The organism is Rickettsiales endosymbiont of Stachyamoeba lipophora (assembly GCF_003932735.1).
Taxonomy (GTDB): Bacteria; Pseudomonadota; Alphaproteobacteria; order Rickettsiales; family 33-17; genus RICK01.
Genome location: NZ_CP033611.1, coordinates 807,401 through 922,743, shown reverse-complemented (window position 1 = coordinate 922,743; position 115,343 = coordinate 807,401). Strand labels below are relative to the sequence as shown.

Below are 115,343 nucleotides of genomic sequence, written 5' to 3'. Positions count from 1 at the left end.
ACAGAGTTAAAATTTAATAATTTATATCAATTATTAGTAGCAGTAGCACTATCTGCCCAAAGCACTGATATATCTGTTAACAAAGCCACAGATATACTATTCCAACAAATAACTACCCCAATGGATATGCTAAATTTAGGCGAAGATGGCTTAAAGCAATATATAAAATCAATCGGACTTTATCATACCAAAGCTAAAAATATTTTGAGCTTAAGCCGTATTTTAATTGAACAATATAATTCTCAAGTTCCCTCAACTTTCAGCGAGCTAATCGCCTTGCCTGGGGTAGGGCACAAAACTGCTAAAGTAGTGCTTAATTGCGGCTTTGGTGTACCAATTATCGCAGTTGATACCCATGTATTTAGGGTGTCACAAAGATTAGGCATTGCCTATGCCAAAACACCTTTAGAATTAGAAGGAAAATTACTCACTGCTATCCCTAAAAAATATCATCATGATGCACATCACTGGTTAATATTACATGGCAGGTATATTTGCAAAGCACAGCAACCTAAATGCTTAGAATGTAAGCTAAATACTTGGTGTAAGTACTTTAATAGCAGCAAATGACCCATTAGCCTGCTTATTGCATCAAAGCATAATTTTCTATGGCTCATTGCATTTTTTTCTGCTTGGTGTATCGCTTGGGCTCTTTCCGTAAGAATATGTTTAGCATCCTTTGTGTTGTTTGGCATCCATACGATGAGCTTTAATACTAATAAGATTTAGTTGTTACCGTAAGTAACCCCTCAACATATCTTGTTTAACTTACTTTCGTACTGCTTAATCAATTTTTTGATATTTAACTCTTTCAGCGAGTTATGTAAGTTTGGCTGCAGATTACAAACTTGGCAATCAAAGTTTTATTTAATAATTCTCGGTCAGTTTATAACACTTATAGCTATTTAACTTAAAAAGCACATAAGCCATGATATAAGCTAATTATTAGGAGCTATTCAATAGATTTGCTGGAACAATGATTTTAATTGCTTATCAAAAATCATCCCTACCAAAAATAAATACTTATGCCTTAGGACAATCCTCTACAAAACCATCCTTTTTTTCTATCATCTTTTCCAAAAATTTAGGCAACTTTTTTAAGGCTTCCATAACTTTCGCCTCAAAACTAATATTTTCAATATACCATTTTTCTATCCATGGCTCAGCCAAACTCCACATATTAATTTCTGGATCAATTAGAGTTCCTACGCCTTCCACCAGAATTAAAGCTTTCTGCAATAAAAGTAGCTGAATCTGCGTTTCCATCTTAAAATGCTCGGTAATATCAAACAAATGAGCTAGCAACCTGCCGATAGAAATATCTTTAGAGTTTTTACCTACAATTGATTCTCCAATTGATCGGCACGCCAACGCAAAACGATGAATAGATTGGTCTTTCGGAATGTATCCCGCTTCAAAATGAATCCGAGCTACATGATAGTAGTCTCGCTTAAGAAAGCCGCGCAATATTTCTGCTACAAACACTTTAGTTTTTTGATCAGCTATGCCAATTATCCCAAAATCCACCAAAATGATATTATGCTGCTCATCCACAAAAATATTACCCGGATGCATATCCCCATGAAAAAATCCATCGCGATATGTCTGGTTAAAAAAATTTACGGCTAAATTCTTAGCAATTTTTTTCAAATCCAAGTTCTTAGCTTTAATTTTTTCTATATTATTAATTGGAATACCCTCTACCTTCTCCATGGTCAGGACATTTTTGCTAGTTAATTCCCAAAATATTTTAGGAATCTTAATTCCCTCATCTTTTGCTAGGTTACTGCGTAGCTGGTCAGCTGATGCGGCCTCAATTCTTAAATCCAGTTCAAATTGTATAGTTTCTTCAAAAAAATTAATGACTTCTATCGGTTTAAGGCGGTTAATTTTTTTAGATAATTTACTAATTAATTTTGCTCCAAACTTTAGCAATATAATATCTTGTGCTACTCTTCTTTTAATATTAGGCCTAGTTACTTTAACTGCTACATGTTCGTTGTGTTTAGTAACTGCAAAATGCACTTGCGCAATAGACGCAGCAGCTACCGGCACTTCATCAAATTCTTGAAATAACTCAGCTAATTTAGTTTTAAAATCACGCTCAATTCTTTGCTTAGCCAATTTAAATTTAAAAGAAGGAATATTATCCTGTAACTGAGCTAGCTGCCTAGCAACATCATAACCAACAATATCGGGTCTAGTAGATAAAGTTTGACCAAACTTTATAAAGCTTGGACCCATTTTAATTAAGAACCTATTGAAATTGGCAGTATTTTTTGCATTCGGTCTTAAGAAAATATTCCAAATACGAAAATAAAGCGCTAAAGCAATCAAGACTATAAGACGATAAAAACTAACAAACATTTAAAACTTCCAACCATAATGGATTGCAGCAACCCCTTGAGATAAATTATGATAACCTACATTTTTTAAGCCTTGAGTTTCCATCATTTTTTTAAAGCTTTCCTGGTTAGGAAACTTAATAATACTTTCTGATAAATATCTATAAGCTTCATAATCATTTGCCACTAATTTCCCTACTTTAGGAATGATTTGCAGTAGATAAAATTCATAGAACTTTTTAAAAGAATGATTAACCGAAGAAAATTCTAAACAGATGAACTTTCCTCCAGGACGCAACACCCTATGTATTTCTCTAAGAGCTATATTAATATTAGTAATATTTCTGATACCAAAAGCAATGGTTACTATATCAAAGCTATTATCTTTAAAAGGTAATTTTTCTCCATCGGCAACTGCATAAGTAAAATTACTCACTCCTAAATTATCTATAACTTTACTTTGCCCAATATTAAGCATTTCAAAGTTCAGATCACACAAAGTAATATTAGCTGAAATGCCTTTTTCTTTTTGAGCATATCTGGCAATATTAATAGCTATGTCTCCTGTACCACTGGCAAGATCTAAAATTTGCCCAGTTAGAGTAGGTAAAAATTTAATAAAATCTCGTTTCCATAATTTATGGATGCCTAAGCTCATTAAATCATTCATTAGGTCGTAATTTTTAGCCACGCTCCCAAATAATTGACTAACCAAACCAGTTTTTTCTTTACGATTTACTTTTTTAAAGCCAAAATCAGCCTGGCTATTTTGTTCATTATCATTAATATTAAAAGTCATATATCATGCCTGAATTGCCTGAAATTGAAACAGTTACTCGCGGTCTACAAAAAAGCATATTAGGCTGTAAGTTCAAAGATATCAAGTTAAGTGAATATAAATTAAGAATATCTTTTCCTGATAATTTAAAGAATTTGCTAGTCGGCAGTAAAGTCATTGCTATAGCTCGCAGGGCTAAGTATGTTGTAATTGAATTAGATAATGGTTTATTACTTATAATCCATTTAGGTATGAGCGGTAAAATATTTATTACCGATCATACTCAAACCGCGTTTCCTAAACACACTCATTTTATTGGCACGATGGATCAAAATACAATTTTTTATCTAGTCGATGCCCGGAGATTTGGCTTGGTCACCACTGTAGCAAAAGAATCACTTAATACTCACCACCTGTTTTCTAATCTTGGACCTGAGCCATTAACCCATGAATTTAATACTGCATACTTATTAGATTCCTTAAAATCAAAATCTATTCCCATTAAAGTCGCTTTAATGGATAATAAAATAGTAGTAGGTGTAGGTAATATTTACGCTTCAGAAAGCCTATTTCTAGCTGGCATCTCGCCATTACGCCCGGCTAGCACTTTAACTGCTATTGAAGGTCAAAAACTGGTAAATGCAATTAGAGTAACCTTAAATAAGGCGATTGACTTAGGCGGATCTACTTTAAAAGATTACCAACAGGTTAATGGAGAAAAAGGCTATTTTCAAAGCGAATTTAATGTCTATGGCAGAAATAAATTAGCATGCTACAGTTGTAGCACTGAAATAATTAAAATCGTTCAATCTCAACGTGCTACTTTTTATTGTGCTATCTGCCAAAAATAATAAAAATACCTATTCAGCTCTTAGGCTAATTTGGTTTCTTATTTAGCAAGTTTTTCAAATAATAAAGTTCTTCTAAAGCCTGCTTAGGGGTAAGCTCATCAATTTCAAGTTTCTTCAGATAAGCTTCTAAAGACGAATGTGTTTTAGGCTGTAAAGTAGCTGGCACATCAATTCTAAGAGATAGCTGCTTTTCTTCCAATTGCTTTAAAGTTTCTTGTGCGCTATTTAAAACTTCTTTTGGAATACCGGCAATTTTTGCTACAAAAATTCCATAAGACTTATCTGCATTACCATCAATTATCTGATGGTGAAATACTACATTATGATTATATTCACTGACTTTAACCGTTTTAAACTTTACCCCTGCTAAATTACGGCACATTTCTGTAAGCTCGTGATAATGGGTAGCAAATAAACATTTAGATTTAAGTTGGTGATGAATATATTCTATGCAAGCATAAGCAATCGCCATACCATCAAATGTGGCAGTTCCTCTACCTACTTCATCCAGTATAATTAATGATTTTTTAGTTGCATTAATTAAAATTTGGGCAGTTTCAGACATCTCCACCATAAAGGTTGAAAGCCCTCTTGCCAGCTCATCGCCAGCGCCAACTCTTGCAAAGACTGCATCGGTGATACCAATATGAGCAGCAGACGCAGGCACAAAACAGCCTATTTGTGCAAGTATAGTAATTAACGCGGTCATTCTTAAATAAGTGCTTTTACCACCCATATTTGGTCCGGTGATAATATTAATTATATGTTTATCATTTAATTCACAAGTATTCGGTTGAAAATTTTCATGCGCCTGTTTTAACACCTGTTCAATGATTGGGTGCCTACCATTTTCAATGGTTAGTTGCTGCGAGTTATCTACTATCGGTCTAACATAGTTATTTTCTCGAGCAACATGGGCAAAATTACTAAATATATCAATCAGACCTACTATCTTCGCAACTTCTTGTATAGCTACCGCATGCTGCGCTACTAAAGCACAAAGCTCATAAAATAGAATTACCTCTTTGTTAACCAGCTGGTCTTTAGCAGTAACAATTTGTTGTTCAAGCTCCATTAGTTCGATGGTAGTAAAACGCAAGCAGGAAACCAAGGTTTGTTTTAAAATATATTGAGGATTATTCTTTAATTTTTGACCTTGCTGTGGAGATACAACAATACAAAACCCTAAGTTTTTACTATAATCGATTTTTAAAGAGCTAACTTCCGTTTCAGCCTTATATTTCTCTTTAAAATTATTTAGTATTGCATCTAAGTTATTTACTAGGTTCTGCAACTGATCACATTCCTCATTAAAACCCTGAGCAATAAATCCTCCTTCTTTATGCCATAAAGGAGGATTTTCTACTATGGCTTGAGTAATATAAGAAGCAACTTTTTTTGTTTCTTCAATAGCTGTATTGCTAAAACTTATTAATGAGTTAAATTGGTTTTGTGCTGTTTCAAATAAATGTTGCAATTCTACATTTAATTCGAGCCCTTCTTTAAGTAGCAATAAATCTTTTGGTCCTGCCTTATTAGTAACAATTCTATTTAATAACCTTTCAATATCAGGAAAGCTAGCTAAGCATCCTCGTACTTTATCACACAAAGTTTGATTGCTTATAAAAGCTTCGACATTCTCTAAGCGCTGATTAATTGAAATTTCATCAATTAACGGCAAATATAAAAATTGCCATAAAGCTCTTGTTCCACTGGCTGTTTTCGTTTTATTAATTACATGAAACAAGCTACTTTGCTTATTTCCTTGAGTATCGCTAAAAAGTTGCAAATGCTTGATAGTATTAAAATCAAGCTTCATATAATTTTGTGATTTTAACTTATGAGGAAATTGCAACCTAGGAAGCAAGCTCTGATGGGTAATACTAATATATTCAATTAAAGAACCAATACTAACTAATTCATGTTTAGAAAACTGACTAAATAAATCTAAATTTTTTAAGTGATAATAATCCTGAATCTTACGGGAATTTTTATTCAATTCAAAAAAGCTACTAGGTTTAATCGTAATAATCCTGGTCCATTTATTTAAAACATTTTTAATTAGCTCATTTTGATTATATGAGTTAGACACAATAATTTCTTGTGGATTAAGTTTCAGCAATATATTTTCGATATCATTAATACTTACAGAACATACTTCAAATAATCCGGTTGAAATATCAGCATATCCAATACTTATATCGTTAGTATTAATAATTAAGGAAATTAAAAAGTTGAATTCATGGCTTTTAAGAAAGTTTTCTTCTAGTAGAGTTCCAGGAGTAATAATTCTTACTACCCCCCGTTTAACAATAGCTTGCGAACCTCGTTTCTTAGCCTGCTCTGGAGTTTCAAGTTGCTCACAAATTGCAACTTTAAAGCCTGCTTCAATTAACCTTTCAATATATTGGTTAGCAGCATGATAAGGCACCCCGCACATTGGTATGTCTCCACTACCTTGTGCTTTACGAGTTAACACTACATTTAAAATGGGAGCAGCCGTAATAGCATCATCAAAAAATAATTCATAAAAATCACCTAACCTAAAAAACAACACTACATCCAGATGATTTTCTTTAATCAGTAAATATTGCTGAATTATGGGAGTATATTGGCTAATAGGTCTATCCGCTATTTTAATATGATTATTTGTTGCTTTGCTTAAACCATTTTGTTGGTTCACTACAGTATTTTCACTAATGATTCTTTCTATTTTTGCTGTCATAAAATATTACGATTTAATTCTCCAGCCTGCTTTTAAAATAGCTACATTAACTAACACAGCTACCACATTTAACGAAAGCAGCAACATTAAGCCAAAATTCAGATCAGCCTCCTGCAGACCAAGCAACATTGACCTCGTTGCATCTATCACATAATAAAGCGGGTTATATATAATTAAATGCTGCAACACTGCTGGTAATTTATCAATTGAATAAAAAGTACCGGAAAGGAATGTCAGAGGCGTCACAAGATAGTTAGTGATTGCAGCTAACTCATCAAAAGTCCTTGCTAGCAGCCCACAAATAATTCCTAATAAATTTATTAACGTACATCCACATAACACAATGCCAATATTGCAGAAAGTTATATTACAATTAAACTTAACAAAGAATGCTAATATTGAAATTAGTACGCCCCCTATTAGCAATGACCTTACCAAACCTGCTATTACCTGGGTTAAGATTATCTGCCAGGGACTTAAAGGAGGCATATAATAATCAATGATATAACCCATGGTTTTACCGGCAGTAATGACAGAGGAAGAATTAGCAAAAGAATTTTGCAGCATATTCATTGCAACTATTCCTGCGGCAATAAATTCTGCATAAGTAAAAGTTTCATTTAACTTAATTTCACCAAAAGCAATTTTAAAAATTGTAAATAATATTAGGCCTGACATAGCCGGAGAAATTATGGTTTGATGATAAACTTTTAAAAATCTTCGGATTTCTTTATATAACAAAGCATAATAGGAATTTAAACGATATTCGAAATTCATTAGTAATTTTCTCTGATGTAATTTTTAAGTTTGGCAACCGCGCGTTCTTCTAGTTGTCTAATTCTTTCGCGTGATACCATAAACATTTGGCTTAATTCTTCAAGAGTGGAGGGTGTATCTTTAAGATATCTTTCTTCTACAATTTTTAACTCTCTTGCATCCAATTCAGCTAACGCCTTTTTAAAGAGCTTCTCTTTATATAGCTGTTCATTTTTATTTATTATTACAATTTCCTGATTAGGTCTGTTCTCGGGGATAAAGTTAATAACTTCATCATCTTCTGTATTACCGATTTTATGATTAAGCGATAAATCATGGCTTAACATGCGCAGATTCATTTCTTTCACTTCATTTTCGGTTACTTCCAATTCTTTAGCAATCTGCTTAATATCATCTGGATTCATTTCGCGATGCTCTAAAGCATAGATTTTTGATTTCATTCTTCTTAAATTAAAGAACAACTTTTTTTGAGCAGCGGTAGTGCCGATTTTAACCAAAGACCAGCTTTTCAGAATATATTCCTGCATTGAAGCTTTAATCCACCAGGTTGCATAGGTGGCAAGCTTAAAACCCAACTCAGGATCAAACTTACGTACAGCTTGCATTAACCCAATATTACCCTCGGATATTACTTCAAGCATAGGCAAGCCATAACCACGATATTGATTAGCAATTTTTACGACCAATTTTAAATGACTAGTAACTAACTTTTGAGCGGCCTTAATATCTTTATGCTCAATCATCCTTTTGGCCAGCATATATTCTTCCTGAGCTTCAAGCATGGGCATAGCTTTAATTTTTGCTAAATAACTTGCAAGGCTCGCTTGATCTGTTAATACTGGTAACGAATTAGACTTCATAAAAATCCTAGGTTTTTAAAGTAAATTAACTATTAACGATTTTTAACTTAACAATTACTTTATAAATAAAAAGTATAATTATTGTTTTAATGATTGCAAGTATAACCAACTATCCATATGAATATTTCTGATTGGGAAGAATATACCAAAAAGGTAAAAAAGCTAGCTAGTAAAGATAAAAAGAAGCCGCATTTTAATAATGCAGCTTTAAATAATAACCTTTATTCTATTACAAAAGAAGATTTTAAGCTTCATGCTTTGGAAGTTAAAAATTTTAGCTTTATTGATAACACCCACAAAACCAAATTAAGAAAAATTAAAAACCAATCAATTGATGCATCGATTGATTTACATGGTTTCATCATCGAAAAAGCAAAAATAAAATTTATTAAATTTATATTGAATGCTAAGCAACAAGGTTTAAACACCATTTTAGTGGTTACTGGCAAGGGGCAATTTAATGAGCAAAATCAATATGAAGGAAAACTAAAAAATGAATTGCCTAAATGGGCGCAGGAGCTTAGTGAAATAATAAAATATTTTATCCAAGCTCCTCCTAAATTAGGCGGAGAAGGTGCTTACATTATTAAATTACGCAATTAGCTACCATGCTTAGTTTTATACCAGTAGAAAGGCTTACTAATTAGCCCTCTTACTGCTTTATAGGCTGCAATTGAATGTAAAATAAAATAAAACGGATAAATCACCATGATAGGTAGCAGCTTAAACCACTTATTTTTAATTATTACTATTGATGCAAATAAAATAGGTAAAGTAACCATTAAAGTTAAATTGATTAAACAGATTGACGGCAAGCAAGTTAAAGTAAAATGTTTATTCGTAATGCTATTATATCCACCGATAACCACAATTAATGGGTTGATTAAAAATAATAAAGGCTGAATGCCTACAAAAATCATAAAACTTACAAAGCTTTTGAACTTAATGGCTTTTAATAACTTTAAAGGCTCTAAGAAATGTACTAAAAATGTTTGATAATACCCTTTGGTCCAACGTGAACGCTGTCCTAGCCAATTGGGTACAACGCTTACTGCTTCTTCTAAAGTTTTACTATCTATTATTTTGGTTTTATAGCCACTTCTAGCCAATCTAATTCCTAAATCAGCATCTTCAGTAACATTATAGCTATCCCATCCTCCGATTTTTTTTAGCACTTCCGTTCGAAAATGATTACTTGTGCCACCAAGGGGCACAGGTAACTTCAAAGCAGAAAGGCCAGGTATTAACAAATCAAACCAAATACTATATTCAATTGCAAAAAACTTGGTTAGCAGATTATGATCGTAATTATAATAATTTAATCTAGCTTGTAAGCAAGCTACCCTCTTTGAAGATCTACTGAACTTACTTACTGCTTTTCTAAGTTGATCTGGATCAGGAATATCTTCTGCATCATAAATAGTAACAAATTCACCTTTAGCAAAAACAAGCCCAAAATTTAATGCCTTAGGTTTAGTTTTAGGTAAGCTTTCGGGAAGGATTAGTATATTAAAAAAGCTAGGTACATATTTTTTACATTCGTTGATAGTCAGTTCATCACCCTCTTCAAGCAAAAATATTACATCAAGTTTATGCTTTGGATAATTAAGCTGTAAAATACTATCTATTAGCTGCTTAATAATATTTGCTTCTTTAAAAAGAGGTACAAGCAAGGTATAAACCGGATAATCAAATATTTCATATTTGGGCTGAAACCTATTTAAAATATACCCACCCAAACCACTTAAGACGGTAATGAGTTTAAGACTATTTTCAGCTAAATATAGAATACCAAAAAATAACAATAAATATTCAAGCCAATTAGGCAAGAAGGTGACCCCTAAAGTATTTATTAAGGCAACTACCATACTCAGCTTTAGATAACTAAAGTTAGCTAATTTCTTTGCTGATAAATTTTGAGATATAGGTAAGATCTGTCTTATATTTTCATCATCTTTAACCAGATAGTTTACAATAAACTGGTTAATTAGCTGCCTATCCGTAAGATATATTTGATAGTTACTAAAGTTTTGATTACATTTCTCTTCTAGCTCGTCATTAAAGTCAGAAAGGTAAATTATAAAACTATCATGATAGTTAAAACATAAAAAACTATGGCTAATATAATCTTCTGTTGAAAAAAAATTACTTAACAAATTGTGATCGTGTTTTATATTTAAGCTGAAACTGTAATTAGCCTGTTTTCCAGCTAATTCAATGTAATCTTCCTTATTAAGAAGATCATTAGATACAAGATAATTTAAATTAACACTTTTTTCTAGTGTATGATTAGCAACTATATCGTTAAATTTTTCTAGAGAGAAAAAACTTTTAGAACTAAGCAAATTATATAATTTACTTAAATCTTTTAATTTTAATTCTAACACAAATATTAATTTATCCGGTTATCCAGATCATTAATAACAGAATCTAGAAGCTTTTCAGAATCCTCTATACTCATTCTTTCACGAATAATACTTTTTATCGCTAAAAAAGCTATTTCAACTGCCTGATTACGTACTTCTGTAAGAATAGTGGTTTCATATTGGTTTATTCTTTGTATAGCCTGTTCTGATTTTTGCTTCAGAGTTGCCAATAAATTATTTTCAGCAGTTTCATGAATTTTCTTTATTTCTTTTTCAGCATTTTCATAAAGCTTTTTAATCTCATTTTCGATATCTTGTTGTTTTTGAAGATACTTGGTTAACAGTTCTTCAGCATCGCGTTTAAGTTGCTCAGCTTCAGCAAGCTGATTCTGCACCTCGGTTATTCTATTATCAATGTATTTTTTTAATAACTTTTGGATTGGCTTAAAAACCAAACCAACAAATAATAAAACCGAAATACCTACCCAAAAAGTTTCATCAAATTTAATCATGTTATTTCCTATATGTTTTCTATTTATTGATTATATAGTAATTTCAAGTCTTCTTTACAAGTTTTTGAGCTAATTTAATTTGATTAGTTATATCATGCCGACTAACCGGCTTACTAAGCAATCTTTCTGTAATAGTTTGCGCAATAGCATGTACCAATTCATCAATATTATCTTTTGATTCTTCGATAAATTTGTTTATTTTATTTTCAGAAAGTAAGGCTTTTTCTACTATTTCATTTTCTTTCTCAATCATAGATTCTGCCAATTTTTCTTGGCATTCCTGAACTGCTTTTGTAATTCTCTGGTTTGCTGCCTTGTGAGCATTTCTGATTTCTACTTCAATATTATCATCTAATGATTTAGCATTTTTTTTAAGCTGTTCAGCCTGAAGTAAATCAGATTTGATTTTATCTCCACGATTTTTTATTATACCGCCAAGATGAGGAGTTATATAGTAACATAAGAACGCAAACAACAGGCCAAATGCTACAATTAGCCAAAAAACCTGAGATAGATAAGTAGACAAATCAAGCTGCGGCATGATAACTCCTCAATAAGGCTATAGTACTAACTATAGATTAAAATGAAAGCAACTACTAAAGCAAATATTCCCATTGCTTCTACCATTGCAGCACCGAGTAGCGCTCTGCCAGACATTTTAGCTTCTACGGCAGGATTGCGAGCAATAGCATTTAAAAGTGCAGTAAAAATATTACCCACCCCCATTGCAGCACCAAACATACCAATAGCCATAAGACCAATAGCAATATATTTCATTGATTGAGCATCCATAATAATAAACTCCTTTAAAAGTTTCCAAGTTTTATTTACACCAATTTACCAAAGCAGATTATTTCACTGAGTATTGGTAAATTAATGTAAATGTATTACGCTATTTAAATATACACAGGTTAATATTGTAAATATATAAGCTTGTAATATTGATACAAAAATTTCAAATCCTGCGATTATTACCATAAGAGGAAGTGGCACCCATCCCAAATATATTCCCAAACCAATTACAAATGACGCAAGAACTTTCATAAGCACATGTCCCGCCATCATATTACCAGCTAAACGAATTGCCAAAGTAAACGGTCTTGCCAAAAAAGTAAAAAATTCAATTAAAATCATTAGAGGCGCAAGCCAAAGGGGTGTACCAGAAGGTAAGAAAATTGATAAAAAACTAACCCCATTGCGTATAAATCCATAAATTGTAACAGTAAAAAATACAATGCTTGCAAGAGTAAAAGTAACAATTATATGACTAGTGGCCGTAAATCCATATGGTAGCATGCCAAGTAAGTTAGCCATTAATACAAAGATAAATACTGAAAAAACTAAAGGTATAAATTTTTTACCTTCTTCCCCAATATTATCCTCTATTAAATTTTCAATAAAACCATACAAAGATTCTCCTAAAATTTGCAATCTATGTGGCACTAAACGTGCATTTTTTACTGCAGATAATAAAAAAATGATGGAAATAACACTTGCTAATAACATGAAGAGTGAGGAATTAGTAAAGCTAATATCATAACCAAACAGGTTTATGTCTAATAGTTTTTTTATTTCAAATTGATGTAACGGATCGCTGCCAGACATTTATTTAATTTTTTGAATAATTTGCCATACTCCAGAGATAAACCCAAATAGTATTGAAATCAATAAAAAAATTGGCGCGGTGTCAAATGATTTATCAATAAAATATCCTAAAAAAGCCGCTATCAACAGCATTGCTATAAAATCTAGCGCTAAATTTTTTAATTCATCAGGTTTTTTGATATTTTTTCTTGTAAGTTTTTTTTCTAAATTTTTTATTCTTTGCTCAAGTTGTTCGATATCATCGGAGTTTTGCTTATTCAATATTAAGCTCCTCTTTAATTCTTTTATAGTCAAGCAAACCTACAAGAACTTTACCATTAATGATAAAAGCAGGGATAGCACTTATATTTAACTCATTCAGCGCAGCTTTTTGGCTATCTACCAGGCGTGTCTGCAATGCTTGATCATTGACACACTTATGAAACCGTTCAGAGTTAATACCACCTAAGTTAGCTAGCTTTTCCAATATTTGTAAATAATTTGGATTTACTACCCAATAGTCTGATTTGGAATATAGCACTTTAAGCATTGTATAATAATTTTCGTTACCATTGCACATAGCTAGCATCGTTCCTGCAAGACTTACACGATCCGAAATAAAACTACGATTAGCAAAAGCAATTTTATTAGTATCAATCAACTCACTTTTAAGTTTGGGAAATATTTTATTATAAAAATCCGAACAATGCGGGCAAGATAAGGATGAATACACTATTAAGTATTTCTTAGATGAAGGATTACCAAGTATTATATCTTGATCAATAAAACCTAAATACTTGCTTGCAGGCTGAATATTATCGGCAACTGATAAATTAGACAGCATTATAATTAAAGATAACAACTTAATTAACTTGTTCATATCAAACCGGCCTTTTATTATATTGCGATTAATTTAATTTGTTTAATGTTTACAATATTAACTAAATGTGCTAAAAGCAAGAGGTTTTAACAATTAAACTGCTTTAATATATTGCAATATATTAATTCATTTTAGTTATGCTCTAGAAGAATAAATTGTATAAATATGCATATTTTAGCTGGGAATAGTAATAAACTTTTAAGCCAACATATGGCAAGCTATTTAGGTATAAATTTACTTCAGGCAGGTATTAAATATTTTGCAGATGGCGAGATTTTTGTAGAAATCCATGAGCATGTTCGTGGGAAAGATGTATTTGTTGTTCAATCTACCTGCACTCCAACCAATGACCATATAATGGAATTACTTATCTGCATTGACGCTTTAAAACGATCTTCTGCAAAACGTATTTCGGCAGTTATTCCTTATTTCGGGTATGCAAGACAAGACCGAAGGGTACAACCAAGAACTCCCATTTCAGCTAAGTTAGTTGCCAACCTAATTGCTACTGCTGGAGCTGATAAAGTTATTATGGTAGATCTACACGCAGAGCAGGTACAGGGATTTTTTGATATTCCCGTTGATAATATTAAAGCCTTGCCAGTATTGATTAATGATATTATAAGTCATTTTGATACTAAAAACTTAACTATAGTTTCTCCTGATGTAGGAGGAGTGGTAAGAGCAAGAAATTTTGCATCAAAATTGAATGTTGATCTAGCAATTGTCGACAAAAGAAGAGAAAAGCCAGGACTTTCCGAAGTAATGAACATCATAGGAAACATCAAAGGAAAAGATTGCATCTTAGTTGATGATATTGTAGATTCAGCAGGAACATTGTGCAATGCAGCTCAAGCTTTATTGGACCAGGGGGCTAAATCTGTTAATGCTTACGCGACACATGGAGTTTTTTCACAAAATGCTCATGAAAGAATTTTAAATTCGCAATTGAAAAATTTAATCATTACAGATACTATACCTCACCAAAATTTAAATAATAAAAAAATAAGGGTGGTCTCAGTTGCCCCACTTCTAGCAGAAGTTATAAAAAGGGTATCTGAAGAAACATCAATAGCAAGCTTATTTGATTAAAACGTAAAATTTGTTTTAAGGAGTCACTTAATGAGTACTGAAATTGATACATTAGCAGCAGAACTGCGCGAAGAAATGGGCAAAGGCGCTGCTAGAGAATTAAGAAGAAACGGCATGGTCCCTGCAATAGTGTATGGCCATGGTAAAGAAAATATTAATCTTGCAATTAATGAGCATGAAATAACTCTTCGTTCACGCAAGGGCGGCTTCATGTCTAAATTGCTTAACATAGAAGTTAAAGGAAAAAAGCATCTCGCTATTCCTTATATAGTACAATATCACCCAGTAACTGATAAAATTGAACATATGGATTTTATGTTTGTTTCTACGGATGCTGAGATTAAAGTACACGTACCACTACATTTCATCAACCAAGATAAATCTCTTGGCGTTAAACGTGGCGGGGTAGTAAATATTGTTCGTCGTGAGATAGAATTATTATGCAACCCAATGACTATTCCAGCTCAGATTGATATTGATTTAGCCGATCTTAATATTAATAATAGCATTCATATGGAAGATCTTAAACTTCCAAAAGGTGCAAAATTTGCAGGCCATGAAAACATTACATTAGTTACCATTGTAGGTCGTGGCAGCGAAGATGAGGCACAGGAACAGGCCGCCGGCTCAGCAGAATAATTAGTTTACGGACTTTATAAATTATGAAAATGATAGTAGGCCTTGGAAATCCAGGGCCTTCTTATACTTTTACAAGGCATAATGTAGGTTTTTTATTTATTGATTACCTACAAATGTATATTAATAACCTTTCAAAACCCAGCTATCAAAATAAATTTGATGCCGAAGTAGAATCCATAACTCTACAAAATCAAAAAATTATTTTACTCAAACCCCAAACCTATATGAATCTCTCCGGTAAAGCTATCCAAAAAGCTATGACCTTCTATAAGATTAAGCCAGAAGATATAATTGTTTGCCACGATGAAATCGATCTACCTTTTGGCAAAATTAAAGCTAAATTTGGAGGAGGCAGTGGCGGCCATAATGGCATTAAGTCTATTGATAGCTTAATAGGCAATAATTATTATCGTATACGTTTCGGTGTAGGCAGATCAACTAATATATCAGATTACGTTTTAAGCAACTTCTCACAGCAAGAGTTAGAAGTCTTAATAAACGATAATTTTCCTAAAATAGGTGAGAATATTACTTTATTATTAGATAAAGAACTCAGTATATTTACTTCTAAGCTTCGTGAATTTAATTAAAATTTACTTTGTTGATTCTATGATATCATTGATAGACAACGCTTCTTTAAAAATTATAATTTTATTATGGCCTATAGTCTCAATTTCCTGCTCAATTGCACTATTTTTTAAATTAAGCCTTATTTGTTTAACCTCACTCCCGTTTTCCTGTGAATAAATTTTTAAGCGTTCAACTTTTGAACTTACTAGATTTATATAGTCCCCAGTAAATTCCAATTTTTTGAAAATAGAATTACTAGCATGTATATCACCAGCTACTTTAAGATGCTCTATTAAAATATTATCACCTTGAAAAGAACCTGCTATCTCTGCATAAGGTGCATTGAGCGTTTTCGATTTTAATATGGGCCCAATAATATTCAATTTATTTTGCACTTTTACATTTTCTATTTCTACTGCACCAATAATTTCAAGATTTCTAAAAGTTGAATTACTTATTTTGGCGGAACCTATAATTTTTATATCTTCTAAAGCTTGATCATTAAGTTGAGTATAGCCTACAAATTCTTGCGCCAACATATTTTCTACTCTTAATAGCAACATAATCATCGCTAAAATCATTAACTTCATAAAAATAATCCTGCTCCGCTTGATAAACAAAAAATATAGCTTCCAATAGAATTATTATCCAGTATAATTAAATGAAGTTAAACTTAATTTTTATTATTTATGAAGGATCACCCGAGTCTTATTAACTTTAATTTTCTAACCTCTTTTTTCAATAAAATTTTAAAAAAACCTCTCAAGCCTAAAACGGTTGATGAGTTAGTTATCGAGCTTATTAAAGCTTATGATAAAGGTAATAAAATTACCCATTTAGAAGGTAGGTTATTATTACACAATATTATTGAATTTGGGTCATTAACCGTTGAAGATATTATGATTCCTAGAAATGATATCATCGCTGTTAATGCTAGCGCAGAACTAAATGATATTCTGGATATAGCTATAGAACAAGAATATGCACGCCTTCCAATTTATGATCAGCAGCTTGATAATATTATTGGTTTTGTGCATATGAAAGATTTGCTACCTCAAATAACTGGTCGTAAGCCTTATAGCTTATCAGACATTATTCGACCATTACTTTTTGCTGTACCTAGCATGCGGATATTAGACCTGCTTGTTAAAATGCGTAGCAATCGTACTCATATGGCCATCGTGCTTGATGAATATGGTAGCGTATCAGGACTAGTTACCATTGAAGACTTGTTAGAGCAAATTGTAGGTACTATCGATGATGAACATGATAAGATGGAAGAGCCAGAAATCATCCGCTTACATGATAACATCTATGAAGCCAACGCAAGGATCTCTATCAAAAACCTTGAAGAGACACTAGGCATGAATATTTTTGATGGTGAAGAAGAAGATTGCGAAACTTTAGCAGGATTAATTTTCTTACTAAGTGGTGAAGTTCCTAAAAAAGGTACTATAATTCATAATCCATTAGGATGTGATTTTGAAATTATTGATGCCGATCCTAGAAATCTTAAAAGAGTTCGGATCAATATCACCCCTATGTACCAATCTACAGCAACTGCACATTCAGAATAATTATGTTTCAATATTTGATTATGATAGCAAAATAACCAGATATTGAAGCTGAAATATTATACAATACTTAAAATGACTGCCACTATATTACCTTTAAATTCTTTCTATTTTATTCGTCACGGTCAAACAAATTGGAATGTGGAAGGATGCCTAGTGAGAAAAACTGATATACCTTTTTAAATCAAAATGGTATAAATCAAGCCCATTGAGCGGCAAAAATCCTTAGTAACTAACTTTATTAGCTTCAGTCCTTTAAAAAGAGCATCTAAAACTGCAGAAATTATAGCAAAGCAATTCAATATTAATATTATTACCCACGATGGCTAAAAGAATGTAATTTCAGGGAATGAGAAGAGACATTAAAAAGCATTTAATTGCTTGAAAATAACTGGGCGAGCGGTCTTACTATCTCCAGTGGAGCTGAAAGTGCAGATGAATTTACCACAAGAATTATTAAGCACCTTTCAGAAATATTAGAGGGTTATTCCCATCGTTTAATAGTTTCCCACGGAGGTGTTTATTCGGCTTTAATAAAAGTGAGCGGCTTATTTAATAGAGAAGCTTAATAATTGCTAACCTTATTTGTTTGAACTTGCAATCTCTAAGTGTGGCTGGTACATCAATTAAGTTAAATATATTATAAAATAACGTTGCTTAAATTATAGTCTTTTAAGCACAATAGTAAATATTATCAAAGATACTAAACTAATAAAGATATGAAAAATAAGATCATCAGAGACAAGGCCTATCAGATGATGATTGATAAGGATATTCAAGTAACACTTAAAAAAACAGCAATCCCTTTACTCAATATTACTGAGAGCATTAAGATAAATACTCTTTACTGATACAACAACCAATGAAAGAACAAAGTGCCAAATAATCAAAATATTCATATCATTTCTAGAGGTGTTATTATCAAGGATGGTTACATTCTATTAGTATACAACCCAGAACTAGCTATTAATAATAGATTTTACTATTTTCCAGGTGGGCATGTAGAACATGGAGAATCAGCAATTCAGGCTCTAGAACGCGAATTAATAGAAGAAATAGGAAATTATGATTTTCAAATTAAACAGTTTTTAGGCTGTTTAGAAAATGACTTTTCTAGAAATATCGATCCTAAAATTAAGTGTTGTCATTCACATGAGTATAGTTTTACATTTTTAGTCGAAAGCAATTTAGAAGCACAAATAATCCCTAAGCAAAGAGAAGAGCATGTTGGACTTGAATGGATTAAGCTAGAAGACCTAGAGAAATTATACATACTACCTCACTCTATTGCTAAGCATATTATGAAATGGTTAAAAAAAGACCATAAAGACGCCTTTCAAATTGAATGTTCAATACCGGCTGCTACAAGAAAATAATGCCATGAATCATGATATTTATGAGTTCTTGGAAGTGGTAAATCAACATATGCATCAAACACTAAAATTACCTTGATATGCTATTTAGATCGATACTTTTTAAAGAATATCGGCAATAAAGCAAAAAGAGCAAACTCCTTTCAATTTAACAGCAACATGCTAATTAATAAAGCCGAATTACTTAATGATAACAATCTATCAAATCTCTTGAAATACACTATAAACAAGCTGGCATTTACTTATATTTTAATTTTCCAAAACCTATTTGTTATTTTTTTCAGGGCTATAAAAAATCGACCAAGGTATTTAAGATCACGCATTATATTGCAAAGGAAAAATAGGTTGTAACTTTTTTGCTATATATGGAACTTTGATTGATGGTTAATCCTAAAATCACTGAATTAAAATTAACTATTCTAATGTATATAAATTAATAGCAGCAAAGTATTAAGCCTGATTGATACAAAATTTTTTAACTAATCTTAATATTATTTTTTTCTTCTAAAAACTTTTTGAACAGTAATATACTTATTATATTAACAGAAATCCACCATTGTTGCCATATACCATAAGAAATAAGTGCTATTATATAGTAGCAAGTGAACATCGCAAACGCTAAAGCCCTGGCTTTATGATCTTTAAGCTTATAAAGTTTTTGTATCACTATATGAGTAAGTGCAATTAAAAATATTAACCCCATCCACCCAAACTCTACGGTAAATTGCAATATTAAATTATGCGGATGAAGGGGTAATAAAGGCCCCCAAAAATCATGTACTTCCATATGATCAAATGGTACAAATCGACTACCATTAAACCCTACCCCAAATGGATATTCTATAATTCTACTAGCACAATGATGCCATATGAAAAAACGATGAATTGCAGATAATGGTAGAAAATTTAACTTTTCATGCCATATAGTCGGCTCAAGTGTATAAAAAACCAAGAAAAATAGGGGGATTGAAGTTATAATAATTATCTTATAAATTTTAAAAAGCTTTGGGAAATAATATAGAACAACAAAGACAGTAGCACTGAGCATTAAAGCTACCGCTGCAGATAACGAATCAGAAATACCAACTAAATATAAAGTTATCATAAATAAGATAGTAGCAATTGTTGACTCGCGATTTAAATTTAATTTTAAGATGATTGGCCATATGATCATTGCTAAAAATGTCATTCCTCGATTTAAATCATGTAAGAACCAACTATGATTTGGCTTAAATGCAAATTGATGTGCAAATTTAATTATTGTTCCATCGGTAAATACTTCAAAGAAGGCAAGTATTAACGCAAAAATAAATCCGTAGATTAAATACTCTTTTTTAATAACAAAAGGATTCAAATTGACTATAAAATAGCTTAAAATTAGTGGCCAAATGAAAAACCAAGAAGCTAATGCCTTTAATGGATTAAATCCTATAAAAACGCTTATTACCGAATAAAAAGAAAAGCTTAGCAGTAATATAAACAGATCGTCTTTTAATAAAGCGGCTATGCCACTCTTGCTAGCAATGCGTTTAAATAAAGCTATACATGCTATGATTAAGTAAATTGGTGCTGCTGCCAATCCTCCCAGCGTCACTATTGGAAAGGCAATAATAGGGAGTATATTAGCAGCTAGCTTTATCACTGATCATGCCTTCTATAAATTGTATTAGATAGGGATTTCTATGTCTTTTAAGTCGTTCAGTATTAATAATTTGCTCAATCTGCTTAAATGTATCTTCTACTTTGCTATTAATTATAACATAATCATATTCATTAAAATGCTGTATTTCAGTTTTAGCATTCTGCAAGCGTTTTTGGATTACTTCCTTTGAATCTTCAGCCCGCTTTTGAAGCCTATTATACAGTTCATTTATTGATGGAGGTAAAATAAAAATACTTATTATATTGTACTTTGAACAATTTTGATAAATTTGCCTAGCTCCCTGCCAATCTATATCAAATAGTATATCAACACCTTGATTAAGTTGGTCAAAAATGATTTTACTAGGACTACCATAAGAGTTGCCATATATTTCGGCATATTCTAAAAGTTGATTGTTATTCTTCATCTCAAGAAAATCATCTTTAGAAATAAAAAAATAATCTTGCCCTTCAATTTCTGATTGGCGCCTTTCTCTAGTGGTTACTGAGACTGATATTTGAAGGGATGATTCATTTTTCAAAAGCATTTTACAAATTGTACTCTTACCTGCTCCTGATGGAGAAGAAATAATTATCATCATTCCATGACGGTTAGGCAGGTTCATAGTTCAGCAACAGTTGAAAAAACCAAGGTACCTGGACGCTCATCTGATAAGATTTCAAATACTAGCCCGTGCATAATATTACTATTAACAAAATGTACAGTCTCACTAAAATAATCAACAGTACTTATTGCCATTTGTAACTTACGCGCCAAATGTGTATCAAATTTTTCTATATATTTAACAGCTTCATTAGAGGCCATCTCCTCAATCACTTTACCTTCCTCATCAATAAAAAGGTTATGATTACTCATAACGATTAATTTAGAAGCTGCAATTGATGAAGCAATACAGCTGGCAATACTAATTGATTCAAGGTAAATAGCTTGCACTGCTTCATTATATCCTATAGGAGAAATAACCGGTATAATCTCTGATTCTTCAAAAGGAGCAAGTATAGACGGATTGATCATAATAGGATCACCCGCATAAGTATTATCTACAATTTGATCTACATTATTTTTATTACGTGAAATAATTTTGGATTTTTTAGCTTCTATAAGCTTGCCATCTTTACCAGAAATTCCTATCGCCATTCCTTCTGCATCATTAATGGCAGTTACAATCGCCTTATTTACACTGGCAGAGCAAACCATTTCAACCAGTTCAATGTTGCGCTTATTAACTATAATTTGCCCATTATGAGTTTCATAAGTGATTTTCATGCGCTCAAAAAAATTCTTTAAACCATGCTCAGCATTATGCACAATAATAGGATTTATCCCTGCTCTTTTTAATAATACTACGTCTTCAGCAAATAATTTCAATTGATCGTTATTTGCAATAATACTATCTTCAATGGCAATTACTACTACCTGGCCATTATATAGCTCTACGTAAGGAATAGCCTCACTAAGAACTTTAAATTTTTGATTATATTGACGCTGTTTAGAGGCAGATCCTTTGTCTAATTTAATACGAGCTTTAGGTTTTTTAGGAATTGGCTTTAATAATTTCATATCTTAGTTCCTCAATACCCTGCTTTGCTTCACTGCTAGTATACAGCTGCTTAGGATACATTGCAGGATGCAGTTTAAACAGATTTTGTGCATTTTCCTCATGCGCCTTTAGTATATTTTTACTGGTTTTATCAGCTTTTGTAAATACTAACATATAAGAAATCCCACAGCTATCTAAAATCTTCATAATTTCCAAATCATTAGGCTTAACACCATGCCGCGCATCAATCAGTAAAAATATCCTAGTAAGCTCCACACGTCCAACTAAGTATTTAGTGATAACTTGTGACCAATGTTGCCTTTCTGTAGCTGAGATTTTTGCATAGCCATAGCCTGGAAGGTCAACTAGTACTAAAATATCACTTAATTTGAAAAAATTTATTTGTTTAGTACAGCCTGGATTGGAAGATACTCGAGCCAAACTATTTCTATAAGTAAGCGCGTTAATAAGGCTTGATTTACCTACATTCGATCGCCCTACAAACGCAAACTCCTTTAAACTACCTAAACTGGGTATTTGATCTAAATTTTGCGCCCCTGCCTCAAATGAAACATTTTGTTTAAAACACCAATTAGCATGATCCAATTCATTCATACACTTAATCTATCTTGCCGATTTTTTTTAAGGTTGAACGTTGAATAAGCCATTGTTGTCCAATAGAAAGGATATTATTCCATACCCAATAAAGTACTAAACCACTTGGAAAGTTATGGAACATGAATATAAACACCAAAGGCATAAATTTCATAACTTGCTCTTGCACCGGATCAGTCGCTTTAGGATTAAGACGTTGCTGCATATACATGGTAATGCCCATAAGAACTGGCAACACACCAATACTTAAAAAATCAGGAGCAGCCCATGGTGCAAGCCCAAAGAAATTAAGCAACGAAGTAGGATCTGGCGCTGATAAGTCATGAATCCAACCGAAAAAAGGTGCATGACGCATTTCCACACTGACGAACAGAACTTTATATAAAGCAAAAAATACTGGGATTTGTAGCAAAAGCGGTAAGCACCCTGAAAGAGGATTGATCTTTTCACGCTTATATAATTGCATCAATTCATAATTAAAGCGCATTTTGTCTTCTTTATATTTCTTTTGCAATCTTGCTACTACCGGCTGTAACGATTTCATTTTAGTCATTGATATATATGACTTATTAGCAAGCGGTAACATAATTAACTTAATAACCACAGTCAGCATCAGAATCGCAATGCCGAAATTATTAACGTGCTTGTAGAAAAACTGTAACACTTTGATCATTGGCTTAGTAATAAAATATAACCACCCAAAATCTATCGCATGATCAAAATTACTAATATTATATTGCTGTTCGTACTTATCTAATAAATCTAGCTTCTTTGCTCCAGCATAAATGAAATTAGTGTAATTTAATGTTTGGCCTGATTTAATTAAAATTTGCTCACTTACATAGTCAACTTGATATTTATCCACTCTGCCAAGCCTTTTAAAAGTAAAGCTTGAATCAAACTTATACCGTGTATCTGGAGTAATACTTGTAAGCCAATACTTATCAGTGATAGCCAGCCAACCATTTTCATTGAGTTTTTGATCTAGCTTTTTATCGTCTTGTATTTTATCATATGATACTTCTTGCAACACGCCATTAAACATTCCGGTTAGTCCTTGGTGTAAAATTGCAAATTTTTCTGGTTTTTCACCTTCCGGTTTATATTGAGCAATTAACCCATAAGGACTAATAACCACATCTTTTGTTGAATTATTTTTTACATACTGCTTGATCTTCAACATATATTCTTCGTCTAGCTCAAGCACAATTTTAAAAATTAAACCTTCCCCATTATCCCAGGATAATTCTGTGGGAGTGCCGGAAATCAAATGAGAATAATTAGAATGCCATAATGAGTCAACATTAGGAAGCTTAAGAGATTTATCAGGACTTAACCACCCTATGGTTACCACCTCTCCATAGCTTGTGTTACTAGGGTTTAATAATTCTACCTTTTTCTGACTGTCTTGGCTTTCATTAAATTCCAAAAGTTTAAGATCATCAAATCTTAAACCTTTTAAATTTATACTGCCATATAGCTTGCTTGTATGGACTTTTAATCTATCACTGTTAGTAGCCGCAATCGCTTGCTCTCTTGGTAAAATTTCAACTTCTTGCTGAAGAACTGTTTGGTTAATATTCTGAGGTTTGGGCTTAAAGAAATATTGCCAACCCACAATAGCTATTGCGCAAATTACAAAAGTCATAATAATTTTGCGAATCTCATCCATGATAGTATTGCTCCCTCTATTCAATCATATTATTTTTTTGGTGGTACTGGGTCAAATCCACTTGCACCTAATGGGTTACATTTAATAACTCTTTTTACCGTAAGAATCAAGCCATAAAGCAATCCATAAGCTTTTAGAGCCTCGATACTATATTCACTACAAGTAGGACGAAATCTACACGCCTCTCCTAAAAAAGGAGAAACTAATAATTTATAGGCTTTTAGTATTATGATCAATATTTTGGTCATTAAGTTTTTGCTGCATCTTCAAAAATGATTGATTCAAATCTGCTCTAATAGAGTTGTATGTAGCATTGCTAACATTATTTTTTACTATAAGTAAAATATTTAAGCAAGGAGTAAAAGGTGGTTTTATATCTGCTATACCAGCTTTAATTCGACGTTTTATTGAATTTCTAACAACAGCTTTCTTGCTAAATTTCTTGCTAACTACAAAGCCAAACTGTGTCTGATTTTCTTCATTCTTATAAAATTTGATAATAAAAAATTCAGACATTTGCGTCAGTGCAACCTGTCTGAATTTAATAAAATCTATACGTTTTTTTACAGTAAATAACTTAAACAAGCTTTTAATGTTATGCTGTTAGCTTTCTTCTGCCCTTCTTGCGACGTGCAGCAATTACTTTTCTACCACCTAAAGTGGCCATTCTTGATCTAAATCCATGGCGGCGCTTACGCACGATGTTGCTTGGCTGATATGTACGTTTCATGACATTACCCTTTATTTTTGGAAAGGAATATACTAAAGATAGTCTAAAAGTCAAACTTTTTAATAAAATACTTATAGAGCCCACTTTACTTGATTTTTTTTTGCTATAATTTAAGAGGGCAATTTAATAAAAGATTTTAAGGGTAACCAATGGCTGGTCATTCACAATTTAAAAATATTATGCACCGTAAAGGCGCACAAGATGCCAAACGCGCAAAAAGATTTACCAAGCTTGTTAGAGAAATTATCACCGCAGCACGTATGGGCAAAGCAGATCTAGATGCCAACCCACGACTTAGGACGGCAGTTAATGCTGCTAAAGCAGTGAACATGCCTAAAGATAGAATTGAAAATGCTATACAAAAAGGTTCTCAACCTCAAATAGGAGAGAATTATGAAGAAATTAGATATGAAGGTTATGCTCCTGGCGGAATTGCTTTAATAGTAGAGGCCCTTACAGACAATCGTAATCGTACTGCTTCTGAAGTTAGATCAACCTTTAGCAAATACGGCGGCCAACTAGGAGAAACTGGCAGCGTAGCTTTTATGTTTGAACATGTTGGGGAAATTATTTATGAAGCTAAAAATATAAGCAGTGATGCAATTTTAGAAGTATCCATAGAAAGCGGCGCTACAGATGTTGAATCAACAGAAGAATATCATATTATTTATACCACACTTGAAAATTTCCACACTGTACGCGATGCATTAAATGAGAAATTCAGCGAAGCAATGCAAGCCGGCATTATTTGGAAACCTTCTACCACCTCTCAATTAAACGGAGAAAGTGCTGAAAAAGTATCTAAAATGGTTGATATTTTAGAAGATTTAGATGATGTGCAAAATGTTTACGGCAATTACGAGATAATATAATATGCCAATTATCCTGGGAGTAGATCCCGGAACAAACTATACCGGCTGGGGAATAGTACAAACAATAGGTAACAAAGTAACTTATATAGCTTCAGGCGTTATAACTCAATCTAAGCTTTTTGATCACCACCAAAAATTATTGAGAATTCATACAGAACTTAACAAGGTAGCCAACCAATTTACACCCGATCTTGCCATACTTGAAGATAGCTTTGTAAATTCTAACCCTAAAACCTCTTTAATTTTAGGAATTACCAGAGGAGCTATCATACTTACACTTATGCAGGCAGGCCTTAACCCCCAAATTATTGCTCCTACTCAAATTAAAAAATTTATTACCGGTAATGGCAGAGCTGATAAATTACAAATAGCTAAGATGCTCGGTATAATGCTAGGTGTAAACAACTTACAACAAGATGAGGCGGATGCTTTAGCTATTGCTTATTCCGGACTAAGTATCAATAAACTTCACGAACTATATAAAAAAGCTTGATAAATTAAATATTAAATTTTCATATTTATCATAAAAAAAGATTAGATAGCTTATATTATAAAGATTGTAATTTTTCTTCTTTATCCATTAGCTGATCTAATAGAATTTTTATTGGATAACTCGGCCGAACCTGTTGTCTACTAATTTTATCCAGAAGCCAACCTTGCACCTTCTAAATAGTCTAAATCTAAAGCCTTTTTAACCATTTCTTCTGAGGGCGTAAACTTAGCATGAGCCAAAAGTAATTTAGCACCCTCAGTAAATTTCTGCTCAATACATTCATTTATACTTTCCGCATCAACTTGCACCCCGTACTCTAAAAGAATTGCTATACATTCGGCAAATTTAATTCTAATAGCCTGCTTAAGAGGTAGCCATCCGCCATTTCGGTAAGGCCCACCATAGGCAATCTCCTTCTCTTGTTGAAGTATCATTCTTATTAATTCTATATCTCGAGTGTTAATAGCCAAAGCAAAACTTATATAATTATTTCTATAATAAAAATCATCACGATCTTTTTGAGAAACATTTAAAGCCCCATATTTAACCAGCAGCTTGCCTAGCTCCGCTGCACGTTTCATGGTCTTGCTACCGCCTCTCGGGATAAGCGCCAACTGCAATGGAGTAATATCATACATGTTCCTAATTGCTATATCTGCAACATAATAGGTAGTTAAAAATGGTGCTCCACCTCTTTGGGTAGAACTAACTCCACTCTTTAGCAACAGTTCCGTAAATTCTATCGGACAAGTTTGAATAGCTGTAAGCAAAGGCGTAATATTACCGTTACTATTATGATGCGAACAGAGGGGCATGCCGGCTTTAATACATATTTCCAACAAATCAAAATCCTGCACTTTTAACAAAGCAATAAAGAAACCTGGGTACCTGTCACATAGTTTATTAAAATCTATGCTTCTGGTTTCAATAATTTTTTTGGCAACTTTGATATCTTTATGATAAACCCTATCATACAATAAACTTTCCTCAGTCATATCTTGCTGAGCAATCATATATCCTCCTATCCTACCGGCATACACTGGTAGTATTACAGCAGTTGTTTCATCATCTAATTTTGCTTCAATATCTTTTGGCTCAATAGTTTCTGGTTCGCGGTATACTTTTATTGAGTTATTATTATGATGTTTCACTCCATTATTGATTAGCTGTGTCACCAAAGTTATAGTTTGATCTAATGCTTTGATTACGCTTTCGCCAATTCGCATTTGCTTTGCAAAATCGCTAGTATGATTGTTATTGGCAATATATTTATAAATCTGCAGTTGTAGCTGAGCTACCCTTAAGCCGATCAAATTGTTAACTTGATCATTATTTAAAATTGAAGAGATATTTTCTTCCACCACGGCATCTTTTAGTCCAAGCATTTCTACTTTCCGGTACACTTTTGCGAAGTTATTATTATGATGTTTCGCCTCATTATCGTCTATCTGTTCCTTCAAAGCCAATACCTGAAATAACACTTTTTGTATTTGCTTTGCGTAATTTTGATTACTGGCAACATATTCAGCAATCTTTACCTGTTGCCAAGCTGCCCTTAAATTAATTAATTCGCTATCCCGCTCATCATTTAAAATGGAAGAAGCATTTTCTTCAGCTGCTATATTTACTTGGCTTGCATGGTTTATTTTTAAAGGAGAAATAGAATTAGGCATGATGTAACATCTTGTGATTATTAGTTAACATTTTCACTCTAGTTTATGCATCTTTTGGTTGACTAGGTGAAAATTATTAAATTTTACACAAATATGAGTATAACCCGTTTATTTTATAGAGGGGATAATAGGGAAGCAGGTTTATTCTAAAAATTATTATAATAAAAAGCCTCCTGAATTCAGGAGGCTTAAATAGCTATTGTATACAAATAGTTTTTGCTACTATTGCTTTTGCTCGAGCGCTTTTTTAGCTAAATCAACAATTTTTTCAAAACCTGCTGGTTCATTCACTGCTAAATCTGCTAAAATTTTACGGTCCACTTCAATGCCGGCTAAGGCGATGCCATGAATAAATTGCGAATATGTAAGGTCGAACATTCTTACGGCCGCATTAACACGTTGAATCCAAAGTCTTCTGAAATCACGCTTTTTAGCACGGCGATCACGATAAGCATATTGTAATGCTTTTTCAACTTTTTCTACTGCAATTCTATAACAATTTTTAGCACGACCACGATAGCCTTTTGCTAATTTAAGAATTTTTTTATGACGGGCGCGAGTTGTTACGCCGGTTTTTACACGAGCCATTGCTTAACCCCTTAACTTTCTATTATATGGCATAAATTTGAATACGATTTTTGCATCGCAATCACTAAGTATAGTAGTTCCACGTTGGTTACGAATTTGCGCATTAGTACGCTTAATCATTCCATGACGTTTACCTGCTTGGGTAGCAATAACCTTACCGGTTGCTGAAACTTTAAAGCGCTTTTTAACTCCGCTTTTAGTTTTTAATTTAGGCATTTTATACTCCAAAAAATGGTTTATTTTTAGACTTTACATTAAGGCATGCCATAGTTACGGCCTTTTCTATAAAGTAGGGATATAATAATTAAATTGATCAAAATGTCAAATTTAAGCTTTTTTATGGGGTTATATTAGTTCATTAATTTAACTTTGATTTACCACCAACACAGTTTTGTAAACTTTTGGTTAAATTTTCTTGATAAAGAAATGTTTGTATAGTAAAGGTTGTGGTAAGATTAATTATTTGTTTATATATCAGACTGTTAATAACTAAATTATAACAACAATAAGTAATAAGGAGCTTAAAGTTATGGCTAATAATCAAGAAAAAGACAAATATGAAGTACCTCCTTCACCACAGCAACCAAGATGGAGTCAGTTAAATTATCAGCCAGGCTCTCCTACTTATCGTGATGTGAGTGCCTTAAATATAGCTAAGGATACCTCGGATATCAGTATCAAGTTAATTGATAAATTTAACCAGGACCAGGAAGATGATATAGAGAAATTAAGAACGGAAATCGCAGACAAAGATAGAATACGCGAGCTTCTCGAGCAAGAAATCTTAAAAAACGTACAAGCCATTCAAAAATTAGAAGCACAGCTTGCGGCAGATAATAAAGCTAAAACCAAAGTTTACCAAAACAATAAAGATCTAGGAGAAAAGCTTACCGCATCACAAGCCCAAGCAAAAAAAGCTTTAGATGCAAAAAATGAAGCCAGCAAAAAGAACAGCGCTCTAACAGAAAAGGTAGATACACTTCAAAAACAACTCACCGCATTCCAAGCACAAGCGAAAAAAGCTTTAGGTGCAAAAGAACAAGCAGAAAAAGATTTAGGCGAAAAAGAGCAGCAAGCTAATAATGATAAAAAAGCAGCTGATACAACAATCAAGGCTCTAGAAGCAAAGCTTGAAGAGGCTAAACAACAACTCGCCAAATCAAAAGAACAAGCAGAAATAGCTTCAGGCCTACAAACAAAGCTTACAGAAGTTAAGGCACAACTCACCGAATCACAAGAACAGGCTCAAAAAGATTTAGGCAACAAAGGTCAGGCCATTATAGAGATTCAAACTCAATTGACTGAAGCACAGCAAGAAATTAATCAAGCAAACATCAATCTAGAAGAGGCCAACAAAAATAGAAACGCTCTAGAATTAGAGCTTGCAGGTGTTAATAAACAACTCACCGAATCACAAGAACAAACGACACAAGCTTTAAATGAAAAAGAGCAACAAGCTAACAACGCCAAAGAAGCTGCAACCAAACCACTTTGGAATATCATTAAAGAGCGTGCCGGCAAAGCTTATAATGAAATCCCTACTTACGCTAAAATTGCAGGGATTGCTATTCTAGCTGTCTGCGGGATAAGTATCGCCTATTATTTAGGCAATAAAGCTGCACCGCAAGCTATGCAAAGTGCTCGCACTAAAATCGCTACAGTTTCAAAAGAATTATGGGCAACTTGTAGCAGCAAATTTAAGGGTGGTAATGCTACTGAAGCTTTAGCCCAACAGGCTCAGAATATTCAGAATGCAATGATTAACAAATAAATTGCTTAAATGTAATCAAAAGAGCCTATATTAATGGGCTCTTTTTTAACATTCTGCAGCCTTGACATTACAAAAGCAAAATTAAATTATTAATATTTTTATTAACTTTGTGATTAATTTACGCTAGTTTTAGATTTCTATTGAAATAAAATTGCAAATCACATTAAATAATTCTTTATAATTAATGGAGTTATAGTAATTTAACTATTAAGTATAGAGCTTAACATTGCTTCCTTTAAAAATTATTAATTTTCAAAGGAAGTCATACAAAGTTTGAAACTTTTTGTTAGCGATATTTAATAATAAGTAAATTTTTTATTATCTTTTGTTGACAATTTTAAATTTTGAAATATATTAAGTTTAAATTTTGTTTACTAAATTTTTAATTTTTAAACTTTAAAGAGGTATAAAATGGATCAAGCAGAAGTTCAAGCAGAAGCTCCAGTAGTAGATCAAACAGTAGCTCCAGCAGAAGATCAAACAGCAGAATCAGAGAAAGCAGAAGCAGCAAAGAAAGCAGAAGCAGCAAAGAAAGCAGAAGCAGAGAAAGCAGAATCAGAGAAAGCAGAATCAGAGAAAGCAGAAGCAGAGAAAGCAGAATCAGAGAAAGCAGAAGCAGAGAAAGCAGAAGCAGCAAAGAAAGCAGAAGCAGAGAAAGCAGAAGCAGCAAAGAAAGCAGAAGCAGAGAAAGCAACAGCAAAGAAAGCAGAAGCAGAGAAAGCAACAGCAAAGAAAGTAATAACCACAAAAGGCACAAAAGACACAGGGGAAGTAGACGATATGAAAAAAAATAAAGATCAAAAACAACTGCCAGCTAAAACTTGGGGGCAAGCAATTGCAGCTCCTTTTGTATGGGGTGCAAAAACTTATGATACAGCTTTCAACTACGCAGCAAGTAAAGTTGCAGCTCCTTTCGTCTGGTCAGGTAATTTAGTTGTTAAAGTATATAATTGGGTAGCTTCAATTCCTTATGCTGGTGTATTAGCTTCTAAGCCAGTTGAATGGGCTTCCAAAGCTGTTTCCACTGTTTCTAACTTTGTTGGTAAAGTGGTTGGTAAAGTGGCAAACAAAGTTCTTGGTGAAACCGGTGTGAATAAAGTGAAAAGCTTTGCAAGCACAACTTTAAATGTAGCTAAATATGCAGCTAAAGCTTTAGTTGGTCTTACTGTTGCTGCTGCTGTAATTTATGTTGCAGGACGTCATATTCCAGCTTTAAGTGGTGCTTCTAACTTTATTGGTAGAAACAGTGCTAAAGTTGCAACTGCTGCAAGCTATGTTGTACCAGGAGTTATTAGCAGAAACTTTACAAGCATGGGCACTATTGTTAGCGTTAAAGTTGGTAATTTTGCTTCAGCATTGGCAAATACAGCTAAACGTACCAACGTTCGTGGTAATTAATATAGAATTAATTCTATATTATAAAAAAAGGTCCTAATTTTTAGGACCTTTTTTTATTAAGTAGTATGATATTTTTAGCAAAAGATAACATTACAGCCTAGCAAACCTTCGAGTTAAAAACACTCCTCTTATTATTCATTTTTTGTAGCAGTACACCCCAGCTAAAATACCCAATGGAAGTTTTATTACCATTATAGTTATTTTAATAAACATTGATAATAAGTTTGAGGGGATTAATAGGTTTATCCAAACTGCTTAGAAATAGATTTATATAGAATTATTTTTATATATCATCAGTACAAGAGCATGTGGTGGAAAATATTTTGTACCAAGTTCTTGTAGCCAATTCAGTCAGCAATATCCTCTCTTCCTATACTCTTCTAACATTTTCAATTTAAATAATTATATAAAATATGTCTTTGCGTATGTATATTTAGTGGTACCTTGAACATTATTGAGCTGGTTTGCAAGGCAGCTTTGTTACTTCATTGACAAATAACAATTAGTATTTAAAAGCAAAATTATTTGAAAACCTAGTAAAAGCTGATTTTTATAATTACTTATTATTCAAGCGGTATACAATACATAACTAAAAAAGAGCAAACTTTATAAACTAACAAGAATCAGAGGTTTAGGAAATTTTTATCCAAAAGCTTGCTTAATTTTAAACATCAAACAAGACTCTCATCTTACAGGCAATAGATGATTTTACCAGTCTTCTAATGCTCTTAAGTAAAAACAGAAACAATTGCAATCTATCTCTAAATTGCGGAAATTTATTGGCGTTTAGATACTTTAAAGCCAGCTTAATATGCTCACTTTGGGTTCTCACCAAATTTTTTAAATTATTACCGATGGTTTTAGAACCAGGATGACTTAAATAGACATAATAGCAATTATCTACATTACTATATTGAGTTTTATGAGCAATTAACCTAAATAAGAACTCTCTATCTGCACTGATTATCTCCTGACCATTGTTATCTCTAATTTCTAAGCTACCGAGCTGCCTAAAAAGATTTATACTAAAAAAACGGGCATTAGTAAGGCAAGTTTTAACTAAGCGCTCTAAAGTTAAATCTAGTTTATTTCCTGTAGCTTCAGATAAAATAACACCATTACTATCTATAATCTTTACCGGACAGGAAATGACTTCTATACCTGGATTACTACAATATAATGCTCCCACTTTTTCTAAAACATTTCCTTCATAATAATCATCGGCGTTTAAAAACTGAATTAGGTCGCCGCTGGCAATTTCAATTCCACGAATATAGGCTTCAGTTGCTCTACCATCAGGTTTAGATTCAAAATAATGAATTAAATCCTGATTTTTTTTGATAATATCTATAGTGTTATCGGTAGAACCGTCCTCTAAAACGATATATTCAAGGTTAGGATAATTTTGAGCTCTTAAAGAATCAATAGCTTTCTGTAAAGTTTTTTCCCCATTACGGACAGCGGTTATTACCGAAATTTTTGGATATTTCATTAATTAAAATGGCCCCTTAAATGATTCAATTTCTTTAGCTGCTTCAAGCTTTAAATGACTTATATCTAATTCTTGGCTTGCCACCATTTTAAAAGCCTGCTGAGAAATGGTGATGGCATTTGGATAGAATAAATCTTCCAGCACCCTAGTAGTTGGGCATGGCGTATGTGCAAAACCCATCCGACTCATTTGCAATGGTTTATCATCAATACCATGTGGCAGCATCTCAACCATTTTTGCCATAAGCTCACTGGATAACCCACAATTTAACCAGGCATTGTCTACAATTAACAATTTCTTGGTTTTTTTTAAAGATGCAACTATGCTCTCATAATCCATCGGGTGTAAAGTTACCGGATCAATAATTTCAGCACTAATACCCACTTGCGCTAATAATTTCTGTGCACGTAAAGCTTCAATTACCATGTGAGAAACCGCAACAATAGTAATATCACTACCTTGATGGAAAATACGCGCCTTACCAATTGGCAATGAATAACAATCTGAATTCACATAATTTTTAGTATTATAAAGTAATCTATGCTCGATAAAAACTACTGGGTTATCATCACGAATCGCGGCAATTAACATTCCTTTAGCATCATGCGGATTAGAAGGAGCAATTACTTTAAGCCCAGGTATATGCATAAATAATGAATGTAGTGATTGTGAATGCTGGGCACCTTGCCCCCAAGATCTACCAACCATAGTTCTAATTACTAACGGAACCTTCACCTGTCCTTCATACATATAATGCGCTTTAGCAGCAATATTGATCAATTGATTCATAGCAAGCAGCATAAAATCCATACGAATATGCACATGAATTGGCCTCCTACCAGCCATGGCAGCACCAATTGCAATGCCGGTCATCGCATCTTCTGAAAGCGGAGTACCAAACACCCTTAATGGCCCAAATTGCTCTTTAAGACCCAAAGTGGAACCTTGGATTCCTTTATGATCATCAACATCTAGCCCAAATAGAAATACATCTTCATTACGCTCCATTTCTTGAGCTGTAGCTTCCCTTAGAGCTTCAGCATACGTAATTTCTCTAAGCGAGTTTTCTTCCGCTATATTTGGTTCTAAAACTAATTCACTATGCATAGACATTATTATATAAATCCTTTTCGGTTGGGTATGGACTTTGCTCTGCAAATTTAACTGCTTCTTCAATTTCTGCGTTTACTTGTTGCTCTATTTGGGTACGAATTGCTTCCGGAAGCATACCGGCAAGTCTATCAATTTGATCAATTTCACGCCATTTTTGATATTCAGCAATATCACGATATATTTCATCAATATCATCATTGGGACCTACATGTTCCTTATAACGATAGGTTTTAATCTCAATAAAAGCCGGTCCTTCCCCTGCTCTTACTCTTTCAAGCAGGCTTGCAGTTTTATCACGCATTTCAAATATATCACCATTATAAACATAATCGGTAATTAACCCATAAGTTGCAACTCGTTGTACGATATTTTGTTTAGGCCATCTATTTTCAATTGGATTATGAATTGCATAGCCATTATTTTCGCATACGAATAAAATTGGTAATTTATGTAAAGCTGCAAAATTAATTGATTCAGTAAAGCATCCTTCTTCAGTCGCACCATCACCAAACATAGCCACTACTACTTGCGGAGTGCTACGTTGTTTGAATGATAACGCAAAGCCTGTAGCCACCGGAATAGTAGTACCGACTACTGCAGAAGCACCAAGTACCCCATTGGCCATATCAATAAGATGCATAGAACCCGCTTTACCACCAGCACATCCTGTTTTCTTACCATATAATTCAGCCATCATCTCTTTTAAATTGCCACCCTTGGCAATATAAGTTGCATGGCACCTATAGGTGTTGGATATGAGATCTTTCTCTTGCATCACATCACATATTGCAGCTGCTACCGCCTCTTGACCGATGGATAAATGAACTGGGCTTTTGATATTATCGGTAAAATAGATTTTAGTGATAAATTCTTCAACTTCACGAATGAGTAAAGTTTTATAATATAATTTAGGAACCAAAGATAGATTTGTCTGCATGGATTGTATACTAAAAGTTTAAAAATTATGGTTATCACTTGCACCAAACTTTGTCAACTTAGTAGTATAGCAAATAAATGTAAAGAGCTGGTAGAGTAAGAATAGCGTATGCATGCGGCAGTTGCAGTTAGGCTGAAAGCCAAAGCTAATCCGAGCTTTGGCTTCTTATTTTCAATGAATTCTTAACCCGCCACAAATTCTTTAGAGCTAACCTCACACAGTGGTATATTAAGAACCTTTTAGCAATAAAAAGCTAGAGAGGAAGCTACTCCTCTCCTCCAAACATTTCTTTAATCTTACTAAAAAAACCGCTAGATTTAGGCGAACTATCTGCTTCTATAGCTTTATCTAATTCTTCTAAAAGCTCCTTTTGCTTAGCGTTAAGTTTAACGGGTATTTCTACATTGATGATAATAAACATATCCCCCCTGGCTTTGTTAGCACGCATTACATGCATTCCTTTACCTTTAAGCCTGAGCTTATCTCCTGGTTGAGTACCATGAGGGATAGTCACTTTAGCAATATTACCATCAATGGTTGGCACTTCTATGGTACCTCCTAGCGCTGCGGTAGTCATTTTGATAGGTATAGTACAATAAAGGTGATCGCCTTCACGCTCGAAGAATTTATGTTTAGCTATTTTAATAAAAATATATAAATCACCTGGAATACCACCTCTAATTCCTGCTTCACCTTCGCCTGATAATCTAATTCTAGTACCCTCATCTACACCGGCAGGAATTGTAACTTCAAGAGTTTTTTCTTTTTGTACGCGACCATGACCGGAACATTTCTGGCATGGATCTTTGATCATTTTTCCGGAGCCACCACAAGTCGCACAGGTTTTTTCAACAACAAAGAAACCTTGCTGCATTCGTGTTCTACCACTTCCATGGCAGCTATGGCAATTTTCCGCAGATTTTTTATTTTTACTGCCAGTTGCATGACACTCGTCACACGAAGCATAAGTTCTAAACTTAATCTTTTCAGTTTTACCCTGAAAGGCGGTTTCCAGGCTAATTTCTAAATTATATCTTAGATCTGAACCACGGTTATTTTGCGGCTGGGCTTGCCTGCCACCTGCTCCTCCTACAAATTCGCCAAAGATATCACTAAATATGTCAGAGAAGCCACCTCCACCGCCAAAGTCGAATCCACCAAAGCCACCTTCGCCACCCATACCTCCTTGCCCTTGGGCAAAAGCTGCATGGCCATATTGGTCATAGGCCGCACGTTTTTGATCATCCGAAAGAACTTCATAAGCTTCAGAAATTTTCTTGAATTTTGTTTCAGCTTCTTTATTTCCTGGGTTACGATCTGGATGATATTGCATGGCAAGCTTACGATAAGCCTTTTTTAAATCATCCTTTGATGCACCTTTGCTTACTTCCAATAATTGGTAATAATCTTCTTTGCTCATAGTTTTGCTTCTCTAAATAATAGGGGCTTGTTAAAGCCCCTCTAAATTGAATAATGGGTTTTTAGTTATTGTTACTGATTATCTTTATTAACCTCTTTATAATCAGCATCAACTACTTTTTCATCATTAGCAGAAGTAGCTTCGTCTGCACCTGATGCCCCTTCCTCTGCAGAAGCAGCTTGAGCTTGTTGAGCTTGATACATCATTTCCCCAATTTTCATGGATGATTGGGTAAGTTTTTCAGTAAGCTGGGTAATTTTTTCTAAATCTTTACCTTCTTCTAGCGCTTCTTTTAATGCTTTATGATCGGCTTCAATTTGCTCTTTGGTTGCATTATCAAGCTTATCACCATACTCTTTTAAGTTTTTATCAATACTATAAAGTAATGTATCTGCATGGTTTTTAGCATGAATTAGCTCCTGGCGCTCTTTATCTTCTTGCGCATGGGCCTCAGCATCTTTCACCATCTGATTGATATCTTCATCACTTAAACCCCCAGATGCTTGAATCCGAATTTGCTGCTCTTTACCAGTAGCTTTATCTTTAGCTGATACTTGCACTATACCATTTGCATCAATATCAAAAGTCACTTCAATCTGTGGCATGCCTCGTGGAGCTGGTGCGATACCTTCTAAATTAAATTGCCCTAGCATTTTATTATCTGCAGCCATCGCACGCTCACCTTGGAACACTCTAATCGTTACAGCTGATTGATTATCGTCTGCAGTAGAGAATACCTGGCTTTTAGTAGTAGGAATAGTAGTATTACGATCAATTAATTTAGTAAACACGCCCCCTAAAGTTTCAAGTCCTAATGAAAGCGGAGTTACATCAAGTAATAATAAATCTTTTACATCACCTTGCAATACCCCACCTTGAATTGCAGCACCCATTGCTACTACTTCATCCGGGTTAACACCTTTATGTGGTTCTTTACCAAAGAATTGTTTTACAGTCTCAATTACTTTTGGCATACGGGTCATACCACCCACCAATATTACTTCATCAATTTGTGAAGCTTGGATACCAGCATCTTTAAGAGCGTTCTCACATGGTTTAATGGTACGTTGAACTAAATCACCTACTAATTGCTCAAGTTTTGCTCTGGTAAGCTTAATATTTAAGTGCTTTGGACCTGATTGATCGGCAGTAATATAAGGTAAGTTAATATCTGTTTCCATAACACTTGAAAGCTCGATTTTAGCTTTTTCAGCTGCTTCTTTTAACCTTTGTAAAGCTAACGGATCCTTTTTTAAATCCATGCCCTGTTCTTTTTTAAACTCATCAGCTAAAAATTCAAGTACTCTCATATCAAAATCTTCACCACCAAGGAATGTATCCCCATTAGTAGATTTTACTTCAAATACCCCATCACCAATCTCAAGCACTGATACGTCAAAAGTACCACCACCTAAGTCATATACTACGATGGTTTTGTTACCTTTTTTATCTAAGCCATAAGCTAAAGCTGCAGCAGTAGGTTCGTTAATAATTCTTAATACTTCAAGCCCTGCAATGCGCCCTGCATCTTTAGTAGCTTGACGCTGAGCATCATTAAAATAAGCAGGAACGGTAATCACCGCTTTAGTTACAGTTTCACCTAAATAATGCTCTGCTGATTCTTTCATTTTTTGTAAAATAAAAGCACCGATTTGACTTGGCGAATATTTTTCACCTTTTACTTCAATCCAAGCATCACCATTATCGGCTTTAACAATTTTATATGGTACAATTTCTTGGTCTTTTTTAACGGTTGGATCATCAAACCTACGACCAATTAAGCGCTTTGAAGCAAAAATAGTATTTTCAGGATTAGTAACAGCTTGACGCTTGGCAGCAGCGCCTACTACTCTTTCACCTGTAGCAGCTAAAAAGGCTACAACTGAGGGAGTAGTTCTGGCACCCTCTTTATTTTCTATTACCTTTGCTGTCTTGCCATCCATAATAGCAACACAAGAGTTGGTTGTACCAAGATCGATACCTATAACTTTACTCATTTCATTATCCTTTTAAATGTTTTTTGTTATATAGTTTATGTTTTGATAAATTCAAGCCACTTACATTTAAATTGTTTATTTAAATTCGTTGTAACCTTGCTGGGGCATTCTCTATCTAACTAAATTAACCCTTTAATTTCAAAGATTTGCTGTAAAATTAAAAGGCAAATAAATTTTTAAGCTATTATCTTACATTATTAGCTTCTGATTAATCAAATGACTAAAAATTTCATTTATTAATCTATTGAGCTTTGATAGACTAAGCACACTCAAACCAAGAAACTTCATTCTTATTAACTTCAGTTAGCTTTATGATTTTAAAATCTTCTATTATTATTAGTTTTTGTACTTTAATTTCGCGTGTTTTTGGATATGCACGTGAAATTTTAATGGCTACTTTTATTGGGGCTGGTGACTATGCTAATGCCTTCCATATTGCTTTTAGGTTTAGCAATGTATTTCGCAGCTTCTTTGCCGAAGGGGCTTTTACTGCTTCTTTCGTACCAATGTTTTCTCGAAAATATACTTCTGATTCCCAAACCGCCTTAAAATATGCCTCCCATGTACAGATGGCTTTAATTATAGTTTTAACTTTACTAACTATTATTGTTGAAATTTTCATGCCCCAAATTATGAAAGTTTTAGCGCCAGGCTTTGTTAATGAACCTAAAACTTTTCGATTAGTAGTAATTTTATCAAGAATCACCTTCCCCTACCTAATCTTTATGTCTTTATCTGCTCTTTATGGAGGAATGCTTAGTTCGATCAACAAATTTACCGCTGTGGCAATTTCACCGTTAATTTTAAACGTATCTATGATTATTGCCCTTATATTTTTTAATGATCACCCTAAGCTCGTACATTATTTATGTTTAAGTATTGTACTTTCCGGCATTGCCCAGCTTGTATATATCATTATTAACAGCAAAAAATATAATATTAGATTACGTATTACTAAAATTGTTTTGGATCAAGACATTAGAAAGTTTATCAAAACTATGTTACCCGGCATTTTAAGTGCTTCAATTGTGCAAATTAATTTATGGGTTAGTACTATAATTGCTACTTTTTATCCCAAGGCTGTTTCTTTAATTTATTATGCTGATCGCATTGTACAATTACCTCTTGCGTTAATAGGCACTTCGATAAGCGTCGTACTATTGCCTAATTTTAGCAAATTGCATGAGAAAAATGATTATAATTCAATTAATAATCTGATTAATCGCACTTGTGAAATTTGTATGTTTCTATGCATCCCAACTAGCTTTATTGTGTTAGGAATGAGCGAACCTATTATTTCCGCCACTTTCCAACATGGCAAATTTATAGCAGAAGATACTATTGCTACTGCTCAGTTACTGGCAATATTAATTATGGCGTTACCGAGCTTTATCTTAAATAAAATTTTTACTCCGGTTTTTTATGCCAATTATGATACTAAAACTCCTTTTTTAATTGCAGTTTTTTCGCTGATTACCAACCTAGCTTTTAATTTATTATTCTTACAATTATGGCATTCCTTTTTAGGTATTGCCATAAGCACTCTGATATCTTCCTGTATTAATTCCTTGCTGCTAATGATTATAGCTTATCACAGAAAGCTATTTAGGTTTGATAGAAGGTTGCTTATTAGGCTTTCAGCAATATTATGTGGCTCTATCCTACTTTACTTTGCTGTTGGGCAAGTTGTAACCTTTATAGCTTTACCAAATTGTATAGAAATAATTAACGTACTGATCCAGCTGGGCATATTATTTTCAGCATATTTACTGTTTAGTATAGTGTTGAAAATTGTAGATATAAGAGAATTGAAACAAATACTGCGCCGAAAAAAATAAGCCTTCTCGGTATCTTGAAGGTATTGGGTATAAATTTATCAATGCTATGCTGCTCAGCATTTTCCTATTCACTTCTTAAAGTGCTTTGAATATACCCAAATTGGTAGTCATGATATTGTGGGTTATTGGAAATAATCACTTTCTGCTAAGTTAGCCTCTTCCAATATAGCAACATCAATATTTAAATCGTCGAGATTTTGATTCTCTATATTGTTATATTTGTAGCTAATATCTTGCAATTCTTCTGAATGCCGATCTAAGGTCTCGTAATTATATTTAATTCCTTGGTTAGCCCAGGTCCAATATATATTATTAAAATCTTGAGGGTTTAACCAATAAACAACCCCGCTAAATTTAGTATCACCAGAACTTATATTACATTTATTACTAATAAAAATATTATCAGCATTAATATGGCCATTTTTAAAGGCTATACTAGTTGGTTTTTCATCACCAAGCATTATTGTGTTTGCACGCACATTCATACTTAAAACCTTAACGCACCCAAACCAGACGCTAGTGGTCCATGTATTTAAAGCAAGCCCATAAAGAGTATTATAATTTTGCCTTATCACTTAGCTTATAAGCTTATGGCTTTCTGCTTATGTTGCCATATTGGATTGATAATTTGTTGCTATGCTATTTGCTGTAATCATTATTATACTCAAAAATATTAATCATGGCTTCCGACCAAATGGGTAAAGACAAAATTACAACACAACAAGTAGAATCTAATATTTCAAGAGATCTTTAACACAATGATTTATATAAAACAAATATATCACTCTAGCACTTCTAGTACTTTTACTGCTGATTTATTATATAGCTCCAAACATTGCATTTTAAAAGTAAGTAAACTTTATAATAAACTCTTTCTTATTATTACAGCCACATTCTAGTACTTCTAAAACTCTTCATTTCTTGTAGTATTGCGTTAATTAGCAGCTTTGATCGCCCCTTAACTAAAATTAACTGCCTGTCTACCTGGCAGAAAATATTGATCTGAATAAAGCGAGTATTTTTGACAGTAGGAGCTGTCAAAAGAATAGAATTTTTTACAAGAAACTTTCTTTATTATTAGGTTTATTCATGCTTCCGATTGCTAGTCACCGCCTAAATTGTTTTAAGCTCATGTTATTTATTACTATTAATGTGCAGCAAAAATATTTATTTTAAAATAATACTTTTAGCTAATTTTATAGAATACTGATAACTAAAATAAAACACTTGTATAGGACTTAATACTTATGCTTAATTTTTTTCTTGTGAATAACATTTGCGGCTTCAGAAAGTTTTTGATTTTCAGCTTCTGTTTTATCTAGCAAAGATAATATTTCGCCTCGACCCATTTCACGGGCATAGTCGATTGCTCTCATATTATTTTTATCTTTTAATTTATAATCTATTTTATTTTTTAACAGTTTAACTATGGCTGCTTTATCATTATTAATCACTGCAGCATGAAGCGCACTGGCACCATAAATATTCTGACGATTAATATTGATCTTAGTTGCAAGCAACCAAGTAATAATATTATGTTTTTTACTCATGACAGCATAAGTTAATAGATTATTAAGCTCGTAATCTAATACTTGATTAACATCAATGTTTTCCAGTAAAGATTTTAGATCCTCTAAATTATTATTGTCAATTGCTAGCATACAGGCTTCAGCATAAGTTTCCCTAGTCACCAGTTCTGGCAAATGCTGGTTATTGTTATCTTTTAAATTACGATAAAACTGTGATGATAAAGTTTGAGTTTTATAATTTAAATCAAAAGCTTCTTCTAGTTGTTTTTGTTTATTTGATTTTATATCTTTATTAAGTTGGTTTAGACTCTTAGACATATTATCTATGTCATCTTTTTTTCCTTTAAGTTTCACCTGATCTGGAGAAAAAGATGAGAATGCATCTTCAAACGAAGCTGCATCAGTAAATGGCAAGCTTCCCGAATCTTCTGGTAAAGACGGCATTGTTGATGACTTGAGTTCAACTGGCATTGGTTGTGGTAATTTAACTGCCTGAGGTGGGACTTGTAGCTTATTTTCGTTTCTTTTAGTTAGCTGGTCTATGAGCTTAGCTGATTCTTCAGCAGTTGGTGCAGGAGCCATTACAGGAGCTGGTGCCGTTTCTGGCTTCATTGTCTCAGGAACCTCTATATTAGTTTTGTTAATGTCTTTATTATCCATTGGAACATTAAAATCTACGCTACGTGGTAATTGCGGCTCGGTAATTTTAGGCATACCAGGATAAGCATTATTAGAAGTGCTATTTTGCGGCGTTGTATCATTGGGATTGGAAAGAGAGGTTTTTGAATGATTTTCTACTGACTGCGGCTTAGCTATATTAACCGGTTTATTTTCAGTAGGACTTAATCCCACATCCGGAATTTCAGGCATTTCAATTGGAGGCGGAGAAACATCCACTTCGGGCACTGTCTGGGTTGTATTACTCTTAGAACCATCAATAAGCTTAACAGAAGGTAACTCTGGCAAACTAGGCAAGCCTTCAGCGAATACACTTGAAGCTGCTAATAAGCTAAAACTCAATTTTAAAAACATGGTTAATTTCATGATGTGCCTATGGTATTATTTTTTTAATTTCCTTTTCTACAATAGATTTAACAATTGCAGGTAAGTTTTGATCTAGCCATTCTTTTAACATAGGCTTCATAGCCTCTTTTACCAAATCTTCTAGAGTACTGCCTGATTTTAAAGGAATATCATTAATTGATGATTTATGAACCTTATTCATTAGACTCTGTATTGCTTGAGTAGACTCAGCAAATGCCGCCTCTGAAATCAATCCCTCTTCTTGGTGACTATTTTCACCTACTTGATCTGCTAGTGGCTTATTTACTGGAGCTATTGCTGACTTTTGTATTGGTGCAGTTGGTTTAACAGATTCTGTATCATTATTCTTAGCTGCTACGCTTATCTGGGCTACAGCTGGTTGACTGCCATCACCTTGCTTTTGATCAATCTGTTTAGCTTGCTCAGCAAACACAGGCTCTTGCATTGCTTGTGTGCTTTCAACAGGCGGTGGAGATTGTATCATGACTGCCTGCTTGTGATCACCTTCAATCAGCTCTTTACTCCCTGTACCAAGCATTTTATCAATGTCTGCTAAAATATCTTTTTCTTCTTTTTCAGTAATTGGTGCTTCTTTTGACTTATAATCATTACTGTTTAAGTTTTCCTTAGCTGAATCTTCAGCAAGAATTGCAGGATGCTGCTTAGGTTCAACAGCAATTATAATATTATTATCAGTCTTATCATTTAAAGTATTATTCTCTGTTGTGCCAGCTAATGATACTTCACTCACCACCTCTTTATCTAAAACCAGAACATCTTCATCTGCTTGTATTGCCGGTTTACTTTCACCGTCAATCACATCCCTTATATTCTCAAGTATTTCATTCATTGAAGGTTCTTTATTATCCGACATAACTTCCTATAGGTATCTATTAACCAAATTTTATAACAATATTTTCAAATTTGCAAAAAGGTTATTTAATTAATTTTTATAAATTATTAGTTTTTATAAAATTAACGTCTAATTTTCCTATCACATTGACCATTTCTAAAGCTGCTAAGATCTTCTGATACTTATTATTGAGCAGTTTGATACGAGCTTCATATAATTCTTGCTCAGCATTTAGCACATCAATATTAGTCTTAAGTCCAATTTTTGCTTCTTCCATTGTTCCCTCAAAAGCAAGCCTAGCTGATTCTACAGCATCTTCAGCAGCAATAATTTGGCTGGATAGAGAGTTGAACTTAGTCCAAGCTCGTTTAACATTTTCTATATTATCTTCATATATTTTTTGATATCTGTATTTTTGGGCCGATTTTTGATACTGGGTATCAAAAATATCAGCATATTCTGCACCTTGATTAAAAATAGGTACTTGAATATCAACCACTACACTTTTATTTAATTTTCTCTGAGTAGAAAAGGAACCGGAAATTTTGTCTACTTTACCTACTACATCCATTATAGGAAGAAGCCTACCAACCGCAGCATTTGCATCCTGCTGAGCAAGCTTCACATCTGAATTTGCCATACGCATTTCATGGTTATGCTTATCTGCAATTCTTAAGGCTTCTTCAACAGAACTAGGTACATTGATTTCAAAGTTAATCGGCTTTAAATCTGCCGGAGTATCACCTATTAATTTAATATAATTATTAGCGGCATTATCTAGCCGCGCATTTGCAGCAATCATTTCAGCTTCAGCTAAAGAAAGGCGAGCTTTAGCTTGAGAAACATCAGTAGCAGTTACTTCTCCAAGCTTAAAACGCAAATTAATAGATTCATAAAATTTTTGTAGAGTTTCAAGTTTAATGCTGACTTGCTTTTTGACTTCTTGAGAAAGCAACACTTCTAAATAGGAAGAAGCAGCATTGTAAAGCACTGACCCTTCAGCTTGTTTTAAACGATCACCCCCTTGGGTTAAAGCTTCGCCAGACTTTTTTAAGTTAGCAAAAGTCCTGCCTCCATTAAATATATTTTGTCTTATCGTTATATTACGCGAAGTATATTCCTCACTTCTTTGAATATCATCCACATTTTTATTTTTATAATATGTTCTGCTTCCTTCCGCATTAATTGAGGGAGCGAATCCCAAGAATGCTTTTACATTTCTTGCTTTTAATGATTTATGCTGGTCTTTTTGAAACTTATAATCGTTAGCTTTTTCATATGCTTTAATTAAAGCATCCTTAAATTCTGCAGCATGGCTAAATGATGGGATAACAAAACTAAACAAACTAATTAATAAAATTTTTTTCATATATTAACTCTTTCAACTGGAAAAATATTTATTCTTTCTATAAATTGCGTAGAAAAATTCAAGTAAGATTTTACTACAATATTCATTTCGCATAATGGCAAATAATCTAACACTTGTTTTTGATTAGGCATAATATTGAAAACGACCATTTTGCCATTAGGCTCAAGAAACCTACTTAATTTTTCAATCACTTCACATTCGACATAACCATTAACTATAATAACATCATATTTATTATCTAAATCCACTGAAGTAATAAAATGGCAGTTAGTGATATTATTCTTGTGTAAAAACCTATTAGCTTTATGTATATAATGAGCATTACTACTTAAGCTATCAATATGAGCAACAATATGTGCTAAGATAATACTATTGATACCCGCTCCCGAACCAATTTCCAACACTTTTTCACTAGGTTTAAGGTCAAGTGCTAATAAAATTTTAGCAAACAGCAAAGGAGAAGCTTGATATACCTGCTCAGCTATCTGTAAATGATTATCTGAATAAGCTACCGACATAAAGAGTTCAGGAAGTAATTTTTCACGAGGCACTTTACTAATAGCATCGATATACTTTTGACTAATCAGTTTGTTGGTACAAAGCTGGTTTAGCACCATATTTCGCTGCACTATCTCACTTATCATAATCATTTTTGTTAAAAGTTTTTTATCTTTTATGTTGAATTTATTTTATTTTTTGATAATAAACTGTAGTTAGTTATTACTCAAGATATATTAATTTCAAAATAAATCTTGTAAAATCAAGTCTTTATTAAGTATAATTAAAGTTATTAAATAACATTTTAATTGGGCTGGGTAGCAAAGTGGTAATGCAGTAGACTGCAAATCTTCTATACGTCGGTTCGATTCCGACCCCGGCCTCCAAGATAAGGACTAAATATTAAATGATTGCCCGTTTAGTTATTATTCTATCTTTTTTATATGCTTCCTCGGTGTACGCAAGCAATGATCCTGCTATTATAACCGCAATTAAAACCAATAACAATTCACAGCTTGTAAACCTGATCCAACAAGGGCAATTAGTAGATACACAGGGCGAACTTGGCGAAACCCCTCTTATGCAAGCTATAACTTTTCGTAATAATGAAGCTGCCAAAACTTTAATTCGCTTCGGAGCTAATATTAACGCTCAAGATGCAGCCGGGGTTACCCCCCTCCATTTAGCAGCCAGAACCGGCAATATTGAAATTGCTAATTTTTTAATTAAAGCTGGAGCTAATATTAATGCCAAAGATAAATTTGGCATGACTCCTATAATGAAAGCCGTAGCTAGTAATAAAAATAAGTTAGTAGAGTTGTTGATTAGTCATAATGCAGATTTATCTAATAAAGATATGTATGGCTATGATGCTTTAAAGCTTGCTCAAAAGACTCACAACAACAAAGCTACCAAGCATATAAACTACAGAATTAATAATAACCTTGCTGGGCAAGCTATTGAATTGAATAACATCCAACAGGTGGTAAAAGTCAAAGAGGTTAAAAGCACTGCAGATCAAGGCTCCTCCACAGAGCAATCCTTAATAACCCCTTCTCCGATTACTATTAAAAAAGATTTAAAAATCACAGTTACAGAGCCTATAAAACCTCAAAAAACGTTAGTAATTGCCAATAGGAAATTTGACCCATCGAAAAATGTAGCAACCCAAGATCTTGCATGGCTTGCAACCCCTCCTAAGCTTACTAATAGCGCTATCAAGGTTAATCAACTGAAACACACTCACCCTGTTAAACTTGTCAAAGACACCAAGAATACTAAAATCAAATCCTCTTCACAAATTACTAAAACTAAAGCTACAACCTCAGCTTCTAACCATTATAAAAAAACTGCCAAAGTCATTAAAACCAAACATAGCAAAATTAAAATAGTTAAAGCTCAATTAGTGGATGGAAAAAAAGCTACTGAGATTAGCAAAGCTTATACTGCGGCTACCAAAGCTAAGTATTCTTACTGGCTATTAGCAAAGCCTGCAACACAATCTCAACCTGCTAGCAATTATCCACAAGAACTTACTAACAGTGCTATCGATGTGCTAAGAAATTACAAAGTAAAATATCAGGTTATCAAAAATCTTAAAAACGACCAAAAATACGTTAAAATTGGTGCTTTCGCTGATGTATTTGAAGCAGAGTACAATTGCCAGCATTTAACAATGAGCAATAAGTTTGACAAATGCATTGTTAAAAAAGCCAAATGATCCTTTTGCTTAATTAAATAGATTAAGCCCAATGAATGATGACATTAGCAGGAATATTTCACCAAACATTGATTACGCTAGAGAACTATTATAATCATGCCCAAAACATAATTTAAGAGCTTCTTGGGTAGCTCGCTAACAACTATATTTTCTTTATTTAAAGCAAAAAGACCCTAAATAGGGCCTTTTTGAATTAACCTAATCAATTTAGAAAACTATAATATTTCTTTGAGCATTTCATCAATTTGCTGAGGTTCACCCACTTGAACGGTTAGCATGTCAGGTTCAATTCTTTTGATTAACCCTGATAAAATTTTATTGGCACCAATTTCATAAACTTTGGTAATCCCTAATTCTTTTAGCTTTATAACTGATTCTCTAAATCTTACTCTTCCTGCTACTTGATCCACTAGCAATTTTTGAATCACTTTAGGACTGCTTACCAAATCAGCAGTAATATTAGCAATAAGTGGTACTAGTGGATTATTTATTTCAACTTCACTTAATGCCTCTTCCATCACTTTAGAGGCAGGAAGCATAAGCTCAGAATGAAAAGCTGCACTAACCGGCAGCTTGACCGCCTTTTTACCTTTTTCTTTAGCAATGTGTATAGCTCTTTCCATTGCACTTAAATGTCCGCTTATGACAATTTGCCCTATAGCATTGTCATTGGCAATCTGACAAACCTCATTTTGCTTGGCACTTACTACAATTTCTTCAACTTCTTCAATGCTCGCCCCCAGCACCGCCACCATTCCACTTTCTCCAGCGGGAGCTGCTTGCTGCATTGCATTCCCTCTTATTTTAAGCAAATTTGCGGCATTTGAAATCGAAAAGCTTCTTGCTGCTGTTAAAGCAGAATACTCACCTAACGAATGTCCTAAAACACAATTTACTTGATCAGCTAAAATTAACCCTTGAGATTCCAACACTTTCATTACCGCTAACGACACCGCCATTAATGCTGGTTGAGCGTTAGAAGTAAGCGTAAGCTCATTAATATCTCCTGCAAACATTAACTGTGATAATTTTTGTTTTAAAACTTCATCAACTTCTTCGAAAACTTCCCTTGCCACTTTAAAAGTATCTGCTAAATTCTTACCCATGCCTATAAATTGTGAACCTTGACCTGGAAATGCCAATGCAATTTTTAACATTTTATTCATGATTTTAAATCCCTAATTGTATATTTTATTTAAAAAATATATTGTAAGTTGTACAAAATTAATATTTAATATTGATTTTAAACTTTTAGTTAACTTATACTAGTAGTAGCTTCAATACAATATTCAAAGAAATGTTAATGTAAAGTGTTTAACCAAAGAAAATCAAAAAGGATTTGGGGACTAAATGTTTATAAAAGTTATTAAACTGCTTTTTAAGCTCACTTTAATATTATTAATAAATTCTGAGTTTTCTTATGCAGAAGATATGGTGCATAAAGAAGATACTGTACATAAAAAAGATGATGCTCATTATTTACAAGTAGTTTTAAACGCCTATAAAGCAAATGACTTTCTTACATTAAAAGCAACCAAAAAGAAATTCTATAATTCTTCATTAGTGGATTTCGCTCAATGGCTTTATTTAACTCATGAGCAGACACCTGCCTCCTTATCATCTATATATGAATTTTTGCTTCTTCATCCTGATTGGCCTAAAGCCAGCCAGCTTATTACTAATGGTGAAAACAAACTTTCTTTAGCGCAAGATCCTAAATTCATTAATAAATGGTGTAAAAAATTTCCTCCTCAAAATGGCAATGCTATTAAGATTTGTTTGCTCAACCAAATTAGTAGTATGCATGATCTAAGTTCTGCTTGTAATTTAATTAAGCAAGCTTGGGTGAAAGGCAGCTTTACTCAAGATGAAAGTGATTTATTTATAAAAAAATATACATCTTGTATTTCAAAAAAAGATTATGTACAAAAAATAGATTATTTAATCTGGCAGAACAAACTAACTTCTGCAAAATCATTAATGCATGCTATTAATAATGTGCATGTTAAAAATAGATTTAAAAAACGCCTTCAAATTCTTGAGGGTAAAAAAGTAGCCATTAATGATGATGAAATCCAAAATCATGGCATTGCTTATGCTATGATTCAATCTTATATCAAGAATAAAAAAGACAAAGCTATCGATGAAGTGCTACTTAAAATTAATTATAAAGCTTTACCATATCCTGAAAAATGGTGGCCTATAATTAATGCTCGCGCCAGAGACGCTATAATAAATAAAAAATACAAAATTGCATACAAGCTGATTAAGAACCACAATCTTAAACCAGGTGAAAAATATTCCGAAGCTGAATGGCTTGCAGGATGGTTAAGCCTTAGATTTCTTAATCAACCTAAGGAGGCTGAAGCGCACTTTTTAAATTTTTACAACAATGTTAATTATTCTATTAGCAAAGCAAGAGCAAAATATTGGCTTGCCAGAACTTATGAAGCTCAAAAGCTTCAACCTAAAGCTACTGAATGGTATTTAAAAGCTTCTTCACATCAGCATACTTTTTATGGCCAGCTTGCCTTAGCAAAACTTAATAAGGCTAATTTTAATCTTACTTATAAAACCAAAATTAGTGATGAAAAGATTCAGCAAATTAGAAAAAATCCATTATATAAAATTTCAAAGGAGCTTTTGAAAGCTAATGCAGATCAGCTAGCTATAATTTTTTTAAAAAAGCTAGCATTATCTCAAAACAAACAGCTTTCTTATGTTAGTACTGCCTTGGGTATTAGTGAATTTAAGCGTAAACATGTCAGTGTCGAAGTAGCAAAGCATGCTGCTCAAAATAGTTTTGTATTTCCTGATTTATCTTACCCTAAAGTTTTTTTTGCAGAAGGTTGGGTGGTAGACAAATCATTAATTCATTCAATTATTAGGCAAGAAAGCATGTTTAATCAGTATGCTAAAAGCCCTGCAGGAGCTTTAGGCCTGATGCAATTAATGCCGCGCACAGCACAACAAATTGCTAACAAACATAGCATTACTTATCATCATTCACGGTTAACTTCTGATCCTTTACTTAATCTACAAATTGGCCAGTATTATCTAAAATACTTACTTAAGATTTTTAACAATAACATGGTGCTCACCGTAGCTTCATACAACGCAGGAATTGGCAATGTAAGGAAATGGCTTGATCAAATTGGTGATCCACGTGAGTTAAAAACTATAGAAGAGTTAGTTGATTGGATGGAACATGTTCCATTTGCAGAAACTAGAAATTACATTCAACGTGTTATTGAGAATTATCATATTTATCATCATTTATTCAAAAAGAATAACACTGTGACGGTTGAATATAGTATGCTAAATCATAAAAATTTAAGCGAAGGCATAAATATTAAAGTGATTAATAAAAAGCCAAAAAAAGTTATTATTGATCAAAACTAAAGGTAAGTAGCGTCATCCAAACCACTCTACTTACCTTGAGTAAGGTTTACTCAACTTTATAGTTAAGCATGATCTTGTGTGATTTCAGTATGATGTTCATCAGTATGATCTATTTTATCAAGTATGCTAACTGCTGTTTCTCCTCCCTTTTTGATACCAGTCATTACAGCACTATCAATAACTTTTTCTGCCTGGTCTATTATAAATTTCATTTCAGGCATAGTTTTACTAAGGTGAACATTTAATATATCTGTTAATTTATCAAATCCTTCAGCACCTTTATCTGCTACCTTAGTAATGAGTTTTTTAAGATGTTTTAAAAATGGTAATTTAAGATCAGCTGGAATATTACCAAGATGTTGAACCACTTTATCTACTCTAACGTCTAAATCTGAATCGGACATATTGATTTCTCCTTAAGTAATTGTTCATTTAATTAATAGACCGGCCTACCCGGCAATTAATATTTAAACATTTTAATACAGTTAAATCAATAACCTATGACTCAAAAGGTTTAAAGAATTAATAAATAAATTTATTGACTTTTTGGGTGTACAGAAAATTTGCCAATTTTTGATAAAAGTTCATTGGTGATGGTAGGAAAAATATCAAACCAGATCTCAAAAGAGTGTTGAGCTTGAGCAAGTAACAACTCAATTCCTTCAATATAATTTAATGAATATTCCTGAGCTTTCTGAATTAATTCAGTTGTATATGGCTTATAAACCACATCATAAATTAACGAATCTTTGCTTAATTCTGAAAAATTAATATGGATAGGATAGTCTGCCAACGTTACTAATGAGGTGGCATTAATAACTAGTGCAATTTGTTCTAGATTAAGTCCTTGGTGATATAGATTTACTTGGGGGAAGGTTTGTTGCAATTCTGATACCCTGGTTAAACTACGGTTTGCAATATAAATTTCACTGATTTCTAAATCTAGCAATGCTTGGATTATTGCTCTAGCAACTCCACCTGCTCCTATAATCAGGGCTGCTTTACCTTTAACATTAAACTTTTTAAGTTTTAAGTTTTGCATAAACCCTAGATAATCAGTATTATATCCTAGTAAGTTACTATACTGATTAATTTTTACGGTATTAATTGCCCCTATTTTATTTAAGCTAGATGTAGCAAGCTGAACATCATTGATAAAACTTTGCTTAAAGGGAACAGTAATATTAAAACCCCCAAGCAAGTGAGAATTAATAGTTCTTTTTAACTCAGCAATTGGTTGATTAGAGATAAGGGGTAATTTAAGATAATTATAAGGAAGGTTATATAATTCAAACCAATAATTATGAATTAGAGGGGAAAGAGTATAATCTAACGGATAACCTATAATTGCAAAGTTTTTATTCATGTTACCAAAATTTTTAAATAATAGGCCTGTATCTGTTATCAGATTTATTTTCTTTTGTCTTGCCAAAAGAAAGCTTACTTCTTGTCTACTGTTTTTAACTTCACTTGCATGGGCATTACATGAGTCGCTGCTGCCCTATTTTACTAAGTTACTCACCGAAATCATCATTAATACTCATGATAAAGAAAGTCTATTTACTGACAATAAAAATTTCTTTTTAAGCACGCTTGTTATCTATTTATTTATCGAATCTTCATATAGAACATATGAGTTTATCTCCAGTAGAACCTATCCTAAAATGTGCGCTGAAATTAGGCAATTTATGTTTGAATACACTATATATCATTCCCATCAGTATTATTTAGATAATTATTCTGGTAATGTTGCCAATAAGATTAATCAGTTAGCAGAAAAAACTAAATTGATTATAGAGAATATTCTTAGCATGATTATTCCTATTTTCTTAATGGTAATAATCAGCATGATTATGCTGTTTTTTAGCAGTCCATGGTTTAGTTTATTTTTAGCTGTTTGGCTTGTTATTCATCTTATCATTACCTATCTTTTTTCAGCCAAAACTCAAGAATTATCTCAAAATCATGCTATTGAATTAAACAAGCTTAATGGCAAGCTTATAGATATTTTAAGTAATATTAATATGATGCGTATTTTTGCAAGGGAAAGACATGAAGCCCTTTATTATAAAAACAATCAACATCAAGAAGTTCAAGCTCACCTTAAAGCTACCATTTATGGTGCCATCTTAAGTTTAATTTTAGGAATTAACACTACTATCTATATTATATTGACCGTGCTAGGAAGCATTGTGGCCTGGCAAAAAGGCTATATTGAAATTGGTGATGTAATTTTAATTAATGGTTCTTTGTATATAGTAGGGCTTATCTGGCATTGCAGTCGTTATTTAGTAATAATTCAAGGCTGGATAGGCAATTGTAAAGAATCACTTGCCATCTTAAATCAGCCACATCAGATTACTGATGATTTAGCAGCGAAAACATTAACAGTTAACCTAGGTAGGATAGAATTTAAAAATGTCACGTTTTCCTACAAACATAATAAAAATCTATTTGAAAAGAGGAATATCCTGATTGAAGGAGGAAGTAAAGTTGGTTTAGTAGGATTTTCTGGATCAGGCAAAACTACATTTATTAATTTAATTTTAAGGTTATTTGAAATCTCTAGTGGTCAAATTTTAATCGACGGCCAGGACATCAAAAAAGTTAGCCAAGAATCATTACGAGAAAATATCTCTTATATACCTCAAGATCCCAACCTGTATCATAGAAGTATTAAAGAAAATATTGCCTATGGTAAGCTAGAAGCTAGCCTCGAAGAAATAATACAAGCTGCAGACAATGCCAAAGCCCAACAATTTATTGAAGGGCTTCCTGCTAAATATCATACTTTAGCTGGAGAACGGGGCTCTAAATTATCAGGCGGCCAAAGACAAAGAATTGCAATCGCACGAGCAATTATCAAAAATACAAAAATTATGATATTTGATGAAGCTACTAGTGCTTTAGATTCTGTTACTGAGCAAGCGATTCAGCAAAATTTAATTGATTTAGCCAATCATAAAACTTTGCTGGTAATAGCACATAGACTATCTACTTTACTCAGCATGGATAGAATTTTAGTTTTTCATAATGGCGATATAATTGAAGATGGTACTCATGAAGAATTAATTAAGATCAAAGGACATTATTACAAATTATGGCAAATGCAATCAGGAGGATTTTTACCGGGTTAAATTTGTTTAAATGACTAATTTTTAATAAAAAAATTTTAGTGGTTTAATTTTGCAACATTCAAAAATTTTGATTGAGCAAGCAACAACGACAAAGCTTGTAAAATACCACTCCTGGCATATAATTTATTTTTAGAGATTTAAACATAAGAGATCGCCATGCAAATTGAATTTGAAGCACAAGTATCTAGTAGCGAATTTGCTAACCTAGTTGCTTTAGACGATAAATTACACCATAGCTTTTTTATCAAGCATCTTGAAAAAGAGCACAAAACTAGCTTTCTACCTTTGCTTAAGCAACTAAATTTTAGTGGTAAAAAAGGGGAAGGACAAATTATCACTGTTGGCAATGAAATATTTGCCTTTTTTGGAGTAGGTAAAAAAGAGGATTTAAATCCAGAGAGTCTGGTATCGATAGGCGGTAAATGTTACTCATGGCTTAAAGCAAATCGTATCGCCAAAGTAGCCATTCATATCGCCAGCCTAGATGTTAAAAATGTTAATGACACTGAAATTGCCTGCCAGTTAGGATTAGGTTTCAAACTTAAAGATTATCAATTTAATAAATATAAATCTAGCTTTACCAAAAAAGATGATGATATAAGCAAAAAAGTATTAACGGAAGTTAGCTTCATTTTAGACAATGCCAAAGATACTACTAAAGAATGGAAGCTTAAACAAACTCTAGCCGAATCAGTACATCTGGCGCGTGATTTAATTTCTGAACCACCTAATATACTTTATCCTGAAACCATGGCTCTACATTGCAAAGAGCTTCGTAAACTTGGAGTAGAGGTAGAAGTTTTGGATGAAGAAAAAATGCAAATTTTAGGTATGAATGCTTTATTAGGCGTCGCTCAAGGTAGTGCCAAAACTCCACGAATGATTATAATGTATTATAAAGGCGGTAATAAAGGAGATAGACCTATAGCTTTTGTAGGCAAAGGGGTAACTTTTGATACAGGAGGTATATCCTTAAAACCTGCAGCCGGTATGGAAGACATGAAGTACGATATGGCAGGTTCTGCAGCAGTAGTAGGCACCATTCATCAGCTTGCCTCGCGTAAAGCTAAGGTAAATGCTGTTGGTGTTATTGGTATGGTTGAGAACATGCCTGATGGAAATGCTCAACGCCCAAGTGATGTGGTGGTATCTATGTCTGGCCAAACTATCGAAGTATTAAACACAGATGCTGAAGGGAGATTAGTGCTTGCTGATGTGTTATGGTACACTCAAGACAGATTTAAACCAAAAGCCATGGTAGATCTTGCCACCCTAACAGGTGCTATCAGCGTAACTTTCAGTAATATTTATGCCGGACTATTTAGCAATAACGATGAACTATCTAATAATTTACTTAAAAGTGGAGAAAAAACTGGCGAAAAGTTATGGCGCTTACCTTTAGGTGAAGAATATGATCGTATGATCGACTCATCTGTTGCTGATATGCAAAATATTAGTAATAGCAAAGGAGGAGGCAGCATTACTGCAGCTCAGTTTTTAGCAAGGTTTGTAAATAAAACGCCATGGGCCCATCTTGATATAGCAGGAGTAGCGTGGGCTAGTAAGGAACAAGATTTAACTTTTAAAGGAGCTGTGGGCTTTGGAGTTAGATTACTTAACCAATTAGTAAGTGATTTTTACGAAAATTAATAATATATTCTTTAGCCTTCAAGAATTGGGGCTAATCAAATTTATTAAAGCTGGGCAACTCAGATATTTTTTATATATTGTGGGTTGCTCGCCCAGCATTTTTCTAATTAACTCTTGAGGTTCATTGGATATATATCCAGCTTTTAAAATCATTTAATTATTTAATTACATATGTCTAACATTGAAGTTAACTTTTATCATTTAACTGCTACCACTTTAGATCGAGCTCTGATGAAGCTTTTAGATAAGATTATAAGCTTAGGTCATAAGGTAAAAATTTTATGTTTAAACGAAAACCAAATGTCAATGCTTGATCAATCCTTATGGAGCTTAGGAAGAATTAGCTTTTTACCACACGCACTAGATAGCGATCCTTTTCCCTTAGAGCAGCCTATAATTCTAAGTTTAGATCAACATAACAATTTAAATCATGCAGATATTCTATTAAATTTAAGCGAGCATGAAGTTGTGATTCCTGAATTTAAAAAAATCTTATTAATGTTTGATAGCAACAATGAAGAAGAATTAATCAAAGCTCGTAACCGCTGGAAATATTATTCAGGGCAAAATTGTTTTAAGCCAACTTATTTTAAACAAGATTCCCAAGGAAATTGGATAAAAAATGAGCAATAAAATTAACCAAGCCTTCATCCTAGCCGCAGGGCTTGGGAGCAGGATGCGCCCATTAACCATTACCACTCCTAAACCTCTAATTAAAGTAAATGATAAAGCTATTCTTGCTTATACTATTGAGCGTCTCGCAAGCTTTGGGGTTAGCAAGATTGTTATCAACTCTCATTATTTAGCTGAACAAATCCAAGAATTTATTACACAAATAAAATCTCAATATCCTTATATTAATTTTATTGTTATTTATGAACCCATACTTATGGATAGCGGCGGTGGATGCAAAAATGCATTAAAATATTTGGATAACGCACCATTTTTTGCTATTAATGGTGATATCATTTGGCTTGATGATCAAAATAATACTCTAGAAGCTTTAAATGACTTTTGGAATAAAAACACGCTTATAGATTGCTTAATGCTAGCCAATCCTCTGAATAAAACGATTGGCTATAATGGTATGGGCGATTTAGACATTACCGATCAAAACCAAGTGACTAAGCAAAGTAAGCGCTATGTTTTTACTGGTATTCAAATACTCTCTCCAGCCGCTTTGCTTCACTTTAATCAAGATTTTTTTTCTTTATTAGAAATTTACTTTAGTAACGACTTTACTACCAAAGCATTAATAAATATTAATTATTGGCTACATATCGGAACACCTGAAAATTTAGCTCAAGCAAGCGAGTTTTTATCCAACCTATAATATACTTTAATACTCTTTATTCAATTTTTTATTGACAAAAATAATAAAATTAACTTTACATTAATCTTTAACGTTATTATTATTAAATAATAGTAAATAACAACAATGGGTATTAATATGACAGAAGCATCAGCTAGCTCATCAGCACATGATTTAGCTTCAGGCAGAAAAGGCAATATAGCCTCTTCACCCCTCTCTCCTCCATCTCGTAATAACACAGGTAGTGCAAGTGGCGAAGCAACACAAGCAGCTACAAATGCCTCTAATGAGACTGTTATAAAGGAAATTCCATATTCTTTAAAAGGGAAAATCGTTGCAAGTAAAACTTTTACTACCGAAGATATTATAAACGCTACTTCAGGTAAGCTTTTTAGCAACCTAGCGCTTAGCCATATAGCCCATGCAGACGTAAAATTTCGTTATTTGCAAACTAAAGAGCTGGTAAAAACATTTAAAACTAATCAAGCATCACTTCAACGGCATATTATATCTACCCTAGATCAACTGATAACTACTCAACATCTTATCAAATCCAATAACGTTCTGGAGTCACCACAAGATAGCTTACTAGGACATTATTTAAAGAACTATCATCTATTTAACGCCACAGATAGCTGTTCTCAAATTAGCCTTTACTCCCTGCTTTACGTTGTTTTAAATTGTAAGCAATTTGACAATCAACCTGAGATCTTTCAAGACATCTTCAATAATTTAGGTTACCAGAATTTAGTTTATCAGCAGGCCGACCAAGTAACATTGCAAGCAATATTGATTGATTATATAGCTCAAAATAACATTAAGACCCTAAGTGCCTTAAGAGATTGGCTAGCTATTGCCCAACAGAAACCCAACATTTTAAAATTTCTTCTAGAAAATAAGTTTACCTCCTTAGAACAGCTTAAAGAGCATTTGACTCGCCAACCTTTATTATTTCCAGACTTACTAACATTAATTACCAATAATGATAATGCTATTAACAATTTAGAAAACTTAAAAAACAAACTTAGCGGACAGCAGGATCATATTAGTACTGCCGCTCAAGACATTTTAGCTTTTATTTCAAATCACCATATTCAAGATCTTGCAAGATTTAATGATCACATTAAAAAAGAGCCGTTTCAAAAACTTTTGAGCGATCAACGTTGCAATCATTTTCAACAATATATTATCAACAATACAAAAGAGGTTATAGATAAAGTTATCTCTGTCCACGAGGACAGAACACTTAAGCAATTTAAGCGAGATATGTATACTCTCTCTATATTATCTATTTCTCCAACGGAAGATGGCCAGCCTACAAAACTTTATGAATATCAAGTTGCTAAGCCAGACCTAGATTATTCTAGAGATCAGATTATTACATGTCTTCAAAAAGCGCTAAACATTAAAGAGATTAAAAATGAAGAAGTTATTTTTTATTGCAGCCTTTTCAATCAAGAAAACTTTGCCGCCTTTCTGCCAGGAACAATTACCAAAGGCGGAGTAGCGGCTGATCCTCGCTCAGTGGTCGCTCATAGTGAAGGAAGCAAATACGGCATGATTGATAATAAATATATTTTATTTACTCCTATTTGGTCTCCGGAAGAACAAGGTAACGGCGATATTTACAAAAAAGATTGCGGCAATATTTACTATGAATATGACATTGAAGCTTCTAAAACCTCAACAGAATTCCTGCCAGGGCGAGTCATTATTAATTATGATCAAGACATTAAAGAATATCTACCAAATTTTATAACTGAAGCCAGAAGCCCTTATAATTATGAAAAGGAAACTATTGACCTTGCTTATTATCCTACGACTACAAAGGAAACACTGATATTAGGTGAAAACCCTGGAACAATACAAATTCAATTAAGTAAAGAAAATCAACCTAATGCTTTATCAGTCATCCAGGAAGATTTTCTTACTGAAATAGTAAACCCAAATCTTGATAAAGATGAGCGCACTAAGAAACTTACAGAAAATGCAGAACAACGAAGCTTTACTGAAACTGTTGTTCATACCTGCGCTCAGATGGCTGAAACTATTAGATGTCTTGACCTTCATGAAGACCTACCAGGCAAGCTTTTAGAAGAAGCCAAAAGCATTAAGCCAGATATAAACCCAGGTGAATTACAAGCAAAATATAACTCCTATAGAAAAGATTTAGCAGAAATCTTAAAAAAACAGCTTACGTTAGCATTAGCTGGCGGCTTAAAAGTTAGCAACCAACCTAATGATGCAAACCCCACAAACTATGCATTTAATAATTTATTACCGGCCGCTTTTTATATTGGTAATGCTGGATTTGGCGGAAGAACTTTCTTTGATTTTACTCAAGCGAAAGAATTAGGAAATGCACCTCTAAATTGGCTATTCGGTGAGCATAATGCTCAAATCATTACCAAGCAAGATAATGGAGCAGGCGACCAATATAGCGCCATAGAAGCATTAATAAGCGGCTATACTTTACACAAGCGCCATGCTGCAACTCATAAAATTGCAGAAGGAACCAGGCATGATGGTAGCAAATATTTAATTGATGATTCTTCAATATTACAAAAATTTACAGCTTTTTATGATGCATGCAAAGCAGTTTTTTTTCAATTATCTAAAATGGCAGGTGCCCATAACTATTTAAACGATCCACATAATCAATATTATGGATTAGGAATTCCGTTTCAAAGCAATCCTCATCAAAATGGATTTGATATCCACGGCAACAAAATACTACCAAATGGCTCTTACGGCCATATGGCAGTTATCGCCAAGCCAGCAAACGCAGAACAAACCGAAGGATGTGCTGTAGCGTTTGGTACAGAACTTATTGCCCCTCATATTAATCGTATCGGGGATCAAGAAATCCCATATTACGAACATAGCAACTTCGGAAGCCCTGACCTTATCTCAGCTATTGGCGGCGGAGTTAGTAGGGACAATTTAGCAAACAAACTACAAGAAGAAGGTATTGCACCTGCAAAAAACCCAATTTTCTATCATAAAAGCCGTGGTGCTGCAGCTGATATCGATACCGAAACTTTTGAGAATTTACAAAACTTACATAATATTCTGCATAATAAAACAATTGATGGTAAGAATGGCTATCCTATTGAATTTTTAATGTGCTTACCACCTTTTAAAAGCCCTAAGCACTTAAGCGAAAACCTTAATAATTTATATCAAGCATGGAAAACTATACCTGTTGAATTTAGCCTTAGGGCTAAATGTGAAATTGTAGCAAAACTTGCTGTCACTTTTGTACAAACCACTAAATTTCAAGAAGATCTTGGACCTATTACACATTTTAATGCTGAAGCGATTACAACCCTAATCACAACAGGAAAGTATGCAGTTGAGCCTAATGCCGTTCAAAATATAGAGCCTGCGAAGAAATTAGATGGTAGCGCATACGGAAAGAGTTTTGTACCTCTCTCGGGAGTTACTCAACAAGATGATTATTTTGATGATAAATTACCTCAATTGAAAGAGTTAGCAAAGCACTTTGCGATATTATTAAATGATACTAGGGAGCAAATTAAGAAAATTAATATTACTTCATACACTCAATTAACCCAGAGAAAATTACAGATTATCATTGAACAAGCTAAGGATTTTATTAAAGAATCAACCGATATGCTTGTTGAGCGAGAAGCTAAATTAGCGGACTTGCACTCTGAAGATCATGAAGGGATGAGGCAATATAACGAACTGCAAGATTTAAAACGCATTTTAGAACAACACTTTGGTGTAATTAATAAAGCTATCTTTGAATTACAACAAACAGTAAATGACAACCTTACAAAGCTGCTTACAGCACGAGATGAGGCTGCAACACAAGCTCAACAAACTTTAGATGAGAAACAAGCTACCATTGACAGACTACAGGGTGACCTTGCCACTTTACAGCAAACTGCTGATAATATAAAACAAGAGCATCTAGAGCAACTGCATATAGCACAAAAAGCAAGAGATGAGGCTGTTAAGGTTACAAAAATATCGACAGAGCGCATCACAGATTTAGAACGACAGCTTAATGCAAGACCTACACAGCAAGCTTTAAATACGGCTGCTGAGGCTGCAAGAGAATCAACAGATCGCATCACAGATTTAGAACGTCAGCTTAATGCAAGACCTACACAGCAAGCTTTAGATACGGCTGCTGAGGCTGCAAGAGAATCAGCAGATCGCATCGGAGCTTTAACAACCGAGAGAGACACTTTAAGAAACGATCTACATCGAGCAACACAAACTCAACAGCAAAATGCTCAATCTTTAGATGATGCTGCTGAAGCTGCAAGGCAAGCTCAGCAGAATATCGCAGATTTACAGCAGCAGCTTAATGCAAGACCTACACAGCAGGCTGTTAATGATGCTCGTGCTCAAGGTGCTAGGCAAGCACAACAACAAAATGCTCAAGCTTTACAGCAGGCTTTGATTACTGAAAGAGCTACTCACGCAGCAGCTTTACGTGCAGCAAGAGATGAAGTTGCAAGAGAATCGGCAGATCGTATTGCAGATTTACAGCAGCAGCTTAATGCAAGACCTACACAGCAGGCTGTTAATGATGCTCGTGCTCAAGGTGCTAGGCAAGCACAACAACAAAATGCTCAAGCTTTACAGCAGGCTCTGATTACTGAAAGAGCTACCCACGCAGCAGCTTTACGTGCAGCAAGAGATGAAGTTGCAAGAGAATCGGCAGATCGTATTGCAGATTTACAGCAGCAGCTTAATGCAAGACCTACACAGCAGGCTCTGATTACTGAAAGAGCTACTCACGCAGCAGCTTTACGTGCAGCAAGAGATGAAGTTGCAAGAGAATCGGCAGATCGTATTGCAGATTTACAGCAGCAGCTTAATGCAAGACCTACACAGCAGGCTGTTGATGATGCTCGTGCTCAAGATGCTAGGCAAGCACAACAACAAAATGCTCAAGCTTTACAGCAGGCTCTGATTACTGAAAGAGCTACTCACGCAGCAGCTTTACGTGCAGCAAGAGATGAAGTTGCAAGAGAATCGGCAGATCGCATCGGAGCTCTAACAACCGAGAGAAACACCTTAAGAGCTGATTTAGATCGAGCAACACAAGCTCAGCAGAATATCGCAGATTTACAGCAGCAGCTTAATGCAAGACCTACACAGCAAGCTCTGATCACTGAAAGAGCTACCCACACAGCAGCTTTACGTGCAGCAAGAGATGAAGTTGCAAGAGAATCGGCAGATCGTATTGCAGATTTACAACAGCAACTTAATGCAAGACCTACCCAACAGGCTGTTGATGCTGCAAGAGATGAAGGCATAAGGCAGGCTGCAAACCAGCTGAACAAAGCTCAAACCGATAAAGCTTGGTGGCAAAAAGTTGGATTATTAACTTTAGGAATAGTGGCTCTTATTTTCATAGGTCCTAGAGCTTACGATTTAATTTCAAAAAGTGGAATTTTCCAAAGTTTTGCTAAAGATATAATAACTCCTTGTGCTAATACTGCATATAAGCTGGTAGCAGGTATTGCTCCTAAATCAGCCAGCTCTTGGGTATCTAATTTAGGTAATACTATTACTAAAGCTAGCGCTTCAACTCTATTTAAACGGTAAGTGAAGATGTTTTCCCAATAACATATCTATACTCCAACATATGTTATTGGGAATCTTCCTGTAATGCACAAATCAAAATTAATGATTATAAATTATTTAAAATTCACTGATAACGTTAAATTATTTTAATTTTTCTTGTAGAAGTTTTTACCTTACAGCCTACAGTATTATTAATAAGGTAAATGTAAACTCATACCTTCAGGAGGAAATATGTTTTCAGTATTATCATATTACGTAAATAGAGTAAAAGGACACGAATTACAAACTAATAACGATGCAGAAGATATAGAATTTATCCAACCTTATATGGTCCCTAGCACTCCTGAAATAAAAGTTCAAGGATTTCAAGAGACATTAAGAGCGCTGACTAAGGAAGATTATTTTAGCGACCCATCCTTTGCTAAAACACCAGTTTCTACCGAAAAAGTTATCACAAGTGACACTGAAGAAAAAGTTATCATAAGTGAAACTGAAATAGCTGTACATTTTAATGCACCAATTATTCAAGGACAAACTCCTATAGCAACTGAGGTATCCTCTCAACCCTTGAGTGCAGCTGACAAGCCAGATACTGTAGGAACAGAAACCACTACTAAACCAGAATTAGCTTCCCAACCACTAGAAGCGCAACCATCCTCTGCAACTGCTGTATCCTCTCAACCCTTGAGCGCAGCTGACAAGCCAGAGACTGTAACAATAGAAACCACTACTAAATCAGAATTAGCTTCCCAACCACTAGAAGCGCAACCATCCTCTGCAACTGCGGTATCTCCTCAGCCCATTCACCCATCACAAGAACAAAAACAACCATTTGAAGATATTAACAAGGCAAGCGCCCCCTCTAATACTACAGATACAAAAGCGATAACACCAACAGCAGCTGCTACTACTTCTGCCCCTCCTTCATTACCGCAGCCAAATAATATAGATTCACCATCCAACACTTTTGCAGCACGAGTTGCTCAGACTCAATCGCACACGGATACGCATCGGTTCAACCTTCACGAAATATTAATGAAGTCTGCCGCAATTCAGGCAATTGTAAAACAAGGGCGAGAAGCTGCAGCTCGCGGCGAGGGGGTTCTCCCATCAATATAAAAAGCATCTTTATTGCGTGGCTTTTTTTGTAGCACAAGCTATACATGCGCTATTGATCATACAATTGATATAAGGAATGAGAACACAACAATGAGAGCAATATTACACATTGCTGGTTTGGCAATAAGATAATAAAATACCAGCATCCTATGTTTTTAATTATCTTATTGCATACAATGTAGCTTTTTTAATAGACACAAGTAACCTGCCAGCTTAGTATCCATGTGAATATTCATTTATGAAGCACATGAATGCTAGGCTAGCTTGTAAGTTCGTAAGTATTATTACCTTTTGGTTTTGTTTATTGCTTTTTATCCCAGCAGCAATAGATTTAAAGACTAATTTTCATAACTCAATTGTTTTTGTTGCAGTAAGCTTAGTCGGCATTATTTTTTCTACTTTTTTTATTTGTTTATTTCTCAAAGAAGATTTTTCTACTATATCTATTAAGGAAGGGTTTTTAATTACTAATCTAATTTGGTTTGTTTCTATCGCCATAGGGGTAGCCATTTATAGTCAAATACAACATCCTTTAACTTTAATAGATGCTATTTTTGAAAGTGTATCAGGTTTTACCACTTGTGGGGCATCAATCATTGATGATCCGCAGATTTATTCAGATGGGGTATTATTATTTAGATCTTTAACTCAATATTTAGGGGGGGTAGGATTCGTAGTAATTGCTATGATAATTTTACCAAGTTTACGTATTGGCGGCATGCAACTTTTTCAAACCGAAAGTTCAGAACATAGTGATAAATTATTTCCTAGTCTTAGGGAGCTTGCATGGTCAATCATGAAAGTCTATTTTGGGCTCACTATATTATTATTTATCTTACTTAAATATTATGGCTTAAATACTATTGATGCGCTAAGCCATACTATGACTACAGTATCTACAGGGGGTTTTAGCAACTATCCAGAGTCTATTGCACATTTTAAATCATGGAAAATAGAATTCATTATATCTATTTTCATGTTATTATGCAGCTTGCCTTTTGTTAACTACATTGGATTTATAAAAAATAAGAAATTAAGTCATAATTTTGCAGATGAACAAATAGTATGTTTTCTCTTATTACTGTTTGGTGCCTTTATACTAACTACGTGGTTTAACTATCAAATAAACAATATCGAACCATTACATGCTACGCGTATCAGCTGGTTTAATATCGTTTCTATTATTACTACCACTGGCCATGCAAGTGATCGTTACTATTTATGGGGAAATTTTAGCACCGTGTTATTCCTTACTCTTGCAATTATAGGCGGATGTACAGGTTCCACCTCAGGAGGAATCAAAATATTCAGAATAAATATTATCTGGCAAGGAATTATCAGCAGCATCAAACAACTAATTTACCCACGTCAAGTTATTAGAATCACTTATAACAAACAACCAGTCAGCGAGCTTATTATACGGGATTGTTTAGTTTTTGCCTGTCTTCACTTTATTACTTTAATAATAGCCATAATATTCATGAGCCTGGATAATATTGATTTATTAACTAACGTATATGCTGCTATTGCAGCTTTATCTAATGCTGGGTTTTCAATAGAAAATGTTATGACTCAGCAAAGTTATCAAGCTCTTCCAACATTATCTAAAACAATCTGTATTATTCTTATGTATCTAGGTAGGCTGGAATTTTTTACATTTTTAGTAATGCTTAATCGGCATTTTTGGAAATAATATATTTTCTTACACCCTGCCAAACACCTAAAATGTTATAGACTATCAAGCAAAGTTTGAGTATGTATAATTATTAAACTAATAATTTAATTACCCCACTAATTATAATAGGATAAGTTGTATGAATAAAGAGCTATGTTGGAGCTTACAGGACTTATTAGATGCCGGTTTAAAGGAAACCTCCTTATATGAATATTTATCAACACAAGGTTTAAACTTTATTGATGTAGGAGCCAAGGACGGTGTAGTTGATGCGGTTAAAGGCCTCTCTTCATTTTTAAATGCACTCTTATTTGAACCTAATAAAGATGAGTATCAAAAAATAGCTAATGATCACCCGTTCAAATCTCAAGAATTATTTAATGTAGGATTGGGTGCTAAAAATCAAGAGCAAAACTTATATATTACTGAAAGCTCTATGTGCTGTTCTATATTCAAACCGAATGAATTTAATACTAAACGATATGGATTATATGGATACAAAGTTAAAGCAGTAGAGAGTATTCAACTCACTACTTTAGATGCTTTAAATATTGCATCAGACTCATCATATATTTTAAAACTTGATGCACAAGGTGCCGAACTGGATATAATTCGCGGTGGGCAAAATTTTATAGAACATAATGTAACTGCCATCATCTCCGAGGTTAACTTTATAGAGTCTTATGATAACATACCCTTATTCTCTGAAATTGAGTTGGCACTAAGAAAATTAGGATTTACCTTCGTAACCTATACGGACTTTATGTATAGATCTAACAATAAAAATAAATCTCATGGTTTATCCCGAGAAAGGCTATTTCATGCTGATGCATTGTTTATAAAAGATCCTATTATTAATGAACAAAAAGATATCTCTCAGTGTTATCAATTAATAACTCTATATGTTTTATACAACCTATATGATTTAGCTTTAGAATTAGTTGATCATCTTGAGTTAGATAATATTGATAAACATCAATTAATAATTTTCATTAATAACTGTAGAAAAAAATATTTACAGAAGAATATTGAACTCACAGAAAAAAATCTAGCGTTATTAAAAGACGAAGTACAAAATAATAAGCAGGTTGAATACTACCTCAATTTAAGATCTATTCTATAGGATGTAGAATTTATGGAACAATGCTTAATTTCTGTAATAGTACCCTCCCGTAGGCCTAATGAGTTATTACAGCTTATAACTACAATTGATCATAATACTTTTGATAAAAGTCAGATTGAGTTGATTATTAAAATAGATGAAGATCAACCTGAATTTACAGCTTCAATTCAAGAGATAATTACTAATTATGATTTTACAATTAAGCTATTAACAAGCCCAAGACTATATGGTTATTTTACCATGTGGGCTAATAACCACTTATGCTTTACTCACTTAGATAATGATGCATATTTTGTATTATTACTAACTGACGAAGCTCGATTTGAAAAAGATTGGGATAAAAGCTTACGTAAATATCATGGTTTTTATAATGATCATATTTTTAGGTTAAAGTTATCTCATGCTAAATATTTAAATTACTATAATATTGGCCAGGTAAATTATCTTCCTGATAGTTTTTCTGTTTTAACCCGCAAGTGGTTAGAACTCACTAACGGTTATGGTGATTGTTGGGGTTCTGATGTATTTACCCAATCAATAAGCTATCATTTAGGCAGAGGAATAGGAAGCTTTGCTTCTCCGTTTATTAAAGAGCCTATATCCAGAGATATTCCTGTTAACGAAAGGGTGCTGTCTAACTTAGAAATATTTGGAGATAGTTCTAATGAACTTACCTTATTATGTAAAAATCTAATCATGTATGATGAATGGATACGTACTCTATCTTACAAAACTCAGCGGATGCATTGTTATTATGCTAGACTGATATACTTAAATATTATTGCTCATCAATTGCAATTAGAACATTTTGAAATAAGACAAAATATTTTCACCAAACAATTATTATTAACCGATACTCAGTTAAACCAAGAGATCATAAAAGTGAGCTATAACGTGCCTCGTTTATATGGTTCAATACCCCAACTAGGATTTAAATATTTTAAATATAGAGTACAAATTAAGTTGTTTTATCCTTTATTACTAAGAATATTAAAATTATTTAGCCTTAATACTTTATTGAAGCCTTTTGCATCTTTAGCTAAAGGATGCAAGAAGATTGTTTTAAATAAAATAAATCAATTTATTGAAATATTATACCATCCTTTAGTTCAAAAAGCTCTTTTTCCTATATGCTTCTTTTTTAAACCACGAATTTCATCTAACCTTTTACAGCCCAGAGAAATTGTAATTTATAACAGCTCTCAACCTGGAAAGATTCAATCAAAAGAACCTATTTTAGCTCTTGATAGCGGCAGTTTATTTAAAGTAAAAAACAAAAGCCTAATCCCCTCAAAGTTTTTTAAGAAAATCATTGCTAAATGTAATTATACTTCTTGTTCCGATGAGGAATTTGAACAACATATTAATAAAATTTTTAGTAATGGTTATAAAACTGATATCTAGCTTTTTCTTAATCTTTACCTACAAACCACCATTTGCAAAGCAAAGAGTGTTAACCTTTATTTAAACTAAAAAATACAATAAAAAAGCATTTAAAATAGAATATAGTATTATATAAGTCGCATTAATCCCATTTATGCTGACTTCAATATCATTCCTACTACATTTGTAAATATGCTTTTTCTATATCAACAGTAAATTTATTAAATAAGAATTATGCATAATCTCTCTAAACGTAAGTTTAGGATAAGATAATAAGTTTGAAGAGAGCTTTAAAGGATAAAGATAAATAATAAGGATAAAACCTGGCAACTTATACAAAAAGCATATTTTATGATGCTACAAGGTACAAGTGACTAAAATTACCGGGTTATTACTGCAAATAGCGTAGATGTATAAGGGAGGATTTATCTTCACTTACTTTACTAATGATTATGATAGTGAGTATATAATAATCAATTCAATAATTGTTCACGCTAATCCATGTTATGCCGGATATAAAACAGAACAACATAATGACACTACTTAAGCCTCCCAGTTAATTAATGGCTTGGGAGATTCTGAGGTAATTGCTACTAAAGAACATTACAGAATACCTTGACTGAGCAAGATGGATTACAACAATCCCTCCCGGTAATTTCATCTCAGAAAAACCGTAAAATCCCTAGATCTGATGACCAGCATATTGGCAAAGAGCACCATCTTATTTAATGCTTCTTCAATAAAATTAAGCATTTTAGCCGTGTTTTCTATCTCTTTGATAAAAATCTTCTTCCTTTGCCGGTTTCTTGGCTTTTGCCTCTGTTATTATTTGGCTAAAATAGGTGTACACAACCTAAATAATAATATGATTTGCCAATAGGCTTCTATTAATAAATGCAGTGTAAAAAGTGATTTGAGTATCAAAGCTTACTTATGTTACTCATTTTTAATAACTTCCACCCCTCGTCTGCATTTTTTTAAAAGATTTTATTTTCCTACGCTTACCAAAGAGGTCTATGATAGCTTGGTTTGATCAATGTTACTATGAGCTTTTGGCAAGTAAAGCAACTGACCTGCATACTAACCATCACTTTTACAAACTATATTAGCCATTAAAATACAAAAAAGGCTGTAAGAAATTTCTTACAGCCTTTTTTTATTTATTAAGTAGTTCTAAATTAGAAGTTTAATTTAGCACCAACTAATACTACGCTACCGCTGTTCTTAGATGCAGCAACTGAAGTACCTGTAGCTGCAGTAGTATAAACCTTACTTTTTTCAGGTTTGTATGAGAAGAAGTTACCTTCAACATATGCTAAAGCACCTTTAGCAACTTCATAATCAGCACCAACAGAGAGCATATCAAATTTGTTTTTCATACGCTTTGATGAGAAATTGGTTACACTTAAACCAATTGGACCTTGTACGATTGAAGCACCTGCGGTGTAGTATTTAGCTTTACTGGTGTTAAAGATATCGGTTTCTTTAGTATTACCTGATTTACCGTTATCACCATAAGAACCAGCAAGACTAATGTTAGCATAAGATACAACAGCACCAACGTTATATGCACGTAGGTTGTGGTAAATATCTCTATCACTATTTGCAGTTGCAGTTAAGTTTTTCTTAGCTTTACCGTATTGACCAGAAGCACCTAATTTAATTGCCACGTTGTCAATCGCATAATCATACGCTAAAGAACCGGAGAATATATTTGTAAATCCAATTCTGCTTGTTCTTGCTAAAACAGCAGTAGCAGCAGTAAAGTCTTTACCTTTCATACCAGAAAGACCACCCCTGCTTTCGTTATCTCCTGCGTAAGAGATACCAAATTTCAGGCCATTCATGTCTGGAGTATAGTAAGTTACTTTATTGTATTTACGTACTGAAGAAGATTCATCTGCATGAAGCTCAGCATCAGTTAAATATTGAGCCGGAGTTCTATCAGTACCTGCAGCACTGTTAGCAATATCCATGTAACCAACTCTATCGTTTACAAAGCTCAATGCATCACCATCTATACCACCTGAAGCACGTGCAATATTGGTAGCATCAACTTTCATGCTTTTTGAAGCAGCATCTTGGTTACCAAGTTCTATACGACCCATAGCTGAATCAAAATATACGAAGCTTCTTCTAATTCTTGCAACATCATCTGCTGCATCATTATCAAGCTTTGCATTTTTAAGATCATCAAGATCAATTTGTACGCCATATACTAAGCCAGCATCATTTCTGCCTTCAGCTTTAACGCTTACTTTAGCAGATGTAGACATGTTAGTACGAGCATTTTTACTGTCAGCTGTAGTAGCACCTGAAGTTTTATAATCTGATTTTTGACTTGTAACGCCAAGCCTTGAATCTACCTTACCACCTACAGTTACAATTGGAGCATCAGCGAATGATACGCTGCTTACACCAGCAACTAAAGCAGAGGTAAGTAGTAATTTGGTTATGTTTTTCATAGTTAAACCTTACCCTATAATGGTTGAACATGATATAGTTAGAACTATATTCTCTATTATAGTTACCTTATTTACCCTATACTTATCAATATATGTAAGATAATCATAACAGATTTTAGTAGATATTTAACAATGTAATGTGCTATAAATATCACAATTAATTCAAGCATTTAGTAGCAATCATGGCCGTTTTCAACCCCTTTCAAAGTTTTGCAACAATATTTTATGTTAACCTTCTTACTAAATTTAAATATTTAGATGATATTTGTTTAAAATTAGAAGATTTAGCCATTTCAATATCTTGTTATGAATTTGCGCAAACTAAACATATAGAATCAAAACCAAATGATGATTGGATAATTGAGATTTTAGTTGATGATCTAGCCAAAGAACAGCTTATTAAGAACACGATTTCTTTATTAGAACTAGAAGAAGAAGTTGAGCTGTTAGCGTCTGGTTGCGTGCCTGAAACAAATTGGCTTGATGAGGTGGCAAAAAATATATCCAAAATCAAGGCAGGACGCTTTACTATTGATGGCATCGTAAAACATCATCCTAGCAAATACCATTTAACAATTAAGGCTGCTCGAGCTTTTGGTAGTGGAGAACATGAGACCACCAAGCTTTGTTTATTAGGAATTAGCTATCTGTGTAATAAATCAAGATTTACTCATATATTAGATTTGGGTTCTGGAAGTGGCATTTTAGCGATGGCAGCTTCTAAGCTTTCTAATGCAGAAATATGGGCAACTGATATTGATGATGTGGCGGTTAAAACATGTATAGAAAATATCAATAGTAATAAGATACAATCTAAAATTAATTGCTTTGTTTCTAATGGATATAAATCTAGCAAATTTAGAGGTAAAAAGTTTGATTTAATTATTGCAAACATTTTAGCTAGGCCCTTAGTTTCCATGTCTCAAAACACCTATCAACATTTACAAAAGGGAGGATTTGCAATATTTTCAGGCATCATCCGCTCTCAAGAACGCATGATTATTAATGCTCACAAAAAATTTGGTATGAAACTAATTAAAACTTTTAGGTTAGGACATTGGTCGATGCTTATTATGCAACGTTAACTTCTGTAAATAAAAAATTTTGTTGATCTTTTTCTGAAATAATTAAATTAGTTGTATCTCCCCAGTCAATTTGTAATTCAGGATCATTCCATTTTATACCAACTTCATTAAGAGGTGCATAATAATTATTAGTTTTATACAGTACTATAGTTTCATCATTTAAGGTTTTAAACCCATGAAGAAATCCACACGGTATATATATAAAAGAGTAATCGTCTTGAGAAAGGGTAATAGATACATATTTCCCATAAGTTTTGCTACTTCTACGAGCATCAACTATTACATCTACAATACTACCTCTTAAGCAAGATACTAACTTAGCTTGGGGATAGGGCTCAAGCTGTGCATGCAAGCCACGTAAAGTATGTTTGTAAGAATTAAATGATAAATTATCTTGTAGTGGAGTGAAATCAATACCTTGGGCTTTTAAATTTTGATAATTAAACAATTCCACAAAAAAGCCTCTATTATCGCTGAATTGTTGAGGTTTGATTAGTTTTACCTCAGGTATTTCAAGGCTCGTTATTTCAATCATAATTTTAGCATATTGAATAATTGCCCTCCATAAGAGGAAGAGCTGTTTTTTTCTGCCAGCTTATGAAATTGTTGCTTATCAATAAAACCTGCTTTATAAGCTTCATATTCTATAGCACCAATGAGTAGGTTTTGCCTTTGCTCTAATGTTTGGACAAATTGGCTTGCGGTTATCATTGAATCATGAGTTCCCGTATCAAGCCAAGCGCATGAAGCACCAAAAATTTGCAAATCTAATCTATCTTCGTTGAGATACAACATATTTAAATCGGTAATTTCTAACTCCCCACGTTTAGAAGGAGTAAGGCTTTTTGCTTTTTCAACTACATCTGAAGGATAAAAATATAAACCAGTAACAGCATAATTAGACTTAGGTATAAATGGCTTTTCTTCAATTGAAACTACTTTCATATTTTCATTAAACTCAGCAACACCATATTTTTCTGGATCTTTCACATGATAACCAAAAATTACTCCTTTATTCTGGGTTTTAACTTGGATTTGTGCATCTAAACATAATTTATGCATTTGCTCACCATAAAAGATGTTATCTCCAAGCACTAAACAAGTAGGAGTATTTTGGATTAACGGTTCGGCTATAATAAAGCTCTCGGCTATACCATTTGGCTTGGATTGTGCTAAATATTTTATTTTTAGTCCCAACTCTTCCCCGTTACCTAATAAATCTTCAAACAACGGTTGGGTTTGCGGTGTAGAAATAATGATAATATCTCTTATGTGTGAAGAAATCAGGAGTGATAAAGGATAATATATAGTAGGCTTATTATAAATAGGTAACAATTGTTTAGAAATGACTTTAGTAGTAGGATACAGCCTGGTTCCACTTCCACCCGCAAGAATTATGCCTTTCATTAACCTTATTTTTACCTTTATGTTATTGAATAAAATAAAAATATCATGTAATAACTTTCCAGGCTAGCAGTTCTTTTATAAATATATGAATATTCTTTATTATCATCCTTTATGCGCTAAATCACGTTTTGCTCGAGTTATGCTTGGTGAAACCAACATTCCTTTTCATGGTAAAATTGAAGAATTCTGGAACTTGCGAGATAACTTAATTAAACTTAATCCTGCTCAAGAGCTACCAATATTGGTCTATGAGCAAAACTCTATAATAGGTATTCTACCTATTATAGAATTTTTAAGCGATTTACAGGATAAGAGTTATTTCTATGGTGCATCTCTTATAGAAAAAGCAGAAACTCGGAGGTTGGTTGATTGGTGTATAGGGAAGTTTTATCATGAGGTTTTAGCTCATATTGTATCTCAAAAGTTATTAATATTTTATGATAATTCTAAATATACTGATTCAAACTTGCTAAGGCATGCTAAAAATAATGCTAAATTTCATTTAAAATACTTTAATTATCTAATTAAAACTCGTGGATTTCTATCAGGAGATAAAATTACTGTTGCTGATTTTGGGGTGGCCAGCCTGATCTCCATCCTAGATTATCTTAATGATATTAACTGGATAGAATATCGTGAACTTAAAATTTGGTATTCTATTCTGAAATCTAGACCATCATTTAAACCATTGCTTGATGATGTTATTGCTGGCTTTATACCGTCTTCTCAATATAAAGAGTTAGATTTTTAAAAGGTTAATCTTTTAATTTTTCAAGAATAGTGTATAATATATTAAATACCTTGCTAGAGATATAAAATGCACTCATTCACACTAACATTATCAAATAATGATTTAAATCAGATTAAAGATGATAATCATTTTGCTCGTATATTTAATTGTATAAATTACGACATGGATTATAGCCTAGCAATAAGTCTTTTGAATTCAATAAAAAGAGCTCCTGATGCACCTCTTGTTCCCATAAAAGATAAGCAGGTTATCATTAATCAATTACGACAAGAAATTGCTTTTGGCTTCCGAAATAACCCTATGTATCCTCGTTTTTATGATTCTCAAGCTGAAATAAGCACCGATCAATATAGCAATAAAGAAAAGTTTTATTTTACGCTTATTACTGAACTCAACAAAGTTCAACCGGATTTAACTCGAGTCGTGAGTAAAATTGAAAGCTATTTAGAGACGATTGATACACAAGTTGCAAAAGATTTCTCAAGGCAAGAATATGAATTGAATGGAGAAGTACTTACTTTAGAAAATTCAGCAGATGATCAAACAAAACAAAAGGCTTTACCCACCTTCGTAACACAACTTCAGACAGAGCATGGTTTAAATGAATTGCAAGCTAAAGCTTTTCTTACTTTAGCACATCAAGCATTTGTAAAGTCATATCTTACTGCCTTTTTTGCAATAAGTGGTTCTAAATGCGTGCCTGATCTAGAGAGAGCAATTAGCAAGATAGTAGCAAATGATAGTGGTACATTTTTAGCAATGCAGCTTAAATATAATCAATTTATAACAAACAGTGATGGAGAAGTTATAACAAACAGTGATGGAGAAGTTAATAAAGAGCCACTTGGAGAGATTGATATTAATATACCATGTGATAAAATTTTCGCCAAGCAGCAATCAGCCTTTTTAATTGCCGGCGGAATCAAAATTCCTCAGTTTCAGGTGAATATTAAACCTTTATCTCCATTAATGTCTACTTTATGTAGCGAAGCTTCACAAAAGATAATTCAAGAATCTGCAAAAGATCCACAATTATTTTATACCACTCTTACTAGGCAGCTTTTAAGCCAGCGACCAGAAAACGTTATTAAGTATTTAAATCATGTAGAAAAAAGCTTGCCTCCAATAGCTAAAGAAAACTTATTATTTGGCCAATATAAAATGATTTTGTTACAAGATTTAAAACGCAATGATCCTAAGATCAAAATTAGCTCTCTTACACAACTGAAAGCCTATTTAGCAAGAGCTAAAGATTTTATTCTTAAATTTATAAAGTACAAACATATTGTTAACGAAGATAAAAAGCTGCAATCTATAAAAATAAAAGAAATTATTACTAATGAAATAAAATCAGCAAATAAGAATCAAAGATTACGGTAATAAAAAATAAAGGGAGGCATTTACCCCCCTTACAAACTTGTGCAAATTAAGCAAATAAATCAGCTGCAATTTCTGATATTTCCGCTGCTACATCATCTACAACTACGCCTTCTGGCATTTCCACTGCTACATTTGCAAAATGATCTTCAACTAAGTTTACATCTTGTACAAGAACTTCATCTAATTCTAAACTATCCATTTTTAAAACCTTTTAATCAATTTATTCATGGCTTGCTTGCCATCTTGCTTTTTTTAGCATTCCTAATACCAAGCGTCAATAGAAAATAAATTTATTAATTTTTTATTTTTATCTCCTAAGAATTTTAATAATTTGTTACCAAATGGGGTTTTTAATTTTTTTCATAAATTCTTGATGGAGTTGTTTTTCCTCACTCTTAATATTAAAGTTTCGTTGGGTAAAGTTTACTCTTTTTATTTCCATAGCCGTGTATTGTATTTGATTAGTTGTATTGGCAATTTCTAAAGCAGCCTGAGTATTGCCTTCCATCTTGATATATACATCTGCTAAAAGCTCAGCATCAAGTAATGCTCCGTGCTTATCACGATGAGAGTTATCAATCTTAAATTTTTTACATAACGCATCTAAATTGACTTTAGCACCAGGGAATTTCTTTCGTGCAAGTTCTAAGGTATCTATTACAACATTGAGAATTTGAACTTTATGAGGATCGAAGTGATGTCTGATAAATTTCATATCAAAACCGGCATTATGAATTACTAAAACGCTGTCGCCTATAAAGTTATAAAATTGCTCATAAACCTCTTCAAATTTAGGCTTATCTGTTAAAAATTCAGTGCTAATCCCATGTATCTCATAAGCTACAAGCGGAACATCCCGTTCGGGATTAATATAAACATGAAAGACATTGCCTGTTTTAACTTTATTAATTAATTCAATACAACCTATCTCAATAATTCGATGTCCTTGTAAAGGATCAAGTCCGGTGGTTTCCGTATCAAGTACTATTTCACGCATTGTTTAATTGTTTTAAAATTTGAATTAACGTTTGTAATGAGTGGCTCTTGCCATTACCTGTTTGTATAATGAAATCACTCATTTGCATTTTCTTAACATTAGATATTTGGTTTGCCAGAATTTGCTTAATTTGTAAATCATCATATTTTTTACGTTTATAAATTCTTTGTATTTGTAAAAATTGAGGTGCATTTACACAAATAACATAATCACACAAGTTATGTAGGCGCGCCTCAAATAATTTTGGTGCATCAATAATTATAAGCTTAATATAATTTCTTCTATATTGCTTAATTTTATTAATGATCAGATCGGTTAAAGCAGGATAAGTTATTTTCTCAAGCAAGTTAAGTTTACTTGTGTTACTAAAAACAACCTGAGCTAATTTACTTGAAGATAACTGGCCATTTTCTAAGCATTCAGGAAAACAATCTTTTACCTGTGTAGAGTTGGCAATAAGGGTTTTAGCTAACTTATCTAAATCTAATACTGGTATATGCTGATATTTAGCAAAATTAGCAATAGTACTTTTGCCCATCGCAATAGAGCCAGTAAGTCCCAATACTATCATTATTTATTTATACTTCAAAGACTTGTTGCAATGATTATAACACTATGCTAGCTTTTGTTTCAAATTATTTATTCTGCAATTCATTGTTATGAAAGATTACAATAAGTTATTTCAGATTAGTTCCAGCTATGCAACGGCTTTATTCCAGCAATCATTAGAGCTTAAAATATTAGATGCTGTTTATAATGAGTTTAGTACTTTAATTCAAGTGCTTACAGACCCTACGTTAAATAAGTTTTTTTTAAGCAACAAGTTTAATAAAAAAGTTATCAATCCTTTCTTTACAACTATTTTTCAGCATTTAGAAGCAAGTAAATTGCTTATACAATTTACGACTTTGTTAATTACAAACAACAAAATAGAGCTGTTATCCGAAATTTTTAATAAGTTTAAGAGATTTTATCTTGAGCATCAAGGTGTAGTTGAAGCCGTCGTGACAGTTGCACATAACAAAGATATAGAACACATGCAGGCAATCCTCAGTAAACTCGAAAAAGAACTGGGCAAGCATATTAACCCGCTTTATCAAATTGATCCCGAATTACTTGCTGGTTTTAAATTGCAAATCAACTCAAGAGTTATTGATGCTTCACTTGACAATACCTTAAAAAAACATCAAAAAAATATTATAAGATTAATGGAAGCCTTGTAGGCTTGGAGATTATAGATGGAAATAAAAGCAGCAGAAATTATAGATATAATTAAATCCCAAATTAGCTCTGCAGAATTGGGAGTGGACAATCAAGAAGTAGGCTCAGTTATAAGAATAGGCGATGGCATTGCAGAAATTTATGGGCTAGACAAAGTTCAAGTAGGGGAATTAGTATTATTTTCTTCTGGTGTTAAAGGAATGGTATTGAATTTAGTTTTAGATACCGTAGGTGTAGTAATTTTTGGTGAAGATAAGGAAGTAAAAGAAGGAGATACGGTTACACGTACTGGAGAAGTGGTTAGTGTTCCGGTCGGCAGAAATTTACTAGGTAGAGTAGTGGATGCTCTTGGTCATCCTATTGATGGCAAAGGTTCTATTGAAGGTACTGAGCAAAAAAGAATTGAGGTTAAAGCTCCCGATATTATCTCTAGAAAATCCGTACATGAACCTGTCCAAACCGGTATTAAAGCTATTGATGCACTTATCCCTATTGGAAGAGGCCAACGTGAATTAATCATTGGTGATAGACAAACAGGCAAAACCACAATAGCGCTAGATACCATATTAAATCAGCGCAACAATAATAAATCTTCCGACGAATCAAAAAAGCTTTACTGTATTTACGTAGCAATTGGGCAAAAAAGATCAACAGTTGCCCAAGTAGTAAAAAAACTTGAAGAAGCTGGCGCTCTTGATTATACCATTATAGTTTCTGCCACCGCTTCTGATGCAGCACCTATGCAATTTTTAGCTCCATATGCAGCTTGTGCAATGGGAGAATTTTTCCGTGATAATGGAATGCATTGTTTAATTGTTTATGATGATTTAAGCAAGCATGCGGTCGCTTACAGACAAATGTCTTTATTATTGCGCCGCCCGCCAGGACGGGAAGCATATCCAGGGGATGTATTCTATTTACACTCTAGATTGCTTGAGCGTGCCGCCAAAATGTCAGATGTAAAAGGTGGGGGTTCTTTAACTGCACTACCTATTGTTGAAACTCAGGCAAGTGACGTTTCGGCTTATATACCAACCAACGTAATTTCCATTACGGATGGGCAAATATTCCTGGAAAATGACTTGTTTTACAAAGGCGTAAGACCGGCTGTGAATGTAGGAATTTCAGTAAGCCGTGTAGGTTCTGCTGCTCAAATTAAGGCGATGAAACAAGTTGCCGGTAGTATTAAACTTGATTTGGCGCAATTTAGAGAAATGGAAGCTTTTGCTCAATTCGGCTCTGATTTAGATCAAACAACTCAAAAGTTATTGGAACGTGGCAAAAGGTTGACAGAGCTTTTGAAGCAACCACCTTATCAACCTTTACAGGTTGAAGAGCAGGTTATCATACTATATGCAGGAGTAAGAGGATATCTAGATAATATTCCTACCAATAAAGTTCAGCAATTTGAAAAGGACTTACTAAATATACTTAAGCTTCAACATAAAGATTTATTGAATGTAATAGCTGAAGAACAAAAAATTAGTGAAGCTACAGAAGGTAAAATTAAGGAATTACTAGGAAATTTAGTATCTAATTATACAAGTTAGGAAAGTAACATTAATGACAAGTTTAAAAGCTTTAAAAGTTAGAATTAAGTCAGTTAAATCTACTCAGAAAATTACTCAAGCCATGAAAATGGTTGCAGCTTCTAAATTGAGAAAGGCTAGAACTAAGCTTGAATGTTCCTTACCATATTTTAATAATTTAAAATCAATCACTAATAATATCCTCCCTTCTGTAGACTTTGAAGAAATGAATGATTTTCTTAAGCTAGCCCTTAAAGGTAACTCAGATAAGAAATATTTAATAATAATTACTTCTTCAGATCGCGGCTTATGTGGAAGCTTTAATGTTAATATTTTTAAAGCAGCAAAAAAATATATTCAAGATATTGAACAACTTGGAAAAAATTATGATATTGTTACTATAGGTAATAAGGCTTTTGATCATTTTAAAGTCAGCCATAAACATAAAATTTTTACAAGTTTTAGCGATATCACCAAACAATCATTAAGCTTTGATACTGCTAAGAAAATTGCTGATGAATTATTAAATACAGTACTCCAAGGTGCTTATGATCATATTATGATAGTATATAGCAATTTTAAATCTATTCTATCTCAAGAAACACACATAAAACAATTATTCCCTATTGATATTGCACCTAATACTGCATTGCCAGACACGGCGGTATCTTATGAGTTTGAACCATCACCTAGTGTTATCTTAGAAAAGATACTGTATAAAAATTTAATTTCTCAAATATATCACTGTTTGCTTGAGAATGCTGCAAGTGAACAAGGTTCTCGTATGAATGCTATGGATAATGCCACTCGCAATGCTAGTGAAATGATCAATCAATTATCATTGGTTTATAATAGAACTAGACAAAGTATCATTACTAAAGAATTAATTGAAATAATATCAGGCGCTGAAGCAATTTAATTATAAGGTTTTTTAAATGTCTCAATTTAAAGGAAAAATTTCTCAGGTTATCTCTGCAGTAGTGGATGTACAATTTTCTGATAATAATGTGCCCCCAATTCTTAATGCATTAGAGTGCGAAAATAATGGTCAAAAGCTAATTCTTGAAGTGGCTCAGCATATTGGTGAAAATACAGTACGGACTATTGCAATGGATAGCACTGAAGGATTAGTGCGAGGACTAGAAGTAGTTGATACAGGTAGACCCATAACTGTTCCTGTAGGGCATGAAACATTAGGAAGAATCATTAATGTTATTGGGGAACCAATTGATGAAAGAGGTGATCTTCATGCTAAACATTATGCCTCAATTCATGCACCGGCACCTTCTTTTGTTAACCAATCTACAAAGAAGGAAATCCTGATTACAGGCATTAAGGTTATTGACCTATTAGCACCTTATGCTAAAGGTGGTAAAATAGGCTTGTTTGGAGGTGCAGGAGTTGGTAAAACAGTTATTATTATGGAGTTGATAAATAATATCGCTAAAGCTCATGGTGGTTACTCGGTTTTTGCAGGAGTAGGAGAGCGTACTCGTGAAGGAAATGATTTATATCATGAAATGATCGAATCAAAAGTAATCAATTTAGAAGAGCCTAGCAAATCTAAAGTATCTCTTGTTTACGGCCAAATGAATGAACCTCCAGGTGCTCGTTCACGCGTGGCGCTTACCGGGCTAACTATTGCTGAATATTTTCGTGATCAAGAATCACAAGACGTATTATTTTTTGTTGATAATATATTTCGTTTTACTCAGGCTGGATCAGAAGTATCAGCGTTATTAGGTAGAATTCCTTCTGCTGTAGGCTATCAACCAACCTTAGCAACTGATATGGGTGCTTTACAAGAAAGAATCACCTCTACAAATAAAGGTTCTATTACCTCGGTACAAGCAATTTATGTTCCTGCAGATGATCTTACAGATCCGGCACCTGCAGCCTCTTTTATACATTTAGATGCTACCACAGTATTAAACAGGCAAATTGCAGAGCTTGGCATTTATCCTGCAGTTGATCCTCTTGACAGTACTTCTCAAATGTTAGATCCTCATGTAATTGGTGAAGAGCATTATAATATTGCGCGTGAAGTACAACGTATTTTACAAACCTACAAATCTTTACAAGATATAATTGCTATTTTAGGAATGGACGAATTATCAGAAGAAGACAAATTAGTAGTTGCTAGGGCAAGAAAAATACAGCGTTTCCTATCTCAACCTTTTCATGTAGCTGAGGTATTTACTGGTTCTCCTGGAAAATTTGTATCGCTTGAAGAAACAATACAAGGGTTTAAAGGGTTAATTGAAGGTGAGTATGATGCTCTTCCTGAAGCTGCTTTTTATATGGTAGGTAACATTGAAGAAGCTAAACAAAAAGCGATTAAGTTAGCATTAGAGGCTTAATATTAATGGACGATAAAAATTTACACCCATCTCATCCATCTACATCCTTGCAAGTTGTAATGGTTTCACCAGACTCTCAAGAAGAATTTAATGGTGTAAAATTATTAAATTTAACTACGGAAGATGGTGAGATGGGTGTAATGCCCGGACATATTCCAATGATTGTGATGTTGATTAAGTCCCAGATTGTGATGTCTTTAAATAATCTTGTTGAAATTTTTGAAATTGAAGAAGGATTTGCAGAGATATCTACTGATCAGGTAACCATTATTGTTGAAAAAGTTTTGAGAGTAAGTTAGCTTGTATTAAGTTCAGTGTATAATTTAATATTAAAATTTATTTTTTAGATGTGGCTTTTACTTTTAATTCTATTTATTCTTATTATTTTAACTTTTGCTAAAGCTTCTTTTTTAAGCAAGTTATTATTTTTCTGTATAACAATCGCTATTTTTTATATTATTCTCCATCGCGAGCAGAGTTTAATTAAAAATAATTTTTCTAAAATATATCATTTTATTGATAAAGCCACTAATTATAACCTTTCAAAGGTTACCCACGTACTCAGCAGCCTAACAGGCAGAACTTTAACTTATTTAGAACATTTAGCTGAGAGATATGCTCAATTATTAGGTAAAACATTCTCAATATTGCTGAGTTCTCTTAAAAATATTAGTGATGCAATTATAGAAAAACTTTTTAACAACCCATTATTAGAGGAAAGTAGAAAAAGTAATCAAAATAAACTTGCTATGCGAATTATGAGCTTGGTAAAAAGGCTTTTTAGAACTATGCTGTTTTCAACTTTATTTATAAAAAATAGTAACAGCTCACAGGAAGGTTTGGCTAAGCAAAGTGAAAGTATTAAAGATTCATCACCATTGGGTAATGGCTATAAAAATGCTGCTGAGCATGGTAACCATACCGACAAAACAGAATTTAATCGCGCTATTAAGTCTCAATTAAATGAGAGTGTTGCTCAAAATTTTTTCAAATATTTTCAAACTATTGAAACAGGTAAATTTCATTCTTCAAATCCACACTTACATTCTAAGCAATCACTAAAAGAACCTGCCCATGACTCTTCTAACAAATCAGATTTATTATTAAAAAATGGCAACCAGTTCATTAGCCTTGCAAATTTTTTATCGCGCAATCAAAGTTTAATTTCCAAAAACTACTCGCCGAAGCAAACTAATCTTATGTTTGGTACATTAATTAGTGCTTTAAATACTTTATTAAAATTAAATCCATCTTTCAATAAGGCTCAAAAGGCTGTTGAAATTTTAGAAAAAATTATGCAATCGCATCATATATCTCCTGAATATCCTGAGAATGCGGACAGATTATATCAACTTATAACTGATATTGTAAACCAACAAAGTTATTCTCATTTTGTATAGCAGCTAGGTATCTGTCTCGGTTGCCTGTAAATCAGCATTTGATATATCAGCAAAAGAAAAGAAAAAAGAAAAGATATTCTCTAAGAAACTATCCGGTGGAGTCTAGAACATTCAAGGTTTATTTTATTTTGCAGGCAATGGAATAAAGTTTTAAGCAAAGCACAACACTCATATAGTATTTTTGGTATAGGAATTCTAGCCAGGACTGCAGCATAACCAAGAGATCTTCATCACAATTGAGCAATTAAATACTCATAAATTGTAAGAGAAGATAACCTTCAAATAGCAGAGTAACAAGCAACCTTATGAAAATATTGAGCTTGATGAAAGTTATTTGGAGAGATTCATAAAGGTAAGCGTAGTTGTGGTGAATAGACCGGAAAGGCCAGGTATTAAAATACTGAAATATGGCAACCAAGCTTATATTCAAATAATTATACCAAATCTCTACAACCCTATTGGCTATTCTTCAATACAAAATAAAGCCTGGTAGTATATAATCTTTAGGCTGATTGCTATAAATCCTAGCTCTTGATATATCCAAATTCAACCATTATACGATTAATCATATCAATGATGTAAAAAACTTCTTCCTCAAGATAAGCACCACCTTAGGAAATATACTGCTATACTCCATTCATTCTTCAAAAATGCGCATAACGTTTTAAAACAGTGGGCTATCAAAAACTCTGCTTAAGGACCCTTAACAGTATACAGAAAAAACAAGTATCACCATCCCCCAAATTTTTTGATTAAAATTTATATAGGATGCTGTTTAATGACTCTGCTCTGCAGATCGGTCTAAATTGTTTTAGGTAAAGGTGAAATATTTAAAATATCATCATAATCATTAAATTTACGTCTACGATCAACAAAGTTACCTACAATAACGTTAGCCCTCTCAGGATTTTGCCTGACAGCTGAAGCTAAACTTTCTACTGCTCTGATATTATCATCATTAGGCATAAAAGATAATATTTCTACTAATTTGTGAATACGCTTCTTCTCATTGTCATCTGCACTTACAAGCCATGTTTGCTGAGCAAGCTCTAAAGCAAAATCATAATATCCAATTAATAAGGCACAGGTAAAAAGTACTGCTATTTCCCTAAAAGAAAGTTCTCTAGTTAGATATCCCCCACCTAAAGGATCTTTAAAAAAGATCGCATCACAATATAAGGCTCGCTCCATGGAAATATGATGATTTTTATCAAGCAATTTTTTAGAACGCCCATGAATTGGCATAAATCCATAAAACACAAAACCTGCTTTTCTTAACTCAATCTCAATTTCAGAAAATAATTTTTGATCTTTATATAATTCACAAAATGCCACTTCACAGATAATTGCCATTGTTCGTTCATTCAGACAGCGTGTCGCTCCTTGGAAAATTTCATATTCTGTACCTTGGGTATCTATTTTAATAAACTCCCCATAATGTTGATTGAGGTGAACAGTATTATATAATACATTATCTAATGTATCTGTTTTAAGTGGCCATGTTCCCACCTCTTCCCATTTCACCATATTATAGCGCTTTGTAAAAGCAGTATTTGGCCTTAATAATGAATGGTTAGTTGGTGCAGATAATAAACGCAAAATTGACTCACCTTGCTCACCAGCAAGAGCAGTAGGTTCTAATCTGAAATCTGCCCAAGTTTGAGTTATTTCCGGTATGCTATTTAACCGTTCACATTCTTCTTGATCGGGCTCAAAGCCAAGCACTGAAGTAATTTTGGCGATAGGCTCCATAATATCATGTGCTCCACCTCTAGCTCCAATATCAATAAAGCCTAAAGGGGTTTTAAGTAGCTCTTGTCCAACTTGTGATTGAATAAATAATTGGTTATCCGCAAGATAATTTAGCTGATTTGATAAAAACATAAATAAAAACTAACAAATTTATAATATATTCACAGTTATAATAGCTTTATATATTGGTCAAGTAATAATTGAATATCTTATTCAGCAGTTCAACCTATATATGCTCCGGTCTTTAAATGATCTTTCATCTCTAAGCAATTTGACTTTATTTATTGAAATAATCTTGGCCGTATTTATTAAAGTAATCTTCGTAGGTTCCCTTAAAATCCATTATACCTTTTGGCGAGAGTGCTATTACTCTATTGGCTATATTACTGGCAAAATCTCTATCATGACTAACCATAATCAAAGTACCGTCATAATTAATTAGCGCTTGTTTTAGTGCTTCCTTAGCTTCAATATCTAGATGGTTTGTTGGCTCATCAAGCACTAAAACATTGCTCTCTTCTAACATAATTTTTCCCAAAAGCAGCCTGGCTCCTTCGCCACCACTAAGATTTAAAATATTTTTATACACCTCATCTTGCCTAAATAATACATTACCTAGCGTGTTTCGTATTTTACCACTATTTTCATGATCAACGAATTTGCCAAGCCAATCTAATACAGTAATGCTTTCATTTAACAATTCATGGTGATCCTGAGCAAAATATGAAATATGGGTTTCATATCCCCATTCATATGCACCGTTATCAGCACTCAATCTACCTAAAATAATTTTAAGTAAGGTTGATTTGCCAGTGCCGTTAGGGCCAATTATAATTATTTTTTCACCTTTAGTTACTGTAAAATTCACTTTATTAAGTACATTTTTTTCAGCAAATTTTTTTGCTATGTCATTTGCTTTTACTACTACTTTTCCGGAAGGACGCTTAGGTTTAAAATTAAAATTAGGCGCAATACGTGAGCTTTTTTCAATATTAGGTAGTTCCATTTTATCAATTAATTTTTGCCTTGAAGCACTTTGCTTGGAGCGAGTTGCAGAAGCTCTAAAACGTTCTACAAATACTTTCATATGAGCAATCTTGTTTTCTAAATAATTACGCTCCTGTAATTTACTTTCCATTAATTGCTGCTTTTCTTGCACGAATCTATCGTAATTACCTACATATAATCTAATCTCGCCGTAATCTATATCAAGTATATGAGTAGCTAAGTTATTTAAAAAAGTGAGATCATGTGAAATATATACCAGCACCCCTTTAAATTTTTGTCTAAGATATTGTTCAAGCCAATATATGGTAACAATATCAAGATGGTTTGTTGGCTCATCGAGTAACAATATATCAGGATTTTCAAATAAACTTTGAGCCAGCAGTACGCGCAGCTTATAACCACCAGATAATACTGATAATGGTTGATAATGATATTCTTCCTTGATCCCTAAGCCCACAAGCAGCTCAGCTGCAACTGCTTCAGCAGTGTAGCCATCATTATCAAAAATAACCTGTTCAAGCTCGCCAAGCCTATAACCTGCTTCTTCATCAAAAATATCTTTAGCAATAATCTCTTCTTTTTCTTTCATTGCTTGCCAAAGTTCATTTTTACCGGCAATCACAGTATTAATAATAGCAGTATTTTCATAATAAAATTGATCTTGCTTCAACCAACCTATTTGGGAATGTTTAGTTACACTTACTTCTCCAAAGCTAGATTCTTCGGCACCTGCAATTACTTTAAGGAAAGTTGATTTACCACAGCCATTGGCACCAACTATGCCGTATCTGTTATTGGTAGTTAAATTAAGATTTACATCGGTAAAAAGTATTTTGGGACCGAAATTAACGGCTAAATTAGTAATTGTAATCATTCTTAATCCTGAATAATGCTATTCTATTGTGTTAAGCTTAACTTAAGCAAATTATCTTGTTATTTATATTTAGAAGGTTTAAATGGCGGGACGCCCAGCAACCTTAATGAAACCTTACTATAATCATTTTAGCATTTTATGCCATTATTTATTTGGCAGAAAAGTAATAAATGAAAATCGTAGACTTACTTCAGCAAGCTCACCTATTTTGTACATGTGTTTCTCAGTATGGAGCCAGGTTGCTAGCTAGGCTTTTCGGATGATTGTTTCTTAGGCATTTTTTACTTCATGATTACTGGTAGTAATAGAGCAAGGCGCCTCTGAATTCTTTGCAGGTTTTCAGGATGGCACGTTGCTTTATTCTTGAATCTGCTCTACTCTTTCATTAACGGCTTGATGAAGGTCCGCATAATACAAAATTTATATTATAACTTTTTCCATTTTTTAACCTTAAGCTCTTTAACGGCTTAAGATTATACATTTTATCTGGACAGATAACCCGTTTATTACTACAGAAGTATTTTCTTAACGCATATTATACTCAAGCAAATAATTATATTAAATGGCGCCCATTGGCTTACTAAGTCTTAACGCCTCTACTTTGTCCTTTTTTAGGAAGAATGGGTGAATTATTTGTCATGGTATTTTTAAATTTTTCACCAGCACTCTTAATTTTAGAGCCAATTTTTTTAATAGCACTAAGATCAATACCTTTTTTGGTAAGTTGCTGTACTTGAACACTTTCTTTTGCGGCTTGTTGGCTATATTGTATTTTATTAACCATTTTCTGACTTATATCGCCCAATACTTGAGTCATTGCCGTTTTTACATTGCCTTTATCTTGAATGATCTTATCAAAATTGGTAGCTAGCTTCCTTACATCCATAGCATCAAATGCTTTTCCATGCTTTGCGGTATGATGGTTTAATTGGTTGAATGTATCATTTGAAATTTCTGTTAAATTATCTTTTTCGCCTTTACTAAGATTACTTGCATTAATAGATTTATTCATATGCAATTGTAAATCCATCAAGGTGCTTGCTTCATGTCGGGCTGGTACTTTAGCAGCATTCATCTTAGTCATGCGTTCCATTGAATGTTGGTGATATTGCTGAAATTCTGGAACACTGAGTTGAGGTAGCTCTAGCTTAATTTTAGCGCCATTGTCTTCTTTCAGATATTCTTCCAAGCTGATCTCATCAGCCCTTTCCTGTGGTGATCTATCATCTACCACTCGCTCACTTCGTGGAGTTTTAATGCTTTTTTGGCCAACTTCACCTTTTTCCTGCTTTGATAGCTGTCCTGCTTGATTGATATTATCTTTATCTGCCATATTTCCCCCTTGGATAATAAAGAGGTTACAATGTAACCTCTTTAGGTATAAATTTACTTTATTTAAAAAGGTTTACATTTTTTCTGCCACTTCGGCCTTGATTTTGCTCTTTATTACGGATTTGAGTTAACTTTTCTGTAACATCACTGATAGCAATTGACAGCACACCTTTGAGTCCTTTGGAGATATCACCAATTGCTTTTAAAGTAGTTGCAGATTTGTTAATTGAAGCTACTGGCGCTTCTTTCTTTTTATGCTCATCTTTTGCAGTATTGCCAGGAATTCTAATGCTATTAACCATTTCTTGAGGTTGAGGAGCCTGAGGTTTAGCCCATATAATTTTATTAATCCCTGCTTCTAAACTTTTATAAGCAGCTTCTAACTTGCCTTCCCTAATAGCTTGCTTTTCTTGCTTTTGCATTTGAGCTTGAACTTGTTGAGGATTTATAAATTTGGCTAAATCACTTTTGATGGTAATGGCTTGCTTATCAATTTCAGAAGCTTTAGGTACTTGAGCAGTTTGTTGCTTTTGCTGTAATTGTTCTTTTTTCTCTTGCTTTGGTGCTTGCTGGGTTTTGCCTTCTCTAATAGCATCTATTCTAGCACCGGCCTCTTTTTTAAATGCCTCTTGTTGCTCAAAATTTAAGGTTAATTTAACATTACCTATTTTTAAGGTAAGATCTTTGTAAATAGGCTTTTGTGTACCTTCTGCGGCTGCTGTTTTGATTGACTGCTGGTGTGAAAAAGTAATTTCGTTTCTTATTGCCTGAATCTTTTTAACATCATTCATTGATGTTAAAAGTTCTGAAAAATTTACTTGCTGTGAATCTGTTTTTTTAGACATAGCTTTCTCCAAATATACAACTATTTAATATATTGTATTAAATTATTAATATAATAGCAATATGAATAGTTAAAGAATTAATCTTTATTTGTGAAATTTTTGTTGATCAAATAATTCGCGTGCTTTAGCAAGCCTAAGGAATCTAATAAAGCTGTAGATAACAGAATCTATAAAGCCGTGTAGACCAAAAATAAAATGTCGTCTTAATATAAAGGATTTAAAGAAAAATAGAAAAGGTTCAAAAATTAAGCGGATAAGTGATGGGTTGCGGCCTTGGCTAAGTAAATCTTCAGCTTGTTCAGTGGTAACGAAATTACCTTTATAAACCATTTGCCAAATTGATAACATAGAGCGATGAAAAACAGGTTTTGTAAGGGTTACCACCTCATTCTCATTCATTCTCTCTTTGTTAATTATTACTGAATCGTGGGTTTTATGAATTTGGGTTTTATTAGCAAAACTTGCGAAATCTCTGTGATAAAATCTGATCGGTGCATTAAAAGGAGCAAATCTTCTAATTCGATTCTCAAATCTATGAACCACTGTGATTTTAAGCCGATAAGCTTTTTTAGATGGTTCATTACCATTTTTAAATAAAGCCTGAATTTCAGCTGCTAGCTCAGGACTGACCTCTTCATCTGCATCAATATTTAAGATCCATTTATGGGCACAAAGCGACTCCCCATAAATTTTCTGTACTTCATAACCTTGCCAAGCATGATAAACAACTTTGCATCCTAAATTTTCAGCTATCTCAACCGTTTTATCTGTACTACCGCTGTCGATAACAATAACTTCATCAACCCAATCTATAACGCTTTCAATGACTTGCGCAATACGCAAAGCTTCATTTTTAGCAATAATAAATACAGAAATTGGAAGTCTATTATGTGACATTTAATCCAAGCAGGTTATTATATACGTTAATAGTTTGCTCTTGCATATTCTTAAGGTTAAAATTTTCTATCACATGTTGTCTAGCATTTTTTGCAATTAGCTCTTTTTCATGTTTACTTAAGTTCAAAGCGTGATTGATTTTTTCTGCAAAATCTATAGGGTTTTTATTTTCAAATAACAATCCTGTCTTGCCATCAATTATAGTTTCTACACATCCACCTACATTACTGGCAATAACTATTTTACCCATAGATTGAGCTTCAATAGCCACCCTACCAAAGGCCTCACCTTTAATGGAAGGAACCACTACTAAATCCGCAATGCTATAAAGAGATGGCATATCCTTTAAAGGATCTGCAAAAATAATTTTATTTTCGAGCTTATAATCAGCCACTAGCTTCTTAAGCTTTTCTTGATACCTAGGATGATGATTTTCGCCAATTATAATCCCAAGAAAATCTTGCTCTTTTAAATAACTTAGAGCTTCTATAAATATTTCTTGCCCCTTCCAATTGCTAATCCTGCCTGGTAGCATTATCAAACTCTTATTACTTACATCATAATGTATACCTAATTTGGCTAATACAATTTCTTGCATTTGCTTAGTGATTCTATTTGCATTAAAGTAAGCCGGATCAATTCCTCGATGGATAACAGTTATCTTGGATTCTACTTCAGGATAAAGTTCAACAATATGTGCTTTAATATAATTTGATACCGCAATAATTGCATCACTTTTAACCATTATTTGGTTATAATGTTTTTTGAACAAATTATTCCCATAAAGACCATGAAAAGTAGTTACAAATGGTATACCTGCTTTTTTAGCCGCATAATATCCACTCCATGCAGGAGCTCGTGATCGGGCATGTAATAAATTTATTCCATGTTCTTTAATAATACCTGTTAAAAGCTTGATATTACGATACATAACTAAAGGATTTTTAGAGTGTAAGGGTAAATGCAGATGCTTTATATTAAGCTCTATTAACTTACTTACCAATCTTCCACCATTAGAAGATACTATAGATTGCATATTATTTTCGCTGATTGCTTGAGCAATCTCGATAGTACCACGTTCTACTCCTCCAGAATTTAAAGCAGGTAAAATCTGTAAGATAGTTGGCTTATGTTCTTTTTTATGATATTGCATAGGGAGTTTCAAATCATTGATAGGGTTGATTAATTATGAATGATACAAAATTTATAAATATTTGTGCTAATCACACACTTGCTTACCTTAAAAATATAGTAAAGTCAAACGACACACCTGAAATAGTTTTTATTCATGGATTTAGGTCTGATAAACGTGGCACTAAAACTACGGAACTATGGAACTATTGTGTTAATAACAATTTAGATTTTCTGTCTTTTGATTTAAGCAACCATGGCGAATCCAGTGGTGATAAGTTTGATGGATCTTTAGATTCTTGGTTAAAAGATGTGATTTTGGTGTTAGAAAAACTGACTTCACGTGACATTATCTTAATAGGTTCCAGCATGGGCGGTTGGCTTGCTATGTTAGCAGCACTTCATATGCCCAAACGCATTAAAGGATTTATTGGAATTGCTGCAGCCCCCGATTTTACAGAAGATTTCTTTTGGGAAAAATTAAATACAGTTGAAAGAGATACTTTATTAGCTCAAGGAGAAATCAATATTAATTATCCAGAGAGCAATACTTACTACTTTGTGAGAAAAGAATTAGTTGTAGATAGTAGAAAACATCTTTTATTAAATAAATCACAAATCGAAATAAATTGTCCTGTAAGGCTGCTTCAAGGCATGGAAGATTTGTCTGTACCCTATGTAAAGGCGATTAATATCGCTCATAAGATAACCTCTACAAATGTAAGAGTTGAATTAATAAAAGATGGAGATCATCGTTTATCACGACCAGAGGATATCAGCATATTACTAAGCAATTTAGAAGAGCTGCTAAGTGCTAAATAATTACTAAAACTTTGTAATTATTATTTAAAAATTAATTTTTAAATTGACAGGACAATCAACTTATTAAATAATTAACTAATAGCCTGGCTAAATTTTAATTATTTAAAGGTAAAAAAATGTTAAGCGATACCATTACCAAAGCTGCAATAGCTACACAATTAAACAAAAGAACCGGCTTTTCTGAAACTGAATGCCTAGAAATGGTAAACAATATTCTTAATGTCATTGTTAGAAAGCTTTCCACTGGTGAATCGGTTAGCATTACTAATTTTGGTAAATTTGAAGTTAGAAGTAAGGAAAAAAGAGTAGGTAGAAATCCAAAAACTATGGTTGAATTTCCCATAAATGCGCGTAATGTAGTAAGATTTACAATTTCCAAAAAACTTAAAGATCAAATCAATAAGCGCAAAAATAACCAATGACCGAACCAAAAGTAATTGATAGTTATAAAACAATCGGTGAGGCAGCCCAACTTCTTGGCTTGCCCACCCATGTATTACGATTCTGGGAAACAAAATTTAAAGCTATAAATCCCAAAAAAATTAAAGCCCGTAGATATTATAATAATAAGCAAATAGAAACTTTAATTACCATAAAAGATTTACTGTATAATAAAGGTTTTACTATCCAGGGGGCTATACAATTTTTAAAAGAAAATAAAGAATCTGAATCAATCAACAATGCTACTTTTCTCTGGGAAGATACTACCCAACTAATTGATTTAAATGTTCAACAATTGGTTAAGATAAAAACGTCCTTGCAAACTATTCGTAACAAGTTATTATCTGTCTAAAATTAGTTAAAATTTTAGATAAAATGATAATAACTAAAACTCCTTATCGCATTTCTTTTTTTGGTGGCGGGTCTGATTATTACACTTGGTATGAAAATTTTGGTGGAAAAGTATTATCCACCAGTATTAAATATTATTGCTATATTAGCTGCCGAGAATATCCTCCTTTTCATGGTCATCATTCAAAAGTTTCCTGGTCTAAAGTTGAGTTAATTGATAAACACAATTCTGAAATTCAGCATCCTGCAGTCAAAGGAGTTTTAAGCTACTTAGATATCACTAGCGGCGTAGAAATTTCTCACCAGGGAGATTTACCTGCCCGCTCCGGGCTTGGCTCTAGCTCCTCTTTTACTGTAGGTATGTTAAATGCAGCTTATGCTCTTAAAGGGCAAAACAGAAGTCGCTTTGAACTCGCCCAAGAAGCAATTTATGTGGAACAAAATATCTTACAAGAAAAAGTAGGTATTCAGGATCAAATTGCTACAGCTCTTGGTGGGTTTAATAAAATTAATATTAACCGACAAGGGGAGTTTTTAGTTGAACCAGTAATACTTCCTTTATATAAGCTAGAAGAACTAAAAAGCCATTTAATGTTATTTTATACCGGCATTACTCGTACAGCTTCTAATATTGCAGAAGACAAAATGCAAAGGCTTTGCAGCAAAGAACAAGAAATCAAAACTATGATGGGCATGGTAGATGAGAGCCTATCCATCTTACATGGAAATAGTGATATCAATGAGTTTGGCAAATTACTACATGAGTCATGGCAATTAAAACGCAGTCTAAGTGATAAAATTACCAACGATACTATCGATCAAATTTATCAAACAGCACTCCAAAATGGTGCCACAGGTGGGAAGCTATTAGGCGCGGGTGGAGGTGGTTTTCTTTTGGTATTTGCCAAACCAGAATGCCATCAAAAAATCTTAAGCGCATTAAAGCACTTAATTTATATACCATTCGATTATGATAATTATGGCAGTACTATCATTTATTATAATCAAGATGGCTATAGCAGCAGATTCTGGGCAAATAACTCACATAAGCTAGCAAGTTAATTTGATATAGGATTAAACACAAATGAGCTTAACTACCCACTTTAATGAAATTATCAAAAACGAAATTCACAATTCAATCGAAACATTTACAAAAGTTTTAGATGATCATAATCTACTCACTCTAATTGAAGAAATCGCTGCATTTTGTACCAATCAAATTAATTTAGGCCATAAACTTATATTTGCTGGGAATGGCGGCAGTGCAGCTGATTCACAACATCTTGCTGCAGAACTAGTCAGCAAATTAAATTATGATCGCCCAGGACTTGCAGCAATTGCGATAACAACCGACACTTCAGCGTTAACTGCAATAGGCAACGATTATGGCTATCAATATTCTTTTTCAAGGCAAATTGAGGCTCTTGGCAATCGAGGGGATGTATTTTTTGCCATTTCAACTTCTGGAAATTCAGCTAATATTTTAAATGCTATTGAATCTGCTAAAAACCGCGGTATAACTGTTATTGGATTAACTGGAGAACCTGGTGGTAAAATGGCAACTTTATGTGATTATGTAATACAAATTCCAAGCAAACTAACCCCTAAAATACAAGAAGGGCATATTATGTTAGGACATATTATTTGCGCGCTTATTGAAGAAGCTATTTTTGGCATGGAATATAACCCTAAAACCGCTATGGCATGCGCGCTATAATTCTTGCTGGCGGCAAAGGAACCAGGCTGGCTTCCATAGTGAAAGATTCTCCTAAACCAATGGCCCTTATAGCTGGAAAGCCTTATCTAGATTTATTAGTAAATCATTTACTGGCTACACAAATAATTACTCAAATTATTTTAGCTGTAAGCTACAAAGCTGAAATTATTGAAGACCATTTTAAGAACCATCCACAGGTAATTACTATTAATGAAGGGCACCCTAAGGGTACCGGCGGAAGTATCAATTACGTTCTTAAAACGTTGAATATTACAGAAGATATTCTAGTTTTAAATGGCGATACTTTCAATGAGTTCCAGCTCTCTGAATTTTTATCTTTTCATAAATCTTACCAAGCTGATATTAGCTTGCTGGCAAGAGAAGTAGCAAATGTAGGAAGATTTGGCCAATTAATTACTGATGATAAAATGCAAGTCACTCAATTTGCAGAGAAAAACAATGACGGAGCTCAAGGGTTAATTAACTGCGGGATTTATCTAATCAACCCCAAAATATTTAATTTGAACAGTATCTATCCTGAATATTTTTCTTTTGAATATGATTTGCTTAGCAATAATACCAACAAGCTTAAAGTATTTGCTTATCAAGGTTCGCGTTATTTTATTGATTTTGGTATTCCAGAGGATTATTATAAAGCTCAAGAGGAATTATCCATAAAAATGAAGGTTTGTTAAATGAAAAAAGCCTTATTTCTTGATCGTGATGGGGTAATAAATGTTGATTTTGGATATGTTTATCAAATTGATAATTTTGAATGGCAGGAAGGTATATTTGACTTATGTAGCAAAGCAATTGAGAAGGGATACCTTATAATAATAATTACTAATCAATCGGGGATTGCAAGAGGATACTATACAGAAAAAGATTTATCTAAACTACATAATTGGATGACTCAAGAATTTCAAGCTAATAATATTCATATTACTGAGATTTATTATTGCCCACATCATCCTGAAATTGACCAAGAAATGTGTAATTGTCGCAAACCTGCTAGCGGGATGTTTGAAAAAGCAATTCAAGATTATAATATTGACGTTTCACAATCAATTATGATAGGAGATAAAGAAACTGACCTGATACCAGCAAAAAAACTAAACATTACTAAACGCTTTCAATTAAACAATGATCAGAAATTATATGATCCTTCTATATTAAAAATTAAATTTCTTCACGAAGTCATTGATTTTTTATAAAAAAATGTATTAAAATGTTAACTTAAGAATTTATTTATTCAAATAATACCATGGAATTTATTGATCGTATTCGTAACTTTATCACTTTAGCTTGCTTATATTTACTTAGCACTTTGCTAGTAATTTATCTCTGCGGTGCTCTTTTTACCGTCTCGGTATGGGGATTTAATTACTTAAAATTTGGCTTTCAAGATGTATTGAATCTTTATGTATATCTCAAATGGTATGCTCAAAATTATGCCTTACTTCCTTGGGATGCTAATAATTATTTAGTCATAAAGATCTTAGCATGTGCTGGCGGTATACCATTAATTATTGCATTATTCCTATATAAGTTCCGCAGTCATATTTTTGCCTGGCGGCCATTTAAGAAAAAAGAATCTATTCATGGTGATGCAAAATGGGCAAACGAAGAAGATATTAAAAAAGCAGGACTTAGGCAAAAAGAAGGAATGCTTCTAGGACAAGATAGCACGGGTTATTATATCTCTGGTGGTTATCAGCACGCCTTACTTTTTGCTCCAACCGGTTCTGGTAAGGGTGTGGGTTTTGTAATACCCAACCTACTTTATTGGCATGAATCGGTCATTGTACATGATATTAAACTTGAAAACTATGAACTAACTAGTGGGTGGCGCGCTAAACTAGGCCAGCAGGTTTTTGTATGGGAGCCAGCAAACCCTGATGGTTTTACTCATTGTTATAACCCAATTGATTGGGTTAGCCCAAAACCAGGCCAGATGGTAGATGACGTTCAAAAAATTGCTAATCTAATTCTACCTAAAAAAGATTTCTGGGAAAATGAAGCCCGTACTTTATTTGTAGGTATAGTACTTTATCTACTTGCAGTACCTGATAAAACTAAATCTTTTGGAGAAGTAGTTAGAACATTAAGAAGTGATGACTGCGTTTATAACTTAGCGGTAGTGTTAGATACTATAGGTAAATATATCCATCCGGTAGCCTATATGAATATTGCTGCTTTTTTACAAAAAGCAGACAAAGAAAGATCAGGGGTAATTTCCACCTTAAACTCCGGTCTTGAATTGTGGGCCAACCCTCTTATTGATGCAGCTACTGCTAGAAGTGACTTTAATATTATGATGTTTAAAAAAATCAAAACTACTATTTATGTAGGATTGACACCAGATAATATTAAGCGCCTTGAGCCTTTAATGAAAGTATTTTATCAACAAGCTTCTGAATTTTTAAGCCGTAAAATCCCTAAAAAAGAAGATGAGCCTTACGGTGTGCTATTTATGATGGATGAATTTCCTACACTTGGTAAAATGGAACAATTTAAAACCGGTATTGCTTACTTTAGGGGGTATAATGTTAGATTATTCCTAATTATCCAAGATACTGAGCAGCTAAGGGATATTTATGAAGAAGCTGGTATGAACTCTTTCTTATCAAACTCTACGTATCGTATTACATTCTCAGCAAATAACTATCAAACAGCAGAACTGATATCCAAACTTTGCGGTAATAAAACTGTTGAACAAACTTCTATGAATAAACCTAAATTCTTAGATTTCAATCCTGCTTCACGTTCTATGCATGTATCTCAAACCCAAAGAGCCCTTTTGTTACCACAAGAAGTGATTAATTTGCCGCGGGATGATCAAATTGTATTAATTGAATCATTCCCTCCTATTAAATCTAAAAAAATTAGGTATTATGATGATAAATTTTTTACCAAAAGATTATTACCACCAATAGTGATTCCTCAACAAGAGCCTTATGACCCTAATAAGTTCCGTTCTACGGCGACCAAAAAAGAAGATGGCAAATCAGAAGAAAATAATATTTCTAATAATTTGCTGGAGGATGCTGAAAGCCCTGCAGATACCGTACAAACTACTCAACCTGATTTACCACAAAATGATGATGATTTTAAGTTTGATTTTGAACTTGATGATGAACTTACACCTGAAGATAATAAGGATCTAATTAAGCAATTACGAAGCAACCCTACAGCAAAGCTTGCTGAAGAAGAAAACGATGATGATGATTTCGATTTTAACTTTGATTTGGATGATGAAGAAGAAGACCAACAATTCCTAGCACAAAACCCAGCATATCAAAGCCAAACTCATGATAATACTTCGGGTGAGGAAGAAGAGCTTGAGCACGAAAATACTAACAACTTAGCCAAGCAATTACAAAGCAACCCTGCAGCAAAGCATGCCGAAGAAGAAAACGATGATGATGATTTCGATTTTAACTTTGATTTGGATGACGAAGAGGAAGAGCAGCAACACGCAGCACAAAATCCAGCATATCAAAGCCAAACTCATGATAATACTTCGGGTGAGGAAGCAGAGCTTGAACACGAAAATGCTAATAACTTAGCCAAGCAGCTACAAAGCAACCCTGCAGCAAAGCATGCTGAAGAAGAAAGCGACGACAATGATTCCGATTTTAACTTTGATTTGGATGATGAAGACGAAGAGCAGCAACACGCAGCACAAAATCCGGCATATCAAAGCCAAACTCATGATAATACTTCGGGTGAGGAAGCAGAGCTTGAACACGAAAATGCTAATAACTTAGCCAAGCAGCTACAAAGCAACCCTGCAGCAAAGCATGCTGAAGAAGAAAGCGACGACAATGATTCCGATTTTAACTTTGATTTGGATGATGAAGAGGAAGAACAACAACTCGTAACACAAAACCCAGCATATCACAGCCAAACTCATGATAATACCTCGGATGAGGAAGAGGGCAATAATACTGAAGAAGCATCTTCTGATGAAAATAGCAGTACTGGTGAAACTACTACAACACAGCTAGAAACAGAAGCAGCGACCTCAAAGCCAAGCGTGGTCAGTAGCCACCAAGAAGAATTGCCATCTTATCATGAACAATCCAACGCAGCATTATTAGCTCCTAAAAGCGAACATAATTTGATACATAATATATTAAGTAGCCAAACTCCTATAATACAACCCAACATCCCTACATCTAAAACAAAAAAAGTTGACGAAAGTGATAGTACTAGCAGCACACCTTCTAGCCCAAACTCCGTTAATACTGGATCACTTAATACCGCATTACCAGAAGAAGTAAGTAGTAAGCGTAAATATGTTGAGCCTATAGCTGCTGCCTCACAAGTTGCTGATACCCAGCCTACCTTAGAGGACAGACAGCACCCCACTACCCAGCAAGAGGAAATAGAGCTTATTCCTTTACCTACTAAAAATGAAACTCTTGCATCAGAAAATAATACTAAAACTGACTTAGCAGCCGGTAAAGAAACCTCTAAAAATGCTCATATATATCCTGAATTTAAAGATATAGTTATTGGCGCAGAAGAGCCTACTGAAGAAGATGATTTTAATTCCAATCAGGCTGACTCAGATGATAACGATTCAAGTGATATTCCCAAGCCAAAATAAGCACTATTATTGCGACTGGCAATTAATCTTATTAACCAGCATTGGTTAAATAAGATTAATTGCCAGATATTTATAATATGCTCTAAGCTGCTAATCTCATAACCAAAGAGCCTTACTTTAAAATAGGTGTAATATTTTTAGAAGAAATACAGCTCTAACTAAAGCAGAGATTCAAAAACATAAATGAGCATGACAGGCACATTTCAAATCAAATGAACCTTTTTTCTGAGCTGCTAAAAAACCCACTGAACTTACGGTTTAAACACGAACGCTATTAAATATATTACTATGCTACCCATGATAGCAGCTGCAACATCATCAAGCATAATGCCTAACCCACCTTTTACCTTACGATCAATTACATTTATTGGCCAAGGCTTTAAAATATCGAAAAAGCGGAAAACAATAAAAAATAACAACAAGGCAACATACTGATTAAATCTTTCTACTAGCATCATGGTAACCGGTGTTGCTAAAAAGATTAGTAATGCTTGCCCAACCACCTCATCTATCACTACTTCTTTAGGATCTAATCTTCCTGTAGCCTTAGAGTATTTTTCGGCGTAAATAGTGCCAGTTATAAATAAAATGATAATAAAAGCTAAATGACCTATTAAGATTGCCAGCACCTCATTAACCGAAATAATAACCCCGCTATTACCTATTACTAACCAAAGCAAAACCTGATTAACTACATAAAGAATTGGAAATGCTGCAAGTGAGCCAAAAGTACCTGGAGCAAACTTACATTTGCCAATGCCACATACAGTAGCAATTAAGAATGTTAACTTATTTAATTTCTGTTCTTGCTTGTATCCTTGGATGCTGTCCATATTACTCCAATATTAATTGTTTAATCATAACTGTTACTAAAGCTGCTATTCCTTCCTTGCGCCCTAAAAATCCTAATTTTTCTGTAGTAGTGGCCTTAAGGCTGATTCTAGTAGACTTTAATCTGAGAATGTTACTTAGGCTTACAAGAATTTCTTCACGATAAGTTGATATTTTAGGCTGTTCTGCCATCATAGTAATATCAATATTAACAAGTTGGGCATTATTTTTTGTAAGTAGGTCTAGTGCATACTTGATGAAGCGATCAGAACTGGCATTTTTCCATTGAGGATCATGAGGAGAAAAGTGAACACCTATATCTCCACAACCAATAGACCCTAGTATAGCATCAGTTATTGCATGTAAAATTACATCTCCATCTGAATGAGCTATTATACCTTGGCTAAATGGGATTTCGACTCCTCCTAATGTTATATAACTACCCTCTCCAAATTGATGCACATCAAAGCCATTTCCTACTCTGTATTCGTAATTAAATTGGCCTAAATCTTCTGTGGTAGTTATCTTGATATTCTCCATATTTCCTATAATGGTTTTAACTTTTATATTGTTATTGATCCCGATTGCCACATCATCATCTAAAAAATACTGGGTGTTTTGATAAGCATCATAAATTCCTGCAAATTTAAAACATTGAGGAGTTTGCATTATCACATAGTTTTCCCGCAATTTATTCTCAATAATATGCTCTGTATCCCATTTTTTAAGGGATTGATTGATTATCTGTACAGGAACCACTCCCTCTGAAACTGCAAGCTCCTTTATAAGCTGTAAGATTACATTGGTTGAAACGAATGGACGAGCAGCATCATGGATTAAGATATTTATGGGATTAAAATTTTTAGCAAATTCAAGGCCATTTTTAACTGATTCACCTCTTTCTTTGCCTCCCACCTTCGCAATAGTTACTTTATTACTATCTATATTTAATTGCTCGATATAACGATCTTCTGGAGCCACTACAATAATAATATGCTCTATTTCTTTAATATTATTAAATTTAGCAATAGTATGTTCTAAAATAGTCTTTTCATTAACTTTAATATATTGCTTAGGCAGATTGCTATTCATGCGGGTGCCACAACCTGCAGCCATAATTAAAACAATATTTTTAGACATATTATTTATTGGCCAGCTTTCTTTTGAATTTGAGAAATTTTATGTAATAGCTCCTCAATTGCCATACGTCTGGTATCATTTATATTATTTTGAGGCTGATCACTATTAGCAGGAGTGAGTTTAGATGTCATATCTGTATTAATATGTGGCTTAGCAGTAGTAACAATAGAAGGAAGGGAATTATTGTTGGATTCTTGCCTTATATTTTGCTGGCGGTGTAATTCTTCTACGTGAGGTTTAGCAAGCTTAAGCAATTCTTGTCTTAATCGCTCTAATTTTTCCTCTGTATTTGTAGCCTTATCAATTAAAAAAGCTATTTCATCTATTTGCTTTTTAGCAAGCTGGCTTTTCTCTTCAAGGCTATAACCAGCGATTTGGGCTGACTCTTGCATGCCGCTTATAGAAGATTCAATTCTTTGAATAGTATTATCAAAATTTTTGAATAATACTGCAAAATCTTTTTTACCTTTTTGTACCAGCTCAATTTTTTTATTAAGCTTAATACAAAAAGTTATAGTAATTACCAACATGATGATGATAAAGAGATCTACAAAAATCATTCCATTATCTCAATAAGTTTTCTATGTATTGCTTTTTCAACAGATACCGCAATTTTTTCTTCTACGCCACCTAATTTACATGACATTAAATCAATTTTTTCACATGCTAAGGTCACTTCGTCTTCAGGATGCTTATCAAATATAATAGTTTGACCAGGTTTCATCTTAGCTATCTCAAGCAAAGTAGCATCTTTGGTTGCTAAGATTGCTTCCAACTCAACATGTGCATTATACATTTCATTCTGGATATGGTTTTCCCAATTATTATCCTTACCAAATTTTTCCCCAAGTATTACTTGCAATAACAGCTCTCTAATAGGTTCAAGCGTAGCATAAGGTATAAGAATTTCTACTTTGCCATCTCGTTCTTCCATTTTAATATATAATTCAATTAAAATGACAGGATCTCCTGGACGCGCAATTGAAGCAAAACGTGGATTAGTTTCAATACGCTCAAATACAAATGTAGAGGGATTAAGAGGCTCAAAAGAAGTAGTTAGATCATTAAGAATAATATCACAAATATATTTGAATACATTAAGCTCAATATTAGTAAATGGCTTTCCATCAAATCTTATTGGGTTTCCCTGTTTTCTTCCGCCAAAAAGGATATCGACCATTGAATAAATAAATTGCCCATTTGGCGTAATAAGCCCTAGATTATCCCACTCCACCACTTTAAAAATTGAAACCAGCGCTGGTAAAGGAATAGAGTTAATATAATCCCCAAAACGAAGAGAGGTGATTCCTCTAAGCTCTATATCTACGTTTTCGGAAGTAACATTTCTTAAAGTAGTTGAAAGAATTCGGGTAAAACGATCGCATACCACTTCCAACATTGGCAGACGTTGATATGACTTCATGGAGCGATCTACATAAAATCTAAACCCCTCGTTGCCATCAACTCCTGGCTTAGAATCTGCATTACCTTCTGGTAAATTATCAATGTTTGATTGATCTGATCCCTGAGGGATAGTTTGAGTATCTTGAGTCACAGTCTCCACTCCATCAAGATTTGATTGCGCGGTAAATGTATCATTTTGTTACCAGTACTCATATAAACTTTGTTACTGAACTATTATTTCATTAAATAATATATCTCTAACGGTAGTAGGATAGAGAGTTTTGTTTATTCTAAGCAACAACTCCTCTCTAAGTAAAAATAATCCTTCAGACCCTTTAAGATCTTCTGGTCTTAACTGTCTCAAATAAGTTTGAAATATATCCCTTACTTTAGGCAAACTTGTGTTAATTAATTGCTGGGTCTTGGGATCGTCGGTCTCTAAACTTACTGATAGTTTTAAAAAGCTCGGTTGATTATTGATAGAGTTAAGATTGATTATAAATTCATCTAAGTCTATATAAATTACTTGCTTAGGTATGCTTTTGCTCTCTTTAGCTTGCGCCTTCTCTTTATTATCAGATTGCTCTTTTTTGTTTAAAAATAAATAAGCTCCTCCTCCTAATGCTCCTAGTAATATTATAATAATAATTATTAATAATATTCTCTTTTTCCGCATAGACGGCTTAGGCTGTGATTCTATATTTTCTATAGCTTCTAGTGAGGTATCTGATTGATTATCACTCATATATCTTATTATAATATTTATTTATCAACCGAATTGTAAATATTTCCTGCTAGATTGCAATAATGTTCTGAAATTTAATCAATTTAATTTTAATATTTAAGTTTGGCATGAATTTTGCTTATTACCAATATAAACGCATTTAAAAAGCAAAAGTAATTTATGTCATTTGATAATAGTAATTATGTATTACTAAGTAGGCAGATCTCTGTTTTTCGAGAATCTGACGTATTATCAAACAATATGGCTAACTCACATACACCTGGATTTAAAGCAGGAAGAGTAATTTTTAAGCAATATGTACATCATGCAACAGCACAAGACCGCGTGCATTTTAATTATGACGTATTGTCAGTGAAAGATTTTAGCGAAGGACAAATGGTTAAAACCGGAAATACTCTTGACTTAGCCCTAGTAGGTAATGCCTTTTTTAGAATTCAAACTCCGGATGGTGAAAGATATAGTAGGGCTGGTAATTTTCAAATCAATGGATTAGGGCAGATTGTAACCCAGCAAGGTTACCCGGTGCTTAGCGAAGACGGCCAACCAATTGTTCTTGAAAATGACTTGGGTGAAATTATTATTCGTGAAAATGGTACAGTAACCGTCGGTACAGAACCAATAGCTCAGCTTGGGCTTGCTTTTTTTGATGATCAGCAATTTTTAGAGCCAGTCGGTAATAATTTATATACAGCAACTGCTGCTCCAACTGCTGAAGGACGTTATAAACTTTTCCAGGGGGTAGTGGAATTATCTAATGTAGAAAATATTTCACAAATGACCCGAATGGTAGAGATGCAACATAATCTAAATGCAGTAGGCAATTTTATTAATATAAATGAGCAACTAGAGTTAAATGCTTTCAAAGCATTTAAGGAAGGAGTGTAAACAATGGCAAATATGGATATTGCAGCCTCAGGTATGCAGGGTTTCTCTAAAATGATTGAAGTATTATCTAACAATATCGCCAACAGCCAAACCATTGGTTACAAAGAGCAACGTGTTGAATTTCAAGATTTATTATACATCAATCAAAAACGCGTGGGAATGATTTCCTCTGATGCTGGTAATAGTATTCCTACAGGTATCCAGGTTGGATTAGGTGTTAATATGGGCGCAATTTACCGCATTCATACTCAAGGCGATTTACAAGAAACTGGCAATGATACCGACATGGCCATTAGAGGCAAAGGATATTTCCGTATTGAACTGCCTAATGGTGAGTTTGGATATACCAGAGCCGGAGCTTTTTCTATTAACGAAAATGGAGAAATAGTAACTTCCAATGGTCATATAGTATCACCTGGCATCATAGCTCCAGATGATGCATTAGAAATTAATATCAATGATACAGGTCAAGTATTTGTAACTTTAAGAAATGATCCTAATCCTCAACTACTTGGACAATTTCAACTTTATAGATTTATTAATGATAAAGGATTACAAGCTTATGGCGAAAACTTATTTTTAGAGACCCAAGCTTCAGGCCAGCCAATAGTAGGCTTTCCAGGCGAGGCTAACTTCGGTACTATAAAACAAAAATGGTTAGAATTTTCTAATGTAAATGTAGTAACACAAATTACAAGCTTAATTAGAGCTCAACGGGGCTATGAATTTTGTTCAAACTTTATCCAGGCTATTAGCGAGATGCTTAAAACTGCTAATCAAATTAAGGCTTAAATGAAGATAATTGCATTATTAATACTCAGCCTAATATATGTTCAAGCCAATGCAGATAATTGTATTGGCTTTGCAGATAATCCTAATCATTTGCTTGAGTTAATTAAGGAAACTATTGAAACACAAAATAACCTTTCTGACGTTAATCTTTACAATGTTAATTCATTAAAAACTGAGAACAATCTATGTTTAACAAAAATTGAACTAAGTAATACTATGGGCTTTAGAGCCCAAGTTAAAGCAAATGATAGAATATTATATTTAACCGGCAAGTATGACTACCAAACTAGCATCCCAGTTTTTAATAAGGAAATCAAGCAGGGGGATCTTATTAGCAAACATGATATAGACAACATGTATATCCCTGCTTCCAAAATAAACAGCAAGCATATTATCCAAGATCCTAAACAAATTATTGGCATGAAGGCAAAAGTAAGCATCAAAGTAGCCTCCCCTATACATAACCGTGAAATTACAGTACCATTGCTTATAGAAAAAAATGCTCCTCTACATGTAATATATCAAGCAAAGAACTTGAAATTAAAAATGCAAGCTATAGCTTTAACTAACGGCTCTTTAGGTGATATAGTTTCTGTACGTAACGCTCGTAGCAATGCAATATTAAATGCTAAGGTCATAGGAAATAACCTTGTTCAAATTCAGATGGATTAAATGAAAATCAAAAAAATTTTTCTTTTTATTTGTATACTCACTATTATTACTAGCTGTATAAATACTGCAGAACGGTTAAAGCAAGTAGGAAAAGCACCGGAACTGGATGCAGTTGATGCGCCAACAAATAAATCTACTTATAAAAAAATTGAATGGCCACAAGACGAAGAAAGGCATTTATCTGAAATTTTACCTCCTAATCATAATTCTTTATGGAGAACTGGTTCACGTACTTTTTTTAGAGATCAATTTGCACGCAATATTGGCGATATTGTTAAAGTAGTAATTGAAATCAATGATAAGGCTAATCTAGATAATAATACTGAACAATCCAGAAATGGCAGTGATAACATTGCAGCTCCTAGCTTATTTGGCTTTGAAAGAAAATATAAAACATTTTTACCGGATGCTGTTGACCCAACCAATCTTGCCAGTATTTCCAGTGGCAATAATCATAGTGGTAAAGGCAAAATAAGTAGAAAAGAAGCCTTAAAAACTCAGATTGCTGCAATGGTAACGCAAATTTTACCAAATGGAAATTTAGTCTTACATGGCGCGCAAGAAATAAGAGTAAATTATGAATTACGTGAAATTACTATTGACGGAATTGCAAGACCAGAGGATATTAGTTCTGATAATGCTATAAGTCTTGATCAAATTGCGGAAGCACGAGTATCATATGGTGGAAGAGGAAAAATTAGTGATGTACAACAGCCTAAAGTCGGCTCACAAATTTTGGATATCTTATCACCCTTTTAATTTATTCATACTCCTCTAATGAATCAACCTTGCTTTCTTAAGTTTCGCTTACTTGCCTTATTAGTTCTGCTAAGTGCATTATTATTAGGCAATATATTTATCACTTTCTTAACCACATTATTATTAATCATCTTGGTTAATTGCGAGCTTTTGAATTATCTATGCAACAAGCTTAATTGCTCGGTAATAATTTTAAAGCATCCTGATAACATATTATTCCATCTTAACAATCAACTTTCAGTAGAACCACAGCTACTGGCTAAAATTAAAGAACACACTGAAAAAAATTACAGTGGAATTTTGTATGATGAATTTAAAGAAATAAAATTATTTTGTATAAAACTTCCCCTTTTTACCAGATTACGATTTTATCTTGCTATAGTCTCCCATACCTCTTCTCAAGATATTATCAGACATTTTATTGATAAAATTCAATTGCCGTGCTTTATAACAGTAAATAACATTATCAAATATTATAATAATAGTTTTGGTCAGACTATTACAAGCCAGCTCGGTACTCCTTTAGAACAAACTTTCGATAGCTATTTTCAACATCACATTATAAAAATAATGGATGAGCTGTATTTTAGGCAAGATGATTTGTTGTTGCATTTTATCAACATACCTATCGGTAATGTACATTACCATTTGATGCTCCATGCAAGCTACCATAATGTCCTTAGTGATATCGTTAAGGTTCCTACTTCGCCTACTATTATCATGGATTTAAATCAAAATATTATTATCGGAAATGAATCATTTTCTAAAGCCTATCCTAAAACAAATCATGGTAGTGATTTATTTGATGAGCAATCATGGAAAAAAATTTATAACTTTGCTAATAGCGAGCAGCAATACTTAGAAATCAATTTTAGCCCTAATTCTCAGCTTTTTTGCTATAATTTAAAAAAGATTTTCTCCTACCAAATAATTAAAAATAAAATATATATTATTATTAAAGATACTACCCATAATAAACTTAATCTTGATAATCAATTAGTACATTCGCAAAAATTACAAGCTGTTGGCCAATTAGCAGGAGGTATTGCTCATGATTTTAATAATCTGCTCACTGCCATGCTTGGATTTTGTGATTTATTATTACTTAAACACCCTCCTGGCGATAAATCATTCCCAGAAATTATGCAAATTAAGCAAAATGCAAACCGTGCTGCCAACCTGGTAAGACAGCTATTAGCCTTTTCACGAAAACAAACACTAAATTTAGAAATGGTGGATGTCACCATTATCATCGATGAACTTGCAAACATGATCACTCGCTTGATCGGTGAAAATGTACAACTTTCTATTTATCATGGCAAAAATTTATGGGTTACCAAGGCTGATCATGGACAATTAGAACAAGTTATTGTTAATTTAGCTGTAAATGCCAGGGACGCTATGAATCGCAAAGGTGCCTTGTCCATACGCTCAGAGAATATTAATATTAATAAGTCCGGAGGTTTAGGCTCAGAATATACCTCCCCTACTGAGGAAGATATTATTCTTCCCGGAGAATATATAAAAATTAGCATTAAAGATTCTGGCACTGGCATTGCCAAACATCAAATACCAAAAATTTTTGAACCATTTTATTCTACTAAAGAAATGGGAGCAGGTACAGGATTGGGGCTTGCTACTGTGTACGGAATTATTAAGCAATTCGGCGGGTATATTTATGTAAAAAGTAACTTAGGTGAAGGCTCGGAATTTTGCTTATTCTTAAAACGTGAAGATAATATTATTACCCAAATAGAAGATATTAAAACTTCCTATATTCAACATGAAGACTTAACGGGAAGTGAAACTATCATGCTGGTTGAAGATGAAGAAGCTGTAAGGATATTTAGCTCTGAAGCCTTGGCTCGAAAGGGATATCAAGTATTTGAAGCATCCTCAGGAGATCATGCTTTAGAAATCTTAGCAGAGCATGGACAAAATATAGATTTAATTATAACGGACGTGATGATGCCGGGCATTAATGGGCCTGAGATGATCCAACAAGTCACTAGACAATTTCCTAAAATCAAAGTAATTTTTACTTCAGGATATGGCGAAGATATTTTCGAAGAACAATTCGGAAAAAAAAGAGATTTTAACTTTTTACCTAAACCATATAGCTTAAAACAACTAGTCGAAAAAGTTAAGCAAGTATTATAGGTATTTTTCAGAATAATTGGTAGGATGGTATGGATAAACAAAAAGCTTTAGATGCAGCGTTAAGTCAAATTGAGAAAGCCTTTGGTAAAGGTTCAGTAATGAAACTAGGGCAACAAGAAGCCATTAAGGTTCCTGTTATTTCAACCGGATCTCTTGGCCTAGATATAGCTCTTGGCGTGGGAGGTTTACCAAAAGGCAGAATTATTGAAATTTTTGGCCCAGAAAGCTCAGGTAAAACTACCCTTACTCTTCATGCGATTGCTGAAGCTCAGAAGGCTGGAGGAACTTGCGCATTTATTGATGCAGAACATGCACTTGACCCTGTTTATGCCCGTAAATTAGGGGTTAACATTGACGAGCTAATTATTTCTCAACCCGACACAGGCGAGCAAGCTTTAGAAATAGCAGATACTTTAGTTAGATCTGGAGCAATTGACGTAGTGGTGATTGATAGTGTGGCCGCTTTAGTGCCTAAAGCTGAGATTGAAGGAGAAATGGGTGATTCTCACATGGGCCTTCAAGCAAGATTAATGAGCCAAGCTTTAAGAAAGCTTACCGGTTCTATCAGCAAAAGTGGTTGCATGGTTATTTTTATTAACCAAATTCGTATGAAAATTGGTATTATGTTTGGTAGCCCAGAAACCACTACGGGCGGTAATGCTCTTAAATTCTATGCATCAGTAAGAATTGATATTAGAAGAACAGGTGCCATTAAAGATAAAGAAGATATAGTTGGCAACGAAACTAGAGTAAAAATTGTTAAAAATAAAGTAGCTCCACCATTCAAAACCGTGGATTTTGATATTATGTACGGTGAAGGAATTTCTAAACTGGGCGAGATTTTAGATTTGGGGGTTAAAGCAGGAATAGTTGATAAGGCAGGTTCATGGTTTGCATATAAGGACCAAAAAATTGGCCAAGGTCGTGAAAATGCTAAAGCGTTCCTAAAAGGAAATACTGAAATTTGCCGTGAGATTGAAGAACAAATTAGAGCTCATGCAAATTTAGTAATCTCAGAAGATACCAGCATTCCTGCAGAAGAAGAGCTTGCTTAAAAATACACGTTAAGTAACAGAGGTTAGTACCTAAGGTTGCTAACCTCTTTTTTAATGCCGCATTATTAGACCACACCAATTAGATAAGCTTTATTGGTATACTCTTCTAAAACGTACATAAACAAAGTTGCTTGGTTTAGGTTTATTAGCTGCAATTAGAGCTCTAAAATTGCCAACTTCTTCCTCATCCTTCCCGAGCTTACTCTAAAGCAAATCTATTTACATAAGCTATTGCGTTACTACTACTTGCTTCTTTGAAGTTAAGAGGTACCTATAATGGCATAGAGCTTGCTAGCATACTAGCAATATCATTTTTATATCTACTTTAACACCGGCAACATGCCCAGCCGCCAATCAACTTCCTGCATCCACGCAGTTATTTTAAAGCATTTATCCACAAAATTTATATCTAGCACTTCATGATATTCACTAAGATAATCAAATATTGCTCTGCCAATAGAATCGCTTAAGTTATAGGTGTATGTAAATTCTATAAGGCAATTTATATTTAACATTTCTCTTGTTAGCGACTGTGATAAAGTATTATTAATAGAGTTATTAACTGTTGTTCTATTATGATAATCGCGCACAATAATCTTTTTACTATGTATAAAAACAGTTTCTTCTCTTTTGCTTCTAAGCGCTATTTCAAATTCATTAGTGTAGATTGGAGGTTTCTATAGTTTATTAATAGTTCTAGAATGCGTTTTTCTCTTTCTTTACCTACTAAGTTTTTAATATTTTTATACTTTAAACTTTAGATTAAGCCGCACTATCAATTATTAATAGCAGCTAGTTTGAAGCAACATAAAAATGGTATAGTCAAAGATGATATTAAGAGCTAAATTATCATCATAATTTTATTAATTAGCTAAAAATATGAACTTACTTAAAATAGCCTCCTGGAATGTTAATTCTATTAGAATTCGTCTTAAATTATTAGCCTTGCTTATCGAGCAGCATGCTCCTGATATTATCTGCCTACAAGAAACAAAAGTAGAGAACAGCTTATTTCCAACCTTAAAGCCTTTAGGCTATAACTACACTTATATTAATGGCCAGAAAAGCTATAATGGGATGGCTATAATTAGCAAGCTACCACTTAAGATGCTTGATCATAAGCATTTTGTAAATAAAGACTCTAGAGATATCGCTGTACAAATTAAGGATATTATTATCCACAATTTATACGTACCAGCAGGGGGTGATATTCCCGATCCTGAGCTTAATCCTAAATTTGCTCATAAATTAGATTATCTAGATTCCTTGTATGAACATTTCTTAAATATTGATAAATCAGAAAAACACTTATCAGAAAAACACTTAGTAGTAGGTGATCTTAACGTAGCACCTCTTGAATGTGATGTGTGGTCGCATAAGCAACTCCTTAATATAGTAAGCCACACCGAAATTGAAGTTAATAAGTTTAACAAATGGATACATTCCGCTAAATTAACAGATTTACCACGTCTATTTATTCCTGCACCAGAGAAGTTATATAGTTGGTGGAGTTATCGCAATATTGATTATAAAAAATCTAATCGCGGCAGAAGGTTAGATCACGCTTTGGCCTGTCAAGCTCTTACACCACAGATTCAAAATGCCTATTATCTACCAGAATTTAGAAGTTGTGATTCACCTTCTGACCATGTTCCCTTAATTGTAGAAATTAAAATTTAAATTAATATTTTAATTTTTATATTAAGTATAGTACACTTAGTTTAGAGGTAATTATGAAATTATTAACCAACTATTGTTTTCTAGTATATTTTATTTGCTTCACTTGCTGTGCTTCAAATATAAAGCAAATAAAAATAACTCCTATTAAGGTGGCCCAAGAACAAGCTTATATTAAGCTGATTATAAATATTAATAACCTTTCTAATGCTCATGATGAATTAGTAGCCATAGAAACAAACCCTAAATTACAAGTTACCATTCTTAATCAAGGAACCGACCAAGGGGTCACTAAAAAGTTTAATCTGCATAAAATTGCTCTTCCTAAACACTACCAAGTTCAAATGAATGATAATTTTTATATAAAAATAGAAGATACCGGGTTGTTAAAGGAATTTATTCTTAACTTTCATTTTTTAAATCATCAAGAGCAAAGCTTTAAGATCAGCCTATTACCCAATGTTACGATGGAGGAACTATAATGTTTAATTTCCCTACCCCTATAATTGATAATAAATGGCTTTATTTTTGGGTTGAATTATTTAAAAAAAATAAAGATTATTTAGCTTATTATATTAATTATTATAACTTTTGGCGTGAATCACAGCCTGATTTTGTTAAAGATAGTTATATGGTCAACAGCTTTGATGCCAGCATAGGCATGATTGAGCGGATTGCTAAAAAATATGATAAACCGGAATTTGGAATCAAAACTATTATTATTGGTGATAAAGAACATACCGTAACAGAAATAGAGGTCTTACATAAACCTTTTTGCAGGCTATTACATTTTAAAAAATCCGAGCAACTTAACCATCCTAAAATGCTGATTGTTGCGCCTCTTTCAGGCCATTACGCCACTCTGCTAAGAGGTACTGTACGAGATTCGCTTCAGTATTTTGATGTTTACATAACTGATTGGACCAACGCTAGCGAAGTTCCATTAAGTAAAGGAAAATTCGATTTAGATGATTACATATATTATTTAAATGATTTTATTAAATTTCTAGGGACAAATTTATCAGTAATGGCAGTTTGCCAACCAACCGTACCTGTTTTAGCTTCAGTTGCCTTACTTGCTGCAGAAGGCAATGAACATGTAAAAAACATGGTTTTAATGGGAGGACCGGTAGATGCAAGAGCAAGCGCCACTGAAGTAACCAAGTTTGCTGAAAAGAGAGAGATGAATTGGTTTGAAAGCAACGTCATTACCAGGGTCCCAATCAATTATCCAGGGTTTATGCGCGCTGTATATCCAGGATTTATTCAACTTGCAGGCTTTATGTCAATGAATATGCAAAGGCACTTGGGTGAATTTATGAAACTTTATCAACATCTCATTGTGGGCAATGATGATAGTGCTGAAGCTCATATACAGTTTTATGATGAATATTTATCAGTAATGGATATCAGCGCAGAATTTTACTTACAAACTATTAAAACAGTTTTCAAAGATTTTGCCCTACCTTTGGGTAAAATGTATGTAGGCAATCAAAAAGTGCGCCCTGAAGCGATAACCAACACTTCTCTTTTAGTCATTGAAGGTGAATTAGATGATATCTCAGGAGTAGGCCAAACGAAAGCCGCATTAAAGATTTGTAAAAATATACCTCAAGCTAATACTCATTATCACTTACAACCAGGAGTAGGTCATTATGGGGTATTTAATGGGCGTAAATTTAGAGAACAAATTTTACCAGTAATCAGAGATTTTTGCTATGCATCTGTAAATAGCAGTAATACTGCAAAAACAGATAACACTACCAAAAAAAATATTAATCATAAAAAATCTAAATGATTTAAAATATTTTTAGCAATAAATAAATTTTATAATTATAATATGGTTACGTTGGATAATTTATTTAGCTACCTAAATTACAATGGAAAAATTAGCAATAAACAAAAGCTTTAGTTCAGAAAATTATGAGCAACGTAACAATGTAATTGATAAAATAGTTATTCATTACACTTATACTGGTGAAAATCTTAGCCTACAGTTATTGACTCAAAAAAAATATAAAGTAAGTGCTCATTATCTAATTAATGAGCAAGGACTAATCTATAATTTATTAGATGAAGGTTTAAGAGCCTGGCATGTTGGCAACAGTTATTGGCAAGGCAACACGGATCTGAATAGTTCTACTATTGGCATTGAGCTGATTAATAATGGCTGCGAACAATTTAGCCAGCCGCAGGTAGCTAGCCTCATTGCCTTATTAAAAAACTTAAAACAAAGATATGCAATTGAAAATTATAATATTTTTGGACATAGTGATCTTGCTACGCCGTATCTCAGAAAAATCGATCCCGGTCCTTTATTTCCCTGGAAACGTTTAGCCAAGGAACATGTTGTATTATGGCATGATTTTGATTTAATTTTGTCACGAAAAATACTTTTTAATTTTTTACAAAATTCAGAAGAAATTTTAAATCTAAAACGCCAACTTAAAAACATCGGCTTTAAAGTAGTAAATTTAGATAGTAAATTTGACATTGAACTACTTAATATTGTAAGAATAATAAATCTGCGTTATGATCCACTAAATTTTAATAATAGCATTAACGATCTAACCATTAAGATCATTGATTGGCTATCCAACATATATAAAGTTTAATCATCAAGGCTCCACATGTTTAGTAGTTTACAACATAATCTTGCTAAAATATTTGATAAGTTAAAGGGCAAAGGCCTCATTACCGAAGAAGATGTTAATACTGCAGCGAGAGAGATAAGAATAGCATTACTTGAGGCTGATGTAGCCTTGCCTGTTATCAAGCAATTGATCGACAAATTAAAACACAGAGCTGTTGGCGAAAATGTAATACAATCTATTTCAGCAGTTCAGCAGATCATTAAGATCATAAATGATATCATTGTAGAAACTTTAGCCAGTGACGAGAAAGAGCTAAAGCTTAATACAGCACCACCGGCAGTAATTATGATGGCAGGCTTGCAAGGTGCCGGCAAGACTACTTCTTCTGCTAAACTTGCAAAATATATTCAAACCAAATTGAATAAAAGAGTATTGCTTGTTTCTACTGATATTTATAGGCCGGCTGCTCAGGAACAATTAGCAACTTTAGCTTTAAAAAATAGTTTGACTGCCCTTGAGATTATTAAAGAACAAAAACCTTTAGATATCGTAAAACGTGGATTAGAAGCAGCTAAAAAGGAAAATTTTGACGTTATAATAATTGATACTGCCGGTAGGCTGCATACCGATGCAACATTAATGAATGAATTACAACAAATCACAGATTTAGCAAAACCTGTAGAGACGCTTTTAGTATTAGACTCAATGACAGGGCAAGATGCAATTAATATAGCCCATGAATTTAAAAACTATTTAGCAATGTCTGGCGTGATTTTCACTAGAATTGATGGTGACGCTAGGGGCGGAGCGGCATTAAGTATCACTCAAAGCTGCCAGCTACCTATCAAATTTTTAAGCACTGGTGAAAAGATTGATGATATTGAGATTTTTGATGCCACCCGCATTGCATCAAGAATACTTGGCATGGGTGACGTAGTCTCTTTAGTAGAAAAAGCTTCAAGTGTAATTTCGGAACAAGAAGCCGAGAAGATGACTGCGCGTATTATGCAAGGTAAATTTGATATGAATGATTTGGCCAACCAGATTAAAAATATAAAAAAAATGGGTGGAATGTTTTCTTTAATGAATTTAATGCCGGGAATGAATAAACTTAAACAACAAATGCATAATGCAAATGTAGATGAAAAAATTTTTGAATATCAATTAGCAATAATTCATTCAATGACTAAGAAGGAAAGAAAAAATCCTACCATTTTAAATGGATCCAGAAGAAAACGCATAGCAAATGGCTCGGGTCGCTCTATAGAAGAAGTAAACAAACTAATGAAAATGCATAAAGATATGGGCGATGCTATTAAAAAATTCACCAAAATGGATAAAAAATCATTTTCAAGATCAGGCTTAGGCAAACTTTTTTCTTGACTTGGTTAATATTTTATGAAACTTTAACAAAAAATTTTTGAGGTAAATAAATGTCAAAAGCAAAAACAGCAAGTAAAAACGATCCAACAACCCGTGTAAAAGTAAAAGACGTATTTTATAATGGTAAAAAAGTAAAGCCAACCAAATTTTATGGTGAAAAAGCTACCTACGTAGCTGCCGAATATGAAGATGGCTCCATGGCTATTGATATTAATGGCAATCCAATGCCATGGGCTGATGTTGTTGCGGCAGACTCGGCTGCATAGTCTTATTAACAATAAAGTCATAGTATAAGCCAGTTAGTTTTTTTGCTAGCTGGCTTATCGTTTTATGTTTATTACTAATATTATGCTCATCAATTATATTGGCTATCATTTCAATTAAATCATCTTTATATAAATAATAAATACTTTCTTCAAAGTTATAATTATTAAATATCATTAGCATATTTTGTATAGTTTCTTCTACACTTCCTAACGTTATATTCATTGAATCCATACTCTCAAAATGAGTCGTGATATATTCAGCCACTAGTCTATAGTGCAATTTAGTTAGCTTTAAGTTAACATTTTCATCTACCAAACGAAAATTATTAATGTATTCAACAATGGTCATTGAATTATTATATGGTATGCCAACATTATACGGATCAAAAAACCAGTTAATATTACTAAACAATAAACCTCTATTATTTTGTAATATTTTTTCTATAGCATTATAGTCTCTTGCTATAATGAATTTTT

At 33.4% G+C, this 115,343-nt stretch carries 110 protein-coding genes, 1 tRNA gene and 1 pseudogene (2 of these 112 running past the window's edge); 56 read left to right on the top strand and 56 right to left on the bottom strand.

Annotated features, from left to right (window positions below; genetic code table 11):
- On the top strand, positions 1-570 hold the 3' portion of the coding sequence (gene nth / locus EF513_RS04220; RefSeq protein WP_125216168.1) for an endonuclease III. It extends 159 nt beyond the left edge of the window; the window shows 570 of its 729 coding nt (coding positions 160-729); the start codon falls outside the window, past its left edge; its stop codon occupies positions 568-570.
- A 453-nt stretch (positions 571-1,023) separates the two neighbouring features.
- Here nth and ubiB read toward each other — a convergent pair whose 3' ends face one another.
- Positions 1,024-2,367: a 2-polyprenylphenol 6-hydroxylase gene (gene ubiB / locus EF513_RS04215; RefSeq protein WP_125216167.1), complete on the bottom strand. Its 1,344-nt coding sequence runs from the start codon at positions 2,365-2,367 to the stop codon at positions 1,024-1,026.
- Entirely contained in the window at positions 2,368-3,144 is a 777-nt protein-coding gene (gene ubiE, locus EF513_RS04210; RefSeq protein WP_125216166.1) for a bifunctional demethylmenaquinone methyltransferase/2-methoxy-6-polyprenyl-1,4-benzoquinol methylase UbiE, read from the bottom strand.
- Between the two features lie 5 nt (positions 3,145-3,149).
- Here ubiE and mutM point away from each other — a divergent pair, with 5 nt between their 5' ends.
- Positions 3,150-3,974, top strand: coding sequence for a bifunctional DNA-formamidopyrimidine glycosylase/DNA-(apurinic or apyrimidinic site) lyase (gene mutM / locus EF513_RS04205; protein ID WP_125216165.1), 825 nt, complete (start codon positions 3,150-3,152; stop codon positions 3,972-3,974).
- Positions 3,975-3,999: 25 nt separating this feature from the next.
- Here the strand turns inward: mutM and mutS are convergent, their stop codons facing one another.
- The 3 genes from mutS to rpoH are packed head-to-tail and all read right to left on the bottom strand — an operon-like array spanning position 4,000 to position 8,336.
- Entirely contained in the window at positions 4,000-6,699 is a 2,700-nt protein-coding gene (gene mutS / locus EF513_RS04200) for a DNA mismatch repair protein MutS (protein ID WP_125216164.1), read from the bottom strand.
- A 6-nt stretch (positions 6,700-6,705) separates the two neighbouring features.
- Positions 6,706-7,476, bottom strand: a complete 771-nt coding sequence (locus EF513_RS04195) for an ABC transporter permease (RefSeq protein ID WP_125216163.1) — start codon at positions 7,474-7,476, stop codon at positions 6,706-6,708.
- Positions 7,476-8,336: an RNA polymerase sigma factor RpoH gene (rpoH, locus tag EF513_RS04190; protein WP_125216162.1), complete on the bottom strand. Its 861-nt coding sequence runs from the start codon at positions 8,334-8,336 to the stop codon at positions 7,476-7,478. Before rpoH ends, EF513_RS04195 begins: the two co-directional genes overlap by 1 nt.
- Before the next feature lie 117 nt (positions 8,337-8,453).
- Between rpoH and EF513_RS04185 the strand changes: the two genes are divergently transcribed.
- Positions 8,454-8,939, top strand: coding sequence for a Smr/MutS family protein (locus tag EF513_RS04185; protein ID WP_125216161.1), 486 nt, complete (start codon positions 8,454-8,456; stop codon positions 8,937-8,939).
- Here EF513_RS04185 and EF513_RS04180 read toward each other — a convergent pair.
- From EF513_RS04180 to EF513_RS04150, 7 genes are all read right to left on the bottom strand, one after another.
- Entirely contained in the window at positions 8,936-10,723 is a 1,788-nt protein-coding gene (locus EF513_RS04180) for a glycosyltransferase family 2 protein (RefSeq protein ID WP_125216160.1), read from the bottom strand. The two genes, EF513_RS04185 and EF513_RS04180, sit on opposite strands and share 4 nt — an antisense overlap.
- 5 nt (positions 10,724-10,728) lie before the next feature.
- Positions 10,729-11,214 carry a F0F1 ATP synthase subunit B family protein gene (locus tag EF513_RS04175; protein WP_125216159.1) on the bottom strand — a complete coding sequence of 162 codons (486 nt, stop codon included), beginning with the start codon at positions 11,212-11,214 and terminating at the stop codon, positions 10,729-10,731.
- A gap of 43 nt (positions 11,215-11,257) precedes the next feature.
- Positions 11,258-11,755 carry a F0F1 ATP synthase subunit B family protein gene (locus EF513_RS04170; RefSeq protein ID WP_125216158.1) on the bottom strand — a complete coding sequence of 166 codons (498 nt, stop codon included), beginning with the start codon at positions 11,753-11,755 and terminating at the stop codon, positions 11,258-11,260.
- A 26-nt stretch (positions 11,756-11,781) separates the two neighbouring features.
- Positions 11,782-12,006, bottom strand: coding sequence for a F0F1 ATP synthase subunit C (locus tag EF513_RS04165; RefSeq protein WP_125216157.1), 225 nt, complete (start codon positions 12,004-12,006; stop codon positions 11,782-11,784).
- Between the two features lie 81 nt (positions 12,007-12,087).
- Complete coding sequence (locus EF513_RS04160; protein ID WP_125216156.1) at positions 12,088-12,819, bottom strand: F0F1 ATP synthase subunit A; 732 nt, start codon at positions 12,817-12,819, stop codon at positions 12,088-12,090.
- Positions 12,820-13,080 carry an AtpZ/AtpI family protein gene (locus tag EF513_RS04155; protein WP_125216155.1) on the bottom strand — a complete coding sequence of 87 codons (261 nt, stop codon included), beginning with the start codon at positions 13,078-13,080 and terminating at the stop codon, positions 12,820-12,822. It lies immediately after the preceding gene.
- Entirely contained in the window at positions 13,073-13,678 is a 606-nt protein-coding gene (locus tag EF513_RS04150) for a thioredoxin domain-containing protein (protein WP_125216154.1), read from the bottom strand. Before EF513_RS04150 ends, EF513_RS04155 begins: the two co-directional genes overlap by 8 nt.
- Positions 13,679-13,843: 165 nt before the next feature.
- Between EF513_RS04150 and EF513_RS04145 the strand changes: the two genes are divergently transcribed.
- The 3 genes from EF513_RS04145 to pth are packed head-to-tail and all read left to right on the top strand — an operon-like array spanning position 13,844 to position 15,999.
- A complete protein-coding gene (locus EF513_RS04145; RefSeq protein WP_125216153.1) occupies positions 13,844-14,770 on the top strand; it encodes a ribose-phosphate pyrophosphokinase in 927 nt (308 codons plus the stop codon).
- Between the two features lie 30 nt (positions 14,771-14,800).
- Positions 14,801-15,409 (top strand): 50S ribosomal protein L25/general stress protein Ctc, encoded by a 609-nt coding sequence (locus tag EF513_RS04140; RefSeq protein ID WP_125216152.1) that lies wholly within the window; start codon positions 14,801-14,803, stop codon positions 15,407-15,409.
- Between the two features lie 23 nt (positions 15,410-15,432).
- Positions 15,433-15,999 carry an aminoacyl-tRNA hydrolase gene (gene pth, locus EF513_RS04135; protein ID WP_125216151.1) on the top strand — a complete coding sequence of 189 codons (567 nt, stop codon included), beginning with the start codon at positions 15,433-15,435 and terminating at the stop codon, positions 15,997-15,999.
- A 3-nt stretch (positions 16,000-16,002) separates the two neighbouring features.
- Here the strand turns inward: pth and EF513_RS04130 are convergent, their stop codons facing one another.
- Positions 16,003-16,569 carry a hypothetical protein gene (locus tag EF513_RS04130; RefSeq protein ID WP_125216150.1) on the bottom strand — a complete coding sequence of 189 codons (567 nt, stop codon included), beginning with the start codon at positions 16,567-16,569 and terminating at the stop codon, positions 16,003-16,005.
- Positions 16,570-16,668: 99 nt separating this feature from the next.
- Here EF513_RS04130 and EF513_RS04125 point away from each other — a divergent pair, with 99 nt between their 5' ends.
- The 4 genes and pseudogenes from EF513_RS04125 (at position 16,669) to EF513_RS04105 (ending at position 18,929) form a co-directional block, all read left to right on the top strand.
- A complete protein-coding gene (locus EF513_RS04125; protein ID WP_125216149.1) occupies positions 16,669-17,556 on the top strand; it encodes a hemolysin family protein in 888 nt (295 codons plus the stop codon).
- Positions 17,557-17,628: 72 nt separating this feature from the next.
- Positions 17,629-17,883 (top strand): annotated as a pseudogene (locus tag EF513_RS08150) (histidine phosphatase family protein).
- A 47-nt stretch (positions 17,884-17,930) separates the two neighbouring features.
- Complete coding sequence (locus tag EF513_RS08085) at positions 17,931-18,122, top strand: histidine phosphatase family protein (RefSeq protein WP_125216147.1); 192 nt, start codon at positions 17,931-17,933, stop codon at positions 18,120-18,122.
- A gap of 306 nt (positions 18,123-18,428) precedes the next feature.
- On the top strand, positions 18,429-18,929 hold the full coding sequence (locus EF513_RS04105) for an NUDIX domain-containing protein (protein ID WP_125216146.1): 501 nt from the start codon (positions 18,429-18,431) through the stop codon (positions 18,927-18,929).
- A gap of 472 nt (positions 18,930-19,401) precedes the next feature.
- Here EF513_RS04105 and EF513_RS04100 read toward each other — a convergent pair whose 3' ends face one another.
- From EF513_RS04100 to rpmH, 8 genes are read right to left on the bottom strand one after another with little or no spacing between them, the layout of a single operon-like run.
- Entirely contained in the window at positions 19,402-20,568 is a 1,167-nt protein-coding gene (locus EF513_RS04100) for an O-antigen ligase family protein (RefSeq protein WP_125216145.1), read from the bottom strand.
- Positions 20,549-21,193, bottom strand: coding sequence for a guanylate kinase (gmk, locus tag EF513_RS04095; protein ID WP_125216144.1), 645 nt, complete (start codon positions 21,191-21,193; stop codon positions 20,549-20,551). The genes EF513_RS04100 and gmk overlap by 20 nt, the downstream gene beginning before the upstream one ends.
- The gene (locus tag EF513_RS04090) at positions 21,190-22,149 is read right to left on the bottom strand and encodes an amino acid kinase family protein (RefSeq protein WP_125216143.1); all 960 of its coding nucleotides are present in this window, start codon (positions 22,147-22,149) and stop codon (positions 21,190-21,192) included. The genes gmk and EF513_RS04090 overlap by 4 nt, the downstream gene beginning before the upstream one ends.
- Positions 22,124-22,744: a ribosome biogenesis GTP-binding protein YihA/YsxC gene (yihA, locus tag EF513_RS04085; protein ID WP_125216142.1), complete on the bottom strand. Its 621-nt coding sequence runs from the start codon at positions 22,742-22,744 to the stop codon at positions 22,124-22,126. The genes EF513_RS04090 and yihA overlap by 26 nt, the downstream gene beginning before the upstream one ends.
- A 4-nt stretch (positions 22,745-22,748) precedes the next feature.
- Positions 22,749-24,416: a membrane protein insertase YidC gene (yidC, locus tag EF513_RS04080; protein WP_125216141.1), complete on the bottom strand. Its 1,668-nt coding sequence runs from the start codon at positions 24,414-24,416 to the stop codon at positions 22,749-22,751.
- Positions 24,417-24,445: 29 nt separating this feature from the next.
- Complete coding sequence (yidD, locus tag EF513_RS04075) at positions 24,446-24,664, bottom strand: membrane protein insertion efficiency factor YidD (protein WP_125216140.1); 219 nt, start codon at positions 24,662-24,664, stop codon at positions 24,446-24,448.
- Positions 24,627-25,001 (bottom strand): ribonuclease P protein component, encoded by a 375-nt coding sequence (rnpA, locus tag EF513_RS04070; RefSeq protein WP_164503819.1) that lies wholly within the window; start codon positions 24,999-25,001, stop codon positions 24,627-24,629. The genes yidD and rnpA overlap by 38 nt, the downstream gene beginning before the upstream one ends.
- A 10-nt stretch (positions 25,002-25,011) precedes the next feature.
- Positions 25,012-25,146 carry a 50S ribosomal protein L34 gene (rpmH, locus tag EF513_RS04065; protein WP_125216138.1) on the bottom strand — a complete coding sequence of 45 codons (135 nt, stop codon included), beginning with the start codon at positions 25,144-25,146 and terminating at the stop codon, positions 25,012-25,014.
- A 149-nt stretch (positions 25,147-25,295) separates the two neighbouring features.
- On the opposite strand from rpmH, the gene EF513_RS04060 reads away from it, so the two are divergent.
- Positions 25,296-26,018, top strand: coding sequence for a YebC/PmpR family DNA-binding transcriptional regulator (locus EF513_RS04060; RefSeq protein ID WP_125216137.1), 723 nt, complete (start codon positions 25,296-25,298; stop codon positions 26,016-26,018).
- A gap of 1 nt (position 26,019) precedes the next feature.
- Positions 26,020-26,511 carry a crossover junction endodeoxyribonuclease RuvC gene (gene ruvC / locus EF513_RS04055; RefSeq protein WP_125216136.1) on the top strand — a complete coding sequence of 164 codons (492 nt, stop codon included), beginning with the start codon at positions 26,020-26,022 and terminating at the stop codon, positions 26,509-26,511.
- Between the two features lie 146 nt (positions 26,512-26,657).
- Here ruvC and EF513_RS04050 read toward each other — a convergent pair whose 3' ends face one another.
- The 3 genes from EF513_RS04050 to rpmI form a co-directional block, all read right to left on the bottom strand.
- Entirely contained in the window at positions 26,658-28,184 is a 1,527-nt protein-coding gene (locus EF513_RS04050) for an ankyrin repeat domain-containing protein (RefSeq protein ID WP_125216135.1), read from the bottom strand.
- A 222-nt stretch (positions 28,185-28,406) separates the two neighbouring features.
- Positions 28,407-28,772: a 50S ribosomal protein L20 gene (gene rplT / locus EF513_RS04045; RefSeq protein WP_125216134.1), complete on the bottom strand. Its 366-nt coding sequence runs from the start codon at positions 28,770-28,772 to the stop codon at positions 28,407-28,409.
- Positions 28,773-28,775: 3 nt separating this feature from the next.
- Positions 28,776-28,988, bottom strand: coding sequence for a 50S ribosomal protein L35 (rpmI, locus tag EF513_RS04040; protein ID WP_125216133.1), 213 nt, complete (start codon positions 28,986-28,988; stop codon positions 28,776-28,778).
- Between the two features lie 313 nt (positions 28,989-29,301).
- Between rpmI and EF513_RS04035 the strand changes: the two genes are divergently transcribed.
- Both EF513_RS04035 and EF513_RS08015 read left to right on the top strand, forming a co-directional pair.
- Positions 29,302-30,543, top strand: a complete 1,242-nt coding sequence (locus EF513_RS04035; RefSeq protein ID WP_125216132.1) for a coiled-coil domain-containing protein — start codon at positions 29,302-29,304, stop codon at positions 30,541-30,543.
- Positions 30,544-30,954: 411 nt separating this feature from the next.
- Positions 30,955-31,941 carry a hypothetical protein gene (locus EF513_RS08015; RefSeq protein ID WP_206425185.1) on the top strand — a complete coding sequence of 329 codons (987 nt, stop codon included), beginning with the start codon at positions 30,955-30,957 and terminating at the stop codon, positions 31,939-31,941.
- Between the two features lie 664 nt (positions 31,942-32,605).
- On the opposite strand, the gene EF513_RS04025 is transcribed toward EF513_RS08015, so the two are convergent.
- The 5 genes from EF513_RS04025 to dnaK all read right to left on the bottom strand — a co-directional run bounded on the left by EF513_RS04025 (position 32,606) and on the right by dnaK (position 38,900).
- Positions 32,606-33,433 carry a glycosyltransferase gene (locus tag EF513_RS04025; RefSeq protein WP_125216131.1) on the bottom strand — a complete coding sequence of 276 codons (828 nt, stop codon included), beginning with the start codon at positions 33,431-33,433 and terminating at the stop codon, positions 32,606-32,608.
- A 3-nt stretch (positions 33,434-33,436) separates the two neighbouring features.
- Positions 33,437-34,546: an alpha-ketoacid dehydrogenase subunit beta gene (locus EF513_RS04020; protein ID WP_206425184.1), complete on the bottom strand. Its 1,110-nt coding sequence runs from the start codon at positions 34,544-34,546 to the stop codon at positions 33,437-33,439.
- A complete protein-coding gene (locus EF513_RS04015) occupies positions 34,533-35,483 on the bottom strand; it encodes a thiamine pyrophosphate-dependent dehydrogenase E1 component subunit alpha (RefSeq protein WP_125216130.1) in 951 nt (316 codons plus the stop codon). Before EF513_RS04015 ends, EF513_RS04020 begins: the two co-directional genes overlap by 14 nt.
- A gap of 265 nt (positions 35,484-35,748) precedes the next feature.
- A complete protein-coding gene (gene dnaJ / locus EF513_RS04010; RefSeq protein ID WP_125216129.1) occupies positions 35,749-36,903 on the bottom strand; it encodes a molecular chaperone DnaJ in 1,155 nt (384 codons plus the stop codon).
- Positions 36,904-36,974: 71 nt separating this feature from the next.
- Complete coding sequence (gene dnaK / locus EF513_RS04005; RefSeq protein WP_125216128.1) at positions 36,975-38,900, bottom strand: molecular chaperone DnaK; 1,926 nt, start codon at positions 38,898-38,900, stop codon at positions 36,975-36,977.
- Between the two features lie 311 nt (positions 38,901-39,211).
- Here dnaK and murJ point away from each other — a divergent pair, with 311 nt between their 5' ends.
- Entirely contained in the window at positions 39,212-40,738 is a 1,527-nt protein-coding gene (gene murJ, locus EF513_RS04000) for a murein biosynthesis integral membrane protein MurJ (RefSeq protein ID WP_125216127.1), read from the top strand.
- 122 nt (positions 40,739-40,860) lie between these two features.
- Here the strand turns inward: murJ and EF513_RS03995 are convergent, their stop codons facing one another.
- From EF513_RS03995 to EF513_RS03975, 5 genes are all read right to left on the bottom strand, one after another.
- Entirely contained in the window at positions 40,861-41,223 is a 363-nt protein-coding gene (locus tag EF513_RS03995) for a hypothetical protein (RefSeq protein WP_125216126.1), read from the bottom strand.
- A gap of 753 nt (positions 41,224-41,976) precedes the next feature.
- Entirely contained in the window at positions 41,977-43,311 is a 1,335-nt protein-coding gene (locus EF513_RS03990) for an ankyrin repeat domain-containing protein (RefSeq protein WP_125216125.1), read from the bottom strand.
- Between the two features lie 7 nt (positions 43,312-43,318).
- Positions 43,319-44,185, bottom strand: a complete 867-nt coding sequence (locus tag EF513_RS03985) for a DUF2497 domain-containing protein (protein WP_125216124.1) — start codon at positions 44,183-44,185, stop codon at positions 43,319-43,321.
- A gap of 76 nt (positions 44,186-44,261) precedes the next feature.
- Positions 44,262-45,533 carry a TolC family protein gene (locus EF513_RS03980; RefSeq protein WP_125216123.1) on the bottom strand — a complete coding sequence of 424 codons (1,272 nt, stop codon included), beginning with the start codon at positions 45,531-45,533 and terminating at the stop codon, positions 44,262-44,264.
- Entirely contained in the window at positions 45,530-46,183 is a 654-nt protein-coding gene (locus tag EF513_RS03975) for a protein-L-isoaspartate O-methyltransferase family protein (protein WP_125216122.1), read from the bottom strand. The genes EF513_RS03980 and EF513_RS03975 overlap by 4 nt, the downstream gene beginning before the upstream one ends.
- A 159-nt stretch (positions 46,184-46,342) precedes the next feature.
- On the opposite strand from EF513_RS03975, the gene EF513_RS03970 reads away from it, so the two are divergent.
- Positions 46,343-46,417, top strand: a tRNA-Cys gene (locus EF513_RS03970).
- A gap of 20 nt (positions 46,418-46,437) precedes the next feature.
- Positions 46,438-47,751 (top strand): ankyrin repeat domain-containing protein, encoded by a 1,314-nt coding sequence (locus EF513_RS03965; protein ID WP_125216121.1) that lies wholly within the window; start codon positions 46,438-46,440, stop codon positions 47,749-47,751.
- A gap of 215 nt (positions 47,752-47,966) precedes the next feature.
- Here the strand turns inward: EF513_RS03965 and fabD are convergent, their stop codons facing one another.
- Entirely contained in the window at positions 47,967-48,917 is a 951-nt protein-coding gene (gene fabD, locus EF513_RS03960) for an ACP S-malonyltransferase (protein ID WP_241208573.1), read from the bottom strand.
- Between the two features lie 184 nt (positions 48,918-49,101).
- Between fabD and EF513_RS03955 the strand changes: the two genes are divergently transcribed.
- On the top strand, positions 49,102-51,153 hold the full coding sequence (locus EF513_RS03955; RefSeq protein WP_125216120.1) for a lytic transglycosylase domain-containing protein: 2,052 nt from the start codon (positions 49,102-49,104) through the stop codon (positions 51,151-51,153).
- Between the two features lie 62 nt (positions 51,154-51,215).
- Here the strand turns inward: EF513_RS03955 and EF513_RS03950 are convergent, their stop codons facing one another.
- Together EF513_RS03950 and EF513_RS03945 are read right to left on the bottom strand one after the other, a co-directional pair.
- Positions 51,216-51,557, bottom strand: a complete 342-nt coding sequence (locus EF513_RS03950; RefSeq protein WP_125216119.1) for a hypothetical protein — start codon at positions 51,555-51,557, stop codon at positions 51,216-51,218.
- Positions 51,558-51,688: 131 nt separating this feature from the next.
- The gene (locus EF513_RS03945; protein ID WP_125216118.1) at positions 51,689-52,519 is read right to left on the bottom strand and encodes a shikimate dehydrogenase family protein; all 831 of its coding nucleotides are present in this window, start codon (positions 52,517-52,519) and stop codon (positions 51,689-51,691) included.
- Here EF513_RS03945 and EF513_RS03940 point away from each other — a divergent pair.
- From EF513_RS03940 to EF513_RS03900, 9 genes are all read left to right on the top strand, one after another.
- Positions 52,518-54,290 (top strand): ABC transporter ATP-binding protein, encoded by a 1,773-nt coding sequence (locus tag EF513_RS03940; protein ID WP_125216117.1) that lies wholly within the window; start codon positions 52,518-52,520, stop codon positions 54,288-54,290. The genes EF513_RS03945 and EF513_RS03940 overlap by 2 nt on opposite strands.
- 156 nt (positions 54,291-54,446) lie before the next feature.
- Complete coding sequence (locus EF513_RS03935) at positions 54,447-55,940, top strand: leucyl aminopeptidase (protein WP_125216116.1); 1,494 nt, start codon at positions 54,447-54,449, stop codon at positions 55,938-55,940.
- Between the two features lie 171 nt (positions 55,941-56,111).
- Positions 56,112-56,573 (top strand): DNA polymerase III subunit chi, encoded by a 462-nt coding sequence (locus tag EF513_RS03930; protein ID WP_125216115.1) that lies wholly within the window; start codon positions 56,112-56,114, stop codon positions 56,571-56,573.
- The gene (locus tag EF513_RS03925; protein ID WP_125216114.1) at positions 56,563-57,273 is read left to right on the top strand and encodes a nucleotidyltransferase family protein; all 711 of its coding nucleotides are present in this window, start codon (positions 56,563-56,565) and stop codon (positions 57,271-57,273) included. Before EF513_RS03930 ends, EF513_RS03925 begins: the two co-directional genes overlap by 11 nt.
- A gap of 117 nt (positions 57,274-57,390) precedes the next feature.
- The gene (locus EF513_RS03920; RefSeq protein ID WP_125216113.1) at positions 57,391-62,844 is read left to right on the top strand and encodes a coiled-coil domain-containing protein; all 5,454 of its coding nucleotides are present in this window, start codon (positions 57,391-57,393) and stop codon (positions 62,842-62,844) included.
- Positions 62,845-63,054: 210 nt separating this feature from the next.
- Positions 63,055-63,942: a hypothetical protein gene (locus tag EF513_RS03915; RefSeq protein ID WP_125216112.1), complete on the top strand. Its 888-nt coding sequence runs from the start codon at positions 63,055-63,057 to the stop codon at positions 63,940-63,942.
- Between the two features lie 238 nt (positions 63,943-64,180).
- Positions 64,181-65,635: a TrkH family potassium uptake protein gene (locus EF513_RS03910; RefSeq protein WP_125216111.1), complete on the top strand. Its 1,455-nt coding sequence runs from the start codon at positions 64,181-64,183 to the stop codon at positions 65,633-65,635.
- 121 nt (positions 65,636-65,756) lie between these two features.
- Positions 65,757-66,740, top strand: coding sequence for an FkbM family methyltransferase (locus EF513_RS03905; RefSeq protein ID WP_125216110.1), 984 nt, complete (start codon positions 65,757-65,759; stop codon positions 66,738-66,740).
- A 12-nt stretch (positions 66,741-66,752) separates the two neighbouring features.
- Complete coding sequence (locus tag EF513_RS03900; RefSeq protein ID WP_125216109.1) at positions 66,753-68,144, top strand: hypothetical protein; 1,392 nt, start codon at positions 66,753-66,755, stop codon at positions 68,142-68,144.
- 1,157 nt (positions 68,145-69,301) lie between these two features.
- On the opposite strand, the gene EF513_RS03895 is transcribed toward EF513_RS03900, so the two are convergent.
- The gene (locus tag EF513_RS03895) at positions 69,302-70,588 is read right to left on the bottom strand and encodes a porin (RefSeq protein WP_125216108.1); all 1,287 of its coding nucleotides are present in this window, start codon (positions 70,586-70,588) and stop codon (positions 69,302-69,304) included.
- A gap of 182 nt (positions 70,589-70,770) precedes the next feature.
- Between EF513_RS03895 and EF513_RS03890 the strand changes: the two genes are divergently transcribed.
- The gene (locus EF513_RS03890) at positions 70,771-71,673 is read left to right on the top strand and encodes a 50S ribosomal protein L11 methyltransferase (RefSeq protein WP_125216107.1); all 903 of its coding nucleotides are present in this window, start codon (positions 70,771-70,773) and stop codon (positions 71,671-71,673) included.
- Here EF513_RS03890 and rfbC read toward each other — a convergent pair.
- Together rfbC and rfbA are read right to left on the bottom strand one after the other, a co-directional pair.
- Entirely contained in the window at positions 71,660-72,208 is a 549-nt protein-coding gene (rfbC, locus tag EF513_RS03885; protein WP_206425214.1) for a dTDP-4-dehydrorhamnose 3,5-epimerase, read from the bottom strand. The genes EF513_RS03890 and rfbC overlap by 14 nt on opposite strands.
- On the bottom strand, positions 72,205-73,080 hold the full coding sequence (gene rfbA, locus EF513_RS03880; RefSeq protein WP_125216106.1) for a glucose-1-phosphate thymidylyltransferase RfbA: 876 nt from the start codon (positions 73,078-73,080) through the stop codon (positions 72,205-72,207). The genes rfbC and rfbA overlap by 4 nt, the downstream gene beginning before the upstream one ends.
- Positions 73,081-73,165: 85 nt before the next feature.
- Between rfbA and EF513_RS03875 the strand changes: the two genes are divergently transcribed.
- Complete coding sequence (locus EF513_RS03875) at positions 73,166-73,831, top strand: glutathione S-transferase family protein (protein WP_125216105.1); 666 nt, start codon at positions 73,166-73,168, stop codon at positions 73,829-73,831.
- Positions 73,832-73,897: 66 nt separating this feature from the next.
- Positions 73,898-75,211, top strand: coding sequence for a hypothetical protein (locus EF513_RS03870; protein ID WP_125216104.1), 1,314 nt, complete (start codon positions 73,898-73,900; stop codon positions 75,209-75,211).
- A 46-nt stretch (positions 75,212-75,257) separates the two neighbouring features.
- On the opposite strand, the gene EF513_RS07885 is transcribed toward EF513_RS03870, so the two are convergent.
- The 3 genes from EF513_RS07885 to coaE all read right to left on the bottom strand — a co-directional run bounded on the left by EF513_RS07885 (position 75,258) and on the right by coaE (position 76,779).
- Positions 75,258-75,410, bottom strand: a complete 153-nt coding sequence (locus EF513_RS07885; RefSeq protein WP_164503818.1) for a hypothetical protein — start codon at positions 75,408-75,410, stop codon at positions 75,258-75,260.
- Positions 75,411-75,545: 135 nt separating this feature from the next.
- Positions 75,546-76,208 carry a DNA polymerase III subunit epsilon gene (gene dnaQ / locus EF513_RS03865; RefSeq protein ID WP_125216103.1) on the bottom strand — a complete coding sequence of 221 codons (663 nt, stop codon included), beginning with the start codon at positions 76,206-76,208 and terminating at the stop codon, positions 75,546-75,548.
- Positions 76,201-76,779 (bottom strand): dephospho-CoA kinase, encoded by a 579-nt coding sequence (gene coaE / locus EF513_RS03860; RefSeq protein ID WP_125216102.1) that lies wholly within the window; start codon positions 76,777-76,779, stop codon positions 76,201-76,203. The genes dnaQ and coaE overlap by 8 nt, the downstream gene beginning before the upstream one ends.
- An 88-nt stretch (positions 76,780-76,867) precedes the next feature.
- Between coaE and atpH the strand changes: the two genes are divergently transcribed.
- The 6 genes from atpH to EF513_RS03830 are packed head-to-tail and all read left to right on the top strand — an operon-like array spanning position 76,868 to position 82,718.
- Positions 76,868-77,431, top strand: coding sequence for an ATP synthase F1 subunit delta (atpH, locus tag EF513_RS03855; RefSeq protein WP_125216101.1), 564 nt, complete (start codon positions 76,868-76,870; stop codon positions 77,429-77,431).
- A gap of 15 nt (positions 77,432-77,446) precedes the next feature.
- Complete coding sequence (gene atpA / locus EF513_RS03850) at positions 77,447-78,979, top strand: F0F1 ATP synthase subunit alpha (protein WP_125216100.1); 1,533 nt, start codon at positions 77,447-77,449, stop codon at positions 78,977-78,979.
- Between the two features lie 13 nt (positions 78,980-78,992).
- Complete coding sequence (gene atpG, locus EF513_RS03845; protein ID WP_125216099.1) at positions 78,993-79,877, top strand: ATP synthase F1 subunit gamma; 885 nt, start codon at positions 78,993-78,995, stop codon at positions 79,875-79,877.
- A gap of 16 nt (positions 79,878-79,893) precedes the next feature.
- Positions 79,894-81,318, top strand: a complete 1,425-nt coding sequence (gene atpD / locus EF513_RS03840; protein ID WP_125216098.1) for a F0F1 ATP synthase subunit beta — start codon at positions 79,894-79,896, stop codon at positions 81,316-81,318.
- Between the two features lie 5 nt (positions 81,319-81,323).
- Positions 81,324-81,617 (top strand): F0F1 ATP synthase subunit epsilon, encoded by a 294-nt coding sequence (locus EF513_RS03835; RefSeq protein ID WP_125216097.1) that lies wholly within the window; start codon positions 81,324-81,326, stop codon positions 81,615-81,617.
- 48 nt (positions 81,618-81,665) lie between these two features.
- The gene (locus EF513_RS03830) at positions 81,666-82,718 is read left to right on the top strand and encodes a hypothetical protein (protein ID WP_125216096.1); all 1,053 of its coding nucleotides are present in this window, start codon (positions 81,666-81,668) and stop codon (positions 82,716-82,718) included.
- 801 nt (positions 82,719-83,519) lie between these two features.
- Here the strand turns inward: EF513_RS03830 and EF513_RS03825 are convergent.
- From EF513_RS03825 to EF513_RS03800, 6 genes are all read right to left on the bottom strand, one after another.
- Entirely contained in the window at positions 83,520-84,602 is a 1,083-nt protein-coding gene (locus EF513_RS03825; RefSeq protein WP_125216095.1) for an FkbM family methyltransferase, read from the bottom strand.
- A gap of 145 nt (positions 84,603-84,747) precedes the next feature.
- Positions 84,748-86,352, bottom strand: a complete 1,605-nt coding sequence (locus EF513_RS03820) for an ABC-F family ATP-binding cassette domain-containing protein (RefSeq protein ID WP_125216094.1) — start codon at positions 86,350-86,352, stop codon at positions 84,748-84,750.
- Positions 86,353-86,932: 580 nt separating this feature from the next.
- A complete protein-coding gene (locus tag EF513_RS03815) occupies positions 86,933-87,685 on the bottom strand; it encodes a hypothetical protein (protein WP_125216093.1) in 753 nt (250 codons plus the stop codon).
- A 58-nt stretch (positions 87,686-87,743) separates the two neighbouring features.
- Positions 87,744-88,529, bottom strand: a complete 786-nt coding sequence (locus EF513_RS03810) for a hypothetical protein (protein WP_125216092.1) — start codon at positions 88,527-88,529, stop codon at positions 87,744-87,746.
- Positions 88,530-88,613: 84 nt separating this feature from the next.
- The gene (locus EF513_RS03805; protein ID WP_125216091.1) at positions 88,614-89,426 is read right to left on the bottom strand and encodes a glycosyltransferase family 2 protein; all 813 of its coding nucleotides are present in this window, start codon (positions 89,424-89,426) and stop codon (positions 88,614-88,616) included.
- Complete coding sequence (locus EF513_RS03800; protein WP_125216090.1) at positions 89,416-90,579, bottom strand: glycosyltransferase family 4 protein; 1,164 nt, start codon at positions 90,577-90,579, stop codon at positions 89,416-89,418. The genes EF513_RS03805 and EF513_RS03800 overlap by 11 nt, the downstream gene beginning before the upstream one ends.
- Before the next feature lie 35 nt (positions 90,580-90,614).
- Between EF513_RS03800 and EF513_RS03795 the strand changes: the two genes are divergently transcribed.
- From EF513_RS03795 to EF513_RS08145, 8 genes are all read left to right on the top strand, one after another.
- Positions 90,615-91,379: an alpha/beta hydrolase gene (locus EF513_RS03795; RefSeq protein WP_125216089.1), complete on the top strand. Its 765-nt coding sequence runs from the start codon at positions 90,615-90,617 to the stop codon at positions 91,377-91,379.
- A gap of 116 nt (positions 91,380-91,495) precedes the next feature.
- Complete coding sequence (locus EF513_RS03790; protein ID WP_125216088.1) at positions 91,496-91,801, top strand: HU family DNA-binding protein; 306 nt, start codon at positions 91,496-91,498, stop codon at positions 91,799-91,801.
- On the top strand, positions 91,798-92,172 hold the full coding sequence (locus EF513_RS03785) for a MerR family transcriptional regulator (RefSeq protein WP_125216087.1): 375 nt from the start codon (positions 91,798-91,800) through the stop codon (positions 92,170-92,172). Before EF513_RS03790 ends, EF513_RS03785 begins: the two co-directional genes overlap by 4 nt.
- A 23-nt stretch (positions 92,173-92,195) precedes the next feature.
- The gene (locus tag EF513_RS03780; RefSeq protein WP_125216086.1) at positions 92,196-93,233 is read left to right on the top strand and encodes a GHMP family kinase ATP-binding protein; all 1,038 of its coding nucleotides are present in this window, start codon (positions 92,196-92,198) and stop codon (positions 93,231-93,233) included.
- 22 nt (positions 93,234-93,255) lie between these two features.
- Positions 93,256-93,888 (top strand): D-sedoheptulose 7-phosphate isomerase, encoded by a 633-nt coding sequence (locus tag EF513_RS03775; RefSeq protein WP_125216085.1) that lies wholly within the window; start codon positions 93,256-93,258, stop codon positions 93,886-93,888.
- On the top strand, positions 93,876-94,583 hold the full coding sequence (locus EF513_RS03770; protein WP_125216084.1) for a sugar phosphate nucleotidyltransferase: 708 nt from the start codon (positions 93,876-93,878) through the stop codon (positions 94,581-94,583). The genes EF513_RS03775 and EF513_RS03770 overlap by 13 nt, the downstream gene beginning before the upstream one ends.
- The gene (locus EF513_RS03765; protein WP_125216083.1) at positions 94,584-95,102 is read left to right on the top strand and encodes a D-glycero-alpha-D-manno-heptose-1,7-bisphosphate 7-phosphatase; all 519 of its coding nucleotides are present in this window, start codon (positions 94,584-94,586) and stop codon (positions 95,100-95,102) included.
- Between the two features lie 50 nt (positions 95,103-95,152).
- A complete protein-coding gene (locus tag EF513_RS08145; RefSeq protein ID WP_125216082.1) occupies positions 95,153-98,503 on the top strand; it encodes a type IV secretory system conjugative DNA transfer family protein in 3,351 nt (1,116 codons plus the stop codon).
- Positions 98,504-98,754: 251 nt separating this feature from the next.
- On the opposite strand, the gene EF513_RS03755 is transcribed toward EF513_RS08145, so the two are convergent.
- From EF513_RS03755 to EF513_RS03735, 5 genes are all read right to left on the bottom strand, one after another.
- On the bottom strand, positions 98,755-99,336 hold the full coding sequence (locus EF513_RS03755) for a phosphatidylglycerophosphatase A family protein (RefSeq protein ID WP_125216081.1): 582 nt from the start codon (positions 99,334-99,336) through the stop codon (positions 98,755-98,757).
- Position 99,337: 1 nt separating this feature from the next.
- Positions 99,338-100,474, bottom strand: coding sequence for a 2-C-methyl-D-erythritol 2,4-cyclodiphosphate synthase (ispF, locus tag EF513_RS03750; RefSeq protein ID WP_125216080.1), 1,137 nt, complete (start codon positions 100,472-100,474; stop codon positions 99,338-99,340).
- 5 nt (positions 100,475-100,479) lie between these two features.
- Positions 100,480-101,034 carry a DUF6468 domain-containing protein gene (locus EF513_RS03745; RefSeq protein WP_125216079.1) on the bottom strand — a complete coding sequence of 185 codons (555 nt, stop codon included), beginning with the start codon at positions 101,032-101,034 and terminating at the stop codon, positions 100,480-100,482.
- The gene (gene fliM, locus EF513_RS03740; protein WP_125216078.1) at positions 101,031-102,029 is read right to left on the bottom strand and encodes a flagellar motor switch protein FliM; all 999 of its coding nucleotides are present in this window, start codon (positions 102,027-102,029) and stop codon (positions 101,031-101,033) included. The genes EF513_RS03745 and fliM overlap by 4 nt, the downstream gene beginning before the upstream one ends.
- A gap of 72 nt (positions 102,030-102,101) precedes the next feature.
- Positions 102,102-102,623: a flagellar basal body-associated FliL family protein gene (locus EF513_RS03735; protein ID WP_125216077.1), complete on the bottom strand. Its 522-nt coding sequence runs from the start codon at positions 102,621-102,623 to the stop codon at positions 102,102-102,104.
- 159 nt (positions 102,624-102,782) lie between these two features.
- On the opposite strand from EF513_RS03735, the gene flgF reads away from it, so the two are divergent.
- The 6 genes from flgF to recA all read left to right on the top strand — a co-directional run bounded on the left by flgF (position 102,783) and on the right by recA (position 108,946).
- Complete coding sequence (gene flgF / locus EF513_RS03730; protein WP_125216076.1) at positions 102,783-103,508, top strand: flagellar basal-body rod protein FlgF; 726 nt, start codon at positions 102,783-102,785, stop codon at positions 103,506-103,508.
- Positions 103,509-103,511: 3 nt separating this feature from the next.
- Positions 103,512-104,300, top strand: coding sequence for a flagellar basal-body rod protein FlgG (gene flgG / locus EF513_RS03725; protein WP_125216075.1), 789 nt, complete (start codon positions 103,512-103,514; stop codon positions 104,298-104,300).
- A complete protein-coding gene (flgA, locus tag EF513_RS03720) occupies positions 104,301-104,972 on the top strand; it encodes a flagellar basal body P-ring formation chaperone FlgA (protein WP_125216074.1) in 672 nt (223 codons plus the stop codon).
- Positions 104,973-105,731, top strand: a complete 759-nt coding sequence (gene flgH, locus EF513_RS03715) for a flagellar basal body L-ring protein FlgH (RefSeq protein WP_125216073.1) — start codon at positions 104,973-104,975, stop codon at positions 105,729-105,731.
- A gap of 132 nt (positions 105,732-105,863) precedes the next feature.
- Positions 105,864-107,891, top strand: a complete 2,028-nt coding sequence (locus EF513_RS03710) for a response regulator (RefSeq protein WP_164503817.1) — start codon at positions 105,864-105,866, stop codon at positions 107,889-107,891.
- A 29-nt stretch (positions 107,892-107,920) separates the two neighbouring features.
- On the top strand, positions 107,921-108,946 hold the full coding sequence (recA, locus tag EF513_RS03705) for a recombinase RecA (RefSeq protein WP_125216071.1): 1,026 nt from the start codon (positions 107,921-107,923) through the stop codon (positions 108,944-108,946).
- Between the two features lie 320 nt (positions 108,947-109,266).
- Here the strand turns inward: recA and EF513_RS03700 are convergent, their stop codons facing one another.
- Entirely contained in the window at positions 109,267-109,461 is a 195-nt protein-coding gene (locus tag EF513_RS03700) for a hypothetical protein (protein WP_125216070.1), read from the bottom strand.
- Between the two features lie 364 nt (positions 109,462-109,825).
- On the opposite strand from EF513_RS03700, the gene EF513_RS03695 reads away from it, so the two are divergent.
- From EF513_RS03695 to EF513_RS03670, 6 genes are all read left to right on the top strand, one after another.
- Positions 109,826-110,626 carry an exodeoxyribonuclease III gene (locus EF513_RS03695; protein WP_125216069.1) on the top strand — a complete coding sequence of 267 codons (801 nt, stop codon included), beginning with the start codon at positions 109,826-109,828 and terminating at the stop codon, positions 110,624-110,626.
- Between the two features lie 53 nt (positions 110,627-110,679).
- On the top strand, positions 110,680-111,105 hold the full coding sequence (locus EF513_RS03690; RefSeq protein WP_125216068.1) for a hypothetical protein: 426 nt from the start codon (positions 110,680-110,682) through the stop codon (positions 111,103-111,105).
- Positions 111,105-112,421 carry a polyhydroxyalkanoate depolymerase gene (locus EF513_RS03685; RefSeq protein ID WP_125216067.1) on the top strand — a complete coding sequence of 439 codons (1,317 nt, stop codon included), beginning with the start codon at positions 111,105-111,107 and terminating at the stop codon, positions 112,419-112,421. The genes EF513_RS03690 and EF513_RS03685 overlap by 1 nt, the downstream gene beginning before the upstream one ends.
- An 82-nt stretch (positions 112,422-112,503) precedes the next feature.
- Entirely contained in the window at positions 112,504-113,238 is a 735-nt protein-coding gene (locus EF513_RS03680) for an N-acetylmuramoyl-L-alanine amidase (protein ID WP_125216066.1), read from the top strand.
- Positions 113,239-113,253: 15 nt separating this feature from the next.
- Positions 113,254-114,600, top strand: a complete 1,347-nt coding sequence (gene ffh / locus EF513_RS03675) for a signal recognition particle protein (protein ID WP_125216065.1) — start codon at positions 113,254-113,256, stop codon at positions 114,598-114,600.
- Positions 114,601-114,650: 50 nt separating this feature from the next.
- Positions 114,651-114,866 (top strand): hypothetical protein, encoded by a 216-nt coding sequence (locus EF513_RS03670; RefSeq protein WP_125216064.1) that lies wholly within the window; start codon positions 114,651-114,653, stop codon positions 114,864-114,866.
- Here the strand turns inward: EF513_RS03670 and EF513_RS03665 are convergent.
- Positions 114,811-115,343 carry the 3' end of a hypothetical protein gene (locus tag EF513_RS03665; protein WP_125216063.1) on the bottom strand. The gene runs 817 nt beyond the window's last position, so the window shows 533 of its 1,350 coding nt (coding positions 818-1,350); the start codon falls outside the window, past its right edge — the gene reads right to left on this strand; its stop codon occupies positions 114,811-114,813. The genes EF513_RS03670 and EF513_RS03665 overlap by 56 nt on opposite strands.

Coding starts and splice junctions, on each gene's coding strand:
- EF513_RS03780 (WP_125216086.1), top strand. CDS start 92,196: ATGATAATAACTAAAACTCCTTATCGCATTTCTTTTTTTGGTGGCGGG.
- EF513_RS03795 (WP_125216089.1), top strand. CDS start 90,615: ATGAATGATACAAAATTTATAAATATTTGTGCTAATCACACACTTGCT.
- EF513_RS03690 (WP_125216068.1), top strand. CDS start 110,680: ATGAAATTATTAACCAACTATTGTTTTCTAGTATATTTTATTTGCTTC.
- EF513_RS03895 (WP_125216108.1), bottom strand. CDS start 70,588: ATGAAAAACATAACCAAATTACTACTTACCTCTGCTTTAGTTGCTGGT.
- EF513_RS03805 (WP_125216091.1), bottom strand. CDS start 89,426: ATGTCACATAATAGACTTCCAATTTCTGTATTTATTATTGCTAAAAAT.
- atpG (WP_125216099.1), top strand. CDS start 78,993: ATGACAAGTTTAAAAGCTTTAAAAGTTAGAATTAAGTCAGTTAAATCT.
- EF513_RS03875 (WP_125216105.1), top strand. CDS start 73,166: ATGAATATTCTTTATTATCATCCTTTATGCGCTAAATCACGTTTTGCT.
- EF513_RS03950 (WP_125216119.1), bottom strand. CDS start 51,557: ATGTCCGATTCAGATTTAGACGTTAGAGTAGATAAAGTGGTTCAACAT.
- rplT (WP_125216134.1), bottom strand. CDS start 28,772: ATGGCTCGTGTAAAAACCGGCGTAACAACTCGCGCCCGTCATAAAAAA.
- ubiE (WP_125216166.1), bottom strand. CDS start 3,144: ATGACTTTTAATATTAATGATAATGAACAAAATAGCCAGGCTGATTTT.
- EF513_RS03825 (WP_125216095.1), bottom strand. CDS start 84,602: ATGTTTTTATCAAATCAGCTAAATTATCTTGCGGATAACCAATTATTT.
- atpH (WP_125216101.1), top strand. CDS start 76,868: ATGAAAGATTACAATAAGTTATTTCAGATTAGTTCCAGCTATGCAACG.
- EF513_RS03835 (WP_125216097.1), top strand. CDS start 81,324: ATGGACGATAAAAATTTACACCCATCTCATCCATCTACATCCTTGCAA.
- pth (WP_125216151.1), top strand. CDS start 15,433: ATGAAAATGATAGTAGGCCTTGGAAATCCAGGGCCTTCTTATACTTTT.
- EF513_RS04145 (WP_125216153.1), top strand. CDS start 13,844: ATGCATATTTTAGCTGGGAATAGTAATAAACTTTTAAGCCAACATATG.
- EF513_RS03905 (WP_125216110.1), top strand. CDS start 65,757: ATGAATAAAGAGCTATGTTGGAGCTTACAGGACTTATTAGATGCCGGT.
- EF513_RS08015 (WP_206425185.1), top strand. CDS start 30,955: ATGGATCAAGCAGAAGTTCAAGCAGAAGCTCCAGTAGTAGATCAAACA.
- EF513_RS03940 (WP_125216117.1), top strand. CDS start 52,518: ATGTTACCAAAATTTTTAAATAATAGGCCTGTATCTGTTATCAGATTT.
- EF513_RS03900 (WP_125216109.1), top strand. CDS start 66,753: ATGGAACAATGCTTAATTTCTGTAATAGTACCCTCCCGTAGGCCTAAT.
- rpoH (WP_125216162.1), bottom strand. CDS start 8,336: ATGAAGTCTAATTCGTTACCAGTATTAACAGATCAAGCGAGCCTTGCA.
- EF513_RS03995 (WP_125216126.1), bottom strand. CDS start 41,223: ATGAATGTGCGTGCAAACACAATAATGCTTGGTGATGAAAAACCAACT.
- EF513_RS04035 (WP_125216132.1), top strand. CDS start 29,302: ATGGCTAATAATCAAGAAAAAGACAAATATGAAGTACCTCCTTCACCA.
- EF513_RS07885 (WP_164503818.1), bottom strand. CDS start 75,410: ATGGATAGTTTAGAATTAGATGAAGTTCTTGTACAAGATGTAAACTTA.
- EF513_RS04015 (WP_125216130.1), bottom strand. CDS start 35,483: ATGCAGACAAATCTATCTTTGGTTCCTAAATTATATTATAAAACTTTA.
- EF513_RS03810 (WP_125216092.1), bottom strand. CDS start 88,529: ATGTCTAAAAAAACAGATTCACAGCAAGTAAATTTTTCAGAACTTTTA.
- EF513_RS04140 (WP_125216152.1), top strand. CDS start 14,801: ATGAGTACTGAAATTGATACATTAGCAGCAGAACTGCGCGAAGAAATG.
- atpD (WP_125216098.1), top strand. CDS start 79,894: ATGTCTCAATTTAAAGGAAAAATTTCTCAGGTTATCTCTGCAGTAGTG.
- EF513_RS03955 (WP_125216120.1), top strand. CDS start 49,102: ATGTTTATAAAAGTTATTAAACTGCTTTTTAAGCTCACTTTAATATTA.
- dnaQ (WP_125216103.1), bottom strand. CDS start 76,208: ATGCGTGAAATAGTACTTGATACGGAAACCACCGGACTTGATCCTTTA.
- yihA (WP_125216142.1), bottom strand. CDS start 22,744: ATGAATGAATTGGATCATGCTAATTGGTGTTTTAAACAAAATGTTTCA.
- EF513_RS03815 (WP_125216093.1), bottom strand. CDS start 87,685: ATGGCAGATAAAGATAATATCAATCAAGCAGGACAGCTATCAAAGCAG.
- yidC (WP_125216141.1), bottom strand. CDS start 24,416: ATGGATGAGATTCGCAAAATTATTATGACTTTTGTAATTTGCGCAATA.
- EF513_RS04050 (WP_125216135.1), bottom strand. CDS start 28,184: ATGCCTAATTCTATTTCTCCTTTAAAAATAAACCATGCAAGCCAAGTA.
- EF513_RS04025 (WP_125216131.1), bottom strand. CDS start 33,433: ATGAAATATCCAAAAATTTCGGTAATAACCGCTGTCCGTAATGGGGAA.
- EF513_RS03935 (WP_125216116.1), top strand. CDS start 54,447: ATGCAAATTGAATTTGAAGCACAAGTATCTAGTAGCGAATTTGCTAAC.
- ispF (WP_125216080.1), bottom strand. CDS start 100,474: ATGTCTAAAAATATTGTTTTAATTATGGCTGCAGGTTGTGGCACCCGC.
- EF513_RS03985 (WP_125216124.1), bottom strand. CDS start 44,185: ATGTCGGATAATAAAGAACCTTCAATGAATGAAATACTTGAGAATATA.
- mutM (WP_125216165.1), top strand. CDS start 3,150: ATGCCTGAATTGCCTGAAATTGAAACAGTTACTCGCGGTCTACAAAAA.
- rpmI (WP_125216133.1), bottom strand. CDS start 28,988: ATGCCTAAATTAAAAACTAAAAGCGGAGTTAAAAAGCGCTTTAAAGTT.
- EF513_RS03830 (WP_125216096.1), top strand. CDS start 81,666: ATGTGGCTTTTACTTTTAATTCTATTTATTCTTATTATTTTAACTTTT.
- EF513_RS03695 (WP_125216069.1), top strand. CDS start 109,826: ATGAACTTACTTAAAATAGCCTCCTGGAATGTTAATTCTATTAGAATT.
- EF513_RS03965 (WP_125216121.1), top strand. CDS start 46,438: ATGATTGCCCGTTTAGTTATTATTCTATCTTTTTTATATGCTTCCTCG.
- flgA (WP_125216074.1), top strand. CDS start 104,301: ATGAAGATAATTGCATTATTAATACTCAGCCTAATATATGTTCAAGCC.
- dnaK (WP_125216128.1), bottom strand. CDS start 38,900: ATGAGTAAAGTTATAGGTATCGATCTTGGTACAACCAACTCTTGTGTT.
- EF513_RS03975 (WP_125216122.1), bottom strand. CDS start 46,183: ATGATTATGATAAGTGAGATAGTGCAGCGAAATATGGTGCTAAACCAG.
- EF513_RS08145 (WP_125216082.1), top strand. CDS start 95,153: ATGGAATTTATTGATCGTATTCGTAACTTTATCACTTTAGCTTGCTTA.
- EF513_RS03920 (WP_125216113.1), top strand. CDS start 57,391: ATGACAGAAGCATCAGCTAGCTCATCAGCACATGATTTAGCTTCAGGC.
- ubiB (WP_125216167.1), bottom strand. CDS start 2,367: ATGTTTGTTAGTTTTTATCGTCTTATAGTCTTGATTGCTTTAGCGCTT.
- flgG (WP_125216075.1), top strand. CDS start 103,512: ATGGCAAATATGGATATTGCAGCCTCAGGTATGCAGGGTTTCTCTAAA.
- EF513_RS03990 (WP_125216125.1), bottom strand. CDS start 43,311: ATGAAATTAACCATGTTTTTAAAATTGAGTTTTAGCTTATTAGCAGCT.
- EF513_RS04160 (WP_125216156.1), bottom strand. CDS start 12,819: ATGTCTGGCAGCGATCCGTTACATCAATTTGAAATAAAAAAACTATTA.
- EF513_RS03790 (WP_125216088.1), top strand. CDS start 91,496: ATGTTAAGCGATACCATTACCAAAGCTGCAATAGCTACACAATTAAAC.
- ffh (WP_125216065.1), top strand. CDS start 113,254: ATGTTTAGTAGTTTACAACATAATCTTGCTAAAATATTTGATAAGTTA.
- fabD (WP_241208573.1), bottom strand. CDS start 48,917: ATGAATAAAATGTTAAAAATTGCATTGGCATTTCCAGGTCAAGGTTCA.
- EF513_RS03890 (WP_125216107.1), top strand. CDS start 70,771: ATGGCCGTTTTCAACCCCTTTCAAAGTTTTGCAACAATATTTTATGTT.
- flgF (WP_125216076.1), top strand. CDS start 102,783: ATGTCATTTGATAATAGTAATTATGTATTACTAAGTAGGCAGATCTCT.
- EF513_RS03925 (WP_125216114.1), top strand. CDS start 56,563: ATGAGCAATAAAATTAACCAAGCCTTCATCCTAGCCGCAGGGCTTGGG.
- EF513_RS04125 (WP_125216149.1), top strand. CDS start 16,669: ATGAAGGATCACCCGAGTCTTATTAACTTTAATTTTCTAACCTCTTTT.
- EF513_RS03680 (WP_125216066.1), top strand. CDS start 112,504: ATGGAAAAATTAGCAATAAACAAAAGCTTTAGTTCAGAAAATTATGAG.
- EF513_RS03800 (WP_125216090.1), bottom strand. CDS start 90,579: ATGCAATATCATAAAAAAGAACATAAGCCAACTATCTTACAGATTTTA.
- ruvC (WP_125216136.1), top strand. CDS start 26,020: ATGCCAATTATCCTGGGAGTAGATCCCGGAACAAACTATACCGGCTGG.
- coaE (WP_125216102.1), bottom strand. CDS start 76,779: ATGATAGTATTGGGACTTACTGGCTCTATTGCGATGGGCAAAAGTACT.
- EF513_RS04020 (WP_206425184.1), bottom strand. CDS start 34,546: ATGTCTATGCATAGTGAATTAGTTTTAGAACCAAATATAGCGGAAGAA.
- EF513_RS03670 (WP_125216064.1), top strand. CDS start 114,651: ATGTCAAAAGCAAAAACAGCAAGTAAAAACGATCCAACAACCCGTGTA.
- flgH (WP_125216073.1), top strand. CDS start 104,973: ATGAAAATCAAAAAAATTTTTCTTTTTATTTGTATACTCACTATTATT.
- EF513_RS04060 (WP_125216137.1), top strand. CDS start 25,296: ATGGCTGGTCATTCACAATTTAAAAATATTATGCACCGTAAAGGCGCA.
- EF513_RS03770 (WP_125216084.1), top strand. CDS start 93,876: ATGCGCGCTATAATTCTTGCTGGCGGCAAAGGAACCAGGCTGGCTTCC.
- EF513_RS03685 (WP_125216067.1), top strand. CDS start 111,105: ATGTTTAATTTCCCTACCCCTATAATTGATAATAAATGGCTTTATTTT.
- rfbC (WP_206425214.1), bottom strand. CDS start 72,208: ATGATTGAAATAACGAGCCTTGAAATACCTGAGGTAAAACTAATCAAA.
- EF513_RS03945 (WP_125216118.1), bottom strand. CDS start 52,519: ATGAATAAAAACTTTGCAATTATAGGTTATCCGTTAGATTATACTCTT.
- EF513_RS03755 (WP_125216081.1), bottom strand. CDS start 99,336: ATGGACAGCATCCAAGGATACAAGCAAGAACAGAAATTAAATAAGTTA.
- EF513_RS03870 (WP_125216104.1), top strand. CDS start 73,898: ATGCACTCATTCACACTAACATTATCAAATAATGATTTAAATCAGATT.
- EF513_RS04150 (WP_125216154.1), bottom strand. CDS start 13,678: ATGAACAAGTTAATTAAGTTGTTATCTTTAATTATAATGCTGTCTAAT.
- EF513_RS04175 (WP_125216159.1), bottom strand. CDS start 11,214: ATGATTAAATTTGATGAAACTTTTTGGGTAGGTATTTCGGTTTTATTA.
- EF513_RS04165 (WP_125216157.1), bottom strand. CDS start 12,006: ATGGATGCTCAATCAATGAAATATATTGCTATTGGTCTTATGGCTATT.
- EF513_RS04195 (WP_125216163.1), bottom strand. CDS start 7,476: ATGAATTTCGAATATCGTTTAAATTCCTATTATGCTTTGTTATATAAA.
- EF513_RS03915 (WP_125216112.1), top strand. CDS start 63,055: ATGTTTTCAGTATTATCATATTACGTAAATAGAGTAAAAGGACACGAA.
- gmk (WP_125216144.1), bottom strand. CDS start 21,193: ATGAACCTGCCTAACCGTCATGGAATGATGATAATTATTTCTTCTCCA.
- EF513_RS03910 (WP_125216111.1), top strand. CDS start 64,181: ATGAAGCACATGAATGCTAGGCTAGCTTGTAAGTTCGTAAGTATTATT.
- EF513_RS04170 (WP_125216158.1), bottom strand. CDS start 11,755: ATGCCGCAGCTTGATTTGTCTACTTATCTATCTCAGGTTTTTTGGCTA.
- EF513_RS03735 (WP_125216077.1), bottom strand. CDS start 102,623: ATGAGTGATAATCAATCAGATACCTCACTAGAAGCTATAGAAAATATA.
- EF513_RS03980 (WP_125216123.1), bottom strand. CDS start 45,533: ATGAAAAAAATTTTATTAATTAGTTTGTTTAGTTTTGTTATCCCATCA.
- EF513_RS03745 (WP_125216079.1), bottom strand. CDS start 101,034: ATGATTTTTGTAGATCTCTTTATCATCATCATGTTGGTAATTACTATA.
- murJ (WP_125216127.1), top strand. CDS start 39,212: ATGATTTTAAAATCTTCTATTATTATTAGTTTTTGTACTTTAATTTCG.
- EF513_RS03700 (WP_125216070.1), bottom strand. CDS start 109,461: ATGTTAAATATAAATTGCCTTATAGAATTTACATACACCTATAACTTA.
- EF513_RS03785 (WP_125216087.1), top strand. CDS start 91,798: ATGACCGAACCAAAAGTAATTGATAGTTATAAAACAATCGGTGAGGCA.
- dnaJ (WP_125216129.1), bottom strand. CDS start 36,903: ATGAGCAAAGAAGATTATTACCAATTATTGGAAGTAAGCAAAGGTGCA.
- recA (WP_125216071.1), top strand. CDS start 107,921: ATGGATAAACAAAAAGCTTTAGATGCAGCGTTAAGTCAAATTGAGAAA.
- EF513_RS03765 (WP_125216083.1), top strand. CDS start 94,584: ATGAAAAAAGCCTTATTTCTTGATCGTGATGGGGTAATAAATGTTGAT.
- EF513_RS04185 (WP_125216161.1), top strand. CDS start 8,454: ATGAATATTTCTGATTGGGAAGAATATACCAAAAAGGTAAAAAAGCTA.
- EF513_RS03930 (WP_125216115.1), top strand. CDS start 56,112: ATGTCTAACATTGAAGTTAACTTTTATCATTTAACTGCTACCACTTTA.
- EF513_RS04130 (WP_125216150.1), bottom strand. CDS start 16,569: ATGAAGTTAATGATTTTAGCGATGATTATGTTGCTATTAAGAGTAGAA.
- mutS (WP_125216164.1), bottom strand. CDS start 6,699: ATGACAGCAAAAATAGAAAGAATCATTAGTGAAAATACTGTAGTGAAC.
- atpA (WP_125216100.1), top strand. CDS start 77,447: ATGGAAATAAAAGCAGCAGAAATTATAGATATAATTAAATCCCAAATT.
- rfbA (WP_125216106.1), bottom strand. CDS start 73,080: ATGAAAGGCATAATTCTTGCGGGTGGAAGTGGAACCAGGCTGTATCCT.
- EF513_RS03775 (WP_125216085.1), top strand. CDS start 93,256: ATGAGCTTAACTACCCACTTTAATGAAATTATCAAAAACGAAATTCAC.
- yidD (WP_125216140.1), bottom strand. CDS start 24,664: ATGACCAAAATATTGATCATAATACTAAAAGCCTATAAATTATTAGTT.
- EF513_RS03820 (WP_125216094.1), bottom strand. CDS start 86,352: ATGATTACAATTACTAATTTAGCCGTTAATTTCGGTCCCAAAATACTT.
- rpmH (WP_125216138.1), bottom strand. CDS start 25,146: ATGAAACGTACATATCAGCCAAGCAACATCGTGCGTAAGCGCCGCCAT.
- EF513_RS04090 (WP_125216143.1), bottom strand. CDS start 22,149: ATGAAATTATTAAAGCCAATTCCTAAAAAACCTAAAGCTCGTATTAAA.